The organism is Alkalibacillus filiformis, from assembly GCF_030814115.1.
Taxonomy (GTDB): Bacteria; Bacillota; Bacilli; order Bacillales; family Alkalibacillaceae; genus Alkalibacillus; species Alkalibacillus filiformis.
In genome coordinates this window covers 57,672-173,014 of the sequence record NZ_JAUSUP010000003.1, presented here as the reverse complement: position 1 = coordinate 173,014, position 115,343 = coordinate 57,672, and the positions used below count along the sequence as shown (strand labels likewise).

General features: G+C 37.5%; 121 protein-coding genes and 1 pseudogene (2 of these 122 cut by a window edge). 34 read left to right on the top strand and 88 right to left on the bottom strand.

Annotation, left to right across the window (positions count from 1 at the left end):
- Both J2R98_RS07760 and J2R98_RS07755 read left to right on the top strand, forming a co-directional pair.
- A protein-coding gene (locus tag J2R98_RS07760) for a DegV family protein (RefSeq protein ID WP_307067721.1) crosses the window boundary here: on the top strand, positions 1-254 show its end. The gene continues 604 nt to the left of window position 1, outside the view; only the last 254 of its 858 coding nucleotides appear in the window; its start codon lies beyond the left edge, outside the window; its stop codon occupies positions 252-254.
- Positions 255-395: 141 nt separating this feature from the next.
- Positions 396-614: a hypothetical protein gene (locus J2R98_RS07755; protein ID WP_307067720.1), complete on the top strand. Its 219-nt coding sequence runs from the start codon at positions 396-398 to the stop codon at positions 612-614.
- 284 nt (positions 615-898) lie between these two features.
- Here J2R98_RS07755 and J2R98_RS07750 read toward each other — a convergent pair whose 3' ends face one another.
- Complete coding sequence (locus J2R98_RS07750; RefSeq protein ID WP_307067719.1) at positions 899-2,350, bottom strand: alpha-amylase family glycosyl hydrolase; 1,452 nt, start codon at positions 2,348-2,350, stop codon at positions 899-901.
- 62 nt (positions 2,351-2,412) lie between these two features.
- Positions 2,413-2,802: a YisL family protein gene (locus J2R98_RS07745; protein WP_307067718.1), complete on the bottom strand. Its 390-nt coding sequence runs from the start codon at positions 2,800-2,802 to the stop codon at positions 2,413-2,415.
- A 203-nt stretch (positions 2,803-3,005) separates the two neighbouring features.
- Here J2R98_RS07745 and J2R98_RS07740 point away from each other — a divergent pair, with 203 nt between their 5' ends.
- The gene (locus J2R98_RS07740; protein ID WP_307067716.1) at positions 3,006-4,196 is read left to right on the top strand and encodes an ornithine--oxo-acid transaminase; all 1,191 of its coding nucleotides are present in this window, start codon (positions 3,006-3,008) and stop codon (positions 4,194-4,196) included.
- 207 nt (positions 4,197-4,403) lie between these two features.
- Here the strand turns inward: J2R98_RS07740 and J2R98_RS07735 are convergent, their stop codons facing one another.
- The 5 genes from J2R98_RS07735 to J2R98_RS07715 all read right to left on the bottom strand — a co-directional run bounded on the left by J2R98_RS07735 (position 4,404) and on the right by J2R98_RS07715 (position 7,894).
- Complete coding sequence (locus J2R98_RS07735) at positions 4,404-4,643, bottom strand: hypothetical protein (protein ID WP_307067714.1); 240 nt, start codon at positions 4,641-4,643, stop codon at positions 4,404-4,406.
- A gap of 14 nt (positions 4,644-4,657) precedes the next feature.
- A complete protein-coding gene (locus J2R98_RS07730) occupies positions 4,658-4,939 on the bottom strand; it encodes a hypothetical protein (RefSeq protein WP_307067712.1) in 282 nt (93 codons plus the stop codon).
- 82 nt (positions 4,940-5,021) lie between these two features.
- Positions 5,022-5,543: a GDYXXLXY domain-containing protein gene (locus tag J2R98_RS07725; protein ID WP_307067710.1), complete on the bottom strand. Its 522-nt coding sequence runs from the start codon at positions 5,541-5,543 to the stop codon at positions 5,022-5,024.
- Positions 5,530-6,732, bottom strand: a complete 1,203-nt coding sequence (locus J2R98_RS07720) for a DUF2157 domain-containing protein (protein WP_307067708.1) — start codon at positions 6,730-6,732, stop codon at positions 5,530-5,532. The genes J2R98_RS07725 and J2R98_RS07720 overlap by 14 nt, the downstream gene beginning before the upstream one ends.
- Position 6,733: 1 nt before the next feature.
- Positions 6,734-7,894 carry a DUF418 domain-containing protein gene (locus J2R98_RS07715; RefSeq protein WP_307067706.1) on the bottom strand — a complete coding sequence of 387 codons (1,161 nt, stop codon included), beginning with the start codon at positions 7,892-7,894 and terminating at the stop codon, positions 6,734-6,736.
- A 118-nt stretch (positions 7,895-8,012) separates the two neighbouring features.
- Here J2R98_RS07715 and J2R98_RS07710 point away from each other — a divergent pair, with 118 nt between their 5' ends.
- Genes J2R98_RS07710 through J2R98_RS07685 form a run of 6 tightly spaced genes read left to right on the top strand, consistent with a single transcriptional unit; the run spans position 8,013 to position 9,837 of the window.
- Complete coding sequence (locus J2R98_RS07710) at positions 8,013-8,225, top strand: spore germination protein (protein ID WP_307067704.1); 213 nt, start codon at positions 8,013-8,015, stop codon at positions 8,223-8,225.
- The gene (locus J2R98_RS07705) at positions 8,222-8,446 is read left to right on the top strand and encodes a spore germination protein GerPB (protein ID WP_307067702.1); all 225 of its coding nucleotides are present in this window, start codon (positions 8,222-8,224) and stop codon (positions 8,444-8,446) included. Before J2R98_RS07710 ends, J2R98_RS07705 begins: the two co-directional genes overlap by 4 nt.
- A 5-nt stretch (positions 8,447-8,451) precedes the next feature.
- On the top strand, positions 8,452-9,033 hold the full coding sequence (gerPC, locus tag J2R98_RS07700; RefSeq protein WP_307067701.1) for a spore germination protein GerPC: 582 nt from the start codon (positions 8,452-8,454) through the stop codon (positions 9,031-9,033).
- The gene (locus J2R98_RS07695) at positions 9,023-9,202 is read left to right on the top strand and encodes a spore germination protein GerPD (RefSeq protein ID WP_146815839.1); all 180 of its coding nucleotides are present in this window, start codon (positions 9,023-9,025) and stop codon (positions 9,200-9,202) included. Before gerPC ends, J2R98_RS07695 begins: the two co-directional genes overlap by 11 nt.
- Before the next feature lie 3 nt (positions 9,203-9,205).
- Complete coding sequence (locus J2R98_RS07690) at positions 9,206-9,583, top strand: spore germination protein GerPE (RefSeq protein WP_307067697.1); 378 nt, start codon at positions 9,206-9,208, stop codon at positions 9,581-9,583.
- A gap of 32 nt (positions 9,584-9,615) precedes the next feature.
- Positions 9,616-9,837 carry a spore germination protein gene (locus J2R98_RS07685; protein ID WP_307067696.1) on the top strand — a complete coding sequence of 74 codons (222 nt, stop codon included), beginning with the start codon at positions 9,616-9,618 and terminating at the stop codon, positions 9,835-9,837.
- A 137-nt stretch (positions 9,838-9,974) separates the two neighbouring features.
- Here J2R98_RS07685 and J2R98_RS07680 read toward each other — a convergent pair whose 3' ends face one another.
- Positions 9,975-11,873: a heavy metal translocating P-type ATPase gene (locus tag J2R98_RS07680; protein WP_307067694.1), complete on the bottom strand. Its 1,899-nt coding sequence runs from the start codon at positions 11,871-11,873 to the stop codon at positions 9,975-9,977.
- 175 nt (positions 11,874-12,048) lie between these two features.
- Positions 12,049-13,521, bottom strand: coding sequence for an ATP-binding cassette domain-containing protein (locus J2R98_RS07675; protein WP_307067692.1), 1,473 nt, complete (start codon positions 13,519-13,521; stop codon positions 12,049-12,051).
- Positions 13,522-13,945: 424 nt separating this feature from the next.
- Between J2R98_RS07675 and J2R98_RS07670 the strand changes: the two genes are divergently transcribed.
- Positions 13,946-14,953, top strand: coding sequence for a DUF3231 family protein (locus J2R98_RS07670; protein ID WP_307067691.1), 1,008 nt, complete (start codon positions 13,946-13,948; stop codon positions 14,951-14,953).
- Positions 14,954-15,026: 73 nt separating this feature from the next.
- On the opposite strand, the gene J2R98_RS07665 is transcribed toward J2R98_RS07670, so the two are convergent.
- From J2R98_RS07665 to J2R98_RS07650, 4 genes are all read right to left on the bottom strand, one after another.
- Complete coding sequence (locus J2R98_RS07665; RefSeq protein WP_307067689.1) at positions 15,027-15,251, bottom strand: hypothetical protein; 225 nt, start codon at positions 15,249-15,251, stop codon at positions 15,027-15,029.
- A gap of 63 nt (positions 15,252-15,314) precedes the next feature.
- The gene (gene addA / locus J2R98_RS07660; protein WP_307067687.1) at positions 15,315-19,034 is read right to left on the bottom strand and encodes a helicase-exonuclease AddAB subunit AddA; all 3,720 of its coding nucleotides are present in this window, start codon (positions 19,032-19,034) and stop codon (positions 15,315-15,317) included.
- Positions 19,035-22,529: a helicase-exonuclease AddAB subunit AddB gene (gene addB / locus J2R98_RS07655; protein ID WP_307067685.1), complete on the bottom strand. Its 3,495-nt coding sequence runs from the start codon at positions 22,527-22,529 to the stop codon at positions 19,035-19,037.
- A 14-nt stretch (positions 22,530-22,543) separates the two neighbouring features.
- A complete protein-coding gene (locus tag J2R98_RS07650) occupies positions 22,544-23,188 on the bottom strand; it encodes a TVP38/TMEM64 family protein (RefSeq protein ID WP_307067683.1) in 645 nt (214 codons plus the stop codon).
- Between the two features lie 168 nt (positions 23,189-23,356).
- Between J2R98_RS07650 and J2R98_RS07645 the strand changes: the two genes are divergently transcribed.
- The gene (locus J2R98_RS07645) at positions 23,357-23,746 is read left to right on the top strand and encodes a YhjD family protein (protein WP_307067679.1); all 390 of its coding nucleotides are present in this window, start codon (positions 23,357-23,359) and stop codon (positions 23,744-23,746) included.
- Between the two features lie 27 nt (positions 23,747-23,773).
- Here the strand turns inward: J2R98_RS07645 and solA are convergent, their stop codons facing one another.
- The 8 genes from solA to J2R98_RS07605 form a co-directional block, all read right to left on the bottom strand.
- A complete protein-coding gene (solA, locus tag J2R98_RS07640; RefSeq protein ID WP_307067677.1) occupies positions 23,774-24,898 on the bottom strand; it encodes an N-methyl-L-tryptophan oxidase in 1,125 nt (374 codons plus the stop codon).
- Between the two features lie 78 nt (positions 24,899-24,976).
- Complete coding sequence (locus J2R98_RS07635) at positions 24,977-25,456, bottom strand: competence protein ComK (protein WP_017186337.1); 480 nt, start codon at positions 25,454-25,456, stop codon at positions 24,977-24,979.
- Between the two features lie 272 nt (positions 25,457-25,728).
- On the bottom strand, positions 25,729-26,526 hold the full coding sequence (locus J2R98_RS07630; protein WP_307067674.1) for an ABC transporter ATP-binding protein: 798 nt from the start codon (positions 26,524-26,526) through the stop codon (positions 25,729-25,731).
- 11 nt (positions 26,527-26,537) lie between these two features.
- Positions 26,538-27,515 (bottom strand): ABC transporter permease, encoded by a 978-nt coding sequence (locus J2R98_RS07625; protein ID WP_307067672.1) that lies wholly within the window; start codon positions 27,513-27,515, stop codon positions 26,538-26,540.
- A 3-nt stretch (positions 27,516-27,518) separates the two neighbouring features.
- Positions 27,519-28,547: an ABC transporter substrate-binding protein gene (locus tag J2R98_RS07620; RefSeq protein ID WP_307067670.1), complete on the bottom strand. Its 1,029-nt coding sequence runs from the start codon at positions 28,545-28,547 to the stop codon at positions 27,519-27,521.
- Positions 28,548-28,706: 159 nt separating this feature from the next.
- Positions 28,707-30,248 carry a fatty acid--CoA ligase family protein gene (locus tag J2R98_RS07615; RefSeq protein WP_307067668.1) on the bottom strand — a complete coding sequence of 514 codons (1,542 nt, stop codon included), beginning with the start codon at positions 30,246-30,248 and terminating at the stop codon, positions 28,707-28,709.
- 118 nt (positions 30,249-30,366) lie between these two features.
- Entirely contained in the window at positions 30,367-30,558 is a 192-nt protein-coding gene (locus tag J2R98_RS07610; RefSeq protein ID WP_307067667.1) for a YwbE family protein, read from the bottom strand.
- Between the two features lie 18 nt (positions 30,559-30,576).
- A complete protein-coding gene (locus J2R98_RS07605) occupies positions 30,577-31,125 on the bottom strand; it encodes a hypothetical protein (RefSeq protein WP_307067665.1) in 549 nt (182 codons plus the stop codon).
- A gap of 138 nt (positions 31,126-31,263) precedes the next feature.
- On the opposite strand from J2R98_RS07605, the gene J2R98_RS07600 reads away from it, so the two are divergent.
- Positions 31,264-31,929, top strand: a complete 666-nt coding sequence (locus J2R98_RS07600) for a cupin domain-containing protein (RefSeq protein ID WP_307067664.1) — start codon at positions 31,264-31,266, stop codon at positions 31,927-31,929.
- 143 nt (positions 31,930-32,072) lie between these two features.
- Here the strand turns inward: J2R98_RS07600 and J2R98_RS07595 are convergent, their stop codons facing one another.
- From J2R98_RS07595 to accA, 9 genes are all read right to left on the bottom strand, one after another.
- Positions 32,073-32,528: a hypothetical protein gene (locus J2R98_RS07595; protein WP_307067662.1), complete on the bottom strand. Its 456-nt coding sequence runs from the start codon at positions 32,526-32,528 to the stop codon at positions 32,073-32,075.
- A 27-nt stretch (positions 32,529-32,555) separates the two neighbouring features.
- Positions 32,556-33,017, bottom strand: a complete 462-nt coding sequence (locus J2R98_RS07590) for a GNAT family N-acetyltransferase (protein ID WP_307067660.1) — start codon at positions 33,015-33,017, stop codon at positions 32,556-32,558.
- Positions 33,018-33,391: 374 nt separating this feature from the next.
- Positions 33,392-33,931, bottom strand: a complete 540-nt coding sequence (locus J2R98_RS07585; protein WP_307067658.1) for a DUF1572 domain-containing protein — start codon at positions 33,929-33,931, stop codon at positions 33,392-33,394.
- Between the two features lie 216 nt (positions 33,932-34,147).
- Positions 34,148-34,498, bottom strand: a complete 351-nt coding sequence (locus tag J2R98_RS07580) for a MaoC family dehydratase (RefSeq protein ID WP_307067656.1) — start codon at positions 34,496-34,498, stop codon at positions 34,148-34,150.
- Positions 34,450-34,806, bottom strand: coding sequence for a hypothetical protein (locus tag J2R98_RS07575; RefSeq protein ID WP_307067654.1), 357 nt, complete (start codon positions 34,804-34,806; stop codon positions 34,450-34,452). Before J2R98_RS07575 ends, J2R98_RS07580 begins: the two co-directional genes overlap by 49 nt.
- The gene (locus J2R98_RS07570) at positions 34,803-35,897 is read right to left on the bottom strand and encodes an acetyl-CoA C-acyltransferase (protein WP_307067653.1); all 1,095 of its coding nucleotides are present in this window, start codon (positions 35,895-35,897) and stop codon (positions 34,803-34,805) included. Before J2R98_RS07570 ends, J2R98_RS07575 begins: the two co-directional genes overlap by 4 nt.
- Positions 35,875-37,341: an AMP-binding protein gene (locus J2R98_RS07565; RefSeq protein ID WP_307067651.1), complete on the bottom strand. Its 1,467-nt coding sequence runs from the start codon at positions 37,339-37,341 to the stop codon at positions 35,875-35,877. Before J2R98_RS07565 ends, J2R98_RS07570 begins: the two co-directional genes overlap by 23 nt.
- Positions 37,342-37,932, bottom strand: coding sequence for a biotin transporter BioY (locus J2R98_RS07560; protein ID WP_307067649.1), 591 nt, complete (start codon positions 37,930-37,932; stop codon positions 37,342-37,344). It abuts the gene before it with no gap.
- Between the two features lie 132 nt (positions 37,933-38,064).
- Entirely contained in the window at positions 38,065-39,018 is a 954-nt protein-coding gene (gene accA, locus J2R98_RS07555; protein WP_307067648.1) for an acetyl-CoA carboxylase carboxyl transferase subunit alpha, read from the bottom strand.
- 575 nt (positions 39,019-39,593) lie between these two features.
- On the opposite strand from accA, the gene J2R98_RS07550 reads away from it, so the two are divergent.
- Positions 39,594-39,830 carry a hypothetical protein gene (locus J2R98_RS07550; protein ID WP_307067647.1) on the top strand — a complete coding sequence of 79 codons (237 nt, stop codon included), beginning with the start codon at positions 39,594-39,596 and terminating at the stop codon, positions 39,828-39,830.
- Here J2R98_RS07550 and J2R98_RS07545 read toward each other — a convergent pair.
- From J2R98_RS07545 to J2R98_RS07535, 3 genes and pseudogenes are all read right to left on the bottom strand, one after another.
- Positions 39,818-40,063 (bottom strand): annotated as a pseudogene (locus tag J2R98_RS07545) (nucleotidyltransferase domain-containing protein); the annotation flags it as partial. The gene J2R98_RS07550 and the pseudogene J2R98_RS07545 overlap by 13 nt on opposite strands.
- A 14-nt stretch (positions 40,064-40,077) precedes the next feature.
- Positions 40,078-40,599: a cysteine hydrolase family protein gene (locus J2R98_RS07540; RefSeq protein WP_307067645.1), complete on the bottom strand. Its 522-nt coding sequence runs from the start codon at positions 40,597-40,599 to the stop codon at positions 40,078-40,080.
- Complete coding sequence (locus tag J2R98_RS07535; RefSeq protein WP_307067643.1) at positions 40,596-40,901, bottom strand: hypothetical protein; 306 nt, start codon at positions 40,899-40,901, stop codon at positions 40,596-40,598. Before J2R98_RS07535 ends, J2R98_RS07540 begins: the two co-directional genes overlap by 4 nt.
- Positions 40,902-41,080: 179 nt before the next feature.
- On the opposite strand from J2R98_RS07535, the gene J2R98_RS07530 reads away from it, so the two are divergent.
- A complete protein-coding gene (locus J2R98_RS07530; protein ID WP_307067641.1) occupies positions 41,081-41,392 on the top strand; it encodes an ArsR/SmtB family transcription factor in 312 nt (103 codons plus the stop codon).
- Between the two features lie 80 nt (positions 41,393-41,472).
- Complete coding sequence (locus J2R98_RS07525; RefSeq protein WP_307067639.1) at positions 41,473-42,336, top strand: permease; 864 nt, start codon at positions 41,473-41,475, stop codon at positions 42,334-42,336.
- A gap of 366 nt (positions 42,337-42,702) precedes the next feature.
- On the opposite strand, the gene J2R98_RS07520 is transcribed toward J2R98_RS07525, so the two are convergent.
- Positions 42,703-44,442 carry a DNA ligase D gene (locus J2R98_RS07520; protein WP_307067637.1) on the bottom strand — a complete coding sequence of 580 codons (1,740 nt, stop codon included), beginning with the start codon at positions 44,440-44,442 and terminating at the stop codon, positions 42,703-42,705.
- 95 nt (positions 44,443-44,537) lie between these two features.
- On the opposite strand from J2R98_RS07520, the gene ku reads away from it, so the two are divergent.
- A complete protein-coding gene (ku, locus tag J2R98_RS07515) occupies positions 44,538-45,392 on the top strand; it encodes a non-homologous end joining protein Ku (protein WP_307067635.1) in 855 nt (284 codons plus the stop codon).
- A 308-nt stretch (positions 45,393-45,700) separates the two neighbouring features.
- A complete protein-coding gene (locus J2R98_RS07510; RefSeq protein ID WP_307067633.1) occupies positions 45,701-45,871 on the top strand; it encodes a hypothetical protein in 171 nt (56 codons plus the stop codon).
- 57 nt (positions 45,872-45,928) lie between these two features.
- Here the strand turns inward: J2R98_RS07510 and lplA are convergent, their stop codons facing one another.
- Both lplA and J2R98_RS07500 read right to left on the bottom strand, forming a co-directional pair.
- On the bottom strand, positions 45,929-46,936 hold the full coding sequence (gene lplA, locus J2R98_RS07505) for a lipoate--protein ligase (protein WP_307067630.1): 1,008 nt from the start codon (positions 46,934-46,936) through the stop codon (positions 45,929-45,931).
- A gap of 64 nt (positions 46,937-47,000) precedes the next feature.
- Positions 47,001-47,738: an MBL fold metallo-hydrolase gene (locus J2R98_RS07500; protein WP_307067627.1), complete on the bottom strand. Its 738-nt coding sequence runs from the start codon at positions 47,736-47,738 to the stop codon at positions 47,001-47,003.
- Positions 47,739-47,863: 125 nt separating this feature from the next.
- On the opposite strand from J2R98_RS07500, the gene yhfH reads away from it, so the two are divergent.
- Together yhfH and J2R98_RS07490 are read left to right on the top strand one after the other, a co-directional pair.
- Positions 47,864-47,992: a protein YhfH gene (yhfH, locus tag J2R98_RS07495; RefSeq protein ID WP_017187003.1), complete on the top strand. Its 129-nt coding sequence runs from the start codon at positions 47,864-47,866 to the stop codon at positions 47,990-47,992.
- A gap of 120 nt (positions 47,993-48,112) precedes the next feature.
- Positions 48,113-48,994, top strand: coding sequence for a GNAT family N-acetyltransferase (locus J2R98_RS07490; protein ID WP_307067625.1), 882 nt, complete (start codon positions 48,113-48,115; stop codon positions 48,992-48,994).
- Positions 48,995-49,177: 183 nt separating this feature from the next.
- On the opposite strand, the gene hemY is transcribed toward J2R98_RS07490, so the two are convergent.
- From hemY to liaF, 8 genes are all read right to left on the bottom strand, one after another.
- Positions 49,178-50,560, bottom strand: coding sequence for a protoporphyrinogen oxidase (gene hemY / locus J2R98_RS07485; RefSeq protein ID WP_307067623.1), 1,383 nt, complete (start codon positions 50,558-50,560; stop codon positions 49,178-49,180).
- Positions 50,561-50,566: 6 nt separating this feature from the next.
- The gene (gene hemH, locus J2R98_RS07480) at positions 50,567-51,496 is read right to left on the bottom strand and encodes a ferrochelatase (protein WP_307067621.1); all 930 of its coding nucleotides are present in this window, start codon (positions 51,494-51,496) and stop codon (positions 50,567-50,569) included.
- Between the two features lie 17 nt (positions 51,497-51,513).
- Positions 51,514-52,545: a uroporphyrinogen decarboxylase gene (gene hemE, locus J2R98_RS07475; protein ID WP_307067619.1), complete on the bottom strand. Its 1,032-nt coding sequence runs from the start codon at positions 52,543-52,545 to the stop codon at positions 51,514-51,516.
- A gap of 145 nt (positions 52,546-52,690) precedes the next feature.
- Positions 52,691-54,847: a transglycosylase domain-containing protein gene (locus J2R98_RS07470; RefSeq protein WP_307067618.1), complete on the bottom strand. Its 2,157-nt coding sequence runs from the start codon at positions 54,845-54,847 to the stop codon at positions 52,691-52,693.
- 131 nt (positions 54,848-54,978) lie between these two features.
- On the bottom strand, positions 54,979-55,161 hold the full coding sequence (locus J2R98_RS07465; RefSeq protein WP_307067616.1) for a hypothetical protein: 183 nt from the start codon (positions 55,159-55,161) through the stop codon (positions 54,979-54,981).
- An 81-nt stretch (positions 55,162-55,242) separates the two neighbouring features.
- Positions 55,243-55,878, bottom strand: coding sequence for a response regulator transcription factor (locus J2R98_RS07460; RefSeq protein WP_307067614.1), 636 nt, complete (start codon positions 55,876-55,878; stop codon positions 55,243-55,245).
- Positions 55,879-55,894: 16 nt separating this feature from the next.
- Positions 55,895-56,932, bottom strand: coding sequence for a sensor histidine kinase (locus tag J2R98_RS07455; RefSeq protein WP_307067612.1), 1,038 nt, complete (start codon positions 56,930-56,932; stop codon positions 55,895-55,897).
- A gap of 10 nt (positions 56,933-56,942) precedes the next feature.
- Positions 56,943-57,827, bottom strand: coding sequence for a cell wall-active antibiotics response protein LiaF (gene liaF / locus J2R98_RS07450; RefSeq protein ID WP_307067610.1), 885 nt, complete (start codon positions 57,825-57,827; stop codon positions 56,943-56,945).
- A 201-nt stretch (positions 57,828-58,028) separates the two neighbouring features.
- On the opposite strand from liaF, the gene J2R98_RS07445 reads away from it, so the two are divergent.
- On the top strand, positions 58,029-58,463 hold the full coding sequence (locus J2R98_RS07445) for a ferritin-like domain-containing protein (RefSeq protein ID WP_307067608.1): 435 nt from the start codon (positions 58,029-58,031) through the stop codon (positions 58,461-58,463).
- A gap of 119 nt (positions 58,464-58,582) precedes the next feature.
- The gene (locus tag J2R98_RS07440) at positions 58,583-59,755 is read left to right on the top strand and encodes a M20 metallopeptidase family protein (RefSeq protein WP_307067606.1); all 1,173 of its coding nucleotides are present in this window, start codon (positions 58,583-58,585) and stop codon (positions 59,753-59,755) included.
- Positions 59,756-59,802: 47 nt separating this feature from the next.
- On the opposite strand, the gene J2R98_RS07435 is transcribed toward J2R98_RS07440, so the two are convergent.
- The 3 genes from J2R98_RS07435 to J2R98_RS07425 all read right to left on the bottom strand — a co-directional run bounded on the left by J2R98_RS07435 (position 59,803) and on the right by J2R98_RS07425 (position 62,808).
- Complete coding sequence (locus J2R98_RS07435) at positions 59,803-60,660, bottom strand: YitT family protein (RefSeq protein WP_307067604.1); 858 nt, start codon at positions 60,658-60,660, stop codon at positions 59,803-59,805.
- Positions 60,661-60,845: 185 nt separating this feature from the next.
- A complete protein-coding gene (locus J2R98_RS07430; RefSeq protein WP_307067603.1) occupies positions 60,846-62,069 on the bottom strand; it encodes an ABC transporter permease in 1,224 nt (407 codons plus the stop codon).
- Position 62,070: 1 nt separating this feature from the next.
- Positions 62,071-62,808 carry an ABC transporter ATP-binding protein gene (locus J2R98_RS07425; protein WP_307067601.1) on the bottom strand — a complete coding sequence of 246 codons (738 nt, stop codon included), beginning with the start codon at positions 62,806-62,808 and terminating at the stop codon, positions 62,071-62,073.
- A 143-nt stretch (positions 62,809-62,951) separates the two neighbouring features.
- Here J2R98_RS07425 and J2R98_RS07420 point away from each other — a divergent pair, with 143 nt between their 5' ends.
- Together J2R98_RS07420 and J2R98_RS07415 are read left to right on the top strand one after the other, a co-directional pair.
- Positions 62,952-63,371, top strand: a complete 420-nt coding sequence (locus J2R98_RS07420; RefSeq protein ID WP_307067599.1) for an HIT family protein — start codon at positions 62,952-62,954, stop codon at positions 63,369-63,371.
- Positions 63,372-63,481: 110 nt separating this feature from the next.
- The gene (locus J2R98_RS07415; RefSeq protein ID WP_307067597.1) at positions 63,482-63,853 is read left to right on the top strand and encodes a YtxH domain-containing protein; all 372 of its coding nucleotides are present in this window, start codon (positions 63,482-63,484) and stop codon (positions 63,851-63,853) included.
- Positions 63,854-64,061: 208 nt separating this feature from the next.
- On the opposite strand, the gene J2R98_RS07410 is transcribed toward J2R98_RS07415, so the two are convergent.
- The 4 genes from J2R98_RS07410 to J2R98_RS07395 all read right to left on the bottom strand — a co-directional run bounded on the left by J2R98_RS07410 (position 64,062) and on the right by J2R98_RS07395 (position 68,073).
- Positions 64,062-64,976, bottom strand: a complete 915-nt coding sequence (locus tag J2R98_RS07410; protein WP_307067595.1) for a glycine betaine ABC transporter substrate-binding protein — start codon at positions 64,974-64,976, stop codon at positions 64,062-64,064.
- Positions 64,977-65,016: 40 nt separating this feature from the next.
- The gene (locus J2R98_RS07405; RefSeq protein ID WP_307067594.1) at positions 65,017-65,955 is read right to left on the bottom strand and encodes a glycine betaine ABC transporter substrate-binding protein; all 939 of its coding nucleotides are present in this window, start codon (positions 65,953-65,955) and stop codon (positions 65,017-65,019) included.
- 89 nt (positions 65,956-66,044) lie between these two features.
- On the bottom strand, positions 66,045-66,887 hold the full coding sequence (locus J2R98_RS07400) for an ABC transporter permease (protein ID WP_307067592.1): 843 nt from the start codon (positions 66,885-66,887) through the stop codon (positions 66,045-66,047).
- A complete protein-coding gene (locus tag J2R98_RS07395; protein WP_307067590.1) occupies positions 66,877-68,073 on the bottom strand; it encodes a quaternary amine ABC transporter ATP-binding protein in 1,197 nt (398 codons plus the stop codon). Before J2R98_RS07395 ends, J2R98_RS07400 begins: the two co-directional genes overlap by 11 nt.
- 278 nt (positions 68,074-68,351) lie before the next feature.
- Here J2R98_RS07395 and J2R98_RS07390 point away from each other — a divergent pair, with 278 nt between their 5' ends.
- The 3 genes from J2R98_RS07390 (at position 68,352) to J2R98_RS07380 (ending at position 70,220) form a co-directional block, all read left to right on the top strand.
- Complete coding sequence (locus tag J2R98_RS07390) at positions 68,352-68,843, top strand: GbsR/MarR family transcriptional regulator (protein ID WP_307067588.1); 492 nt, start codon at positions 68,352-68,354, stop codon at positions 68,841-68,843.
- 183 nt (positions 68,844-69,026) lie between these two features.
- Complete coding sequence (locus J2R98_RS07385) at positions 69,027-69,554, top strand: HTH-type transcriptional regulator Hpr (protein ID WP_307067586.1); 528 nt, start codon at positions 69,027-69,029, stop codon at positions 69,552-69,554.
- A 123-nt stretch (positions 69,555-69,677) separates the two neighbouring features.
- Positions 69,678-70,220 carry a DUF3267 domain-containing protein gene (locus J2R98_RS07380; RefSeq protein WP_307067584.1) on the top strand — a complete coding sequence of 181 codons (543 nt, stop codon included), beginning with the start codon at positions 69,678-69,680 and terminating at the stop codon, positions 70,218-70,220.
- Between the two features lie 281 nt (positions 70,221-70,501).
- On the opposite strand, the gene J2R98_RS07375 is transcribed toward J2R98_RS07380, so the two are convergent.
- On the bottom strand, positions 70,502-70,591 hold the full coding sequence (locus tag J2R98_RS07375) for a YjcZ family sporulation protein (protein ID WP_017186741.1): 90 nt from the start codon (positions 70,589-70,591) through the stop codon (positions 70,502-70,504).
- A gap of 147 nt (positions 70,592-70,738) precedes the next feature.
- On the opposite strand from J2R98_RS07375, the gene J2R98_RS07370 reads away from it, so the two are divergent.
- Both J2R98_RS07370 and J2R98_RS07365 read left to right on the top strand, forming a co-directional pair.
- The gene (locus tag J2R98_RS07370) at positions 70,739-71,599 is read left to right on the top strand and encodes a peptidylprolyl isomerase (protein ID WP_307067581.1); all 861 of its coding nucleotides are present in this window, start codon (positions 70,739-70,741) and stop codon (positions 71,597-71,599) included.
- 73 nt (positions 71,600-71,672) lie between these two features.
- On the top strand, positions 71,673-71,954 hold the full coding sequence (locus tag J2R98_RS07365; RefSeq protein ID WP_307067578.1) for a hypothetical protein: 282 nt from the start codon (positions 71,673-71,675) through the stop codon (positions 71,952-71,954).
- Positions 71,955-72,017: 63 nt separating this feature from the next.
- Here J2R98_RS07365 and yhaM read toward each other — a convergent pair whose 3' ends face one another.
- Genes yhaM through J2R98_RS07350 form a run of 3 tightly spaced genes read right to left on the bottom strand, consistent with a single transcriptional unit; the run spans position 72,018 to position 77,176 of the window.
- Entirely contained in the window at positions 72,018-72,956 is a 939-nt protein-coding gene (yhaM, locus tag J2R98_RS07360) for a 3'-5' exoribonuclease YhaM (protein ID WP_307067833.1), read from the bottom strand.
- 31 nt (positions 72,957-72,987) lie between these two features.
- Entirely contained in the window at positions 72,988-75,954 is a 2,967-nt protein-coding gene (locus J2R98_RS07355; RefSeq protein WP_307067576.1) for an AAA family ATPase, read from the bottom strand.
- Position 75,955: 1 nt separating this feature from the next.
- Entirely contained in the window at positions 75,956-77,176 is a 1,221-nt protein-coding gene (locus J2R98_RS07350) for a metallophosphoesterase family protein (RefSeq protein WP_307067574.1), read from the bottom strand.
- A gap of 160 nt (positions 77,177-77,336) precedes the next feature.
- Here J2R98_RS07350 and J2R98_RS07345 point away from each other — a divergent pair, with 160 nt between their 5' ends.
- Complete coding sequence (locus tag J2R98_RS07345; RefSeq protein ID WP_307067572.1) at positions 77,337-77,522, top strand: YhzD family protein; 186 nt, start codon at positions 77,337-77,339, stop codon at positions 77,520-77,522.
- A 43-nt stretch (positions 77,523-77,565) separates the two neighbouring features.
- Here the strand turns inward: J2R98_RS07345 and J2R98_RS07340 are convergent, their stop codons facing one another.
- Together J2R98_RS07340 and J2R98_RS07335 are read right to left on the bottom strand one after the other, a co-directional pair.
- Positions 77,566-77,916: a YlbF/YmcA family competence regulator gene (locus tag J2R98_RS07340; RefSeq protein WP_307067570.1), complete on the bottom strand. Its 351-nt coding sequence runs from the start codon at positions 77,914-77,916 to the stop codon at positions 77,566-77,568.
- A gap of 80 nt (positions 77,917-77,996) precedes the next feature.
- Complete coding sequence (locus J2R98_RS07335) at positions 77,997-79,133, bottom strand: DUF445 domain-containing protein (RefSeq protein ID WP_307067569.1); 1,137 nt, start codon at positions 79,131-79,133, stop codon at positions 77,997-77,999.
- A 174-nt stretch (positions 79,134-79,307) separates the two neighbouring features.
- Between J2R98_RS07335 and J2R98_RS07330 the strand changes: the two genes are divergently transcribed.
- Positions 79,308-79,499 carry a hypothetical protein gene (locus J2R98_RS07330; protein ID WP_307067566.1) on the top strand — a complete coding sequence of 64 codons (192 nt, stop codon included), beginning with the start codon at positions 79,308-79,310 and terminating at the stop codon, positions 79,497-79,499.
- Between the two features lie 238 nt (positions 79,500-79,737).
- On the opposite strand, the gene J2R98_RS07325 is transcribed toward J2R98_RS07330, so the two are convergent.
- From J2R98_RS07325 to J2R98_RS07220, 22 genes are all read right to left on the bottom strand, one after another.
- Positions 79,738-79,935 carry an alpha/beta-type small acid-soluble spore protein gene (locus J2R98_RS07325; RefSeq protein WP_017186732.1) on the bottom strand — a complete coding sequence of 66 codons (198 nt, stop codon included), beginning with the start codon at positions 79,933-79,935 and terminating at the stop codon, positions 79,738-79,740.
- 76 nt (positions 79,936-80,011) lie between these two features.
- Positions 80,012-81,403 carry a class II fumarate hydratase gene (gene fumC / locus J2R98_RS07320; protein WP_307067563.1) on the bottom strand — a complete coding sequence of 464 codons (1,392 nt, stop codon included), beginning with the start codon at positions 81,401-81,403 and terminating at the stop codon, positions 80,012-80,014.
- A 125-nt stretch (positions 81,404-81,528) separates the two neighbouring features.
- A complete protein-coding gene (locus J2R98_RS07315) occupies positions 81,529-82,311 on the bottom strand; it encodes a M15 family metallopeptidase (protein WP_307067561.1) in 783 nt (260 codons plus the stop codon).
- Positions 82,312-82,433: 122 nt separating this feature from the next.
- Positions 82,434-82,673, bottom strand: a complete 240-nt coding sequence (locus tag J2R98_RS07310) for an IDEAL domain-containing protein (RefSeq protein WP_307067559.1) — start codon at positions 82,671-82,673, stop codon at positions 82,434-82,436.
- Between the two features lie 272 nt (positions 82,674-82,945).
- Positions 82,946-83,884 carry a hypothetical protein gene (locus tag J2R98_RS07305; RefSeq protein ID WP_307067556.1) on the bottom strand — a complete coding sequence of 313 codons (939 nt, stop codon included), beginning with the start codon at positions 83,882-83,884 and terminating at the stop codon, positions 82,946-82,948.
- A gap of 147 nt (positions 83,885-84,031) precedes the next feature.
- A complete protein-coding gene (gene wrbA, locus J2R98_RS07300; protein ID WP_307067554.1) occupies positions 84,032-84,628 on the bottom strand; it encodes an NAD(P)H:quinone oxidoreductase in 597 nt (198 codons plus the stop codon).
- A 77-nt stretch (positions 84,629-84,705) separates the two neighbouring features.
- Positions 84,706-85,251, bottom strand: coding sequence for a GNAT family N-acetyltransferase (locus J2R98_RS07295; RefSeq protein WP_307067552.1), 546 nt, complete (start codon positions 85,249-85,251; stop codon positions 84,706-84,708).
- 18 nt (positions 85,252-85,269) lie between these two features.
- Complete coding sequence (locus J2R98_RS07290) at positions 85,270-85,563, bottom strand: AzlD domain-containing protein (protein ID WP_146815993.1); 294 nt, start codon at positions 85,561-85,563, stop codon at positions 85,270-85,272.
- Complete coding sequence (locus tag J2R98_RS07285; RefSeq protein ID WP_307067550.1) at positions 85,560-86,300, bottom strand: AzlC family ABC transporter permease; 741 nt, start codon at positions 86,298-86,300, stop codon at positions 85,560-85,562. The genes J2R98_RS07290 and J2R98_RS07285 overlap by 4 nt, the downstream gene beginning before the upstream one ends.
- 38 nt (positions 86,301-86,338) lie before the next feature.
- The gene (locus tag J2R98_RS07280) at positions 86,339-87,124 is read right to left on the bottom strand and encodes a cobalamin-binding protein (protein ID WP_307067549.1); all 786 of its coding nucleotides are present in this window, start codon (positions 87,122-87,124) and stop codon (positions 86,339-86,341) included.
- 10 nt (positions 87,125-87,134) lie between these two features.
- Entirely contained in the window at positions 87,135-88,313 is a 1,179-nt protein-coding gene (gene chrA, locus J2R98_RS07275; protein ID WP_307067547.1) for a chromate efflux transporter, read from the bottom strand.
- Positions 88,314-88,445: 132 nt separating this feature from the next.
- Positions 88,446-90,221, bottom strand: a complete 1,776-nt coding sequence (locus J2R98_RS07270) for a methyl-accepting chemotaxis protein (RefSeq protein ID WP_307067545.1) — start codon at positions 90,219-90,221, stop codon at positions 88,446-88,448.
- Positions 90,222-90,427: 206 nt separating this feature from the next.
- Positions 90,428-91,477, bottom strand: coding sequence for a SpoVR family protein (locus tag J2R98_RS07265; protein ID WP_307067543.1), 1,050 nt, complete (start codon positions 91,475-91,477; stop codon positions 90,428-90,430).
- A gap of 170 nt (positions 91,478-91,647) precedes the next feature.
- Complete coding sequence (locus tag J2R98_RS07260) at positions 91,648-92,241, bottom strand: YhcN/YlaJ family sporulation lipoprotein (RefSeq protein ID WP_307067541.1); 594 nt, start codon at positions 92,239-92,241, stop codon at positions 91,648-91,650.
- A 101-nt stretch (positions 92,242-92,342) separates the two neighbouring features.
- The gene (locus tag J2R98_RS07255) at positions 92,343-93,053 is read right to left on the bottom strand and encodes an ABC transporter ATP-binding protein (protein WP_307067539.1); all 711 of its coding nucleotides are present in this window, start codon (positions 93,051-93,053) and stop codon (positions 92,343-92,345) included.
- Entirely contained in the window at positions 93,053-94,054 is a 1,002-nt protein-coding gene (locus J2R98_RS07250) for an ABC transporter permease (RefSeq protein WP_307067537.1), read from the bottom strand. The genes J2R98_RS07255 and J2R98_RS07250 overlap by 1 nt, the downstream gene beginning before the upstream one ends.
- A complete protein-coding gene (locus tag J2R98_RS07245) occupies positions 94,051-95,226 on the bottom strand; it encodes an ABC transporter permease (RefSeq protein WP_307067535.1) in 1,176 nt (391 codons plus the stop codon). The genes J2R98_RS07250 and J2R98_RS07245 overlap by 4 nt, the downstream gene beginning before the upstream one ends.
- A 20-nt stretch (positions 95,227-95,246) precedes the next feature.
- Entirely contained in the window at positions 95,247-96,725 is a 1,479-nt protein-coding gene (locus J2R98_RS07240) for a hypothetical protein (protein ID WP_307067533.1), read from the bottom strand.
- A 124-nt stretch (positions 96,726-96,849) separates the two neighbouring features.
- Entirely contained in the window at positions 96,850-98,079 is a 1,230-nt protein-coding gene (locus tag J2R98_RS07235; protein ID WP_307067531.1) for an anti-sigma factor domain-containing protein, read from the bottom strand.
- Positions 98,076-98,819 carry an RNA polymerase sigma-I factor gene (sigI, locus tag J2R98_RS07230; RefSeq protein ID WP_307067529.1) on the bottom strand — a complete coding sequence of 248 codons (744 nt, stop codon included), beginning with the start codon at positions 98,817-98,819 and terminating at the stop codon, positions 98,076-98,078. The genes J2R98_RS07235 and sigI overlap by 4 nt, the downstream gene beginning before the upstream one ends.
- A 59-nt stretch (positions 98,820-98,878) precedes the next feature.
- Complete coding sequence (locus J2R98_RS07225) at positions 98,879-99,694, bottom strand: S1C family serine protease (protein ID WP_307067527.1); 816 nt, start codon at positions 99,692-99,694, stop codon at positions 98,879-98,881.
- Between the two features lie 141 nt (positions 99,695-99,835).
- Entirely contained in the window at positions 99,836-100,852 is a 1,017-nt protein-coding gene (locus J2R98_RS07220; protein ID WP_307067525.1) for a TIGR00341 family protein, read from the bottom strand.
- 98 nt (positions 100,853-100,950) lie between these two features.
- On the opposite strand from J2R98_RS07220, the gene J2R98_RS07215 reads away from it, so the two are divergent.
- The 3 genes from J2R98_RS07215 to J2R98_RS07205 are packed head-to-tail and all read left to right on the top strand — an operon-like array spanning position 100,951 to position 104,703.
- On the top strand, positions 100,951-102,447 hold the full coding sequence (locus J2R98_RS07215; protein ID WP_307067523.1) for a spore germination protein: 1,497 nt from the start codon (positions 100,951-100,953) through the stop codon (positions 102,445-102,447).
- Positions 102,448-102,455: 8 nt separating this feature from the next.
- Complete coding sequence (locus tag J2R98_RS07210) at positions 102,456-103,568, top strand: GerAB/ArcD/ProY family transporter (protein ID WP_307067521.1); 1,113 nt, start codon at positions 102,456-102,458, stop codon at positions 103,566-103,568.
- Positions 103,555-104,703 carry a Ger(x)C family spore germination protein gene (locus tag J2R98_RS07205; protein WP_307067519.1) on the top strand — a complete coding sequence of 383 codons (1,149 nt, stop codon included), beginning with the start codon at positions 103,555-103,557 and terminating at the stop codon, positions 104,701-104,703. Before J2R98_RS07210 ends, J2R98_RS07205 begins: the two co-directional genes overlap by 14 nt.
- 35 nt (positions 104,704-104,738) lie before the next feature.
- Here J2R98_RS07205 and J2R98_RS07200 read toward each other — a convergent pair whose 3' ends face one another.
- From J2R98_RS07200 to murG, 4 genes are all read right to left on the bottom strand, one after another.
- Positions 104,739-105,923 carry a quaternary amine ABC transporter ATP-binding protein gene (locus J2R98_RS07200; RefSeq protein WP_307067518.1) on the bottom strand — a complete coding sequence of 395 codons (1,185 nt, stop codon included), beginning with the start codon at positions 105,921-105,923 and terminating at the stop codon, positions 104,739-104,741.
- Positions 105,924-106,781 carry an ABC transporter permease gene (locus J2R98_RS07195; protein ID WP_307067516.1) on the bottom strand — a complete coding sequence of 286 codons (858 nt, stop codon included), beginning with the start codon at positions 106,779-106,781 and terminating at the stop codon, positions 105,924-105,926.
- Between the two features lie 105 nt (positions 106,782-106,886).
- The gene (locus tag J2R98_RS07190; protein ID WP_307067515.1) at positions 106,887-107,879 is read right to left on the bottom strand and encodes an ABC transporter substrate-binding protein; all 993 of its coding nucleotides are present in this window, start codon (positions 107,877-107,879) and stop codon (positions 106,887-106,889) included.
- 245 nt (positions 107,880-108,124) lie between these two features.
- On the bottom strand, positions 108,125-109,195 hold the full coding sequence (gene murG / locus J2R98_RS07185; RefSeq protein WP_307067514.1) for an undecaprenyldiphospho-muramoylpentapeptide beta-N-acetylglucosaminyltransferase: 1,071 nt from the start codon (positions 109,193-109,195) through the stop codon (positions 108,125-108,127).
- A gap of 97 nt (positions 109,196-109,292) precedes the next feature.
- On the opposite strand from murG, the gene J2R98_RS07180 reads away from it, so the two are divergent.
- Positions 109,293-110,642, top strand: coding sequence for an MATE family efflux transporter (locus J2R98_RS07180; protein WP_307067512.1), 1,350 nt, complete (start codon positions 109,293-109,295; stop codon positions 110,640-110,642).
- Positions 110,643-110,687: 45 nt separating this feature from the next.
- Here the strand turns inward: J2R98_RS07180 and J2R98_RS07175 are convergent, their stop codons facing one another.
- The 5 genes from J2R98_RS07175 to J2R98_RS07155 form a co-directional block, all read right to left on the bottom strand.
- Positions 110,688-111,884, bottom strand: a complete 1,197-nt coding sequence (locus tag J2R98_RS07175) for a NupC/NupG family nucleoside CNT transporter (protein ID WP_307067510.1) — start codon at positions 111,882-111,884, stop codon at positions 110,688-110,690.
- Between the two features lie 174 nt (positions 111,885-112,058).
- Positions 112,059-112,688 carry a SafA/ExsA family spore coat assembly protein gene (gene safA / locus J2R98_RS07170; protein WP_370871947.1) on the bottom strand — a complete coding sequence of 210 codons (630 nt, stop codon included), beginning with the start codon at positions 112,686-112,688 and terminating at the stop codon, positions 112,059-112,061.
- A gap of 15 nt (positions 112,689-112,703) precedes the next feature.
- Positions 112,704-113,420: a hypothetical protein gene (locus tag J2R98_RS07165; protein ID WP_307067508.1), complete on the bottom strand. Its 717-nt coding sequence runs from the start codon at positions 113,418-113,420 to the stop codon at positions 112,704-112,706.
- A 67-nt stretch (positions 113,421-113,487) separates the two neighbouring features.
- A complete protein-coding gene (odhB, locus tag J2R98_RS07160) occupies positions 113,488-114,783 on the bottom strand; it encodes a 2-oxoglutarate dehydrogenase complex dihydrolipoyllysine-residue succinyltransferase (RefSeq protein WP_307067506.1) in 1,296 nt (431 codons plus the stop codon).
- 14 nt (positions 114,784-114,797) lie between these two features.
- Positions 114,798-115,343 carry the final stretch of a 2-oxoglutarate dehydrogenase E1 component gene (locus J2R98_RS07155; protein WP_370871946.1) on the bottom strand. It continues 2,277 nt past the right edge of the window, so the window shows 546 of its 2,823 coding nt (coding positions 2,278-2,823); its start codon lies off the right edge, out of view; its stop codon occupies positions 114,798-114,800.

Sequence of the window (115,343 nt, the reverse complement as noted above, 5' to 3'; positions counted from 1 at the left end):
TAGAGAAAGTGAGAGGTTCTAAAAAAGTAATCGGCCGTATGGTTGATTTAGCTGGTGAACGCGGTAGCTCATTAGACCAACAGACAATTGCAATTACGCACGGTGATGATGAAGAAACTGCCCAAAAACTAGCAGAAAAACTTAAAGAGGCTTATAGTCCACAAGACATCATCATTCACCAAGTTGGCTCAGCCATAGGTGCTCATTCTGGTCCAGGTACAATCGCACTGTTCTTTTTAGATGATATCCAGTAATAACTCTATACTTTAAATATACCCAGATGATTGAAGTGTTAACCCATCATTTGGGTATTATTTATTCTCTTCATAATATTCTTTCTATAAAATATATATAGTATAATCAGTTTAATAGATTATCTTAAGGAGGAGGTTATTATGGACTCAGTTAATTGGTTTGACTTTATTACTCCAACAAGTTTCTCATCAGCAGTCATCATTGGAATTATAATTGTTCTTATTCTTATGTTTATTGTTTGGATCCAGGTTAAAAAGATTAAGTTTATCATCTCTTTATTTATAACTGGTACAATCACGGTTATCGTCTTAGCCCTCTTATTAGACTGGTTAGGATATTACGACTGGATGAGCTTATAAACAAAAATAAAGAGGCTGAGACAGAACTAATTGTTAACAAACAAAACCCGAACGAAATCTCATTTTGAACTCGTTCGGGTTTATCTATTATCCGCTTCATCAAAATGCTTCGCTTTCCGTGGGCGGCTGGTGAGCCTCCTCGTGCTACGCACTTGGGGTCTCACCCTGGCCTTTGCTCCCACAGGAGTCTACGCATTTTGATTCCGCTATGTGACTGCTCAACTATGATGAAATGTTAAATATTCGTGTTTTCAGCACACTCTATCCCTTTTGTCCCAGTCTCTTTATTCATTACTATTTTGTTCTTGTTCATCCATACGATCTTGTCTTCTGTTTTTACGATACATAATAATCGCAAATACGATAAATGCTCCTAGAACACCGAAGAAAAGCGACGTTAGCGGCCAATAAATACCTTGGTTCGGCTGTACGTTATATACGTTAGACGATTCGCGTTCCAATGAAACTGTGTATGTCCCATCTTCATTTTCCCGAATCAAATCATCTTCAATTAAACCGCGCATTTCCATATCAGATGGTAAATGGTCAATATCGGCATATTGAAAGTTTGGGCTGTTATTAATTGCTACAAGTACACGATTTCCCTCATGTTCACGCTCAAATACTAAGAAATAATCGTCGTCATGTAAAACATTAATGTCACCATGGCTTACTTCAGGAAAATGATCATTGAAGCTTTCTAACTTCTCAATGTGGCGAATCAATTGCTCATCACCACTTAAAAAGTTAACCATCGCATGGTGGCTATTGTCCTCAACTAACCCATCAGATGGGACTTCAGTACCTTGGAATAACCATGGCTCATTCGGTGTCATATATAAATAAGTTAATGCCATTTTCCAACGTGTAATCGGGTGAAAACCGCTTTCCTCCATAGCTCTTGTAAAGCGATCTGTCGTGTAGTGATCCATGTAATGAACGACACGTTCGTCATCTAAATACGGATCATTTAATATTGGATCATAGTCTACTTCAATTGTTTTAAACAATTCACGCGCATCTTCACGAAACTCACCATGAAGCACACGATCAAAACCTGCATCTAAAATGGATTCAACGTTACTTTCATTGAAATCTGCTAACTCGCTAATCCAAAATTGATTCGACAACTCATTTGTAAGCGTATCTACATAAGAGACTGGTAATTGATCAGCGTTTGAAATAAAGAACCCTGATGTACCTAATGTTTCTTGCCACTCAGTCATTTGCTCTAACAAGTAAGCTTGTGCTGGTTCATCTTCCAATTGAACTGTTCCTTCTTCAGTTACCCACTCTTCTTCCACTATTGGACTATTTTCGCTAACTTGTTCTATTGGAAAGTGTAGAATAACCTCTATCCCTGCTTCATTGAACGATTCTACTAACTCAATTGCATCCTCAACTGAGCCAAATGTTTGTTGAATTTGTTCGTAGTCCAAAACAGTCTGACCTGTGTAATCATCACTTGCAAAAATCGGTGATAGCACAACATGAGAAACACCTAAATCATCAATATGACTGATACGATCAGCTATACCGACAAAGTCACCACCGTGAAAACCGAATGGATCATTACGATCTACTCCTTCTTCTGTTATGCTATTGGAATTTTGAAAACGATCGATCAAAATATAATAATAATTGTTTCGCTCATCACTCTGCTCAGCTTGTCCGATAATTGGGAAAACAAGCATAAGTGCGACAAGTGAAACTAATAAAACGGTTAATCGTCTCATCGCTGTTACCTCGCTTTAATTACTGTTATAAAATAGAAAAGTCCCTTTAACAGGGACTCTTCTTAAGGTAAAAAGCCGAATGGCAAACGTCCGAATCCTAATGCTAATGCAATAATTAATGCAAAAGCAAGCTGTAACCAGCCAGCGAATTCTTTTTTACCTTTTTTAGCTTTTGCTAAAGTCATTTCCATTGCAGCAATGACCCATACCCCGGCGATCAATTTAATAATCGATTCAGCGAAATACTCACTTTGTACACCGAAGTAAAATCGGAAGAATAAGTCAGCCCCTGTTGCAATAACAAGAACATAAAATAAACGTAACGTCATTTGTAAAATTTTTATCGGTTTCTCTTGTTTATTTTGCTTAATCATGACATAAGCAATTACGAATAGAATAATTGCTGCACTCCATGAAAAAATATGTATAAGTGCCATTTGTTGATGGTCCATAGTACATACCTCCTTTTATGTCTATCCTATCACGTTTTAAAAACGTATGCGATAAAATTGTTGACAACTTTGAAACAATCCATACAAACAGTTATAATAACTAATAGCGTTAGAAATTTTAACCGCTAAGGTTATTCAGTATTTTAACAAAAAGCCCCCTAACCATTACATAAGTGGGCACTAACTTTCTCAGGAGGGATTTTATGACTCGTAACTCTGAACAAATAATTAATCAAACAGAACATTTTGGCGCAAATAACTATAAGCCATTGCCAATTGTTGTATCAAAAGCTGAAGGGGTCTGGGTTGAAGACCCTGAAGGTAATCGTTACATGGATATGTTAAGTGCATATTCTGCCGTTAACCAAGGTCATCGCCACCCTAAAATCATTAATGCACTTAAAGAACAAGCTGATCGTGTAACATTAACTTCTCGCGCATTCCACAATGATCAATTAGGTCCATGGTATGAAAAGATTTGTAAGCTGACGAACAAAGAAATGGCTCTACCAATGAACACAGGAGCTGAAGCTGTTGAAACAGCTATTAAAGCTGCGCGTCGTTGGGCATATGACGTAAAAGGTGTTACTGAAGACAAAGCCGAAATCATCGCTTGTACAGGCAATTTCCATGGCCGTACCATGTCAGCGGTTTCTTTATCATCTGAGGCTGAATATCAACGTGGTTTCGGACCGTTACTACCAGGAATTAAAGTCGTCCCTTACGGTGATATTGACGCTTTACGCGATGCGATCACTGAAAATACAGCCGCATTTATTTTCGAACCAATCCAAGGTGAAGCTGGTATCGTTATGCCACCTGAAGGGTTCTTAAAAGAAGCGTATGACGTTTGTAAAGAAAGTAACGTACTATATATGGCTGACGAAATTCAAGCTGGTCTAGCTCGTACAGGTAAAATGTTTGCTTGTGACTGGGAAAATGTTGAACCAGATGTATTAATTTTAGGTAAAGCACTTGGAGGCGGAGTATTCCCTATTTCATGTGTTGTTGCAAATGAAGATATTTTAGGTGTGTTTAACCCTGGTTCACACGGGTCAACATTCGGAGGTAATCCAATTGCTAGCGCTGTATCATTAGCATCACTAGAAGTTTTAGAAGAGGAAAACCTAGCTAAACGCTCATTAGAACTAGGTCAACATATGCTTGATGAGCTCCGTTCAATTGATAATCCAATGATTAAGGAAGTTCGCGGTAAAGGATTGTTTATCGGAGTTGAGTTAAATGAACCTGCTCGTAAATATTGCGAACAGCTTAAAGAAAAAGGATTATTATGTAAGGAAACTCATGAGAACGTCATTCGCTTCGCACCACCATTAATCATTGAAAAAGATGACTTACAATGGGCGATCGATAAGATTAAAGAAGTATTATAAACATGAACAAACCCCGAACGAATTCATAACCGAATTTGTTCGGGGTTTATTTTAGGACCTAATATATTTGTCTGTTCAACTGTTCAATTTTAAATTACCTTCCTAAACCGTTGGTATCAGTTAATCCGCCATTCTGTCTCACCTTCAATCTTTGTAGTTTAAGTTTACAAATGAAAAGATCACCCGGTTTTAACCGAGTGATCTCATTTATACGACAAATTCTACAACGCCACTTAAGAAAACAAAAATAGCAATGACGACTATAACAGCGCCGAACAGTTTCTTTCCTTCAACAAAGCGTCTAGCTGCCATTAAACCAAGCATAGCACTACCTGTAAACAATGCTATTGTAATGAAGACTGGGTCCGCAAACCATCCTAGAATGATAAATAATAACGTTACAAATGATAATACAATTTCATAAATTAATAAACGATTCGAATTCATTTTATTCTCTCCTTTTAAACAACCCATAAATAGATGATATAAGATAAAATTGCTAAACTAACGATTAATTGAAACGAAAACTGATACTTTCCTAAACGCTCGGTCAACTTGCCGATGAACATCGACATATAAATCGTACCACCTAATAGGAGAACGACGACAAGGAATTCCATAACTCGCCCTACATAAAGGACGTGAAACACATGACCATTTGCATTTAACATAATTAAAATAAATACACCGACAAAAAAGACAAAGAAACGTGATGTTAACTCTCTAAATGATAGATCTTTCATATGTGCACCTCAATCTCATTACAATATCTCCGCTTCATATTGTAACTGAAAACATCACGTAACACCATTATTTCATTAACGTTTAAGGTTCGACTTGAACATTTTCAACTTCAACAATCTTCTTTTGTCCCCATGGTGACAAGGCGATCATTACTAACATTCGCTCTTGGGAAGACTCAATTTCATCTTGCTGTTCATAATGTGGATGATAGCGGTCAAGACCTAAATCAATATGATGTACTTGTTCTTGATCTTGATAACGATAACGTGCCACGATCACAACATCATCACTTTCTGCACTCATTTCACGATCAGAGGCTGCCTTCAAATGATAAACCCCTTGTTCATCAGGGGTTAATAAAACATAAATCCGTTGATTAGACTTTACACCTTCAGTTACAAACCAGTTTTCCGGACGGACGGTTTCAGCTACATAACTTATGTCAACATAATCACCATAAAAGACATCCTCTGTATCATATGCTTCAGTTTGAATCGTAATCACTTTACCAAACTGATCTAATGCATAACTGGAAGTGACCATAAACAATAGAACGACGACTTGAAATCCAACAGCCATAAATAACACTCTACGTCGCATCATGCTCATCACTTCCTTTCATTTGATTCTGTTGATATCGATTCAATAACAACCCAACTATCAATAAAATAATACCACCGGTTAAGAAGAATAATGTGCGATCTAACGCTACCCAAGCGACTTCTACATAAACAATGCTGACACTAATTAAAAAAGCAACGATTCCAAGTTTTACTTTACGACCATCCTTCAGCTGATCACCTTCAATCAGTTTACCAATCGAAAACGCGAACAACACGAGAGCAGCTAATAACGTCGTTAATTCAGGCCAGATGAATACTGGTAAAAACAACACTAGTTGTATAGCACCAAAACGTTCACGATTTAAAACCGCCATTAACACAGCCAAACTTAAAAATGGAATGAGAAATAAATAATAAACTACATCATTTACGACAGACTGCCAACTCCAATTAAAAAATAAAGCTTGATAAACGACTATAATAAACATACTTAAAATCGAAACGCCTTGTAGAGGCTTACTTATAACACCTGTTTTAATGATATAACTAAATAAATATAAAATAAGCGCAAAAATTGTATACCAGTAATACGTTAACTCTTCGATTGAAAATGCAAAGAGCAAAACAGCTAACAAACTAGTAAACAACCACATTAGTTTCTGTTGTTTTATAAAATAACCAACCGTTCCATAACCAATAACAAACAATGCCATAAGCAACCAATCAAAATCGTGCAACTGAATCGTCGAAACGAGCTGGCCGATAAAGACGACAACTAATCCAAAGATCCAAATATACACTTGTGGCTGACTTAAGTATATGAGCAATACAGCAAGCCCCCACACTAAAAAAGCAAACGCACTATTCATACTAAAGTGATACATATCTCCTAAAAGGAATACACCAGCACCAAAAATAGACAGAGCGACTAAAAAAGCAAATACACCAATTCCTTGACGATTCTGCATAAAAGCACGAGCCCCAACGATGTAAAACACAAGCATAGCGCCCATAATTAAAACCACTCGCCATATATGATGGATTGCAGTCCAATTTGCCGCAATTAATGACAGACAAGCAAGGCCAATTAAAACAGCCGCTAAAAAGAAAAATAGCATCGGTGTGGACTGTCGTTCATATCGACTAATAATTGCTTCTTTTTGTCTCTCATCGATAATCCCTTCTTCCACCCATTTCTTTGATTCTGATTCAATCCAACCTTTTTTCACGTTACGACCTCCTTTTTAGCCGCTGCACCTTCCCATAAGTCAACGTACGATACACCCATTCGAAAGGGCCGTACTGAAACACTTTTAAGTACCAAATACTCAACCCGACTTGCACACTATACACGATGACAACATAAACCATTAAATCTATTATATTGAGCTGACCGTAAAAATTAAACCCAACACCATAAAAGAAAACAAACCCGATCAATGACTGTAATAAATAGTTCGTCAATGACAACTTACCAACAGGTGCAAGAATTGATTGAATGACTATACCACGACCATAACTAAAGATGACTAGTAAAATTAAGAAATAAAATAAACTTGAGAAAGACCCGCCAATGCCCTGCTTAACATAATCTAACCAAACAGGGTCACCTGTTAAATAAGGGCCAATTTTAAATAAACCGAATACGACAAGCGAAATCACAATCCACCTTTTAATTGATTGAATATGTTCTTTCGGGTTCGTCACCCAACCCATTTTGACTAACACAACACCCACTAAAAACATCGGCAAAATCGTTAAAATCATTAAAACTACTTGTAACGGATTAAACATAACTAACCAATCTGCAACGTTACGTTCAAATATGTCAGTATATGTGCCTGTATATAATGCGAAAGACTGACCGATCGATTCTTCATCACGATAATCCGCCAGAAATTCCCGCGTTGCATAATTCATAAGCGTCATGAACGCTGTAACCGAACCGAGCATCCATGCTGCCCATTTCAACAACGAACGAACAGGCTTTTCGATTAACCATATCGTTAAAAGCCCTACGATACTATACATAAGTAAAATATCGCCATACCAAATGAAAATTCCGTGCGCTAAGCCGATTGCCCCTAACACGAACATCCGTCTTCTCAACACTGACTTTGCTTGGCCGCTCACTTTTTCTGTTAGGCGTTCATACATTATGTAAATGCCGACACCGAATAATAATGAAAACAACGGATAAAAACTAGCTTGAAAAAAGATCCCGATCAACGTTAATAAAGCTGAATCCGTTGGCGATTGATAAAACGAATCAAGTCCACCGTACATAAAATGAGGTGAATGAAACGCCAGCACATTCACAACTAAAATGCCTAATAAGGCAAAACCACGAATAGCATCTATTGATTGAATTCGATTTTGATTCCCTTCCATCCTCTCACCTCTTCTCTCTATTATAATTCATTTCTAGTTATTGACAAAATCAAATCTGATTTTAACGGTGACAAATAACTATGAGATACATATATTAATATGAAAGGAGATTGGTTATATGCCTGCATTTGTAGGAGCAGTAAACGTTGTGGCAGTTGATTCCTCAAGTACTTTTCAAATCGGCGATACGTATATGATGCAGCCGATGAGCAGTGCCAAAACATTTGCAGGTGGCGGTTCATTTAATACGGGGCAAAACATTGATATTGAGCTTGGCGTTTCTAATGTTTACATTGACCCTGGCTTTTTGTTTGAAGGTGGGAAACTATGAAGCTAACAGTACACCAACAAATTCATATTAACTTTCTTAAAGTTGATGCAATTACGAACTCCTCTATTTTACAAGTAGGAAGCTCTGGTTCCATTCAGGCCGTATCGAACGCCTACAATACAGGGGAGTATGATGAACCAGCTCAACCTGCAGAACCGCTTGACCAACCACTCGTAAGAATTCCGAAACTACCAATTCCTGAACAAATCGAGAAGGAGTGAGCGATATGCACGTCCATCCTTATATCATCGAAAGATTAAATCGGCTCGAGCAAAAAGTAGATTATCAAATGGAACAGATGACACAAATCATATCCTTGCTCCAACAATTAAATGAAGAGGAACAAACAGAGGAAAAACAGGCAACCGTTGATACGATTGAGTACCATTTTGAACAATTAAAAATCGAAACTTTAGAAGGAACATTAAACATCGGCCTAACGCCACACCGTGATCTTCCTTTTGAACAGCTCGATTTACCTAAACAGCAAGGTTTAACCGAAATGGAACAAAACGCCCTGAAAGAATTAGAGCCATTCATGCGTGAAGAACTTCCTAAAAAAATCGATACAATTGCAGGCGAACATAGTGTCGAGTTAACAGACGAGTGGAAAACCCTGCTCATACAAGATGTTCATAAACAAATTCCGAAACGTGTTAAAGAGTATTTAAATACGATGAGTCCTAATGATCGAATGACAGTAGGCTCAGACAGTTTTTCATATATAACGAATCATATTCGAAAAGAAATATTAAGTGGGATCAAAGACCACATGTTAAAAATAAAGGAGCATCCTGATGAACGTTAACTTCGTAAATGAACAATTAAGTGTTGGTAATATAGAAGTGACCGGGGTCTCATCATCTTCACTTTTTATAGTTGGAGATGCTGACCACTTACAATTCACATCAACTTTTGATACACCTCCAGAATCGTACTTCATTGAAAGTGTCGTCCCATTCTCAGCAGGTCGATAAACGATGAGAAACAGTGTTGTTAAAACGGTAAACACAACTACTTTAGAGTTCTCATCGTCTTTACGAATCGGGGATACGAAATACTTAACTCCCCTTTCAATCGCCCTTGCAATCCAACAAGAAGGTGCATATTTTACTAGAGAAGTCCAAAGACGACACACATTTATGAATTATGACTTTTTCACTGACCCACTGCCAGAACACCTAGCTGACTTCCGACCAAACATCACCCGTCACAACAAAGGCGATATTAAAGTTGGTCACATCAATGTGATTGGTGCAACCGCAAGCTCTACTATTCACATTGGTTCAGTAAAACAAGGCGATTCCGTCGCCCGCGTCAAACATATACGTCATCTTCTAGATACAGATGAACAATAAGTGTGGGAATTTATAATAAGTAGGTGATTGATTTGCCATCCATTGTAGGACCGTTAAAAATTAATAGTGTAGATGGTGGAGGCACAGTAAACTTTGGTGACGCTTTTTACATTTCACCAAAATCATCTTCCAAAACTAACGCAGGTGCTGGTGCGTTTAATACAGGTATGATGGTTCAAACTAATAGTCTATTAAGCTCATCTAACCCGATTGACCCTGACTATAAAGATCAACCAATCGTAGCGAATAAATAATGAAAAGGCTGGCTTCATGCCAGCCTTTTCTAATAAGTGTCGGATGAGCGGGCATAACTGTCGGACGAATCGCCTTATTGTCGGACAACAACCTCACATATAAAATGGATGCCAAGCTCAATTGACATCCGCTTCACCTATTCTTTCAACATCCTTAATCCATTTAAAATAACTAAAATTGTACTGCCTTCGTGAGCAATCACACCATAAGGCAGCGTCAAGTTTTGAGAGAAGTTCGCGACGATTAATAATAGAATAACAGAAATCGAGAATACGAGATTTTGCTTAACAATGCGGTTTAAACGAGTTGAGAGATTAAACGACAAGTTGATATTTTGTAGTTCACTATTCATGAGGACCATATCCGAAGTCTCAATCGCTACATCCGTTCCTGACCCCATCGCAATACCAATATCCGCTTTTGCCATAGCCGGCGCATCATTCACACCGTCACCGACCATTGCAACCGAACCGTATTGTTTTCTCAAGTCATCCACTTGATGAACTTTTTCTTCTGGGAGACATTGCGAAATCCACTCTTTGATGCCTGCTTCTTCACTAATTTTCCGTGCTGTTTGTTCGTGATCACCTGTAATCATAATCGTTTTAATACCACGATCATTTAGTGACTGAATTAACGCCTTTGCTTCAGGGCGAATTTCATCTTTAACAGCCATCACACCGATGACTTCACTACCTTTTACAATGAACATAATTGTTTTACCTTCATTTTGAAGTGCTGATTTCCGCTCTTCCATCTCCTCAGACAACTTTTCACCAGATAAGATCTCATTGACGAGTTGTTCATTCCCGATATACCACGCCTCTTCTTGCACGACAGCTTTTACACCATGTCCTGTTAATCCTTCAGTCCACTCCACATCGAGTCCATTACTCACATTTTGCTTTTCTCCATAAGCGACAATCGCTTCTGCAATTGGATGATTAGATTGCCTTTCAATCGCAACCACTTGATTTAATACATCTACTCGATCGACACTACTTGTCACATAAAAATCTGTCACAATAGGTTGACCTTTAGTAATCGTACCTGTTTTATCAAACGCCACAGCCTTCATTTTCGAAAGTTGTTCAAGATACGTGCCACCTTTCATAAGTACACCTTTCCTTGCACCAGTACTAATGGCAGATAAGAGCGTCGGCATAATTGAGGCAACGACAGCACATGGCGATGCTACTACTAACAACACCATCGCGCGATAAAACGTCTCTTCAAAATTAAGGCCAAATAACAATGGCAACGTCAGCATAATACCAACGACGACTAATACGGTAATAACATAAGGCCCTTCAATCTTTTCAATTAACTGCTGACTTGGTGGGCGGTTTTCTTTCGCTTCTTCCACAAGTCGAATCATCTTTTGGAACAATGAATCTTTATTTTCTTTCGTCACTTTTACAACGAGTGATCCCGCACCATTAATCGTCCCGTTATACACTTCATCCTGTTCCTTTTTATCAACTGGAAGCGACTCACCTGTGATTGTTGATTCATCAACTGAACTGTGCCCACTTAAAATAACACCATCAACTGGAATACGTTCACCATTTTTCACAAGTACTCGGTCACCTATTTTTAGATCGTCTAATCGAACTTGCGTGACAGAATCATCATCATTTAACTTATTGGCTTCATCTGGTGCAAGTTGAATTAATTTAGATAAATCACGCTCACTTCTTTGATTCGCATACGTTTCAAGTGCACCACTCACAGAGAAAATAAATATTAAAATAGCTCCTTCATGCCAATAACCGATTGAAGCTGCACCAAGCGCTGCGATAATCATTAAGATCTCAACATTTAACGTACGGTCGTGAACTAAATCAAGTACGCCTTCTTTCGCCTTGTAATAACCACCGACTGCATACGTTAAAGAATATAGCACTGCTGTTAAAGCAGGATTCCCCCAAGATTCAGATAAAAATGCGACAACTAAAAGTAAGCCACCTAGACCTGCCATAATGATCTCACGGTGACGAACGACTTTAGCTTTTAACGTGTTAGGATTTCCCATCAAAAACACCCCTTCGTTCTATTTATAATTTATATCATTTTATAATCATTATAAATAAAATATTATCATATTACTTACTCTTATTGAACTAATATGCAAAAAATGATTAATAAGGAGCATTTATAAACTTTCTCATACAAAAATCCGCTTGGCTCGATTGTCCAAGCGGATTCTCTCAGCGATAAGGAATCAATTCTATTCTTTTTGTAGCCATGGCATCGACAAAAAACTCATTATGATCCACACCAATCATAGTTGGTTTGTAAAAGTTTAAAGCACTAATCAATTGTTGGACCACCATGATATCTAAACTATTCGTCACTTCATCCCAAATAAATAACTCATTGTGACCTAATAAAGCATTGGCTAAAAACACTTTTTTCTGTTCACCTGCACTCCAATGCTTACTAGAGGATTCAGTAAACCGCGACCTCTTAATTCCTAATTGATGTAACAAGTATAAAAATTCTTCACGCTCTTGTTTTAAAGCGTATTCTTGTAAAGCTGAGGCAATATCTAATATGTCCTGATTCGTTTGAAAAAGTAGCGAACAATGATCAGGTAATCTAATATGATAGTCACCAATTGTTTCAAACTTTTCTTGACCTAGTATAAAATTAAGTAAAGTCGATTTACCGACACCATTTTCCCCTTCAATAAAAAGCCTTTCTCCTGGTTCAACATCTACATTAATTGGCTCAAACAAAGGTCTACCATCTCTTAAAATTGAAAAATGACGTAAAGACAACACTTGCTTCCTAGGGTGATTAACCTTCAATTTTAAATCATTTTCTTCTTCAATATTGTTAATGAGGCTTCTTTTTTCATCAACCATCTCTTCCGTTCTCTTCTTAATGGCTTTTGCTCGTTTCATCTGTTTAGCTGCTAGACGCCTTTCAGAAGAGTCTTTCGTGCTATTTTCTCGCTTATTACCCCAATTGTTAACTTGACTTGACACCTCATTTAAACGTTTTATTTCCTCTTGCAGTTTTTCATTTTTCTTCTTAGTGAGCAAATCAGCATTCAGTTTTTCAGCCTTCCATGTTTCAACATTCCCTGATATAACATCAATCGACTGTTTATTAATCGCTAAAATATGATCCACAAATTGATTTAGGAAATGTTCATCATGACTAACAACTATAAAACCTTTCTTCTGATTTAAATATTGGCCCACAACGTGTCTACCATGTGCATCTAAATTATTAGTAGGTTCATCAATTAGCGGAAACGCACTTTCATTTAAAAACAATTCGACTAACAAAACCTTCGTTTGTTCGCCACCACTTAAAAGATTAAACCTCTTATCTAATAAATCCGGCGACAAACCGATTAAATTGAATTCACGCTCAATTTCCCATACTTCTACATCTAAATTTTGTTTCTGTAATACTTCAAGTGTTGTTAGGTCTTCATGTAATGCTGGATATGATGGAAAGTATTTAAACCTCAGTGTTGAGTGTATATTTCCCTCAAATTCAAATTCATTTAAAAGAAGTTTTAAAAAAGTCGTTTTTCCCCTGCCATTTCTTCCAACAAGACCTAATTTCCAATTTTCATGGATGTTTATATTAACGTCTTTTAAAATAGGTTTAACCATTGATAAATATTTGAATGTTAAATTTTCTATTATAATGTTTCCAGACAACACAAAACCTCCGATCTCCTTCTGAGATAGGAGGCGGTGCATACCAAAATATAGACTTAAAGATGGTATACTTTAAGCCAATAGATTAGAACATCACGCAATAACCCTACCTCAGAAAAAATCAATTAAGACATAACTAACCCTATTCAGAATGTCAAAAAACACTTGAATAATAAAAGTTATAAAAACCACTGATCATTTCTTAAAAAGTTAGAGTTATTGAATCATGACTATATATTCATCCTTCCATATATTATTGTATTTAACATTATACAAATAACCACTTTTTGTCAAACCAAGACCGATAGGCTTCAGAGTAAGTTACCTTTTCAATAATGCCTTCTTGAATTAATGCTTCCGTTAGTTTAACAACAACCATAATAGAATATTGTTTTTTGGGAATAATTGTTGTTGAGGTGGTTATATGAATAAAGAAGAGCTAAAACTAACATCTGCTGAAATAGGGACGTTATGGGGTCAATATATTAATGGAACCGCTGTAGAGGTAATCAATAAATATATGCTATCCATTATAGAAGACGAAAAAATAAAAACACTTTTTGAGGATGCACTAAAGGTCTTTGATCAACAAAAAAATCAAATCTCGCAATTCATTGAAAACGAAGGCTTCCCAGTTCCTATTGGGTTTAATGAATCATCAGACCTTAACCAAGGGACTAAAAGGTTATTTTCCGACATCTTTTGCTTACATTATCTACATATTATGACACTACATGGTCTATTAGGACATTCTACATCTTTAAGTTCTTCTGTAAGGAAAGATTTAAGACATTTCTATGATTCATGTAATAATGATGGAATGGGGTTGTATCATCGAACGACAGAATTATTATTAGAAAAAGGTCACTTTCAAAGGGATCCATATTTTTACCCTGAAGAAAACCCGGAATTTGTTTCGGGCCAAAAATTTATCGATGGTTTTTTCGGTGATAAACGTCCTTTAGCATCTACAGAAATCCTAGCCCTTTCGCTTAATTTAAAAAAGAAGGTAATGGAGAAATCACTCTCTATTGGATTTGCTCAAGTCGTACAGTCAAAAGAAGTAAGAAAATTTCTAGAGATTTCACAAAATGCATCAGACCAGCAAATAGAATCGTTGGGCACTGTACTAAAACGTGATAATTTACCCGTTCCAATGTCTTGGGAAACCGAGGTCACAACATCTCAAGATGCTCCTTTTTCAGATAAGTTAATGATGTACCATATCGGATTTTTACTCCAAACTTCGCAATCTTATCACGGCGCCGGTCTTGCAACTGCAATGCGAACAGACCTTGTCACTGCATATGAGAAAATCGTATTAAAAAATATAATGATCACAAAAGAATGGTTCAACTTAATGACCAAACATAAATGGTTAGAAGAACCACCACTGGCTCCAGATCGGAAAGAAATTGCTAAAGATAAGTAAAATTCTAAATGCCCTCAAATGAGGGCATTTAGATAAAAACTTGCCGTTTGATAATAAAACAATCATTAGCATTCTAAACTGAACTATGAAACCATACGTCTTTCATAATAATACCCTTGTTAAAGTTTTGTATAGTTTCTGGCTCACGACCATCAAAATGTTCTAAAAAAAGCAATACACCGAAAATAGCCACAATCGCAATAATCGTTATTGAAACCGCACCAGCAATGATCAAAAACACCATCTTCCAATTGATTCGTCGAATAACATGTCCCATTGTACTAAGCCAATTTTTCACAACATCATTCCCCTTCATCCCTAATGGAAATTGGGCTCATCGCCATAATCATGGCGATAAGCTTTACATTTCAATCACTAATGCTCGGTCAAAGAAGTATAAGTAAACGCCTGATAATTCTACACCCCAAATCGACTCGACTGCTCGACGGTATAAGTCGACTTGAACTTCATATCGGTTTGCCAATCGATCAACTTGCTTATCATTAACGTCACCGACGATTGTATCGGTTTTATAATCAACTAAATACCACTTTCCTTCAACATTCATTAAACAGTCGATGACACCTTGAATCAGCACACTTTCATTCGTATCATCTTGCCAATCAGGGTATACTTCTTTCACTTTTAACTCCATTGTAAATGGCAGTTCACGTCTAACGTCTTCTGCTACATTTAACAACTGACCTGCTTTCGTATCAAACAAATGTAAGATTGCATCATAATCAATGACTTCAGCTTCTTCATCGGTCAATATTTCTTTAAATACAAGACCTGATACAAATTCTTCCAAACTAGCTTGATCCCAATCTCGATCAAACGGTAAATGCTGCATGACAGCGTGCATTGCGCTACCAATTTCAGCTTTCGTTAACGTTTTAACATCTTGTTGCATAAAGCGCGGGCGTTTTAATGATGATTTCATTTGTTTGCGTAAGAAATCAGTCGCACTATATTCATCTTCCTCTTGGCGTATTCGTTTTAACTCAGTAACCGTCTGCTTAGCACGATGGGACTGACTGCTTGGATATTCATATCGATAAGTTAAACGGTGGTCGACTTCATCAAACTGTTCTGTTTTATCTTGAATTTGACTAACATCCCACTCTTTAATCGCTCGTTCTAACGTGTCGTTACGCTGAACAGTAATAAACTCCGGATTTTCATATTCCCTAGCATGATCCACGACGACGTTCCATTTTGAATCATCACGACGAATCGACTCAGGTACTTGCGCTGGCACTGCTCCTTCATGTAGTGCATCAGCCATTTCGTGTCGGACTAGCGACATGCCAATCCAATTCATATAATTCGCTTGATCGCTACGCATGTGAGCGGGCAACACCCAATATTGATGCGCGCCTACTTCAAGCCACTTTTGCACACGTTTGCTGTAGTCATTAACCGTTCCCATAACGACGAGCTTCTCTTTCGCACGGGTTAAGGCAACGTATAAAACACGCATCTCTTCAGCTAACATTTCTCGCTTCATCGCAACCGTCATCGCTTCAAACGGAAATGTTTTATACATAATCCGGTTGTCAACGTCCATATACTTCGCGCCGAAACCTAAATCTTTATGCAGTAAGTATCGCTTTTTATAATCTTGTGTATTAAAGTCTTTATCTGCTGCCCCTAAAATGACTAACGGAAATTCAAGACCTTTACTCGTATGGATCGACATGAGGCGAACGACATCTTCTTGTTCACCTAATGCACGTGCTGCCGCTAAATCATCGCCACGCTCTTCCATCTTCTCAATAAAACGTAAGAAACGGAACAAACCGCGATACGACGAACGCTCATAACTACGCGCTCGGTCATACAATGCGCGTAAATTCGCTTGACGTTGTTTACCACCAGGAGTGCCACCAACGAATTCGTAATAACCCGTCTCACGATAAATTTGCCAAATTAAATCAGACAACGCGCCGTACTTCGCTTGCTTTCGCCACTGTTCAAACATAGAGAAAAATCGCTCTAAACGTCTCATTAAGTCAGCATTTTCACCTGATTTCATGTAATTTTTCACCGCAACGTCAAAGCTTTCTTTACGGCCGTGTAAACGGATTTGTGCTAACTCATCTTCATTTAAGCCAACGATTGGCGACTTCAAGACACTCGCAAGCGGAATATCTTGTTTCGGATTATCGATTGTCTTTAACACATTTAACATCACTTGAACTTCAATCGCTTCTAAATAACCGGCTGATAGATCGGCGTAAATCGGAATGCCAAGTTGTTTTAACTCCTCAACGACCGTGCCAAACCACGTTTTTGAACGCATTAAAATAACAATGTCAGAATAACGCACTGGACGTGGTCGCTCTGTCTCTTTATCGATGATATACATCGGCTCATTGTCATCAGTTCCAACCCAAGATTGGATCTTCTTCGCATAGGCGCGCGCTTCAATTTGCGCTTTCTCTAAATACTTCCACTCATCACTTTCATCTGGCTCTTCTTCCTCTTCACGCGATAAAATGTGAAGTTCTGTATCGACATCTGAATCGGTTAACGTCTCATAAATTTGATTACTATAAATTAATTCAGCATCTTTTTCATACTCCATTTCGCCAACTTGTTCATCTAACAATTGACGGAAAATGTAGTTCGTACTCGCTAACACTTCATGACGACTACGGAAATTCTGTGCTAAATCAATACGCATGCTCGGTTCTGCTTCATCTTGGAACTGTTTATACTTCGTCATAAACAAGCTCGGCTCAGCATGGCGGAAACCGTAAATACTTTGTTTCACATCACCAACCATAAATAAATGACCAGCTTGTTCATCACCGGTTAACAACTGCAAAATCGTCTCTTGTACTAAGTTTGTATCTTGATATTCATCAATCAACACTTCGCGGAATTGATTTTGATACTGTTTGGCAACATCAGACGGTTTCAAATCATCCATCGTCGCTTCTTCAGCTAACAAAACATCTAAGCTATAATGTTCTAAGTCCGCGAACTCTAAAGCGCCTTGTTCACGCTTTTCCGCTTCTAGCTTCGAATGGAACTCTTTCACAACAGCTACAAGTTGCTCAACGTGTGGCACCAATTTGCGTAAATCTTTCACAAACGAAGCTGGGTCACGGTTAAACCACCGCTCTGCCATATCGGTAAATTTCTTTTTGTAACGCTCACGAATTGATTTCACTTGTTTTTGCAACTCAGGGTCGCATTCGTATTTTTTACGCGAAAGAGTGGCGAACTTTTTATTGGCTAACACTTGATCACGCATATTACTCCACGGTCCACCAACAGCTGCTATGACTAGCTGGATTTGCTCTTTGTCTTGTTCTAACGCTTCAACGTAATGGGCAGGCCCGTCTACGTCTTGTGCGACATCTAACGCTTGATTCACATCAAACATCGCCGCTTCTAACACTTCTTTAATATCTGCTTTCGCATAAGGCATCCATCTTAGCTCATCAAGAGGTGCTTCTTCATCAACGTCATACATCGCGACCAATGCATCCAACCATTCAAATGGTTTCGGGTTTTGCAGCGCAAACTCATGAACCTTTAACACTAACTCTTCTACTTGCTCATCATTACGGTCGTTTGAAAAACTATCAACGAAACGGAAAAACTTCTCTTGCTCGTATCCTTCTTTGCCGTACCACTCTTCAAATACTTCTTGGATGACGTCCTTTTTCAACATTTCCGATTCCACTTGATCTAAAATACGAAAGCTCGGGTCTAAATCAAGCTGGTAACTATATTTCCTGACAACGTTCATACAAAAGGAGTGAAGTGTTGAAATGTTCGCACGTTGTAGTAGTGCGATTTGTTTTTTCAAATGGTGAGATTCTGGATTATCTTCTAATGCTTTTTCTAGCGCTTGGCCGACACGGTTCTTCATCTCTTGAGCAGCCGCATTCGTAAATGTCGCGACTAACATTTCATCAATGTTAAAAGGATCGTGTTCATCTAACATCTTCTGAATAATGCGTTCGACTAAAACGGCCGTCTTACCAGAACCGGCTGCAGCTGAGACGAGTATATCCTTCCCAGCTTCATAGATCGCTGAGGCTTGTTCGTCAGTCCATTTCATTTACTTCTCCCCCTCTCGTTGAACCATTTTCTCTAAAATCGTTTCATCTTTTTCTTCTTTTAACCGTTCGAATTCATTTTCTTCGAGTGACGGGTCGAATTGACAGACTGATTTGTACGGACAAAACGTACACGCAACGTGGTCTTTCTTTTGAATGGGATCAAGCTTCACTTCACCGCTAACAATTTCGTTACCTGCTTGGCGCATCATGCCGCGAACGTACTGATTCATTCGCTTAAACAGATCTTCATCGACCGTTTTCGAACGACTATCAAACGAACCATCTTTCTTCACACCAAATGGCGCGATTTTCGAGGAGCCTTGTTCTAATGAGCGGTCCATCGCTTCAGCAATGCGCTCATCTTCTAATAACAAACCATTCATCTTGTATTCTTTAAACAACGCTTCTTCAACTGCATCATCATCGAGTGATTTTAACCCTGTATTGTTTAACGTCGGATTGTGCACGTGGAAGTAAAGCACACCAGCAGGGTCGGCTTGTTTGCCTAACCATCGATCGGAATACGTTAATACAACATCTAAATACGTTAACATTTGAAGCGCTAGACCGTAATACACATCGACTAAACTTAAATCCTTCTTACTTGACTTATAATCAATAATACGTAAGAACAAACGATCATCAATTTCCGTTTGGTCGACACGGTCTACACGTCCGCTTAATTCAAGTTTATAACCGTTCATTAAATCAAGCTGCAACGGCGGAAGCTTCTCTCTTTTACCAAAGCCAATTTCAATACCAGCTGGCGCAAAATCCGTATGCTTCGATTGTTTAGCCAGTACTGTCGTCGCCCGAATAATCACTTGTTTTAGCTTGCGTAAAATGTATTGATAACGATTAGAACTAAATAAAATTTGGTGCTGTAACATCGGCGCTAACTGCTCGACTGCACGTCTTGCATATTTTAAAATGTCATCGCTTGTTAGTTCGAAAAACGCCTTACCGTCTTCAAATACCCATTCTGTAATATAACGAAGCGACTCATGGAACAGCTGACCAATGTCAGGTGCTTCTAATTTATATAAATTACGCTCTTGTAAGCCTAACGTATATTTCGCAAAGTAATGATAAGCACATTGGTGATATGTCTCTAAACGCGACACACTTGAGCGCATCGTCTGGTCAAACAATTGACTAGCTGTATCATCTTGTAAGCTTTGCGGCTCATTTCGGTAAAACAAACTGCTTAACACCGTCTGCGCTTGTCCTTTTTTAGACTCTTCATTCATAAACCAATGAAGCGTATCCCAATACACGCTATGTGTCGGATAACCACGTAAATACTTCGATAACTCCGCTGTTAAAATGGCACGCGCCTTCACTGGATTCGTAATAAAACGCATCGGGTCTTCGTCATCTTCATCATCGAGTAAAAACTTCTCATCTAAATCCGTATACATCTCTTTTAACTGCTTCACAATCGAAGCCGGCATCTTTTGCTTACCTTCTTCATCACTTAACGGATAGCTCACCCACATCTTGTCACTTGCAAGCGTAAACGCTAAATACATGTAAAAACGATCATCTAATAAGACACGCTCAGCTTGATCAGCAAGCATCATTCCTTTAGACTCAAGCCACTCACGCTCATCATCAGTGACTAATCCTTCACTCGGTGGCTTCATCGGGTAAACACCATCATTGACCCCTAAAATAAAACACACCTTTACATTGGCAATACGCGAACGCTCCACATTACCGACAATCACGTGATCGATTGTTGGTGGCACATGCGAGAATTTCAACGTTTCAAAACCAGCTTCAATTACTTCTCGGAACAATTTAAACGAAAATTCTTCTTCACCAAGCATGTCGACCATTTCATCAAACAGCTGCATGACTGCTTGCCACGCTTGTTCTTGTTCACGCGCAACCTCAACTTCGCCTTGTTCATCAAACTCATCACGAAGCGTTTCTAACGTTTCAGGCGCATTTAAATGCTCTAACCACGCAAAAACCGCTTGCAGTCTAGCTTCTACGGTTTCCGATTCACGGACGCTTTGGTCAAATGATTCTAAAGCATCGACGACTTGCTTACGGTACGCATTAATTTGTTTTTGCATCGCTAACTCTTCATCTGTCTGTTTACGGAAATCAAGGCCAAACAACCGTTGATACGTCCACTCTTTATTACTTAACCATTGATCGCGTGTACGAATGCCATACTCTAAGCAATAGTTTTCTAAAAGGTCAATCGCATCAGCCGTAAGCGGGTATTGTTCATCAGTCGGCTTCACAAACCCAGTCTTAAGCAAACGAAACAGCGCATCATAACGCCAACTTCGCTCCACGACTTCTAGACCCGTTCGAATAAGTTCAATAAACGGGTGATTTAACATCGTCTTCTTTTCATCTAAGAACACTGGAATCTCATAATCTTTAAAAATCGTTTCAATTAAATCATGATATGTATTATCTTCACGAATTAATATGGCTAAATCACGATAACGATAGCCTTCTTCTCGTGTTAGGCGGACAATCTCTTGTGCCATCCCTTCTACTTCTGCACGCGGATGGACTGCTTCAACGAGCTTAATCGGTGCATTTCCTTCATACTTTGGTGTTGGCTGCCTTCCAAACTCACGCTCTAAATGTTGAAACGCTTGATTGTCTTTGAATCTACGCTCATCTGGATACAATTTAACCGGCTCATTAACTTTTATTTGAAACGTCTGTGCGATCTCTTCTAACGTCTCATACGTCGTCTTCGTCTGGTAAAATAAGTCTAACTCGCCTAACCCTTGACCACGACCGTCATAGACGAGTGCGATCTTTACATCTTTCGCATAACGCATAAGTGATTCAATCACGTAATACTCTTGTGGCGTAAAGCGGTGGAAACCGTCTATGTAAATCGTCGCGTCTTTTAACACATTCGTTTCAGCAAGCTTTTCAACAAGCATATTCAGTTGGTCTTCACTATCAACGTAATGCCCTTTTAACTGTTGATCTAACTTTTCATAAATCATCGCCAAATCTTCTAATTTATGTTTTAACGCCACTTCATTTGGTGTTAAATGTTCGAACTGATTCAATTCAGCAAGCACACTTTGAAGCGTCTCAGGTGTGACGCGATAACGCTTAAGCTCAGTAATCATCGTCTCAAGCTGATCGATAAACCCTTGCTTATCCATCGCCTTTTGAAACGCATCGAATGACTCTTGATGCTCTTCAGCAATTTTGCGCAGCAACATTTGAATACCCGTTGACGTAATAAACGGCTTCGTCCCACCACCAACTTCTTGAAACACATACCACGCTAAACGCGAAAAACTAAACACTTGAGCACGTATCGAACCTGCTAAATCACTTTTTCGTAATAAATCATATTCTTGTTGGAACGCCATTTGGTCTGGCACGATATAAAAAATCGGATCACCTTTTGGGTCTTCTTTTAATTCACGTTCAATCTCTTCTAAACAGTACGAGCCAATTTCTGCTCCAGCTCGTCCTAAAATAAACTGTAATCCCACATGCGCTCCCCCTTTTAATATGGTTGACCGTCTTCACGATCGGCTGTCGTCTTAATTCGCTGTTCAATAAACTTACCGACAAACCAAAACAGCCCAATCGCTACCCCGACGATAATCGTTCTTATAGGATCCTCTGCAAATGATGTAATACTATCCCCGACATACGACACGGAAAATATCATAACTGCTTTACCTAATGCCAAAGCTAAAATCACCTGCTGAATCGACATTTTCGTAAATGCTGCTACAACATTTAACAACGCTGATGGTGAAAATGGAAAGCATAACAGTAAAAACAACGGACCAAATCCACGACGATCAAAAAACGACGTGATCTTCTGAATATGGCGTTGATACTTAATCCGCCTCACCCAACGAAATCGTTCACTTTTACGGACTAAAACAAAGACAAGAATTGCTCCTGCTAAACTTCCGATCCAAGAATATAAAAAGCCCATGACGAGCCCATAGACAATCGAATTTGCCAAAATAAAGACGATAATCGGCAAAATCGGGATAAATGCTTCAATAAATGGTAGTAAAATCCCCGGCAAAGGCCCGAAACTACCATAGAACTCTAACAATTGAATGATGAAATTACCTATGACTGAATCTGATATGAGGTCGTGTAGTTCTTCTAAATTGGATTCTTCATTCATGGTCTCTTTCTCCCATCCTGTGTCTCTAACTCCATTTTATAAAAAAATTAGCCTTTTGCCTACTTTTTTACAATGACACATCAATTACAATTAGTGTTTGATATTTTTTCGTTTTTATCATACAATAATAGAACAGATGTTCGATTAACATATGACGGAGGGATCATCATGCCTTACTTAAGTGACGAGGAAGGACAAATGGCATCACGATTTTTATTCTTATCCATGGCGATCGTCGTCTTAGAACAAGATATAAAAACGGTCGAAAACGGATCATTTAAAATAAAAGAACCATATTTAGAACTACTACGCCGTATGATTCACCAAGCAAGAACCGAACGACGCGGCCTTCGCAAAACGATGGATCAGAAGAAAATGGATGTCGTCTTCATCCAGAAGAATGACACATTCTCAACGTACCTATTTCTAGCACGCGGCTACGAAGAAGAACGACGCTACTTCAACCCAGCTATTCGCAAAAAAGTCGAGCACATTTTAAATGAACTCATGTATGACATTACAACCGAAACGACGAAGCCAGCACCGGATTTTGCATAGAAAAAGGCAACGGACAATGCCGTTGCCTTAATTAAACCGACTTAAACGAAATGGTTCGATATTAAATTGTGTACGACCATGCAATGTTAATTGCGTCAATATTTCACCAACGACACTACTAAATTTAAAGCCATGTCCTGAAAAGCCACACGCGACATAAACATGGTCATGTCCAGACAACTGATCAATAATAAAGTCCCCATCAGGTGTGTTCGTATAAGTACATACTTTACCTTCAGCATGAGACATCGGTTCTTTAAAGATGCGCTCAACTTGACTCGTGACATCCGCTAGATCATTTTCATAATGACCAAAAGGCGCTAAATTCATCGGGTCTTGTAACACGTAACCACTGTCATGACGACCTAACTTCACAACTTGGTTTTCAATGCTCGGAAAACCGTAAAACGTCTTGCCATCAACATCATAAGCCCAACCTGGAAAATGATTACGATGATAAAGTTCCTCATCAGCTTCAAACCACGAAAAAGTTTTACGCGTAGGTTTTAAAGGCAACTGTTCATTCAAATGTGCCAACACTTGATTCGTTCCTTTACCTGCTGAAACGATGAGCTTTTTAGCTTGAATCGTTTCATTTGATAACGTAATCGTTACTTCATCGTCTCGGGTCTCGAGGTTTTGAATCTGTTCATTAAACTTAAACTGAGCACCAGCCTTAGAAGCTAAATGACGATACGCCCCAATACAACGTTCACTCATTAACACACCTGAATCAGGCTCAAAACAACCCATTAAATGATTATCAAGTTGAAAACCTTCCCAACGCTCATTTACTTCATCAGCTGTTAACGTCTCTAAATTAAGCCCATGCGTTTTAGCACTTTTTATGACGTTTTTAACGAAATCAGATTGCTTGTCCCCGATATTTAACACACCCGTTGGATCAAACAACTTCTCATCAACTTGTCGGTCAAGCTCATGCCACAACTCCTGTGCTCGAAGCGCCATCGGTACATAACTTTCCCCTTCACCATAAGCATGACGAATTAACCGCGTCTCTCCATGATGAGACCCTTCACTATGCGGCGGATCAAACGCATCAATTAACACAACCCGCTGATTTTCCTTTGCTAAATAGAAACCCGCAGCCATTCCCATCGATCCTGCGCCAATAATCGCAACATCATACATCTATACACACCTACTTCTTAACGATTTTCAGAGAATTAGATGTATTTTAGCAATTAGGTTGGGGTGTGTCAAAGTTATTTAAAGTTGATAATTTGAAATTCGCTCCATGACTAAGTGTCGATATTGTGCCGTGCGGTTTAACTGGTTAGTTAACGACGTTTGTGAATAATTGACCGTTAAAGTTTTACCACCGTGAAAATAAATTCGCGTCATTTTCGGTGCAAGACGCTCAAGCTTTAAAACGTAACTGTGAGCAATCCAAGCACACTCGTTAGAATGCGGCGAAGTCGTTGGCATAAAAAACATGCCAGAAGAAGCTTCCACGACAATCGGTGCTTTACGTGACACACCAAAAGCTTTTCGAGTACCATCAAGTCGTCCCTTCAAACTACATGCATAATAATTACAAATATCATCCATTAATTGTTTCGGTGTTAAATAGCTGTAAAATTCATCGTCCGTATCCACGACATACGAACCATAAACACCATCCGAAAATTTATGTGGCAATACAGCCATCGTTTTTGCAGAAATGCGTCCATTTTCTTTAATTTCCATAATAATCTCTCCCTTAAATGAAATTTTCAAAATTATATTAAAAAATATCTATAAAAAAGTAAAATGAGGTTTTTTTACAAAAATACACGTTTTGGTGTAAAAAAGTATCAAAAAACAGGCCAAAGTTGTCATAATTATAGGGAAAAATGAAAAAAGGTGAACCTGGAAATTAATTTTAAACTTATAAAATCGGAATAAGTTCTAAAATAGCTCATAGAAAGTGCATTTTAAGTAAAAAAGAACTCTCCCTGATTAGGAAGAGTTCTTGCTAATTATTTCGACAACAACGCGCGATCGCTTGCCATTCTTTTGCCACGGATGTTTTCGAAGTTTTGAAGAAGGTCTGAGACGGTGAGTTCGTCTTTTTCATCGTCATTGGCTTCGAATATGATTTTGCCTTCGTCCATCATCCAGAGGCGGTTGCCGAATTCGATGGCTTGTTCCATTTGGTGTGTGACCATCACGGTCGTTAAGCTGTGCTTTTCAACGAGTTCACGTGTTAAGCGTAAGATCAGTTCTTGTTTCGACGGATCGAGTGCGGCTGTATGTTCATCTAATAATAGTATTTTCGGCTCGGTGAACGTCGCCATTAAAAGTGATAAGGCTTGGCGCTCACCACCTGATAGTAAGCCGACTTTCGTATTCAAACGATCTTCTAAGCCGATCTCTAATGTCGCTAAATGCTCACGAAAACGCTCGCGAAGTTGCTTTGACACGCCACGGAATAAACTACGCCTTTTCGTTCGGCCGAGTGAAATCACCATGTTCTCTTCAATCGTCATCCCTGGTGCAGTCCCTGCCATTGGGTCCTGGAAGACACGCCCAATATACGCCGCGCGCTTCTGTTCAGGAAGCCTAGTCACATCACGACCATCAATCGCGACTTCCCCTTCATCAGGAATAATTGAGCCTGCTAGTGTATTAAGAAGAGTCGACTTGCCAGCACCATTACTTCCAATAATCGTAACAAAATCACCCGCTTCAAGCTTTTGGTTCACATCGACTAGTGCTAGCCGTTCATCTGGTGTATTCGGGTAAAAGGTTTTATGAATTTCATTTAAACTAAGCATCGTCTCTCCTCCTAACCACTGCTTGCGGCTTTCGCTTTTGATTTTTTATACTGATTCTTCGCATTCGTCTGACCGAGCCAATGCGGGAAGACTAATGCGACGACAACGATCAATGCTGTAATCAACTTCATATCACTTGCTTCTAAGAAATCGATTCGAAGCGCCATTGAGTAAATAATGCGATACACAATCGCACCTAAAATAACCGCTAACGTCATGCGGACAATTTTATCTTTACCAAATAACACTTCACCGATAATAACTGAAGCTAAGCCAATAATGATCATCCCGACACCTAAGTTAATATCAGCGAATCCACTATGCTGTACAACCATCGCACCACTAAAAGCGACTAACATGTTCGAAACACCCATTCCAACGATAATGTACAAACTCGTATTCGCTGAGAAGCTTCGAACCATTTTCTGATTATCACCCGTCGCACGTAAAGTCGTCCCCGCTTCAGTCCGTAAGAAGAAGTCCATTAACTTCTTCACAATGATAATAAGTACTAAAAGTGACATTAACGCGTAAAACGATCTCGGTGCAAAATCAGCAATCCCTAACCAATGAAACGGCGCCATGAAGATCGCCTCTAAATTCAACGCTTCCCACCATCCGCTAAGCGTCGTAAACAACGTATGTTCATTTAATAACGGAATGTTCGGCTGCCCCATAATTCTTAAATTAATAGAATATAAAGCAATCATCATGAGAATGCCGGCTAATAGAGGGTTAATATTCCCTTTCGTATGCAGTAACCCTGTTATACACCCAGCGAAAAATCCAGCAATCGCCCCAGCGATCGTTGCAGTAAACGGGTCAGTGCCATTCACGATCATGACTGATGTGACCGCACCACCCGTTACAAAGCTTCCATCGACCGTTAAATCCGGGAAGTCTAACAACCTAAATGAAATATACACCCCTAGTGCCATAATTGCGTAGATTAAACCTGATTCAATTGCGCCGTATATTGATGTAATCATGCCTTACTCACCTTCTTCTTCAGTCGTGACAATCTCCGCTCGTTCTTTTAACTCATCTGTTAGCTCAACGCCCATCTTTTCAGCGGCATCTTCGTTAATTTGTAAAAATAGATTTTGAGGGTAAGACGCTGGAATGTCACCAGGACTCACACCATCTTGTAAAACTTGTGCTGCCTTTTCTCCTGCTTCATAACCAATATCAAAGTAATCAAAACCAAACCCTGCAAAACCACCACGTTCAACTGAATCAAGTTCACTTACAAAGACTGGCATATCTTCATTTTGACCAACTGATAAAACAGACTCTAACGCACTAACCACGGTATTATCTGTAATAATTAAAAACACTTCCGCTTGTCCAACTAACGATTCAGCTGCTTGCATCACTTCTGATGAAGCTGACACCGTTGCTTCATGAGTTTCAATGCCATTTTCACTGGCTACTTCATTAACTAACTCAATCTGTCTCACTGAGTTCTGCTCACCTGAGTTATAAACAAGACCAATAGATTCATAACCTAAGTCTTCTACTAATTCGACGGCTTGTGGAACAGCATCAGGATGCATATCCGCTGTCCCTGTCACATTACCACCTGGGTCTTCCATAGAATCGACTAAACCTGCCCCAACTGGATCTGTTACAGACGTAAAGACGATCGGAATATCTTGCGTTTCATTTAAAGCCGATTGTGTACTAGGCGTTGAATTACCGAAAATTAAATCAACATCATCACTAACGAACTTCTCTGCGATGAGCTGTGCGTTTTGATTATCCCCTTGCGCTAATGACACATCGTAAAACACTTCTAAACCAGCATCCGCTAAAGCTTCTTGAAACCCTTCTGTTGCTCGATCGAGTGATGGGTGCTCTACAATTTGTGATACACCAACGACAAAGTCGGCTTCATCACGTGTTAACTCGTTGTCAGCTTGACTCTCTTCAGGATCCCCTTCTTCTGCTTCTCCATCACCACACGCGACTAAAATGGTGATTAAACTGATGACAATCAATAAAAGCATTCTTTTCAACATTTTTACCTCTCCCCTTTTTCACTTACACGCTTTTATGCAATAAAGAATTTCTGAATATTGTTTTCAATTATAGGGAATACAAAAAGTAAAATCAACCCTAAAAATAAAAAAAGATTCCCTAGTCATTTCGCTAAGGAATCTTTGTAAACGCTTACTATACTACTGTGTTGCGACTTGTTCTTTTAAACTTCTTCTTAAAATTTTTCCGGTCGTATTTTTCGGTAATTCTTCTAGGAAGTTGATTTCTTTCGGTTGTTTATATTTGGCCAATTTATCTTGGGAAAGCTTACGAAGATCTTCTTCTGTTAAATCTTCATTGTTTGACACGACAAACGCGACGACCGCTTCACCTAAGTTTTCATCTGGTACACCAATAACAGCGACTTCAGTAATATTCTCATGACTATATAACACTTCTTCTACTTCACGTGGATATACATTGTAACCGCCGACTAAAATTAAGTCTTTCTTACGGTCAACAATGTAGAAATAGCCTTCTTCATCTTGTTTCGCCATATCACCTGTGTATAACCAATCATCTTTAATCGATGCTTGTGTTTCTTCAGGCATTTTGTAATAACCTTTCATCACGTTTGGGCCACGTACAGCAAGTTCTCCAACTTCACCTGTTGGCACTTCTTCACCATGCTCATTAACGACTTTGTTCTCAACATTAACAATGCTTGTTCCAATTGAGCCTGCTTTACGCGGACGATCAAGTGGGTTAAAGCATGTTACAGGTGATGCTTCTGATAGGCCATAACCTTCAGATATTTGTACATCAAAGTGCTGCTCGAACTTCTCTAATAATGCAACAGGCATGGATGCACCACCTGAAATGCAGAGGCGAATGTTCGAGAAGTCTTTTTCTTCTTCATTTGGATACTGAAGTAAGTAGTTATACATTGTCGGAACACCTGCAAACACAGTCGCTTGATGGTCGCGCGCTACTTTAAACACCGCATCCGGTGAGAATTTCGGCACGATTAATATTGTTGAACCATTTACTAATGGCGCATTTAATGCCACTGTTAAACAGAACACGTGGAACATCGGTAGTGCCGCAATCACACGGTCATTTTCACCGATTTGTAAGTATTCTGCTGTATCACGCGCATTTGAGAACAAGTTTTTATGCGTTAACATCGCACCTTTTGGTTTGCCTGTTGTTCCTGATGTGTACAAAATGACAGCGGTATCATCATCGTTTAAAGTTGGACGATCAAACTCTAAGCTTCCTGATTGGACAAGCTTTGTAAATGAGTATGTCTGTTCTTTTAATGATGATTCGCGACCTTGTAACTGAGGGTCTGTTTCACCAACAATGTAATGTTCAACATTAGGAATCATTGAGGTCATCTGTTCGAACTTTTCCATTAACACATCTAACGTGATAACACCCTTAACATCACCGTTATTAATGATATAAGCAATTTCATCAGCAGTGTAGATTGGATTGACGGGAATGACCGTCAAACCTAAACGCATCGCACCGTATAAACCAATGACAAAGTGTGGTGTATTTCCAACCACAAGTGCAATATGGTCTCCTTTTTGATAACCTAATGATTCAAGGCTCGATGCGAACTTTGTCACGGACCCTTCTAACGTCTTGTAATCCGTCTCTTCCCCATTAAACACATAAGCCGGCTTCGAGAAATGGTTCTTTGCTGTTAACGACAACTGATCACTTAAATTCATCTGTCAACCTCCCTTGGTATGTAAGCCTTTACAAGTAAAAATTGAATGAATAGTCATTCAATTTAAATTTATTATAAATTATTTGCCCCACTTGAGCAAGTTATAAAAAGCTTACAAACTAGATGGTTCGCTTCACTCTTCCCACTTCGCCACCTTCTAAACGGACTTTAATACCGTGAGGATGATTGGCAGATTTCGTTAAAATATCTTTTACAATTCCTCGCGTTAGCTTTCCTGTACGCTGGTCTTGCTTTTGAACGACTTCAACTTCCATTCCAATTTCAATATTACTTCGTTGTTGTCCTGACATATTGCACTTCCTTTTCAATTATTTAAATTCAAAACCATCTAATATTGGGCTCATCAAGCGGTTCAACACCTCTAGCCCTTCTTCGCGATCAGATGCTGGAGCTGATATGACATAGCCATCATCACTTGTCCAAGATCCGATTTCTGGTGTGTTATGTATGTCTTCTCCCCACACTTGAAGCGTCAATTCAGAAAAATCATCACTCATATGTAAATGACCAATCGATTGTAAAGCATCACCATCACGATCTATGTATGTCACATCACCACGCTTAAAACCATCCTCTACAAAAGTGATTTCTAACATATCTATACTTGCTGTTTCAGCTGGGTGAACGACGCCATCAATCGTTATCGTCCCTTCAAAACGTTCTTCAGAAAACATATGATTTATAAATTCGCCATCCAGGTCTACCGTCACATTTTCTTCTAAGTCTTCATTACCTTCACCGACTTGAAACAACAGCCCTTCGTATGTTTCATCAACATATTCCACTGTTCTCGACAGCCAAAAAATGATCCCAAGCAATAAGGTCGCTGCGATTAACCAAAAGCCTTTACGTTTCAAACGTCCTCCCCCTTTTTGTTTAAACTTTACAGCACTTTCCTATAAAAGGCAACGGCCTATTCTTCCAATAATCTATCCCTACACCCAAGACAACTGCATACGTTATAAAGGAGTGAAAAATTGGAAAGGAGATTGACTATGTATTACAACCCTTACGACATGCATCAACGTTGGCACCACCAAAAACAAGGGTGGGATCAGCAACATCAAGGATGGGATCAACACCAGGGGTGGAATCAACAGCATCAAGGATGGGACCACAACTGGAATAACAATGGATATTGGGACAATAACAACTACCATGACTACTGGGACTACAATAATAATAACTGGAATCATAACGGATGGGATCATAATAACCCAGCCTGGTTCCACCAACATCCTGGTCACCACCATTCACAAGACTACGGGCCTAACCCTTACGTCGTCAATATTGAAAGAGCGACCATGATGAACGACTATTACCGCACAGCTCTATGGACAGGGGAATACTTGCAGTTAACACTGATGAGTATTGAACCTGGTGATGATATCGGCTTAGAAATCCACAATGATCACGATCAATTCATTCGCGTTGAAGGTGGCCACGGCTTAGTGCAAATGGGAGACCGTCGCGATCGCCTTGACTTCCAACGTCAAGTAGCAGACGATGATGCGATCTTCATCCCTGCTGGAAAATGGCACAACTTAACGAACACAGGACGTAGACCTCTTAAGCTTTACTCGATTTACGCACCACCAGAGCACCCACGTGGCACTGTTCATAGAACTAAAGCAGACGCTATGGAACACGGACATTATTAAGACAGAAAAAGCATCAAATTGCGTCTAAGCAATTTGATGCTTTCTTATTTCGGTAATTCCAAAAAGAACTCTCTAATATCCTCAGGTAATTCATTGAACCTCGAACTTTATTCAACTGTAAGACCATCACTTAAATACAATACTTATTTGTTATGATTAAACATTTTTTTACTTATAATCCAACTGGTTATGTATCCTCCCATAAAAACAATGAACATCATTAAATATGAAAATATAGTTAAGACTGTACCATGGATCATGTCGCTAAACATTAAAGAGAGCTGTGTTCCTGAAGATATAAATGTAAAAGGATAATGTTGACTAAACATTGCAAGAACTGTATTCCTACCCTCATCGTTAACTAAAACAAACTGCCATAAATATATTAAAAATGAGATTAACCATAGGCTGTTACCAACAAGAATGTTTTTCAGATGGTTAGCCTTTACTTTAGCAAACCTCATCCCGACCCAAAACCAAAATACTCCGAATACAATTTGAATCAACATTGGGGGTAATATTATCATAAAAGTGTTTGCAATGAATCCATAAATAAATGGAATAAGAATTAAAATGATTTCTTTTTTGTACTCCTTCATTTCTCTCTCTCCTTATTACACACCCGTTTAAAGCTTTAATTTCAAACCTTCGTGTGTCGCTTTAAATCCTAGTCCTTCATAAAACCTCAAAGCATCTGGTCTCTCTTTATCGGTTGTAAGCTGAACTAAGTGACAGCCTTTGTCCTCCGCACGTTTTATTGCCCATTTTATAAGCATAGAACCTATTCCTCTCCCACGAACAGAGGTATCTGTTCTAACACCTTCAATCGTCGCTCTCCAACCACCTTGATGTGTTATGTAAGGAGTGAATGTAATTTGTTGTACACCTACAATTTTATCACCTTTACAGGCAACGACTAGTTCATTATTCGGGTCTGCATTAATCGCATGGAATGCTTTTAAATAACTTTTTGGTAGCGGGGCTTGAAATTTCTCTCTCTTACTTCCTAATACATCGTTGGCAAGCATTTCAACAATTCGATTTAAATCATCTTCATTTGCAATTCTAAAATTAATTTCATTCACCATAGGTTCTTACTAAAACTCCCTCATTTTTTGTCAACTAAGTCCTTATTTTTAATTTCTTCTAACAAAGAAATTATTTTTTCATTTTGTTCTATTACCTTATCGTTTTGCTTTCTAACTCTCGTGAAGTCGAATAAAAACACTATTAAAATTACTGTGATAAAAATCAGCATTTTGTTCACCCCATATATACTTATTTTGCATTTTACTTTATATTTATCAAAGAGAACTGAACTAACTGCATCATTAGTTAATCAACACAAACTCTGATGTAAATATACCATTTCCTCCTTCCCTTCACATTTACTGATCACTTCACTTGCCAGCCTAGAAATTTCCTTATTAAACTCCTTACCTTTTAGTTCAACAATCCTTAGCTATTCATCTTTATGTTTCTCAAGCATTTCCTTTAAATATTCTTCAGATTTGCCTTTCGGGATGCTGAGACTCTTCCAGTTATCGCCCTTTAATTGTTTGCCAATGTACACAATTTGCCCGACATGATATGCGTAATGCGCCATTTGCCTTTCGATAGCCTCTAACACCAAATGCTCTTCACCACGAATGTATATACTTTTTAATAAATCTTGTTCATTTAAATCAGTTAGTGTATCGATTAAAACTTTCCATCCCTTTTCCCATTCAGTAATTAACTCTGATTTCACGGATATGTCATTTAAAAATTCTTCATCACGATTTCTATATTCCTTTTCACCATCAGAAGTTAAAAAGTCAGTCCATCTAGAAACCATATTCCCACTTAAGTGTTTTACTATTGTTGCGACACTGTTGGACTCATTATTATAGGTCCAATGTATTTCATTCTCCGATAATTGGTTTATAGTCTGTTCGCCAAGTTTTTTTACACTATTAAATCTTTCAATTACAATTCTCAGATACTCTTTTTCAACCCCCATTTTTCACCCCACCTTATTAAAAATATTTCCTAACAAAATATCCTATTAATGCACCTATAAACGTACCTAAAATGTTTAGAATAAGTTGAATATCTCCTACAACGATTTTAACATAATATTCCAATAATTGTATCAATAAAAAAGACAATCAACCTTATTGATCGCCCTACTCATTCAGTGTTAATTTAACAACATATGATTAAGAATTTCCTCTATCTATTCTTCCAAAACCACCAAACCTTGTACCTTCTCTCCAGTAATCTTAAGCTGAACTTGACTCTCTGAAGCTTCTACTTTTGCAGAAATTTCAATGGCTTCATCCTTATAAACCGGTTTGATAAACCTAACTTCATAATCGGAAATACGCATGCCTTCTTGAGTAAAACGAGAAGTCATATCCATTACAAGCCCCATAGTTAGTAAACCGTGTGCAATAGGAGCTTGAAACCCTTGACGTTCCGCTTCTTCCCGCTCTAAATGAATCGGGTTATCGTCTCCGGTTAAGAGTGCATATTGCCTTATTTTTTCTTCTGTAACGGTGAACTCGTGACTAATTCTGAAACACATCGAACACATTCCTCTCCATGTTCGTCATATACGTAAAGACATTGCGTGTAAAACACATTGTTTCTTCTTTGCTTTTCTGCTTCGAGTACTACTTGGCAATGATAGGTTTTTCCAACTGTTAGTTCCTTAGTACACGTACCATGCTGTTTTCTTAAAACTGGAGGAGATGGTGTCTCCCAGGGAACTTCGATATAACGGTAAAAAATCATAGGAAAGACTGGAGACAGTGTGTCCTGTTTTCCAAAGATCTGCTCAAAATCGTGAATCATATTGTTCGTAATCGTTACGGATACTTTCTCTGACTTCATTCTGGACGCTCCCATAACATCGCAATACCCATTCCTCCACCAACTCCGATCACAGAAATGCAATACTTCGCCAAGTATCGCTGAATCTCATAATATAACCGTGTGACTAAAATAGCACCGGATGCACCATAAGGATGACCTAACGCAATGGCTCCGCCTTCGACATTTATTTTTTCATATGGAATCGAAAGTTCTTGAGACAATAACACAGCTTTTGCAGCAAATGCCTCATTTAGTTCCACCAAGTCAATATCTTGAACAGATAAACCACACTTAGCAAGCAGCTCAGATATGGCAGAAACTGCGCCAACAATCGGATGATTTGGATCGACACCTACAACAACGCTGTCAACAAACCTTAAAGTAGGTTGATAGCCTAATTCATAAGCTTTATTCTCAGACATGACCAACACTGCAGCAGCACCATCATTGACCCCGCAACAATTGCCCATTGTGACAGTCCCATCGTTCATAAAAGCAGGGGATAAACGATTAAGCATTCGTTCATAATTCATTTTCGGGTTTAGACTTTCATCTTTTTGAGGTAACCCTTGTGAACTTACTATTTCTTCATCAAAATAGCCTTCTCCTAAAGAATGAATTGCACGCTCGTAGCTGATTCGTGCATAGTCATCTTGCATCTTTCTAGTAATCCCGTATTCTTTTGCAGTCTGATCTGCTGCTACTCCCATATCTGGATCACCAATAGATTCTGGTGAAAAGCGCGCCCTTCTTTCAAAAGGCGATTGGCTCGTGCTCTCCACACCGCCAGCAACGAAAATTTCTCCCGCGCCGCCTTGAATCAAATGGCATGCAAGTCGAATGGCTTCCATTCCAGCCCCACATTGTCTGTCTATTGTCACACCGGGTACCGACATAGGTTGTCCACTTTGTAAAGTAGACAATCTAGCTAGATTTCCACCGGGACCAACCGCATTTCCCATCAAGACGTCGTCCACTGGAAGGGGTAGATCCTGGACAAGTTCATGAATGACAGAGGCAGCCAATTGTTCAGGTGGAGATTCCTTTAAGGAGCCACCTTTCTTGCCGATCGCTGTCCTTTTTGCATTAACGATCACGGCTCTTTTCATGCTTCCCCTCCTCTAGCCAGTTTTTAACTTCCGTACGTGATATTTTTCCACCAGATGTGTAAGGAAAGCGATCAACTTTTCTCCAAATACGCGGAATCTTATAACTAGATAAATGATCACGGCAATGCTTTTTCAATTCACGGATCGTAACGTCTCCTTTGATATAGGCAGCTACTTTCTCTCCCCAGTAGGCATCTTTTGCACCAAATACAACGACTTCTTCGACGCTATCGACCCTATTTAACACTTCTTCTATTTCCTGAGGATAAATATTAATACCTCCGTAGAGAATCATGTCATTTTTGCGTCCTAGTATGTAGATAAAGTCATTTTCATCCTTTTTGGCAATATCATGAACTGTAGCCCAATCGCCATCCAATACGTTATCCGTTTCCCCTTGATTATTGATGTAGCCATCAAATAACATTTTACTCCTCACATACAATACCCCAGTTTCACCTGGAGGTACTTCTTTTCCATCATCCCCACAAATTTTAATTTCTACATTATGAAAAGCTTGACCAACTGAATCAGCATATGTCATTTGATTATCATCTTTTAGTACTGTAATGAAACTGAGTTCAGAAGCACCATAAAATTCATAAATACTTGCGTGAGGAAAGTGACCTTTCATCTCATTTTTCACAGAAGGCAATAATTTGGCTCCAGTAGAAATGAAAGTTAGTTGCTGTACGCCTTTCCACCCATCATTGATTAAGGCATGAATCATCGTCGGCACCACATATATGACCGAAATTGGGTTATTTTTCAACACATTCATTAACCGGCTCGTTGAAAATTTATTTAAGACATAAACAGTTCCACCTATGTATAACGTACTTAACGCTCCGTATATAAAAATGGAATTAACAAAAGATCCAGGAATTAAAACATGATCTTCTGCCGTCATTCCAAGGTCTATCTGGTTACATTTGAACGACTCCACCCATGATTGATGCGATCGTACAAATGCTTTCGGCTGACCTGTAGAACCTGAAGTAAAACCAATATAAAAAGGAGCATTAGCCTTTTCATCAGGTTGCCAGTCATTGTGAGTATGAACCCACTCACTGATTTCTCCAGAGAAAATGATTTTCGCATCTTGGTTTTGAAAAACATCCTTCATGCTTTCGTCAGCCACGATGATATCAGGTTCGACCTCATTCAACCGTGCTTCAACTTCTGACTTACTCCATTTCATATCTCCTACGACATTAGCCCATCCTGCCGCACTTGCACCTGCGAATACTTGCAGGAACAAGTGCCCATTCGGAAGGAAAATTGCAACTCGATTATGGACAGCCGGCTCATTCGAAAAAGCAGCTGCTGTCTGTCGAACAATCTTCTCCCATTCATGATAGTAAATGATTTTATCGTCCGTGACGATAGCAGGACGATCTGGTTGCTTAACGGCATGATGTGAATATGGATCAATGATTTTCATTCAGGCTCGTGCTTCCTTCATAAAAGGAGCCACATGATATAATTTAACCGCAACGAATGAAGCCGCAACCGCTTTTAATACATCACCTGGTATAAATGATAAACTATAGATTGCCGCTTGATGCACCGGAATCTCCATCATCATCGCCTGGACTGGGACCCCAAATAAGTAAATAACAACTATACCACCTGCTATGTTAATGAGGATCATTTTCCAGACTGCTACAGTTTTCATACGTTGACATAAATAACCGATGACATAAGCACTTGCAACCCAACCGAGTAAAAAGCCTGCCGATGGTGTTAGAAATACGCCTACTCCACCACGTCCGCCAGATAGTAGTGGCATGCCAGTCGCGACGATTAATAGAAATAACACCTGACTTAACGCTGCATACTTTGGACCAAAACGCGCTCCTAGCACGCACCCAGCAAGCATCACACCTAAAGTCTGCATCGTAATCGGTACAGGCGAAAAGCCTAAAGGAATTGGAGGAAGAAGTCCTAATACCCCCATAATTGCTGCGAACATAGATACATAGATTAAATGATTTGTTTTAATTGTTAACCCTCCAATATAAAAAGTTAACAATATTATAAAGTCAGTTTCTAATGTTGTAAAGCCTTGATAGGTTTTTATGTATTAACTATTTGCTAATAAATAAGACGATCAACCTTATTGATCGCCCAATTTACCTTCTCATCCACCACCGACTGATTTTACTTACTCACTAAATACTCCAATACCTTTATATTTTACATACCTTTGCTCAACGATCATTTCTTCGGTGTAAGTCGAAAATTCTTTTAGTGATTTATCTATTACTTTCTTCAACCGACTAGCCTGTTCATTCCGGTTATGGTGTGCTCCACCTTTAATTTCAGGGACTATTTCATCAATAATGTTTAGTTCTTTTAGATCTGGTGCAGTAATCTTCATCGTATTAGCTGCATACTCACCTTGAGTCGCATCTTTCCAAAGAAGAGCAGCTGCAGATTCTGGCGCAATGACAGAGAACCACGTATTTTCTAACATATGAATGTGATTACCTACTCCAATCCCCAATGCACCACCACTTGCCCCTTCACCTATAACAATACTTATAATGGGTACTTTCAAACCAGCCATCTCAAAAAGGTTATGGGCAAGTGCTCTTGATTGTCCACGTTCTTCTGCTCCTTTTCCTGGGAAAGCCCCTTTTGTATCGATTAACGTAATAACGGGTCTATTGAATTTTTCTGCTTGCTTCATCAGCCGTAACGCTTTTCTATAACCTTCTGGATTCGGCATGCCAAAGTTTCGTGCTAAATTTTCCTTCGTATCTCGACCTCTTTGTTGACCAATAATGGTAACAGGCGTGTTTTCAAACTTAGCAATCCCACCAACAATCGCTTGGTCATCACTAAAGTAACGATCACCGTGCAACTCAATAAACTGATTAAATAATAGATCAATATAATCTAAAGTCGTGGGACGGTTCGGATGACGTGCTATCTGAACTCTTTGCCACGGCGTTAAATTATTATAAATTTCATCTTGTAAACTTGAGACACGCTCTTGCAAGTTAGCAATCTCTTCAGTAAGATCAACGTCTGATTCTTCTGCGTAAGTGATGAGCTCATCGATTTTGCCTTTTAATTCATATATTGGCTTTTCAAACTCCAAATAATTCTTCAATATCTCCACCTCTTAAAATACATATTTTACAAGTATTACTTCGAGAATAAATAAGAAAAACCCTTCACTATTTTCAAAACGCCTCTCACCCAAAAGCTCATAATACCCTCACTCCCCAAGCATTTCCTGAGTCGCAATCTTAAATTAAAAGACCGAATTATAAAACGATTGTGTTAGAATTAAATAGAAGTATTAAACTTTATAGTGTCCCCCTTAAATTTTTCTGGCTTTTTTACATAGCTTTCAATAATAAACCCACAGTCAGTACAAAGAATATACTCAACCTCTGAACCAAATCTCAGCTTATTTTACAGGGGGGCATAACCGTATACCCTGCATGCTTACCTTTCCCTAATTCTGTACTCGCACATTTCGGGCATTTTACTAATTCCGTAGAATTATCCATTAGAGACCCTCCCTAAATTATGTTTAAATCACTTTTTCCCTAACGAAAACCCTTCAAATAAACGACCTCCATATGGCTTTAAAATTTTATCTGTCAGTTGAACAAGAGGCTCTTTGTTTTCCGACTTATAATATTGGTCAAGAGCAACTACAAATCGTTCGGCAAGTTCATGAACTGTAAACGCGCCAGGCCATCATTACCTAGAATGGTCGTTGAAGGAAGCGTGTTAAAGGATAACGGTGTCATTCCTGAAATTAAGAGTGAAGCAGCGTCACTACTAAATAAAGGGCCGGAAGATTGGACGAAAGAAACAATAGATTTGAAGCGGTATTTTATAACAGATGTATTGGATGATTTGATAGGTTGTCAGGATCGGGCAGAGGGGATATTTACACTCTCAAAATAAGTTTTATAGGATTGTAGATTGTGTGCGAAAACTTCTATATTCCAGCCGAATTTGATTAACGATTCTCGATATGAAGATTCCAAGTGACAATCAAAAATAACGAGATCAAGGTCTGATGTCGATGTTGCTTCCCCTCGCACGACACTTCCAGCTAATAATGCACCTTCACAACCTTGAAAATGTTCTTCAACAAACTTTTGCGCAGCGATGATTGGGTTTAATTTATTATTCATTTCTTCACCTACTGTTAAAGCCTGACTTCATCATGATTAGTAACACGAGCAAACCACCTTAAAGTTCCATTATGGTGGTCAATTATTTGTTGAGCGTTTAAACCATTTGCACTCCACGTACTATGCGCATCAGAAACTAACGTAACTTTATATCCTTTACTAAAAGCCCTTCTACAAGCGGTATCGACACACACTTCAGTTTGAATCCCCGTAATAACCAAGTGATTAACATCATGTATTTTCAACTCATAATCCAAATTAGTTTTGAAAAAGGAATCCGGGGTCGACTTTTGAATGACAACATCACCATTTTCAGGCGTTATGTCACGGTGGACTTTCCATCCATGGGAACCATACTCCAAAGGCTTACCAGCAGGAGTATTATGCTGCACATAAAAGACAGGAACATTAGATGATCGTGCTTGATTAATCAACACTCTCAAATTATCTAACAATTCATTTCCTCTATACACAATGTTTTCTTCCTGGAACATTCCATTTTGGACATCTATTATTAATAAAGCTTTTTTAGTCATAGCTCACCTCTTATACTAGATACTTCATAAATAAATATTAACATAATATTCCACATAAAAGATGTTAAGTAACGAAATTTTCTGAAATTATATTCAAAAAAAGTCGACACACCTGCCGACCATCTAGAAGTACGCTGCAAGACCCATTGCAAATGATTTTCAAGTTCATCAACTGCTTCAGATTGGACCCTTTCCTTTGTTTGTTGAACTTGTAAAAATGAATAGATATTCGTGATCAGCAAAATAACAACGACTACGCTTAAAACGATTGAGATATTTTTAAACTTTTGATCTTTATTCATCTCGAATCCTCCATCCCTCCCTAAATATTAACATAATATTCCAATAATAGATTGTTAGTTTTCAATTCCCCATGCAAATTATTACATCAAAAGTTTTTGATTAATCACTTGACTTTACCATCATATTCCACTAAACTATAGTTAAATCAAAATATTTTGATGTAAGGAGGCATTTATAGATGAATATATCAATAAAAGAAAACAATTATGATTTTTCATTTTATGAGAAACAATTTAAAGCGTTAGCTGATCAAAAGAGATTGCACTTACTGTCTATTCTCTGTGAAAACGGGTCTACATGTGTTTGTGACCTTACTGACATCCTTGACCTTCCACAATCAAAGTTGTCATACCATTTAAAAATATTGTTGGACTCTAATATCATCATTCGTGAGAAAAAAGGAACTTGGAATTATTATAAGATTAACTCAGAAGTTGTTGATCATTTACTATCTGAAGAACTTTGCTGTGTTTTTCGCCCAGCCAAATAATCGCTGGGCATTTTTTACAAACATTACATCAAATATTTTTGATGTACAGTACTAGCATTTACATTTTAGGGGGAGATTTAATGATAGAAACGATCAAAAGTTTTGCTGCAATTGCGTTACAACTCACCGTTTTATTTATTGCTGTTTCATTCGTACTTAATTTATTGCAAAGTTTTATTCCATACGAAAAAGTCGAGAAGAAGCTTAAAAACTCTAACCCGATACTTGGTGGAATAATTGCTATTTTCTTTGCTTTTATAACACCTTTTTGTTCTTGCTCAACAATTCCCATCATTGTAAATCTACTCAAAAATCAAGTGAGATTTGGTATCGTAATGGTATTTTTATTTGCCTCACCTGTCCTTGATCCTACGATCCTCACCATCATGACTGTCATCATGGGCTGGAAGGTAACCATATTATATATTTTAATCACAGCAAGCTTATCATTAACGATTGGACTGTTATTAGAGAAGTTTGGACTAGAAAAGACGGTCAAACAAGTCGTTATGAGCGGATATCAATCGGAAGACAAAACATTCTCATGGAAAGCAGCTTGGAAAGATACGTTAGGGCTGATGAGAAGCGTATACCCCTATTTACTAATAGGTGCAGCTATTGGAGCTGTTATACATGGACTCGTACCTGCTGAATATATTAGTGCCCACTTTGGAGGTGATGATTGGTGGCTAATACCTTTAGCAGCGATCGTCGGAATTCCATTATACATTAGGTTAGCTAGCATGATTCCCATTTCTCAAATACTAATTGTTAACGGAATGGCAATTGGACCAGTTATGGCAATGATGATCAGTTCAGCTGGTGCTAGCTTACCTGAATTAGTGCTATTAAAATCGATCTTCCAAAAAGAATTAATAGTCACTTATGTATTCTCAGTCATTTCCATGTCATCAATTTCAGGATTTATTTTTTATTTAATTTAATTTTAGGAGGTAATTATATGCATAGAAAAGTATTATTTTATCTGAGATCAAGAGGTTTATTTGTGAAATGTTGTAAACATACGAAACATCAAATTGAAAACATGATGAGAGACAAAGTTGTAAATGAACAAAAGAATCAATTTGAAAATAGATATTTTCTCAATGGCTAATTTATCATAACGAATTTATAGGAGGGATATGTATGGTTAATAAATTGTTAAAATTATTAAAACAGGACCACAATCAAAAGAAAAGCACTACATGTTGTAAAGTTAAAATTGAAGAAGTCGAGCCTAAAACTAGTTGTTGCTCGAGTAAAGAATAAAATGACAGTAAAGGGGCTTAACCTTATAAAGCCCCCTTTTATTACTTCCAAAATGGACACCCTCTCTCATTTAACCGCTTCAAAATGGTATCCATCGTATAATGACGCGGGTCAAGTGAGTCGTTAACTTCATCCCAATAAAGTGGTGTCGCCACTGTTCCTTCTTTCGTCGCTCGCGGAGAGTAAGGTGCGATGATTGTTTTACCAGGTGCGTGCTGAATATAATCGATGTAAAGTCGATTGCCACGATTTTTCTTCAACCGTTCGATCGTAAATTTATCCGGATATTTTTCGATGAGCACTTTCGCCACCGCCTCCATAAATTCGCGCGTGTCATCATAAGTCAGCTCTTCATCTAACGGAATATGCAACTGCAAACCTGTTTTCCCAGACGTTTTCACATAAACGTCATACCCTTGGTGTTCACACATTTCTTTTATTAGCTGTGCTGCGAAAACCGCTAACGGAAACTGTTTTAAAGTCGGCGGGTCTAAATCAAACACCATCTCATCAGGTAACTCTGAATCGACTCTGTTAAAAGGCACATGATATTCAATGGCAGCATGGTTGCCGAACCAAAGCAACGTCTGTAAATCTTGGCAGACGATATCCTCTTCTACCTCATCACCCGGCACTGTTTGGATAAAGTCAGGTGCATAATCAGGCAAATGTTTTTGGTAAAATGAATGGTCGTCGACACCGTCAGGAAACCGGATCATCGTCAGCCGTTTATTTTGTAACCTTGGAAGTAATAGTGGTGCCACATCGCGCAAGTACAACACAAAGTCACGTTTGTTAAACTTCGGGAAAAGCAATTTATCTGGCTTTGAAATTTCAACTGATTCTGGCAACTGCCCTAACCCTTCTCGTACACGATCCCACGTACAATCGTTTGGCTCTAAGTCAAAGCGAAACTGGTAAAAAACAGGCTCTCGCAGCTCTCGATCTTTTGCTTCTAAACAGTGAATCTCTAAACAGACACTCGGCGGAATCTCCCACGTTTCTGCGTTTATTTTTTCACCATTTTCATAAACAAAAGCTTTCAGCGTCTCCTTTTCTTCATCAGAAAAGCCGTGTTTCAGCTTACCTAAAAGGGTCATCTCCTCGCCTTTGTAAACCGACACATCAAAGTACTCATTTTCCATATTCCATTGCGTTAAAAAGCCTGTAACAGTGCGCCAATTTTTGATCTTTTGCCACTGTTCACTTCGCTTGCCACTCGTTACTTTGGAACGTTCGTTTTTAGCTACAACTCCTTCACCTTGATGCAACTGCACATCTTGCCATATTTGTTGTGGATCGTCGTATTGTTTTACAATGTTTAATCTTTCGTTATCAATCTCGTTAAAAAGTTCCTCTACTTGACTGCGCCTTTTATGTAGAAGTTGGTTCTCTAAACTTTTCCCTTTAAGCTGCAACAGATCAAATGCCATAAACGTTGCGGGTCTTTTTTGACTGACACTTTGAATTCGATCCTTCGATGACATGCGACCACGCGTCTGAATAAGCGAGAAGTTTCCTTTTAATTCTGAATCCAACACGACTAATTCACCGTCTAAAAATAGCGGCAAATGCGGTTTGACCCGTTCAGCATTCTCTTCACACCAAGCCGTAATTTCAGGAAACTGTGCCGTAAAATCATTGCCATTACGACTCCACAGTTTCACTCCCCTTTCCGTCCACTCGAGCCCACAACGAAACCCATCATATTTCACTTCATACACCCAGTTGTCACCTGTCGGCATATCCTCAACAAGTGTCAGCAACATCGGCTTCCACATAATGCGCACCTCCAATTTCACACGGTTATTTTTAACGCAAAAGTGCATTTTTATCACTAAACGAGAAATGATAACCAATAAAGGAGATGATCGTGATGCATACGATGTGGAAAGGAACGATAAGTTTCGGCCTCGTCAACATACCAGTCAAGCTACATTCCGCAACTGAAAATAAAGACATAAAGCTGCGCAACTTGCACAAAGAATGCCAATCGCCCGTTAAGTATGAAAAGACGTGCCCCGTTTGTGAAACAGAAGTGACAAACGACGATATCGTCAAAGGCTTTGAGTATACGAAAAATAAGTTCGTCATTTTAGAAGATGATGACTTAGAAAATTTGAAAGAAGCCAAAGACGATAAATCCGTGGAAATTGTCGACTTTGTTAAGTTGGATGAAATTGATCCAATCTATTTTGACCGAAGTTATTACTTATCGCCAAGTGAAGGTGGTGGCAAAGCCTATTCCTTATTGCGGCAAGCTTTAGAGGATAGCGGAAAAATTGGACTAGCCAAAATTACAATCCGGTCAAAAGAACATTTGGCCGTCGTGCGTATTTATAAAAATACAATCGTCATGGAGACGATTCATTATCCAGATGAGGTTCGTGATGTTGGCGAAGTGCCGAATGTACCAGAAGAAGATAACGTCGTAGAAAAAGAATTAGAGACAGCGAAAATGTTAATCGACCAACTGACAACTGAATTCGATCCAGAAAAATATACAGACGAATACCGCACAGCTTTACTTGATTTGATCGAGAAAAAGAAAGACGGCGAAGAAGTTGCAACCGCCAAAGAGCCAGAAAAAACAGACAACGTCACCGACTTAATGGACGCTTTAGAAAAGTCGCTTAACAAAACGCAAAAAGGCGGCCAGAAGAAGAAAAAGTCTACTGGCGGCGGCCAAAAGAAAAAGACCACAGCTTCCGGGAAGAAGAAGAGTGGTTAGTTCGTAATTGCCGAATGGCTTGATTTATTACCGAATAAGGGTTGGTTAATACCGAATAGGGACTACTTATTACCGAATAGAACGATTTATTACCGAATATAGCTTGCTTATTACCGAATAGAGGCTAGTTAATACCGAATAGATCGATTTATTACCGAACAGGGACGACTTAATGTCGGACGAAACACCCTGAAGGGTTCCAAACACCTATTGTAAATGCCGGACAACAAATCCAACATTCCATTTCACCTAGTATTGATAATTTTGACAGCTTTGATGAAGCTGCGTCAAAACCAAGTAGTATTGTTGTGACTCGTTATCGCCTAGGTGAAATGCAAGAAGAATTTACAATCGAAGGCAGTCCTAGGTTTGAGGCTCCAGAAGAACCTGGGTTACACCATTATACTTTTCACCTCACATGGGATGATCAATACTATGGGGAAGCAACTTACGGTTTTAAACTTACTGTTCGGGAGTAAACAGTTGTTAATGCAAAAACCCGCTAAAGCTTTTGATCAGCATTAGCGGGTTTTCAATTAATAAACTAACGACAAGAAGTCTTCATCTTCAATTTTGCCTAAATAGTGTTGTATATCAATATCTTTTAACGCTTCTTGAATTGCCTCACTTTCATACTTAACACCTTTAAGCTTGTCCTCTACATCTGACACCTCACCAATACCGAAGAAGTCACCGAATATCGTGACATCTTGGATCACACCTTTTTTCACATCTAGGCGTACATCATATGATCCAACGCCTTCAACACGCTTTGAATGCTGAATGTTGAAAGCTGGAGAACGGCCATAGTTCCAGTCCCATTTTTGATAGCGTGACTCAGAAATTTCGCGGATTTTCTTCCAATCTTCTTCAGTCAGTTCATATCGTGGGACATCTTTAACATCTTCCACATCGAAAATGTATTTCAATAACGTTTCTTTGAAGTCGTCCATCGTAATATTTTCATCAATGAACTCAGAAATGTTTGCGACACGACTACGGATTGATTTAATGCCTTTTGAGCGGATTTTTTCTGACTTAACGCGTAAAGACTGGATGACATTTTCAACTTCCGAATCAAACATAAGCGTTCCGTGGCTAAACATTCGACCTTTTGTCGTAAATTGAGCATTACCTGAAATCTTTCGGCCATCTGCCGTAATGTCGTTACGGCCTGATAGTTCAGCATTAACCCCTAGCTTTTGTAGTGCGTCTACTACAGGCTGTGTGAATTTCTTAAAGTTACTAAAGTTATTCCCTTCATCTTTAGCTAAAAAGCTGAAGTTTAAGTTACCTAAATCGTGATATACGGCGCCACCACCCGATAAACGGCGAACAACTTTAATGTCATTAGCCTCTACGAAATCTGTATTAATCTCTTCTACAGAGTTTTGGTTTTTACCAACGATAATGGACGGACCATTCACGTAAAACAATAAATATTGCTGATCATCATCAATGTTTAAATGCTTTAATGCATATTCTTCAATTGCTAGATTAAGTTGTGGATCTGTAATGCCTTCATTATCAATAAAATATAACATCCGTTAAGCCCCCTTCTATTCTCTCTATTAAAAGTATAAGAAACTATGACAACATTCGCAATGATTACCTTTCAGATCGCCACGTTAATCCTTCGTGTGCTAGTGTGACGCTACCATGATATAGTGACTTCGCTTCACTAACCAAGTCATCAAGCTCTCCAAAATGAGGTAAATGGGTTAACCATAACGCTTCTACACTCGCATCTCGTGCTAACTTACCACATTCTTCACCTGTCATATGCCCAGCTTTCGAACCGTCCATTCCTTTATAAAAACTTGCTTCTGCTATTAACAAGTCTGCTTCTTTTGCAAAACCAGTTAACTCTGGGAAAAACGCTGTATCAGCTGTATAAACAAACGCCTTCTCACCGTTTGTCACCCGCATCGCATAACACGTTTTCGGATGTTTCGTCTTTTGAAATGAAAAAGTAAACGGGCCTAATTCTAAGTCTTGTCCTTCTTGATATCCTTTTCCTTTGGTTGCGACGTGATTAAGTTGATTAAAATCTGTTTCACTGTCATCTGCTGCATAAATCGGAATATGACCTTGAATATTTTTCAATTGTTGTTGTACTAAACAAGCATACTGAAATGAGCCAAGATCAGCTACATGATCGTGATGAAAGTGTGATAATACAACAGCATCGATCTCGTCTACTGTTACATACTGTTGTAGTCTCGATAAAGCCCCACTTCCTAAATCAATGACTACTTTGAAGCCATCTTGTTCTAACAAATAGCATGATGTCGCGCTTTCAGCCTCTGGATAAGCTCCCCAATAACCGATTACTTTCAAATCCATATAGGACTTTCCTCCCATTTTAAGTTATATAACAGATTTACACTTAACAAATCTGTATTAATACAGTATAGTATAAGTACAAGATAAATTTTCTTAAAATTCAAACCATTAAGGAGGACTTACTCATGTTAATGTCACCTGTACAGTTTTTCCGTAACCTACCGAAAAAGCAATGCGCAGTTTGCAAACAAGACATGGTTGAGCAAGCCGATTGTTACACAAACAAATGCGAAAAATGCGATTCGATTCACTAATTAGTTTATCACTAAACCATCCATCTCAAAACGAAAACACGCTCAATGTTGATTTGAGCGTGTTTTTTGCTGTCACATTATGTTTTAATATAGTGACAACTATGTATAAAGGAGAACACTATGTCAATTTCTACTATGCAATATGACGATGACCATAAAAACGAGTTGGTTAAATTATTGGACTTCTGTCATGAAGATAATACTTTACTCCATATATTGAATAGTCCTAGCCTAAAATTTGCTTACTCAGCCTATTATGATCACCAGCTAATCGGAATCGCTCTTGTTTGGACAAGTTCTATTCACCCACATTGCACATATTTTCGCATATTAACTATTCCAGACTATGGTGCTGAAGATAAATTACTCAATAAATTAACCAATCAAAAAGAGGTTCAAGCTCCATTACAAACTTCGATTTGTGAATCGTCTAATCATCTTAGACGCCTTTATGAAGCTCATCATTTTCAAGAAATTAGAAGAACTTACTTACCAACACTTAAGCTATCACAACTCGATGTGCCTGAGCCACCTACCAACACACAATACGTTTTAAAATCGTTAAAAGATCTATCTTTAGATGAGGCAAAATTAAATCAGTTAATAACCGTTGTTAAAAACAATTACGAACGCACACACCAAGCAAATCCAGTCGCGAAACTCGACACTGACCAATGGAAGCAAATGATTTTAGCATATGACACAATTTTAGACGGTAGTTATATTTATTTCGATCGCGACGCAAACGTTGTGGCTTACTCTTTTCTGCACGAATCAGACGAAGAAAGTACATATGAATTAGGATGGTGCGGCGTTGCAGAGGGGTACAGTCGGAACATCATTCCTACATTAATCACTCACCAAATACAGTATGCGGTCAATTGTGGTGTTCAGCATCTTATTGGAGAATTCGATACTACAGATGATCACGCAATGGAAGTATTTAATCACTTTCCTTTTAGTTCATCGCCTGCTTTAATAACTTACCGAGAAGTCGATTAATCTGGCCGTCTACTGCCTTTTCAGGCGAACGCTTAATTATTTAGGCGTTCGCCTGATTATTTTAAAATTCGCCTAATTATTAATTTTTTCGCCCGATTATCGAAAATTTCGCCTGATTATTTTTCACAATAAAAAGACTGCCCCCAATCAGTCACTTTTCATGACTATGAGAACAGCCTTTTATTAATTCTCCGCTATTTCATCGACCACTCTAATCGCTTGGTCCATACAATCTGGTAAACCAACACCGCGATAGGCGTTACCGATTAAATAAACACCCGGTAACTGCTCATTCACCTTCTCTTCTAGCCTTTCTAAGCGTTGAAGGTGACCAACAGTATACTGTGGCATCGCGTCATACAAACGTGTAATAAGTTTAAACTTTGGATCGTCTTCAATCGTCATAATCTTCTTCAAATCGTTGATCACGAGTTGAGAAATCTCTTCATCAGATAAATCTAGCACTTTTTCATCGCCTGGTTTGCCAACGTAGGCACGAAGTAAGACAGATCCTTCTGGTGTTGTATGTGGCCATTTTTTAAATGTCCACGTACAAGCAGTAATGCGGTAATCTTCTTTGCGTGAAACGACGAAACCTGTTCCATCTGGTAAGTTTTTCACCGCATCTTCATCGAACGCCATAGCGACATTGGCAACGGAAGTATTTTTCGTCTCAGATAGCTCATCCATAAATTCATACTCACTGAACAACTGTTGTGTCACATAGTGTGGTGTTGTCGCAATGACGTAATCCGCTTCTAACGGCTCTTCTTGACCATTAATATGTAACAAGTGACGTTCATCTTGCTTTTCAACTTGACTAACATCCGTCGACATACGAACCTCACAAGTTAACGCATCTGTTAAACCGTCAACTAACGTTTTCAAGCCACCTTCTAGTGTTAAAAACATGCCTTGTTTTTGGCCACCTGTCTGTTTCTTCGGTGTTGACTTTTGTAAGCCGCGAATTAAGCTACCGTGTTTCTTTTCTGTTTCAAGAAAATGTGGGAATGTTGCTTTTAAGCTTAGTTGATCAATATCACCCGCATAGATTCCAGAAATGAGTGGATGAATCAGCCTGTCGACAACTTCATCACCTAAGCGGCGACGAAAAAAGTGCCCGACTGAAATATCCTCTTCGACAGCCGTTTTACCTGTTGTGTAGTCTTTTAGCGCGTCTAATTTACCTTTAAACGTAAATAACGTTGAGCTAAAAAATGGCGCTAACTGTGTCGGAATTCCCATCACAGCCCCTTGCGGCATTGGGTGCAACTGGTCTTGAGATAAAATAAAAGCCTTACCTGTTGCACTTCTAATTAATTTGTCCTCTAAGCCTAAATCTTCAACTAAATGTTTCGCTGTCGTTTTACGTTCTAGAAAGGAATCTGGACCACGTTCGATCGTAAAACCATCACGTCGTTCAGTCCAGATGATTCCGCCTAAATGGTCTGTCTTTTCGATTAATGTTACATCAGCATCGACTTCATTCTTTTGTAAATAATAAGCGGCGGTGAGACCTGTAATGCCACCGCCGATAATTGCTATTTGCTTTCGCTTATTAGTCATAAAGGATTACCCCTTCAATGTCTCTTGTACAACCTTAGATAACGTGCTAATAAACTTCGGATGAGTGTTTGGCATTTCTGGACGATAGTAAGAAGCTTGAATATCGTCACACACTTCCTTACATTCAATATCATTGTCATATAACACTTCTAAGTGGTCTGACACGAAACCTGCTGGTGCATAGACAAATGTTGTATAACCTTTTTGTTCAAAAAGATCGCGAGTTAGATCTTGAACATCAGGTCCTAACCAAGGCTCTGGTGTGTTACCTTCACTTTGCCATCCAATCTCATAATCTGTAATACCTGCTTGTTCAGCGATTAAATCAGCTGTACGTTGCAGTTGCTCTGGGTATGGATCACCATCTTGAATAATCTTTTCTGGTAAACTGTGAGCTGAAACAATTAAACACGCATTGTTACGCTCTTCTTCAGTCATTTGACCGTATACTTTATTAACCTGTTCTACCCAATACTCGATATAACCTGGCTGATCGTACCAATCAACAACAGATTTTAAGTTAACGCCATGCTTTTCTGCTTCTTCTTGCGCACGTCCGTTGTATGACTTAATACTGAATGTTGAATAGTGTGGTGCTAATACGATACTGACCGCTTCAGTAATGCCGTCTTTTGCCATTTGCTCAATAGCATCTTCAATGAATGGGTCAATATGCTTTAAACCTAAGTATAGTTTGAATTCTACTTCATCTTGCTCTTCGTTTAATTTCGCCTCTAGCGCTTCACCTTGTCCACGTGTAATACGTGCTAATGGTGAAATCCCGCCGATTTCTTCATAACGGCTACGTAAGTCTTCAATCATTTCATCAGTCGGGCGATTACCCTTACGAATATGTGTGTAATAACGTTCTAAATCTTCTTCCTTGTAAGGCGTTCCATAAGCCATTACAAGTAATCCTACTTTTTTCTGTGCCATATTTACTTCAACTCCTCTTACTTCGAACTGTAGTCGTGAACTAATGCTGCTAAACGTTTTAGCGTATCTGGTTCGATATCAGGGAATACGCCATGTCCAAGGTTAAATACATAACCTTCTTCATCTTTTCCTTGATCTAAAATTTCTTTCGTACGTTTTTCAATGATGTCCCAATCAGCAAGTAAAATCGCTGGGTCTAAGTTACCTTGTAATGAACTCGTGATGCCCATATCTCTTGCTTGTGTAATTGACGTGCGCCAGTCTAATCCAACTGTTGAAACGGGTAAGTCATTGAACTCTAGTAATAAATGATTCGCACCAATTCCAAATAGAATCGTTGGAACATCTTCTTCTTTTAGAGCATTAAAGATCTTTTCCATCACTGGCTTAATGAACATACGGTAATCAGCAGCACTTACTGCACCTACCCACGAGTCAAAAATTTGGATCGCTTTAGCGCCTGCAGCGATTTGCGCTTTCGTATAAGTGATGATCATATCACCTAACTTGTCCATTAACGCAAACCACGTCTCAGAATCACCATACATCATTGCCTTCGTTTTATTGTATTGTTTTGATGGCCCGCCTTCAATCATGTAGCTCGCTAATGTAAAAGGTGCACCACTAAAGCCGATAAGCGGAACATTTAACTTCTCTTCAGTTAAAATTTTGATTGTGTCTAATACGTAAGGTACATCGTTTTGTGGGTCCAAATCGTCTAGCTTTTCGACATCAGCTTTCGAGCGAATTGGATTGTAAATGACAGGGCCGATTCCTTTTTTAATCTCTACATCCACACCCATTGGCGGTAATGGAGACATAATGTCTTTATAAAGGATCGCAGCATCTGTTTGGTAGTTAACAACCGGAAGCTCTGTCACATAAGCACAAAGCTCTGGTTGATGCGTAATTTCGAATAAGGAATACTTCTCTTTTAGTTTGTTGTATTCTGGTTGCGAACGTCCAGCTTGGCGCATAAACCAAAGTGGCGTGTAATCTGTTTTCTCTCCACGATATGCTCGTAAAATCGTATCATTGAACTGTGTCATAATGTCTCACCTTTCGTCTAACCATCTGCATTCAATATAAAACAAAATGCTTATAGTGTATAGTCATAGGGCTCAAATGTCATCATTTTGCCTAATTCTTTGTAATAAAATGTTCAAAGGTTGCCAAGCATCAGCAACCTTTGAGTTAAAAAGCTGAATCTCGGTTCGATTGTTCTCCTTCTTCACCGTTTAGTGGGTTAACTGGGACCACATAATAAGAAGGATTGTTGATCATTTGTACTTGTCTTACTCTATAACGACTCTCGCCTGTTACCGTTCCAATTTTCTCAACTTCCCCGTCTATTTCTCGATAAATATCATAATTAATCCGTTCATCTGTATCATCAGACCAATTCAAATCAACGTACAATCCGTCCAAGAACCCTAATGACACGTTAGCTGTTAAGTCAGTAATTTCTGGTAACCGCACAGGTGGTTCAAGATCATCTACATGTTCAGGTAATGAAAAACTCGCTTGAAAACCTCTTACGTCATCCAAGTCAGTCATAATTGTATCAACTAACGCTGTTGGCATACGACTTCCTGCTGTTAAATAATGATCTTCGTCACTGACATCATAACCAATCCAAGAGGCAACTGTATAATTCGGATTAAACCCGACAAACCATGCATCTCTCACACCGCCATCATGGTGTGGATGTTGGGTTGAGCCTGTTTTCCCTGCAAATTCTTTCGGGTATTGACCACCAGCTGCAGTTCCTTCTGTTACTACACCTTCAAGCATACGTGTTAAGTACCATGACGTTTGCTCAGAGAACAGTCGGCCTACTTCAGGTTCAGGTGAGTCCAAACGTTCACCGTGACGGTTTTCAACTTGCAAGATGGTGTACGGCTCAATATATTCTCCGCCTTGTGCAAACGTACGATATAAAGCGGCCATGTGTAACGGTGACACACCATCTTCCAGTCCACCTAATGCTACTGATAAACCTTGATCCTCAATATTAAACCCTAAATCGCGTAAGTATGATAAACCTTGTTCAACACCAATTTCATCGAGCAACGCAACAGCTGGTACATTTTTAGAGTCTTTTAAGGCATCATACATCGTCACTTCGCCATCATACGTCTGATCAACATTTCTTGGGTTATAATTACCAAAATCAATTGGTTCATCAGTCAACAACGTATATGGATGATATAAACTTTCTTCTAAAGCAGGACCATAAACAGCTAGTGGCTTAAATGTAGAGCCAGGCTGCCTTTTTACATTGACACGATTTAAATCGCCACGGTTATGTTCGCGTCCACCAATTGCCGCTCTCACAACACCTGTTTCTTGATCAAGAATAACAGTTGCACCTTCTACACCTTCTTGTGATCCTTGGAAAAATTCTTCTTGTTGCATTCTCTGATATGCAATCTCTTGTGCTTTTGGATCTAAGCCTACTGTAACACGGTAACCACCTGTATAAATCTCTTCACGTGATAAGTGATAGTTATCTTCCAACTCATCTAAAACTAAGTCAATATAACTACTTAACCACGGACTTTCTTTCGTTTCACCAAGGTTTAAACCTAATGTTTTCCCTTGTTCATGACGTGCTGTTTCTGCATCAAGCATACCAATTTGATACATTCGTTCTATGACAAGGTCTCTTCTTTCGAGCGCTCTTTCTTCATTATTTATTGGAGAATAATAGTTTGGCGCACGAGGCATAGCAGCTAACAGTGCCCCTTCTGATATTGAAAGCTCTGAAACCGACTTTGAAAAGAACGTTTGCGACGCTTCTTCAACTCCATATATACCATTTCCAAAATAAATTTCATTTAAGTAATATTCGAGAATTTCATCTTTTGATCGTTGTCTTTCTAAGTAAATCGCTCCCATGACCTCTTTCGTCTTACGCATCCACGTTTGATCATTTGTCAAAGCTGTATTTTTAACGAGCTGCTGGGTAATCGTGCTCGCTCCTTCAGCCTTACTCCACGTCGTAATATCACGATAAAAAGCTCGTCCAACAGCCCAAAAGTCGACTCCACTATGGTCATAAAAGCGATGATCCTCAATTGCTAAAAACGCATCAACGACATGCTCTGGCACCGTCTCTAACGGGACATAAGTTCTATTTTCATCATATAATTTTACAACTTCATTCCCATCTTCCGTTTCAAGAACAGTCGATTCGGAAAAAACGAAGTGCTGATCATCTACAACAAAGCGCCCACCTAATAAGATGAACATAAATCCTAGTAAGCTTAAAACGATTAATAAACCGACACTATATAGCACCCAGCGCCATTTACCAAACGTGTTTTTTATATATGTTTTAACGGCCATAATGCCACCTCAATTATTAATCTTCACAATAAACCACTCTACATTATATTATAGTCTATTTTTTTCGACAAAACATTTATTGTAAACTTAAATAATTGTGGGAGCACTGATTAATTTGTGTGAGCGCGAAATTAATGCCAGCGCCGATATTTTTGCTGAGCGCTGATAATTTCTTGCGTGCGCCGATAAATCCTTCCGAGCGCTGATAAATTATCGTGAGCGCCGATATATTTTTCCGAGCGCTGATATATTTTTCCGAGCGCCAATAAATCCTTGCGAACGCTGATAAATTCACGTGCAATTCCATCACACATTACACTCTCCTACACGAAGCAAAAAAACGCCAACCAAATACGTCATCCGCATTTGATTAGCGTTTCTTATTAGAGCATATGCTACTTCATTAACCCCTTTTGATGTGCATATACCGCTGCCTGAGTTCGGTCCTGCACTTCTAACTTATGCAACACGTGACTAACATGTGTTTTCACTGTTTTAATTCCGATAAACAGCTTTTCACTGATCTCAGTATTCGTCAGACCATTCCCAATACATATTAATACTTCAAGTTCTCGTTGAGTTAAATCTTCGTGAAGTTGTTTTTCAGGTGACCGCATACGGGTCATCATTTTCCCTGCTACTTTCGGTTCAATCACATTCTCTCCATTTACAGCCTTTTTCACCGCTTCTGCAATTTCGTCTGCTGATGACGTTTTTAGCATATAGCTAAACGCACCTGCCTCTAACGCTGGGAATACTTTTTCATCATCATAATAGCTTGTTAAAATAATAACCTTACAATCTGGTAATTGGTCAACAATACGTTCAGTTGCTTCAATACCGGTTCCGTTATCCATAATTAAATCCATTAACACAACGTCCGGTTTTTCTTTTAAAACGAGGTCTGCTCCTTCATCCCCACTTGAAGCTTCTCCAACGACTTCAATTTCATCTTCAGTCATTAAATACGTTTTAATTCCTTTCCGAACCACGTCATGGTCATCGACAATCACTAATTTAATTTGACTCATCGGTTTCCTTCACCCTCTACTTTGGAATACGAATATCGATATAAGTACCTTCGCCAACTTTTGATTTAATATCAAACGTACCGCCAATTTCTCCACATCGTTCTTTTATCGAATTCAGCCCATAAGATGCTTTAGCATTCATCTGTTGGTCTAAATCAAAACCGTCACCATCATCACTAATATAAATATAGATCATATCTTTTTCTTTTATTCTCAATTCAATATGAGAAGCATTAGCATGGCGCAACGTATTCGACAATGCTTCTTGAACCATTCGAAAAATATGCTCTTCTTTCGACTGTGAAAGCTGTAATTCTGAATCAAGGTCTACTTTAAACTGAATATGACAACGTTGTTTTAATTCTTCAATTAAACGATCAATTCCTTCATGTAATGACTCGCCTGATAAATGAACGGGACGTAAATGTAATAATAATGCACGCATTTCATTTTGTGCTTGTAGAGACATTTGTGAAATTTCTTCTACTTGTTCTTTTGCTTGCTCTGGCTTTTTATCAATAATTTTACTCGTCGCTTGTGACATCATTGACAATGCAAACAGCTGTTGGCTTACTGCGTCATGTAAATCACGTGCCAACCTTTGTCTTTCTTCCACTGTAGCTGCTAAATGTGCTTGTTTCGCATACTCTGACTTTTCTTCAGCCATTCGTTCTAACGATTTTACTTGCCCTTTAACCTTAGTAGCTAAATCATTTAATTCATGACCCAACGTACTAAATTCATCCTTTGAATCTTTCATAAGAAGACTAGCATTAAACTTCCCTTCAGATAATGTCGCTATAAAAATAGAAAGCTCTTGTAACCGATCTTTAACACGTCCCCCTTGACGAAACATGACATAAAGACCAACAAACGACAACGTCAAAGCAGCCGCAATAAGAGTAAGAATAATCGCCTCGACTGCCAACCAGCTTGGCTGAATGACAGAGTGTGTAAAAAATAGTATTAAAGCGATGATTAATAAAGAAAAATAAACTGCATACAAATAACTACCGATCAGTTGATAACGAATACCTTCTAATTTTTTAAACATATTCCACACCCTAAACCGAGATCACTTTCACATCACCTATTTGGCACTTTATATAAATGTTCAACTTGCGCGTTGCTTCCTCATAGTCATCAGATTGATAACTGAGTGAGCTGTACATGCCCGAACGGTTCTCACCGAACACTGTTATATCACCAATACTCGCTTGACCATACACCTTAACTGCAACATGTTCAGGTACTTTTAATACGATATCACCAATATAGCCACGTAATATGACTTGCGTTTCTTTTTCAGGGATATAAGCTTTGGAAAAATCGATATTAATGTCACCGATAAACGCCCACAGATCCATTGGTTCTAAAGACCAATTTTCTCGCGATAAATTCAAATCCGTTATAAAGCTTTTTCCTCTTTTAACATGATGAATATAACGCCCAGTTCGCTTTTCGCCAACTTCTTCTTCATATGAATTGTCAAACTCACGGTCAACATCTTCATTCGAGTCGTTAAAGAAATCATCATCAAACTTCTCTACAACTTTTGAGCGATGGTTATTTCCGTTATAGTCACCATTAGAATAAACTTGGATGCCTTTAGTTTTTTTTTCAGTTACTAAACTAGCTCCAATATAAACGAGTATAAGTGGCCATAACTTCCAAAAGTCACCGAATGAAAAATCAGCATAACCGTAATTTCCCGCTAGTAACAAAGAACCAAATATTAAGAAAAACAGTCCCCAAAACCAGCTACCGCCAGGCGTTGTCCTAAAATAATTAACGAACAGCATAAGACCTAAAACGACAAAAATGAGCGGCCATGCCCCAACAAATGCATCTGATATTTCCAGGGTAATAATTTGTAGATTTTGCAAGATTAATGTCACACCGAAAAAGATCAGTGAAACGGCAAATAACCATTTTAAGAAACGAAACACATCACTCACACCTTTATTCGATCAAGTTTAAATACTCTTAAATGAATTGTTATCTATATTATAGTGGCATTTCCATCTTTATGTAACATTCTACAGTATGTTTATATCTCAGACTATAGACTGAGAGCATAAAGTCATTTGTTTCAACCCACATTAAGATGGGTATCGTTTTATTAGAACACTAATTGAGAGGTGATCAAAATGGAACAAAAACTTAAACAACTGATCGATGGTTTAAATGAAGATTTGGCTCACGAGTATGGTGCGATCATTATGTATACGTACAACGCTTCAGTCGTCACTGGACTTTACCGCCAAGTGTTAAAGCCGTTTTTCGAAAGCGAGGTTCAAGACGAGACTTCTCACGCATTATACTTATCAGAGAAAATTAAAACATTAGGTGGCACGCCAACGACGACTCCAGCACCTGTAGAACAATTAACAGATGTAAAAGACTTGCTTGAAGCAGCATTACAAGCAGAAAAAGACACGATCGACCGTTACGAACAACGTAAACAACAAGCTGAAGAATTAGGTTATACCGAACTAGCTGTCAAATTAGAAGATTTAATTGCAGACGAAACTCACCATAAGGAAGAAATCGAACGATTACTTCAAGACCGAAGCTTTCAATAATTATAAGTAGGTCACGCAATAATTCGCGTGGCCTATTTTTTATCTCAATTTCAATTATTACGTTTCTCGAAAATTCTGTTATAATTAAACTAATTTAGATGAAGAAGGGAGAAACTAACATGTGGGAACAGCTTTATGAAAAAATTGATGGACTTTACGACCGTATGGTAGAAGATCGTCGTTATCTTCACCAACATCCCGAACTTTCATTTCACGAAAAAGAAACAGCAAAATATATTAAAAACCGTTATGATGAATTAGGTATTCCTTACAAGAGCAATATTGGTGGTTACGGTATTGTCGCAACACTTGAAGGTGGTAAACCTGGTAAAACAGTCGCTTTACGCGCTGACTTTGACGCGTTACCGATTCAAGAAGAAAATGATGTACCATATAAATCAAAAGTAGACGGTGTCATGCATGCGTGCGGTCATGACGGCCATACAGCATCACTACTAGCCGTCGCTGAAGCTGCATTAGAGTTTAAAGACGAATTGCCGGGTACATTAGTCTTTTTACATCAGCCTGCTGAAGAATATGCCCCAGGTGGCGCTAAACCGATGATTGACGAGGGTGCATTAGAAGGTGTCGATGCGGTATTCGGTACACACTTATGGGCAAGTACACCGTTAAATAAAATCGAAACGACAAAAGGACCTTTCATGGCTGGTGCCGACCGTTTTACGGTTACGTTTAAAGGTAAAGGTGGACATGGTGCGCTTCCGCAACAAACGAAAGACCCTGTTGTAATGGCCGGCCAAGCAATTGTGGAATTACAACAAGTTGTTAGCCGTCGCATTAATCCTCTTCAACCAGCTGTATTATCAATTGGTAAAATCGAAGGCGGAAATGCGTTTAACGTCATCCCTGATACGACGTCCTTAACAGGAACGGTTCGTATACTAGATAAAGAAGTTCAAGATGAAATAATCGATGAAATGCATAAAATTTTAAAAGGCATTACAATCAGTTTTGATGCTGACTATGAATTAGATTACGTTAAAGGGTATCCACCTGTCGTGAACCACGAAAAAGAAGCAGAGTACTATTTAGAAAACGCTGAGGAGATTCCTGGAGTAGTTGGTTATGAAGAAGTTGATCCTATTATGGGTGGAGAAGATTTTGCTTACTATTTAGAAGAGCGACCTGGTGCGTTTTTCTTTACTGGTGCACAAATTGAAGGGCATGAATACCCGCACCATCACCCTAAATTCGACTTTGATGAACGCGCACTACCGACAGCTGCGAAAGCATTAATCCACGGCTATAAAAAATATCAAGAAGATCAGTAATAAACAAAAAGGAGATGAAGCCTATATTTAGGTTCATCTCCTTCTTTTTATATCGGATCATAAAATCCTCGACCGACCACTTCTGCCGAATCCGTAACGATCACAAATGCTTCAGGGTCAACCTCTTTAATAGTTCGTTTTAAACCACCTAATTCAGACGAATTTACAACACACATTAAGACAGGGCGCTCTTTGTCTGTAAAACCACCTTGAGCAGATAACCTCGTCACACCACGATCCACCCGAGTGTAAATCGCTTCTTGCACATCTAAATACTCATTTGAAATAATGAGAGTCGTCTTCGTCTTATTAAAACCTGTTTGAACTAAATCTATCGACTTACTCGTCATATAAACTCCAATTAAAGCATATAAACCGAGTTCAATATCAAATACGATAATAGCCGTTAATACGACCATACCATCGACAACAGCAATGCTGGCACCTAACGATAAACTCGTATACTTATTTATTAATTGTGCTAATAACGCCGTTCCTCCCGTTGATGCATCACCTAAAAAGACGATCCCTAAACCGACACCGACACCCAAACTTCCGAACAACGCAGCAAGTAAAGGGTCCTGCACAAACGCATCTATATTTCGTGTTAAATAAACGAAAAAAGGTAAAATTAACGAACCTGATAACGAACGAAATGCAGATCCTTTTCCGAGTAAATAATAAGCGACAAATAATAATGGTATATTTAATCCCCAAATCACATACGCTGGCTCTAAACCAAATAAAGCTTCAGTGATCGTACTAATACCGCTAGCTCCACCTGCAGCGACGTAATTTGGAAGTAAGAATCCGTTATAGGCTACCGCCACAATCGCAGAACCAACTATAATATAAAGCATCTGTTCTATTCTTGATAAATGTGTTTTTCGTTTCTGTCCTACCATTGATGATCGAACCTTTCTATACTATCTCTATCATTAAACCGTGATGATTTTAACACTATTCTTATCGTTTGTGAACATCAGCGTGTGAACGCTTTATCAGATAAAAGCGAAAATTCACCCTTCAAAAAAAGAAAAAGGCTATGCTAAATTAACTCTTAGCATAACCTTTTTAATTCAACCCTATTTTACGTCCCTAATTTTCGAATGCGCCCTTTCACATAAAACGCCTCAAACAACACAGCAAACGCAATAGCTAAACTACTGTAAATTAATGCGCCCATTAAATCTGTAGCAAAGAAGAAGACAACACCCATCACGATAATTTTAAGCAACATGAGAACTAATATTAACTGATGGACTGCCTTTGTCCTTAAAACGTGTGGCACTGGGTATAACTTAATCCAATCGAGTGATCGATGGTGATTGTAAATCGTAATAAATTGAAACCCAGTTAAAAATAAAAACAACATGGCGAAAATAATTTTTCCCCAAAAGGCAGGAATCCAAAAAGCGAAAAATACCGCTAACAGCATTAGCCTTAGGTACATTCCTAAATAATCACCACTTCTAATAAACGTAATGCTATACAAATAGATAAACGTTTGATTTTGTCTTAAAGGCATTCTACTTGTTACAAACCGAACAAGCCCATGACGTTTTTTCGGCTTGCGCTTTAAATGAGGAACGTCTGTTGACATGTTGGCAATACGATAGAAAAATTGTAGTCTCGCTTCCTCTTTTTCAATAAGATCATCCCACGGTAAACTAAATTTCTTATATACATTGTGATAATTTAAAAATACAACCCCAACTAACAATAACGCTGCTATGAATGAATAATACGGTTGCCCAATGGCCAGAAAGAACAACGCAAACACATTAATAACAAGACGAACTCCCAGATCCAAATAATGAAGCCCTTGTTCACGCGTTTTTTGGATGAACCAAGTCGCAAATAAGTTCGCCACTTTAAGAACTAAAGCAAAAACTAAAACAAATAACAAATAGATAGAACTAATTTCCTTATAAACCGTAAAATATAACGGTGATAAAGCAAATATAAAAATCGCAATCCAATAACTTTGCATTATGAAGCTATAGACGATTGAATTTTTAATATAGGGTTTCAGCCTATTTTCTACACTTAATAAGAACACTGTGTCAGCTTCTTTAAAAAACGTACGAACAGGACTGTAACTTAACAATAAGCCAACTAATATAGCCATAATCCAAGCCACTGGAAATGTGTCCGGGACTGTCTCTAACCATTGCTGGTAGAAAAAGGCGAATGCCGCTACAAAGAAAATTAATGCAAACGCTAAGTGATCGTTAAATATTAACCGCATATAACGGCTAACCATTTTTAAATGACTATTTAAACGTTCTTTCCATAATTGATTTGTATCCATTTCACGCATCGTCCTTTGTCAATTGTACGTAAATGTCATCTAAACTTGCTTGTGGCATATTAAACTCTTGTCTTAGGTGATCCAGTGTCCCATAAGCGCGAATTTCACCGTGATGAATAATGACAAAACGATCACAATATTTTTCAGCTGTTGCTAAAATGTGTGTCGACATTAACACGCCAGCTCCCTGCTCTTTCATCTCATTCATCGTATCTAAATAAGACTGAATCCCAAGAGGGTCTAAACCAACAAAAGGCTCATCCACAATATACAAAGAAGGGTTGACTAAAAACGCGCACATAATCATAACCTTCTGCCTCATTCCTTTAGAGAAATGAACAGGAAACCATTTACGCTTCTTATCTAAATGAAATTCTTTTAATAAAAAGTCTGTTCGTTCTTTATACGTTTGTTCATCAATACCGTAAGCCATTGCTGTTAATCTTAAATGTTCTTCTAATGTTAATTCTTCATAAAGCATCGGCATCTCAGGTATGTAAGCAAACTCCCGCCGATAACTTTCTAGATCTTCCACAATACTTTTCCCATTAATATTAACCGAACCTTTTTTCGGGTTCATTAAGCCGATAATATGCTTAATCGTTGTACTTTTACCAGCACCGTTTAACCCGATTAAACCGACGACTTCTCCTTTTTTCACTTCAAATGAAATGCCGTGTAAAACATTTTGCTTCGTATAACCACCAACGAGGTCTTCTACCTTTAATAAATCACTCATGTTATCCCTCTCTTCTATCATTACACTATATATTTATCATACCAAAAATTTCATCAGATTTAATAGCTTAGACCTTTTCTTCTTACATTCGACAAATGATTACGTTACAATACTAATTAAAGAACATATTTAGGAGGATGACGATGTCAGATTGTATCTTTTGTAAAATTATTGATGGTGAAATTCCGTCAGCGAAAATTTATGAAGACGAACAAGTATACGCTTTTTTAGACATTAGTCAAGTAACAGAGGGACATACGTTAGTCATTCCAAAAAAGCATTGTCAGGACGTATTCGACCTTGATGAAGAAACAGCAGCAAATCTATTTAAAGCGGTTCCAAAGATTGCAAATGGTATTAAAACAGCATATGAACCAAAAGGATTAAACACATTAAACAACAATGGTTCATTTGCAGACCAAAGTGTATTTCATATCCACATTCATTTAATTCCTCGTTATAATGAAAATGATGGATTTAAATCAAAGTGGGAAGTACATGGTGACGATTACACACCAGAAAAACTTCAAGATATTGCAGGTAAGATCGCATTTGAGATTTAACGACGATCACCCTTTAGAAAACTATGAAGTATTTTGACAGAAGATTAGCACTAAACATTATAGGGAAAACAGGTTATAATAGCAGTAAGTAACGAAAGGGGTTATAAATCATGCCAAATGGTAAATCGTTATTTTTAGGAGTATTAGTCGGTGGGGTAGTTGGAGCATCAGTATCACTATTAACAACACCTACTTCAGGTGAAGAAATGCGTAACCGTATGAAAGATCAAACCGACCGTTTACGTGACCTTACACAAGAAATTAAAGAAAACGGATTAGACCTTAAAAATCAATTAGCGCAAACATCTAAAGAAGGTGCCGCACTGTTAAAAGACTTATCACAAGACATTAAAGAGTCTGTTGAAAGCTGGAAGGAAACAGTCGAACCTCATCAAGAAAATTTACAAGAGCACTTACTTCAAATTGAAGAGGGTATTAAAGAATTAGAAGAGAAGATTAAAGAACAAAATTATAGCAGGTAAACCGACTGATCAGGCGAACGCTTAATTAATTAGGCGTTCGCCTGATTATTTTAGATTTCGCTTAATTATTTTGAATTTCGCTTAAAAAAATAAAACTTCGCTTAAATATCGAAAAAATCGCCTAATTAATCAATAATCAGGCGATTCTTTAATCAAAATATAAGCCTACCAAGTAGGAAATCCCTCTTGATAGGCTTATATAGTGAATTTATTCAGCTGGTTCTAAATCTTCAATTGAATCAATATCCATATATCCAGGGACGACTAAGCCAATTTTAGCTCCTTCTAAGTTAGGGCCTAAATCAACGATGTCATCCTCTACACTTTCATAGAATCCAGCGTGAGTAAATGGTAACCATGCTGCTACTGTAGCATCTGCATCACCTGTTGCAAGTGATTCAAAGACGATTGCAGGGTCTACAGGTGTTACGTCAACATCAAAGCCGTGTTCTTCTAATACGATTGAAAGAACACTTGAAGATGAGCGTTCAGTGTCCCAAGGTGTTGAGACGATCTCAATTACAGAACCGTCACCTTCTGCTACACCTTCAGTCCACTCAGATACTTTACCTTCATTTTCTTCTACCCATTGTTGAGCAACATCATGAATATCATCGCCTGTTTCATTGGATTCATACATGATTTCTTCCATGTCTTCTACATCCCAATAAAATCGATCAATGATTTCATATGCTTCAGGATGTTCTTCTTCAAAACCTAATCGAGCAAGGGTCTGAATATTTTCAGCTCCACCATAAATACCTTTTGGATCATCAAGGTATTTTAAATCTGGAAACTGTGCGAACTTCCAATGTGGGTTCCAACCCGTTACGATAATCGGTTCCTCATTAGCAATGGCAGATTCTAATTCTGTAACCATTGCTACTGTTGACGATTGTTCAAGGTCCCATCCAGCCAAACTTTCATAACCACCTTCTTGGTCAATAGCCGTTTCAGTTGTTGCTGTAATACCAGCACCTGGCTCAATCCCGATAATCGTGTAATCTAGTTCTTCACTATAGTTGAAATCGTCACCATTAGCAGTATCATCATCTGTACCACATGCTGATAGCACGAGTACAGATGAGATTGCTAATAACAACACAACTTTCTTTAAGTTCATGTTTAATTAGATTCTCCTATTCAAACAAAATGAATTTTACTTACTGTAAACCTTCAGTCCACTCTGACACTTTATCTTCGTTTTCCTCAATCCAATTTGCTACTGCTTCTTCTACATCAGTACCCTCTTGAACTGCAAGCATAATTTCTTCCATGTCAGTAGTTCCCCAATTAAATTGGTCTAATACTTTATAAGCATTTGGTAGATCTTCTTCTAGACCTTCACGAACCATAGTACCAATGAACTCCTCTTCACCAAATGATAATTCAGGATCTTCTAGGTACTTAAGGTCATACTCAGCGAACTTCCAGTGCGGTGTCCAGCCTGTAACAACAATTGCTTCTTCATTGCTAATCGCTTCACCTAAAGCTGTAGCCATTGCACCTGAAGATGACGTTTGGACATCCCAACCTTCTAAGTTAGCATATGTTTCAGTAGCGTTTTCAGCTGCTTGTACTACACCAGCACCAGCTTCAATACCAGTAATCGTTTCGCCTAACTCATCAGCATACTGATCTAAATCTTCAATAGAGTCAATTTCCATATACTCAGGTACAACTAAACCAATCTTTGCACCAGATAGGTTTTCACCTAAATCAACTAAATCATCTTGGTATTCTTCATAAAGGTCACCATGAGTACCTGGTAACCATGCAGCTACCATACCATCTGCTTGACCATTAGCAACCGATTGCCACATAACAGCATTATCAATTGGTGTTAAGTCTACATCATATCCTAGATCTTCTAATACATGACCTACTACATGAGTAGACGCAATTTCAGAATCCCATTCAACATATACTAATTCTACTTCTTTACCTTCACCTACTAATGTTTCTTCTTCAGTTGTCTCTTCACCATCTGCACCTTCTGGGTCTTCAGTGGCATCTTCATCGTCAGTACCACATGCAGCGATTACTAATGTTAGCGCAAGTACTGCGATTAAACCTAAACGTTTCCATGTTTCTTGTAACATGTTTAAACAACTCCCCTTTACATATTTGTTTATGTTTTATTGGAACTTCTCTCCCCAATAATGGAGAGAGAAGAAGCTCCCTTAAGTTATTACTTTTCTTTATTTAAGTTTTGCGTAAAGCGGTCGATGATAATCGCTAAAATTACGATACCAAAACCTGCTACGAAACCTGGTCCAGCATCAGCACGTTGCAGAGCTGATAGTACTTCACGACCTAGACCTGGTGCACCGATCATTGATGCAATAACAACCATTGATAATGAAAGCATTACCGTCTGGTTTACACCAGCCATGATTGTCCGTCTCGCCATCGGCAGTTCCACTTTAAATAGTTTTTGGTTTCCTGTTGCACCAAACGCATCTGATGCTTCCACTAGTTCTTTAGACACTTGGCGGATTCCTAAGTTTGTAAAACGAACAACAGGAGGTGTTGCGAAAATAAATGACGCAAATACACCTGGAACCATACCGATTCCGAAGAATGCTACTGCCGGAATTAAGTAAACGAATGCCGGCATCGTCTGCATGAAGTCTAATACTGGCGTAATTATATTTTCTGCTAATTTACTCTTCGACATTAATATACCCACTGGAATACCAACTAAAACAGAAATTAAGCTGGCGTAAAAGACGAGAGTAAATGTGAACATTAATTCTTCCCATAATCCTTGGTTATGCACAAAGATTAAACCAACAATTGTAAACGCCGCTAAACCGAACTTTTTGCCACTTAGAAGGAAAGCAAGAATAGCAACTAAAATAATAATGACAATCGGTGGCACCATCGATAAATAATCAGCTGAGTTATCAAGTAACCAACCGAAACCATCTTTAATCGGATCAAATAACCAACTAAACCAATCCGTAATTTTATCTACAGTCCAGTCGATACCATCGGCGACTGGTATATATGGTATGTTATCAAGCACCATCTCCGTTCACCTCATTTCCATCAGCTAATGCTGCAATGACTGCTCCACGTACAATAACACCACGTAGCTTGCCATCTTCTGTTACTGCAACTGGCACTGGAGCATCATGAATAATATTAAAGATATCTTGAATGCTCGTTTCTAAATCAACTGTTGGCATATCATCTTTCATAATTGAACTTAACTGAGATACACCTTCTTCACGAGCTTTTCTAGCATCCTCTGCTGTAACATAACCTTTTAAGTTACGAGAACGGTCTGTTACAAAGATTGAAGATAAGCCTTGTTCGCGCATTCTTTCTAATGCTACACGAGGGCCGTGCTTATCATAATCAACAGTTTCTGGACGCTTCATAATTTTATCGGCAGTTAACACTTTAGAACGATCAACGTCCTCAACGAACTTCTCTACGTAATCGTTAGCTGGATTAATTAGAATCTCTTCTGGTGTACCAATTTGTACAATTGAACCATCCTTCATTAATGCAATGCGGTCACCGATACGTAACGCTTCATCTAAGTCGTGTGTAATGAAGATGATCGTTTTCTTCATCGTTTCTTGTAAATCTAGTAATTCATCTTGCATATCTTTACGAATTAATGGATCTAACGCAGAGAATGCTTCGTCCATTAATAGAACCTCTGGGTCATTAGTTAATGCACGAGCTAAACCAACACGTTGCTGCATACCACCCGATAGCTGACTAGGATACTGGTTGACATAACCACCTAAACCAACTAGATCTAAAGCTTCTTTAGCTTTTTGTGTTCTTTCTTCTTTCTCAATTCCTTGCACTTCCAAACCGAACTCAGCATTATCTAAAACCGTTCTAAACGGAAAAAGTGCGAACTTCTGGAATACCATACTCATTTTAGTACGGCGAATTTCACGTAAGTCTTCTTTGTTCATCGTTGCTAAGTTTTGGCCGTCAATTTCAACACTACCTTCAGTTGGTTCAATTAAACGGTTTAACAAACGTAATAAAGTAGACTTACCACTTCCTGAAAGCCCCATAATAACGAAAACTTCGCCTTCTTCTACTTCAAAAGTTGCACGGTTTACACCTACTGTACAACCAGTTTTCTCAAGGACTTCTTCTTTAGAATATCCTTCATCTAATAATTTCGTTGCCTCTTTTGTTTTTTTACCGAAAATCTTCGATAAGTTTTCGACTTTAATAGGCACTGGTTTACACCTCTTTCTAAATCACTTTAAATCTGAACTTAGTTGAAATCACTTTGTAACAATCACTCTTATAACTATATTAGTTTGTGTTGGAATTCTCAAACAACAAATAGAGCGACATAGTTTCATATATTCCGTAAAGTTTGAACTGAACAAACTTATCAGACAAAATCTTTTAATTTTCTCTATAATACTACAAAATACTCATAAATCTCCTGTTTTGTTTTTACCAGAATCTAGTGTAGATTGATTGTAGATGACCTAAGGAGGTTCATTATATGCAGACGAAACATAATGAAGAAGCGCTTGATCACTTGCACCATTCAATGATTAGTGAATTTTCTAAGACACTTGAAATGTTTTCATTAAACACGACCGAGTCTCAACTTTTCGTCATTCTCTATTTAAGTGATGAACCCATGACATTGGATGATATGAAAAATGCACTAGGCAAAAGCAAAACGGCAATGAGTAATTCAATCCGTACATTATTAGACTACAACCTAGTAGAACGTGTCTGGATTAAAGGCGTGAGAAAAGATCTCTATCAAGCCGAGAAAGATCTTTATGGTAAATTCATGAAGGCTTATGTGAATCGCTGGCTAGATGCCATTGAGCGTCAAAAATCAAACCTTCAACAAATTGAAGAACACATTCAAGACGACGAAATACAAAGTGACAGACAAACTAGCGTTAAGTTAAAAGAAGCCATACGATTTCACGATGCATTAGAAGATGTTTTCAATGACATTCACGAAAAAGACTTATAATAAAGGTAGAGTTGCAGGAATCAATAATTTCCTGCAACTCTTTTAATATATTATGTTAAAATATTAGTACATTTAAATATAGTTATTCTACCTATTTAGTTAGACCAACACGTTATTTAACAATATTAATAGGGTAAGCTTTTGGTTAAGTTATCAAAATATTATTAAAAAGGAGTCGTTCTTGTGAGTAAAGAATCGTATTCAATACAGGAGGCCATTCTATATTCACACAAAATGGCACAATTATCGAAGGCCATTTGGAAACAAATCGAAAAAGATTGGCAAAATTGGGTCAAACCATTTGAACTCAATTTAAATGAGCATCATATTTTATGGATATGTTATCACTTAAATGGTGCCAGCATATCAGAGATCTCACAGTTTGGAATTATGCATGTGTCTACTGCTTTCAACTTTTCGAAAAAACTAGAAGAGCGGGAGTTATTAACATTTTCAAAACGAGAGGAAGATAAACGTAATACGTATGTAGAGTTAACAGATGCCGGTAAGGAATTATTTGAGGAAACAATGGAAGCTCATGCAAATGGAACAGATAAAAACACTGTTATGCAAGCTTCTCTTCCATTAAAAGATTTATATGGAAGATTTCCAGAATTTCAAGACTTAGAAGCAATCGTTAAAAATATATATGGAGACGAATATTTAGAGATTTTAGACCGTTCAATCGCAAGCATTCGTGAGGAATATTGACGAATTAAGAGTTTTTTCTAGAAAAGGGTTGAATTTTTTCTGTGTAGGGCGTATTATCACTTCTGTAACAGCATAATTAATAGTGAGTAATCGCTGAATATAGGCAGAAAAGGAGGCCCTAATATGACTTGCTGGAAAACGTTAAACATCTCTAGAGAATACGGTCAACATCGGCTGACTATTCTATCAATCTTTCTTGGTATTATATCTTTTATTGTTTTATATATACCATTTTCAATTTTACATCAAAATGCGATATTACATGACCCAGCATTGTGGCAAGTCATGTTAGGGCTATTAACTTTACCAATTTTGCATAAGTTAGCTCATGCATTTCCGATTACTTTTACAAGTAAAGAATTTAAGTTAAAATGGTATTTCAAATATCGATATATTCCTTTACTAAAATTAAAGGTGCGTTCAAGTTTATCTAAGCGCACTTCGATTATAATGATGCTAGCGCCTACAGTCGTCATTACAGTTCCTTTATTAATTGGTGCAACGGTGTTTCCAATGTTTTACCCAATTTTAATAGTATTTGCATCCATTCATATTGGAATTTCACTGACGGATTGGTTAATACTCTCATTTTTCATTAAGGCGCCAAAAAAATGTATCGTAGAAAAGACAAAAAACAACTACGATATATTAGTGCAATCTCCTTAAACGTGTTATAATGTGAAGGGATTTAGGAGGGGAAACATTGTTACTTTTTTATGTTCCATTTGCCATATTTATATTTTACGCATTTAACTCCATGACTCAAAAATTCTGTACTAAATCAGAAATGTCTAATGAGAAAAGTGCAAAAGTTTATCGTACGATTAATATTTCAATGCTAGTACTACTCATTTCATCGTATTATGAAATGAATTATCTATATTAATAATAAAAAGGTTGATCCTCAATTTGAGGATCAACCTTTTTTGTGACGTCCTAAATCAATCTTAGAACCAAGATGCTCCAACAATGATTAACAGAATGAACAGCACAACAATTAAAGAGAAACCTCCTGAATAACCTTTACCGTAACTCACCTGATTCACCTCCTAAACATTAACTACGATATACTATGTGTTCGTTTCTTCGTTTGTTTAGGCACATAACAATTTGATTGGTGTAACTTAAAGAAAATTATGATATATTTATGATTGTACGATTACATACTTTTAGGGGGAAAATTGATGAAAAAAGTTGTACTAGCCTTGCTGACTACATCTTTATTAGTTTTAGCTGCGTGTAGTGGAGACGGCAATGACACAGTAATGGAATCTGAAGCCGGTGATATTACTAAAGATGAATTTTATGAAGAATTAAAAGAGCGACACGGGGAAGCTGTGTTACGCGAAATGACTACTCGAATGATCTTGGAATCACAATATGATATCTCAGAAGAAGAACTTAATCAAGAAATTGAAGATTTCAAGGAGGAAGTTGGACCACAGTTTGAACAATTTTTAGTTCAACAAGGGTTCCAAAATGAAGCTGAATTTAGAGAAGCATTATATATGAGCCGTTTAGAGTTTGAAGCAGCAACAGAAGATTTAGATGTTACGGAAGAAGACGTTGAACTTCGTTACGAGAATATGCAAAAAGAAGTACAGGCTCGCCATATTTTAGTAGATGATGAACAAACAGCACAAGAAATAATTGACCTATATGAAAGTGGTGAAGATTTCGCTGAATTAGCTGAAGAGCATTCCACTGATGGTACCGCTCAATTAGGCGGAGACTTAGGTTATTTCACTGGTGGCGATATGGTTATGCCATTTGAACGTGCTGCATTTTCACTTAATGAAGGTGAAGTTAGTGAACCAGTCGAAACGCAATATGGTTGGCATGTCATTCTAGTTGAAAATATTCGTGATGCTGAAGTTGAATTAGATTCACTTGAAGAGATGGAAGACCAAATTCGCCAAGACTTACTTACTGCACAAGTAGATCCTAGTGAATTACAGCTTATTATTGAACAAGTCATTAACGATGCTGATGTAACAATTCATGATGAAGAGTTAGATCATTTATTCGGCTCTGAAGAATCATAAATATATTTAATAGTACAACTTGGCCATACCTTGTTGTACTATTTTTTTACATATATGTATTGGTGGGTTTTAATTGGAACAAACAGAAAAACAAGGCCAAGTGATCAAATGGGTTTATGGTATAACCGTTACGACCCTTTTATTAGCTGCATTCTCTTTTTTCGGTGATAATCAACCCTCTACAAATCATTACGGTAACATTTTACTTATAGGTATCATGCTTGTTCAAAGTTTATACCAATTTTATAAATCATATAAGGAAGAAGATAAGAAAACGGGTCTCTTCTTGGAAACTATATTCATTTTAGTTGTTCTCATTCTTTTAGGTTGGATGTTAAGTAATCATGTTTTCTAGCCACACATAGTTATAAACAATCCCCCGAAAGATAGAGTATCAATCTACCTTTCGGGGGATCTTTTAAATGGTCGGCTTGTAGAATTGACGATTTTCTAAAGGGAAAATACGATCTGTAAATTCACCTGGTTCAACTGACTCTAATGCACGGTTCATCATATTCATTTTAGCATCCATCATATCAATTAAATGAAGCAACTCAGCTTCACGAACGATTGGCGCTTTCGGACTTCCCCATTCACCTTTTCCGTGGTGACTTAACACAAGGTGTTGAAGTAGCATCACTTCTTCCCCTTCAATCCCTAATTCTTCTGCAGTCACTTTAATTTCATCAACCATCATCGAGATATGTCCTAACATCTTACCTTCTAACGTATAAGTAGGTGACGCTGGACTTGAAAGCTCTTTAACTTTACCGATATCGTGTAAAATAATGCCTGCGTATAATAAGTCTGTATTAATTTCTGAGTAAAGGTCTTTCATTTGTCGTGCGATTTTTAACATACTTACAATGTGATGAATTAAACCAGACGCATACTCATGATGATTTTTCGTCGCAGCAGGATAAGTTAATAAGTCGTCATTATACTTCTTCAAAATAGCTCTAACAATTCTTTGGATATTCGGGTTTTCTAAAGCAAAGATCATTTGCGTTAAATAATCTTGCATTTCTTCAAGCTCAACTGGTGCTTTTTCAATAAAATCTTCAACACGAACTCCGTCCATCTCATTAGACAGTCTAATCTGTCTAATGTTGAGTTGATTCTTACCACGGAACTGACGAATTTCTCCATGCACTTGAACGATTGCTTCTGGCATAAATGTCTCTTCATCTTCTTTCGTCGAATCCCATAGCTTTGCCTCAATTTCACCAGTACGGTCACGAAAAATTATCGTTAAAAATGGCTTACCAGAACTCGTTACACCTTTGTCTACAGATTTAATAAGTAAAAATCCTTCAAATTGTTCCCCTACTTGGCGATGAGCAATTCCCTGTGTCATCGTCATCAAACTCTCCCCTTTTATTCAAAATTTAAAATCGTGAACTCGATGCTTTTCTTTGTAACAGTGATACTTCATTAACATGAGTGATAAATTGGTATGGTTCACAAGAAAAATAAATAAGTTGTTGGTTTTTGCTTTGATTTAGCAAAATAGTCATCATCTGCTTTTTGCGCTCTTCATCAAAATGAACGAAAGCATCATCTAATACGAAAGGAAACCCTTGTGCTTCATTTAAAGATTCATTTAAAGCTAAACGCAAAGCAATATACAATTGGTCTGCTGTACCATCTGACAATTGCTTCACATCAAACCACTTTCCATTTTGATGTTGTACGATTAACGTTTCGTCTTGAGAAAAACGAACATCTATATAAGCAGCTTGTGTCACTTCATTAAATATTTTCGTTGTGAAGTTTAATATTTTAGGTAAATATTCATATTGATAGCGTGCTTTGGTGTCTTGTAATAAGCCTTTAGCCGTTTGAAACACAGCCCACTGCTTAGCAAGCTCAATGACTTCCCCTTCAACCATCGATTTTTCATGAATTAGATCAGACAGCTTCCCATCCTCTTCTAACTGACGAATATTAGCTGTACAGTCAGCCAATTGTTGTCTTAAACTTTCGATCTTATTTTGAATTTCATCATTGTTATGTCTATCTTGACTTAACTGCTCTTCAATTTCAATCCAATTATAAGATTGTTTTATAATGGATTCTGTTTGATCTTGAAATATATTGTAAACAGATTGTCTTGCTTCTTGTTTCTGTCCATCTTTCAATTGATAAGTCTCAAAGTCTCGAACCGCCTGACCTAACGTTTCTTCATTTTCAAAGTTAGTCTCGGTTAACATATGGCGCATTTCGTTTTCGTAAGGTTGGTAACCATCTTTAAGCTCAGACAGTTGATTTTCTAGCTCTACTGCCCAATTTTGTTGATAATTAATTTGTTCATTCAAGTCTTGTTCATACCTCAAGTAATGACGGACTAATTTTATATTAGATGAATGTTCGTCTAGTTCTGCATTATTTATATAATAAGATAAGAAACGTTTCAAATGGTCATCTAACTGATCAATGGATTGTTGTAATTCATCTACTTCGCCTCTTAATTCTCTCTGTTGCCTTATTAAATTTTGAACTTTCGTAAGGACTTCGAATACTTCTTCCCATTGCTCTAATTCATATGATTCCAGCAACGGTAGTGCACCAATTTCATTTAGACGCTTGGTTTCATCTTTTTCTAGTTGTTGTTCTATTTTTAAACGTTCAGATTCAATTTCACGAAGCTCTCCATTTAAATAGTCAATTTTCATTTGAATTTCTTTTAGTTGATCGTTTAATTCGCTTTGTTCTTGAATCACGTACTCTAGATTCTGAATACGTTGATTCAGCTGTTCTTCATCACTATTGTCTGACTCATCTTGATGCTCTAGAATATTCGTAGAAATCTTACGGCTTTGTTGATGCAATAAAACAACGATGAGACTTCCGACGATCGCTACAAGAGATATCGACAACAAATTGGACTGAAACAGAGCATCTGTTACTAATAAAGTCATGAGAATAGCAGTTACCACCCCAACACTCCATTTAGAGACATTCAGGATTTGCCCAAGCTTTTTCAGTTCCTTCTTTTGATTTAGCTTTTGGTTCTTTAACTGCTGCTCGTAATATTGAGACGCTCTCTTTTCTTTTAGTTGTTCTAATTGTTGTTGATTTGACTCAATTTCTTCGGATGATTTGGCATGACGGTCTATTTTGGCCCTTTTCTCTTCTAACTCTTTTAACTCGTTTAACTTTAAGCGTTTTCGCCGCTCAAAGTCACTTAACTTTTCTGCATTTAGTGAAACGTCTTGCGCGAGTCTCACCCATGTTTGTTTTGTGTAGTCCGTTAACTCTAAAGAATTTAGTTGTTCTTCACTTAAGTTGATCCCCACAGATTGTAAATAACTGTTTAGTTTATGTTGTTGCTCTGTAATTTTTGTTTGTAAGCTTTCTTTTTGCTCAAGCTTTTGTTCGAGTTGGACAGTCCAATGCTGAACTTCCTCTAATGTAAAAGGAAAATGTTCCTGTTTAGCTTGTTCCATTAATCGGTTTCGTTCGTCTTTCACACTACTTAACTTATTGATTAAAACTTTAGCACTTTCATCATATTCTTGCCTTTTGGCTTTTACTTGTTCATAACGTTCAATCAAATCTTCAGTTAAATTAGAATGAGTTAATAGCTCTTCCATTTCACGGTCAAGTTTCTGAACTTGTTCAATGGATGATTTAGCTTGTAATAACTTTTGAGCTTCACTAATTTGATTATTAAGATGATTCTTTTCACCTTTAAGGTTTTGAATATCTTGTTCTAACTGTTTAGCCTCTTGATATAGCGTTTGATGTTTCTGTTCACGAGCATGAACTTTTTCGATCTCTTCATTAAGTGACTTTAACTGAATCAGCTTTTCATTCACAGGTGGTTTTCTTCCTTGTTTTTTAAACAGTTTGTCACTATCTTTCGTTAGGTCTTGTTCAAGTTTGACAACGTAATCAGAACCCGTTAAACCTAGATTAAATAGAACTTTCCCAATATCTTCAGTTTGTTTATGACGAATGGCATGTAAGTCTCGATCTTTAAATGAGAAGATTGATTCAAATAAATATTGATCCACTTGCTTCAATATTCGATCTGCCTTGTCTTCGTCTAACTTTTCACCAAGGTGATAGGCTACTCTTTTACCACGATAAATGTGGGCGAAGCGTTCAACGGTATACTCATCTCCTTGGTCATAAACAATAATCCGACCACCTAGTTGACCATCAACTAATGACGTGTACTGCTTACGTTCTGCGGGAGCTAAGCCAAATAACACATACGTTATAAAAATTCTTATTGATGATTTACCAGACTCATTTGGACCATATAAGTAATTAAACCCATCTGTTAGTTCAATCACTTCATCTTTCCACTTACCAAACGAGACGATTTCTAATCGCTTTAAATACACATTAATCCCTTCCATCTTTCAATAACTTTTCGATAATCAGTTGTTCTGCTTCTACTTCAATCTGTTCTAAATCCTGTTTCGTTAAAGTTCCAATTTGTTGCTTGAAATGACGATTATTTAAAAGGTCATCTAAATAACGTTTGCTGTCATCCGTTTCGTCCATCATTTTAATGACTTCGCCAACAAATTGGTTCGATTGCTTTAATTGTTTGCGATCGTATTGAACGACTTGATCAAGTTTCAATGATTGAATCCATACCCAGTCTTCTTCATCATTTTCACCTTCATTTAGTAAATGGAGTAACTCTTCCTCATACTGCCGTAAATGATCTTGCACGAAGACAGTTATTCTAATCCATACTTTTCCTGATTCATGACGTAAGCGATCCTTGTATGCTTTTAACTGTTCGACTAATTCATCAAAAGCAGTACAATTCATGAAAGTTAGCTCTTCTTCAACAAATAAAATGTCTTGTAATTGATGAAATTGAATTTGTGTTTGGTTTTGACTCAAGTCAACGATATAACAACCTTTTTCGCCCGTCTCCTTTATATGTCGCCCTTGAATATTACCAGGGTATACGATGTAAGGTTGGTAAGATAAAATTTCACGTTTATGAATATGTCCAAGCGCCCAATAATCAAAAGGTGTCGCCTTTAACTGTTCTAACAAAAACGGTGCATATTGATCATGCTCGTTATTCGTTTTTGAACTACCGTGCAATGTCGCAATTTGAAAACGGTCATTACTAACAGGAGAGTATTCATGAACTTTTGATTCAGTAACTGCTCTACTTTCATAACTAAACCCGTGGATATCCGCTAGTATTTCTCCATCTTTCTCAAACGGAAATGACGTGACATCTTGTTGTGTAAAAACATATGTATTACTCGGAAAGGTTAAGTCCACTTTTTTCAACATTTGATAATCATGGTTACCGAAACTGATAAAAGCTTTAATGTTATGTTGTTCTAACTTTTTTAAACCATCTTTTAACGCGACTAATGACTTTAATGACGCTGAGTCTTGATCGAACAAATCTCCAACTAATAAAACGAAATCAACTTGTTGTTCAATCGCTAAGTCTATGAGTCGTCTAAAAGCTTTAAACGTACTTGCTTTAACATCTGTTAATATATTTCCTGGTAAATGTCTCATACCTTTGTATGGACTATCGAGGTGTAAGTCGGCACTATGTAAAAATCGAACAGATTGATGCATCGTTGTTCCTCCAATAGTTATAATGTATATTTTATTTTACCAAATTTTAAATACGAATGCACGTTCGGTGAACACAACGAAAATTATGACGTCAGACTATTTACAAAAGTCAACAAAATCCATATAGTTAAGATAAGAAGATACATAGGGAGGAACTGACATGAAGACGTATTACTTAACGGTATATTCCAAAAAAGGCGAAAATTTATTAGATGAAACTTTTGAAGCAAAAGATGATCAAGAAGCTAAAAATGTTGGTACAAAGAAATTAGAAGAACAAGATTATCAGGAACTGACTCACCGTTGTGTTTCACCAGATGGACGTCTTGTTTTATTTCGTCGCTAATAAATAAAGGCTATCGAACTTTAGCTCGATAGCCTTTTTATATTTACTGTTGTTCTTCACCGTATAAATCTTCAAGTGGTTTCGTAATAATTTTACTAATATCACCAATTACTGTATTTAAACGCTGCTCTTCTTCCATTAGGTGTGAAATATCTTCGTTTTGTTGAACAAGCTCAACTACTTGCTTCGCTTTGTTCACTTCTTCTTCAGAAATCTCTTCACCTTGCATTTGCTTTTGCTGTAGGTTTAATTGAGTGTCACGGAAGTTATCGAACATTTGCTTAGTTGAAGGGTCATTCATAACCTTTTCATAAGCATTTTTTAAACCTTGGAATTCTTCGCTTTCACGAAGTCCTTTTTCTAAATCGTAAGCTAAATCATATAAGTTTGACACAATATACCTCCTAAATTGACTAACACATATTCGACTACTACTGTATCAGAGAATGTCCAAGCTGTATAGTATAATCTTTTTTAACTAATAAACAAGACAATGATCCCTTGAACAAATCCAATTGTACCACCTAGGACAGCACCTAAATAAGTAATCATATTGAATTCACGCTTCGTTATTTCTAACACCATTTTTTCTAATCGTGCAACGTCAAATTGATTAACTTCTTTCTGCACCATTCCTGCGATATTGAATGTTTCCATGATCTGTTTTACTTTACCCGCTAATTGATCAAATAACAATTCCACAGCATTCGGGATCACACGTGATATTATCTCATGTTCGAATTGATGATACCACTTTGATATAGGTTGATTTAAATATTGCTCTACATTCAAATGATTTAATAAGTAGTCGGAAACCTTTTCTTCTAAAGTGTCGTCAAAAAAACGCTCCCTTATAACCGAAAGTTCTTTATGTTGCCATTTCAACCATTCAGCTCTTAGCAAAGTCTCAACCGTTTCTTCAGTATCGTTAGAGCGAATGAATTGATTAATCGCTGGGGTGATTTTTTCAACTAAACCTTCTTCTCCTAAGTATGACGACACCATACTTCCTAAAAAACCTTGTGTAGCAAGAAAAGAAGATGCCGATTCAGATAATTTATTTTGTCCTTCGCGGCTGTTAATGTAATCATCGACTTGTTGCAAAATGTACTTTGCAGCTAGCGGAAGTTGCCTGTCAATCGATTCCTTTAAGTCATCAGGTAAAACATCACTTAATGTACGAGACTGATTCTCATCATACAGATTCGTTAACCCGTCATGCACCTTCTGTTTAACCGTGTTTTCAATTGATTCAACTGACAGATCTTCATGAAATTGTTGAAGCAGACCTATTGTTTGTGGATCCTGTTTTAAATATTCCTTTAAACGATCATGAATCATCGTTGTCACTTGAGCTTGAAGGCTGCTGTCTTTTAACTTATCACTAATCGCATCAGCTGTTACTAAGTGATTGGTTACGAGACTGCCTAATTGTTCAGCTAATTCCTCTTGTCGTTTTGGAATTAACCCTGGAGTAAATGGGACTTTCCACTTCCCTATGTATAAAGCTTTGTATGGTTTAAATAACATTTTTATTGCTAAAAAATTTGTCATTCCACCAATAATTGCACCAATTGCAATCATCATTAACATGATCATCACTACACTCATTTTATCGACCTCTTCTAACGCTTATTTGTCCAGTTTTAAAATAGCATACCCTGTTAAAATTATCGACAAATTGTTACTTATAGTCAACAGTTTCCACACATGTTCATGAAGTAAAAACAAATAATAAGACTGTGAGAAACCTGAAGAAGGCTTCTTACAAAAGGAGGTCCTGCAGTGGCTAAACCATCTAAAGATCAAGGTGATGTTAGAAGCGAATACGATTTAGATGTCGACCGTATGATGAACGAAGGTTTAGCAGGTGGTTATGTAACACCGAGATATAACAAGGTGCAAATTGAAGAAGCACATGAAGTAAGGAAAAACGGTGAACCATTTGCAGAAGCCGAAATAACTGAAACAAAATAACCGCTAAAAACGGAGGTTTGGCATAAGCCGGGCCTCTGTTTTTATTATTGTTGGATGACCACGCGTAATTGTCAGATGAACGTGACTTATTGTCGGACCAGAGACTATAATTGTCGGACGAACGAACACAACTTATTATGACTATTGAAACTACGATAAAATTAAATAAAGAGGGTCTCTAATAAAGACCCTCTTTCGACTTTAATAATTAATTTTTGAGTTTCATAAGCTGATCAGCTTACTGACCGCCCATCTGTTGCTCTGCCATTTGTACTAAACGCTTTGTAATTTCACCACCAACTGAACCGTTAGAGCGTGAAGTTGAATCAGGACCAAGCTGTACACCAAATTCTTGTGCGATTTCAGTCTTCATTTGGTCTAAAGCTTGTGCCACACCAGGAACTACTAATTGGTTTGAATTGTTGTTTTGAGCCATTTTGTTCACCTCCTGTGTAATCATTATTGTTAACAGGAGGCGATAGAATATGACCTAATTCTCTAGGTAAATAATGTTATTTAGCGTTCGGTTTTGTCATTTCTTTCGGCACAACTAAGCGATCAAATTCTTCTCCAGATAGAATACCAGTATCTACTGCTGCTTCACGTAACGTTTGGTTATTTTCATGAGCATGCTTAGCAATTTTAGCAGCGTTTTCATAACCAATATGTGGGTTCAGTGCTGTTACAAGCATTAGAGAATCATTTAGATACTTTTCAATCTCTTTCTCATCTGGTTCAAGACCAACTAAGCAACGTTCATCAAATGATACCATACTGTCACCAAGTAACTGACAAGATTGCAGGAAGTTATAAGCAATCATCGGCTTATAGACGTTTAACTCAAAGTTTCCTTGGCTTGCTGCAAAGCCAATTGCTGCGTCATTACCCATAACATGAGCTGCAACCATTGTAATCGCTTCACTTTGTGTTGGATTAACTTTTCCTGGCATAATTGAGCTACCTGGCTCATTAGCTGGAATTGTAATCTCACCGATACCACAACGTGGACCACTTGCTAACCAACGAACATCGTTAGCAATCTTCATAACATCAGCTGCTAGCCCTTTAATCGCACCGTGAGCATGTACTAGTTCGTCATGACTTGTTAGTGCGTGAAACTTATTTTCAGCTGAAACAAACTGGCCATTCGTTTCATCGTTAATTTTCTGTGCTACTGTTTCGGCAAAATCAGGATGTGCGTTAATACCTGTACCAACTGCTGTACCACCTAAAGCAATTTCACGGACATACTTTAACGAATCTTGAATCATTGATTCAGTTTTTACAAGCATACGATGCCAACCACTAATTTCTTGTCCAAGTGTAATAGGTGTCGCATCTTGTAAGTGTGTACGACCAATTTTTACTAGGTCATAGTAAGCATCTGCTTTTTCTTTTAATGTGTTTTTCATTTGACTTAGTGAAGGTAGTAAATGATCTTCAACCTTCTTAACAGCTGCAATATGTAATGCAGTTGGATAAGTGTCATTTGAACTTTGTGACATGTTAACGTCATCATTCGGATGAAGTCTTACTTCTTTACCTTGCTCTTCTAGCCACTCATTACCAACGTAAGCTAACACTTCATTCATATTCATATTTGACTGTGTTCCACTACCTGTTTGCCAAACTACAAGTGGGAAGTGATCAAATAATTCTCCAGCTAATACACGGTCAGCAGCATGAGCAACTGCATCTGCTTTATCACTTTCCAATAAACCTAGAGATTCATTAGCACGTGCTGCACTTTTCTTCAAAATGGCAAACCCTTCAATGATCTCTTTCGGCATTGTTTCGTCACCAATAGGGAAATTTAAAACACTTCTTTGCGTTTGAGCACCCCAGTATTTGTCTGCAGGTACTTTCATTTCACCTAACGTATCTCGTTCAATACGATAATCCATTTTAAAATCCTCCTCCATATAAAAAGAACAACTTTTTAAACCACTTATTATTATAATAATAAATTTAAAGAATTTAAACGAATACCTACTAAAAAAAGGCCTAAAAGATATTAGACCTTTTCAAATTATTCAACTAACCCGAAGTATTCTTCCATTGTTAAACCAGATTCGTAAAGGCTTGTTGCTAATTCTTCACCAACATATCGTAAATGCCACGGTTCGTAATTGTAACCAGTAATATTACTTTTTCCTTCGAGGTAACGTACGATGAAGCCATAGTGATGACTGTGATTTGCTACCCACTCACCCTCAGGCGTATCACTAAAACCTTCACCTAGTCGCAAGCTAAACGATTCGGCTGACACATCCATCGCTAAACCTGTTTGGTGTTCACTATGTCCTGGTTGAGCTGAATATTGTTCGGCATATTCTTGACCATTTCTTTCAACACTAGATGCAAATACAACTTCTTGTGTTTGTTCAGAACGGTATCCGGAAATAGCATATAACTCATGTCCTTCAGCACTGGCCGCCTCGAACAATTCCTCTAATGCATGAGCAGCTTCTTCACGCATATACATTCTCTCTTCAGCCACAACATGAAAATCAACATCTGGAACCGTTAAATCAGGTGGTTCATAACCTTCAGGCAATCGACGTTCTTTATTAACTATGACATCGATTGCGTTTGGATCAGGAACAATAACCGCTTCGCCATCTTCAGTAGGTTCCCCTTCATGTCTAGAATCATCAAGAACTATAATATTCTCTTTATTTTCAAGCCCAACTTCAATCGAATTATAATCATGGCCTACTAAGTTATCTAAATCTACTGTGTTGTTTTGACATGCACTAATAACTAATAACAAGCATACAATAAACGTGGTGTATAATAATCTTGAAGACATCTAATTCCCCATTCTAAAAAAATTCTTTTCCCCATTATAATACAATTATGTAGTTTGTAATATAAAAAAAACAAGAAAAAGCTGCCGTTTAATGGCAGCTTATAATCTCAGTAGATCTATATTTATTTAACATACTTCGCATATTGCTTACTTAATACATAAAATTGTTCAATATCTTGTTGGTCTATCGCTTCATTGATTTGCTCTTCTAGTCGATGTTTATTAAATTCAAATACCATTTCATCAAGCAACAATCTTGAAGCTAGTTTAAATTCATATGGAACTTCACGTCTAGCTTTAATCGCGATCGTTTTCGGAAACTGATATCTAATTAGTACATAAGAGGTAACTTGATTCTTCATGTCCCTTCCCCCTTACTCCTTTTTTCTATTATCCTAAACTTCACTTCTAATTGCAACAATTTTCTGAACCTTTAATGTAATTTATTCATTTAGTGTACTAATGTGTTTGTGCTTTTTAAGAAAAAATAAAATTTATGTTTTCTCTTAAGGGGAGTCCATACTACATTCTATGTAAAAAACACCCTGACGTTATACCGTCAGGGTTAATTCCTCTTGTTGGGAGAGAGGTGTATATGAACTTTGTGTAAGAACACAAAGGTTCACCGATTTCATTAACGGTTACCGTTACCTGGTCCTCCATTGCCATTGCTATTGCCAGGTCCACCGTTACCGTTTCCATTGCCTGGTCCACCATCATTGTTAGGACCTTTGCCATTACTGTTATCAGATCCACCACGGTCTTTGTTTTGACCAGGGGCTTGATCACTATTACCAGGACCACCATTATTAGAACGGTCTTCCTTCTTAGATTCTTTCTCATCTTCATTGCTTGATTCTTCTGTTACTTCAGACTCTTCATTAGAAGATTCTTCAGAGGAATCTTCTTCTACTGATTCTTCATCATTTTCATTTCCTTCTTCTGAAAACTCATCAGTAATTTCGTTTAATTGTTCAAGCAAGCTTTCTACTTCTTCTTCACTATATTTATTTTCTAATCGTTCTAATGAACGCTCGATATTACGTTTTAAAGCTTCTTTTGCGACTGGATTCTTCTTATCTTCCATCGCTTTAGCTAGTGATAAGACGTTTTGACCAATTTGCTTAGAATCAGTTGATTCCTCATCTTCTTCAGTTGATTCTTCGTCTTCTTCTAAACCTTCTTCATCTTCTTCCTCTTCAATACCTTCTTCTTCACGGTATTCACTAGCTTCTTCTAATACGGTTACGACCGCATCAAGATGAGCTTCAGCACTCTCCAAGTCACCAGCTTGATAAGCCTCAAACGCTTGTTCTAACTCTTCTACCGACCATTCTAAAATGCTTTGTGCTAACTCCTCATCACCTTGTTGAATTGCAACAGCTAACTCATTGGATACCATCGTGTAGTATGTAAATAATTGCTCTTCTAGGGATTGCTGTTGCTCTGCAACCTCTTCTGTGTCTGTTTCTTCTGCATTTTCATCATTAGCTGTTATTCCTAGTGGGCTCAAAAATAATGAACCTGTTAAAGTTGTTGCAGTTAACGAGTAAAATATTTTTTTTGAATTCATCTGCTCACCCTTTGCTATTTATTTCTTCGTTACACCATTACGTATATACCAATAGTTTTTGTGGGGGTTTTTAAAAAATCTTTAGAAAATTAATCTAACTGAACAAACTAAACCCCTTGCTATACAGTTACAGCAAGGGCTCTAGAGTTATTGTGAAATTTTTTGTGTAATTTCAAAAGTACGTTTCGCTTGATGTTTCACAGCTTGCTCTACATCATCTTGTAAGTTTCCTTCTCCATCTACTTGGGCACTCGTCCCGTATGGATTACCACCTGAGGCAAAAATCGAATCATCCGTATAACCAGGTGATGCTATAATTGCGCCCCAATGAAACATTGATGTGTAAAAGTGCATAATGGTTTGCTCCTGGCCACCATGCGCATTTTGGGCTGTTGTCATCGCACTTACAACTTTGTTAGCAAGCTTTCCTTGCATCCAAAGGCCACCTGCTTGGTCCATAAACTGTTTGACTTGTGCCGGAACGTTACCGAACCGAGTCGGTAAACTAAAAATAAAACCGTCAGCCCATTCTAGATCTTCTACTTGTGCTTCTGGAACATCTTTCGTATTCTCATAATGATCTTTCCATGCTGGGTTTTGAGCAATTGCCTCTTCTGGAGCTGTTTCAGGAATTTTAACTAACTTAACATCTGCACCAGCTTGTTTTAAAGCTTCTTCTGTCCATTGAGCCATTTTATAATTGGCTCCAGTTGAACTATAATAAAACACTGCCATTTTCGTCATAATAAACACCCTTCCTCGAGAGAACATTTAATGTTTTCAATATAAATGTTCCCATAAAGAAGGGTGTCTATAACAGATTATTGAACTTGCGAAGAGGCAAGAGCTCCTTTTAACTGTTCTAAGTCTTCCCAACCGTAAGCTGTTTCTTCATAAGTTCCCTTTCCGATCGTTACGTTATCTGCTTCGATTTTTCGTGCTCCTAACCGAACATAAAATTGACCGTATGGATTATCAGTTAAAATCCAAACTAACAACGATTGATATCCAAGTTCTTCACACTCTTGAATAAAGGTGTATAACAACTTTTGACCGAACCCTTTTCTTTGATGAGATGGCAAAATATAAATGTCGTAAATTTCTCCATCAAGCTGAGTGTGCTCTGTACGTGACTTACCACCCGAAATAAAACCTGCAATTTCCCCTTCATTTGATTCTACAACGAACACATGGTGACTAGATGAACGTAAAGTCGTTTCCCACATAATTTTTCTATTTTCAAATGAAGTAACTTGTTGTAAGTCATCTTGTTGAATAATTGGTTCGTATGTTAATTTCCACGTATCATCATGAACGTTTGCTATTTGCTCTGCATCGAATACTGTTGCTTGCCTAACCTTTACCATACAACCCCACCTTTACAGCTACATAGTTAATAAAAATACTGTTAAAATCGCACCCACTACAGCAAAGATAACATTTAAATTAAATAATGCAATAATGGTTGCCGTTAACCCACCGAGCAATCCAATCCATGGTTGTTCTGGGATCACCGTCATTATACCTGGAAATACTAAAGCACCTAATGCTGCAAAAGGAATCGCATTCAACCAACGATTGAGCCAAGGTCTAAGTGAGATCTTCTCCATAATAAACGCTGGGATGAATCGCGGAACCATAGTTACAATCGCCATCCCAATAATCGTTGCCATGATCATGCTTCTTCCTCCTTTAACAGCATAATTCCAAGAAAGCTAGCTAATATAGTCGATACTACAATTGCCCAGCCAACTTCAAGTCCAACCTGTTCCATTAATATGTAATTAATTAACATAGCAGCAATAGCAATAATCCCTACTCGCCATTCTTTTTTTACAGATGGCACAAGTAAACCAATAAACATCGCATAAAGCGCAATTCCCATACTATCACTTAAAGTAGTTGGTAGAGCATCGCCAATAATGGCACCCAAAAAGCTTCCAAATACCCACGAAAAATAAGCAACTAATATTAAAGAAGCAAAGAAATACATACCGTGTTGTTTTTTTGATTCTTCCCCATTTAACGACGAGACAGTGAACGTTTCATCAGTAAGACCTAATGATAAACCAAACTTCCACCTAAGAGGTAACGTTCGTATTTTATTCATAAACGACATACTCATGACAAAGTGACGGAAGTTTAGCACGAACGTCGCTACAACGATTTGTAAAAACAGTGCTCCTTGTGCCATCATATTCGCTGCCATAAATTGAGCGGCCCCGGCAAAAACTAGAACACTCATCATTGTTGTTTCAAACGTAGTTAACCCTGATTGCTTCGCTAGAACACCGTAAGCAATGGCAATCGGTAAATACCCTAGAAAAATTGGAAAACCAGCTACAGCTCCTTTTTTGACGGCTGTATATCTCGTCTGTTCTTCTGAATAGTTAACTGCTGTTTCTATATTTCCCACTGCTTATACCTTCTCTCTTGTTATTCCTCTACAGTTGATCATGACGCTGGATAATATGTTGGATGCAGTAAATAAGCAAGTTTCTTTAACCCATCTAACAAGCGAGGGGAAGGTCTACAATACAAGTACTCTTCTAATACGTGAATTTGATCACTTTGAACGGCTTTAAGTTGATTTGCTCCTTCACGTTTTTTTAGAATGTCTGGGTTCATTTTCTTCTCTTGCACCCCAACCCATACCATACAAATTTCATCTGGGTCTTTTTGAATCACTTCTTCCCATTCAACTTGAACACTAGCTTCTTCATAGTCTGAAAAGACATTAGAAGCCCCGGCTAATTCACTTATATATGATAGCCAATTTTTCTGTCCAGGTGTAAAGATCGGTTTCGGCCACCATTCCCAGTAGATGTTTTTCTTATTAGAAATCGAGTTAGCAATTGCTCGATACTCATTAATCACTTGATAATAATCTTCATAAACTTGTTGTGCCTTTTGTTCTTTTCCAATCTTCTTACCTACTGTTAAAAGGTCATCCGCTATTTCATCCAATGAATTAGGGTCTAAAATTATATACGGCATTTGCTCTTCTTCTAACCGTTTAATGTTCTTCTCCATACCTGGTACACTTAACGAAGCTAATACTAAATCTGGTTGTAATGCTTTGACTTTGTTTATATCAATATTTAAGTCCCGCCCTACTCTTGGAAGGTTACTAATTGACTCTGGCCAATCACTATCATCATCTACACCAACGAGGAAATCAATTGCATCCAAATAAGCTAAAATCTCAGTATTACTAGGGCAGATTGAAACAATACGCATGTTAACACTCCTACATTAAGAGACTTAATAAAATATATACGACAACAACAATAATGACGACAAGCCAAGCCGGACGTTTCCAAAATTGTAATAAACTAAAACCTAACAATGCAACAGCAAAATCTAATTCTGACATGATTCCACTTGTAAAAATCGGGTGGTAAAACGCTGCTACTATAATACCAACAACAGCAGCATTAACCCCAAGTAGCGCGGCTCCAACATACTTCATTTGACGCAACTGTTGCCAAAACGGAAGTATTCCGATAATGAGTAAAAATGATGGTAAGAAAATAGCAATAGTTGCCACTAACATACCAGGTATACCATGAATAATCGTTCCTAAATAACTCGAAAATGTAAAGAGCGGTCCTGGAATCGCTTGGGCTGCACCATAACCTGCTAAAAACATGTCTTCACTAATTAAACCGCTTGGGACAAGTTCACGTTCAAGCAATGGTAAGACGACATGACCTCCACCGAAAACAATTGAACCTACTCGGTAAAATATATCAAACAACTCTATGTAAATATGGTTATAATAATGATTAAGAATCGGCAATAAAGTCAATAACCCTACAAAAATTGATAACGAAAAAGCGCCTATTTTTTTAGAAAAGGTCATAACCGCTTCCGCTTCATTTGGCTTAGCTATATTTTTAAAATATAAAGCACCGATGATCGCAGCTAATGCGATGACGATTAATTGTGTTGTTGCAAACGGGAATAGAAGTAACACCGTTGCAGAACCAACTAATAATGCGATACGTGGTAAATCAGGTGCAAGCTTTTTCCCCATATTCAATACAGCATGAGCCACGACCGCTACAGCGACAACTTTTAGTGCACCGATCCATACTGCGTCAGCTAAATCAAGTTGAATAACGTACCAAGCAAAAATCGTTAATATTAACACTGATGGTAAAGTAAAACCAATCCAGGCTAATAAACCACCGACTAAACCTCCACGTAACATTCCGATTGATATACCAACTTGACTGCTTGCTGGTCCAGGTAAAAACTGACACAATGCTATGAGGTCAGCATACATTTGATCTGAAAGCCACTTACGTCTTTGAACATATTCTTCTTGGAAGTAGGCTAAATGAGCAACTGGTCCACCGAAGGATGTTAACCCTAATCGAGTTGCAATTAAGAAAATTTCTATATATCTTGATAACCGTTCCAACTGAAACCCCCCAACTTATTAAATATTCTTTATATTAAATGTAAGAAAAGAGGCTGTATATTCATACAGCCTCTTTTTATTATAGCTTGCCAATACTTATAATGCCATATCGATGTTTATGACTTTGCTTATTTATAGTTTAAACTTCTGTACTTGACCATTTAAGTCGTCTGCTAACTGAGATAAATCGTTAGCGGCTCTTGTGATCTCATCCATTGAGCTATGCGCTTGCTCTACTGATGCAGCTGTTTCTTCTACCCCTGCTGCTGATTCTTCAGATATTGAAGCAATTTCTTCTACTGATTTATTCATTTCTTGACTATCGTTCACAACTTCTTTCAAGCTAGACGTAATCTCTTGAATTTTCCCAACAACTTCATTAATTGAGTCATTAATTTTAATAAATCTTTGTTGTGTATTTTTAATTTGTTCAGAACCTTCTTCTACTTCTGTATATCCAGACTCTAATGATTTTGTCACTTCTTTCGATTCATTTTGAATTGAATCTACAATAGTTGTAATATCACCAACTGAGTGACTCACTTGTTCTGCTAACTTACGCACTTCATCTGCTACAACAGCAAATCCTTTACCATGTTCACCAGCTCTTGCTGCTTCAATTGCAGCGTTTAACGCAAGCAGGTTCGTTTGTTCAGCGATATCTTCAATTACTTGAACAAGTTTTGAAATTTCATTAGATTGCTTGTCTAAACCTTTAACTTTTTCAACAGAATCTTCAACTATAGAATGGATCTGTTGCATTTGTGATACTGACTGAGTCATTAGCTCACGGCCTTCATCTGCCATTGACAAGACTTCTGCTGAGGCATGCGACACATTATCTCCATTTTCATAAGACATTTGGACCTTTTTCACTAATTGATCCATCATTTCAGAAATGGATGAAGCACTTTGAGCTTGAGTTTCAGAACCTGATGACAACTCTTGCATAGTTGATGCAATCTGTTCACTACCTTCACTGACTTCTTGAGCAGAACGGTTTACTAACTCACTTTGATTAGTCAATGAACTAGAAGCGTCTGATACTTTACCTATAATATTTTGAAGGTTTGCTTTCATTGTGTTCATTGAGTTAGCAAGACTACCAATTTCATCATGTCCTTTATAATTTACATCTTCCACTGATAAGTCACCATCTGCAATTTGATCTGCCACTTTAACAACAGAGTTAATATTCTTTTTAACATTACGGCTAATAACCATTAATAAAATAATCGCTATAATTACAGAAGTGATTAAGCCAACGACTAAATATGCTTGAATTTGAAACATCGCATTTCTCGTATCAACAGCTGAAGTATTAAATTCTTGCACAACCATACCTCTAAGTTCTTGAAGCATACCCACCGTATCACCACGAAGGCTATTAACTACTGCTCTAGAACCTAATGCATCTTGTTCATCACGGTTACCGATTGCATGAACAATTTCATCATTAACTATTTCAGTAATGCGTTCATTGTTAGTCATAATTTCATCCATCATTGCGTTTTGTTCACTACTTAAACCGGGGCGAACCTGCTCCCCTAAAGCAACAAACTCTTCATTTAAATCTCGATAGTTATTTACATAATTATTAGTTTTCAAAAGTACGTAATCACTAATCATGATGTCTTTTTCATTAAATACAGAAGCCATTTCTCCTACCGTAATTGCTTCTTCACTTAATTCCACTTGTTCATTGATCGTCTGGTCAGACAAGTATGCTTGTAGAAAAACAAGACCTGAAGCTATAGAAAATAGTAGTAACGTGATAGCAAAAACGACACCATACTTCTTTCCAATTGACATATTGAGTAAGGTGCCTTTTCGTTTTGATGTTTTTTGCTTCTTTTTCTCTTTATTATTCTTTGGTAACTTCACTTTTTTCTGCCCGTTCTTTCCCATGCTAATCCCCCTAAAATCCAACAAGAGTTTCCTTATTTACATGAATTTTCACAATAAAATATTAATTTTAGATTAGCATAGGCTTCGACAAAAAACAACGTTGTATTATCATTATTTACATAAATTTTAAGTCTTGATACACAGTATAAATGACTTACAATTAACCTAAACCTTACTTTGAACCGTTCTTTTATAAACCTTTTGGCTTATATCTTTACAAGATCTGGCTTAATATATAGTTTAGTTTTAAAGTGATCACGCAAGACACCTTTTAATTTAGATACTTGCTTACTACTATTTGGATTAGGCTGAAATCTAATTGTTAAGCTTTCGGTTGAGTCAGATAAAGCTTCGTCAACACGCACTTTGATCTTTCCGTTGTATAAAGCTGAATGAATGAGCTGTTGTTTTACTTTAATGTAGTCTCTTTCTATTTGTTCACCTTTTGCATAAGCAATTTTTTGTTCATTATGTATATCTTCAGTATAGTAGCGATTAATAAATTGTGCGTCACAATATTGATTTACAATAGTTCTTCTTTCTTTTAGCCCAACTTCCTCCCACATTGCTTTGCCTAACTTATATAAATTTAATCCATAACGAGGCAGCTCATACAGTTGTAACTCAGTTAAACCAACTTCCAAACTCATTAATCCTGCCTCTTTAATTAATGGTATTTGATGATACGTAGCCCAGCCTTCGTTCATTATTTTTGTTTGACTAACTGCCTCAAAGTACTCTGCTTCATTAGCCACCATTTTAGCAAGCTCTCTTTCGGATCTACATAAATTTAGTCTATTGATTAAGCTGTCTAAATCTAACGTAGTTACATGAATTAAATTGAAAAGGTCATTCATTTTAGATAAAAACGAAACAACTTCAACATAACCATGCACTCTTACTGCTTCATCAAACATACGGCGATGTTGAAAACGTTTCATTTTTATATTTAAAACTTGTTCACTTAAGTAATTGTTATGGTATAAAAAATCAGTATGCCCAAATGAGTGAGCTAAGATCATTAAATTCATAACCTTATCGTTGTTTTCATTTATGTAAGCTATCTCATCTATTTGATCGAACATTTCTCCTATGTAGTGGTGGTTGGATTCCTTGGGCTGATACAATCGTTTTTGATAACCTTTAGCCTGTAATATGTCTAGCTCTTTGCTATCAGTAACAATCACTTTAAATGGTTTAGGCGTTAAGCCAACAAGTGAGCAACTTTCCTTCAACATTTCATAAGAGCTATTCAAAGACACCCCACCTTTTTTTGGCGATCAGATTTAGGCAATAATAAAGTGGTGAATTTATCAGCGTTCGAGTGAATTTATCAGCGTTCGAGCGAATTTATCAGCGTCCACACCAAATTGCTCAAGTATGCAAAAAGATGGAGCTACCAATCAGCTCCATCTTCCAAAAAATATTAACGTTCTAAATTAGGGAAAATTCGATCTAACATCGCATTAAACTCTTCGAAAAATCCTTCGATCGGGTCCCCTTCATTAACACGTTGAGTATAGTCATTGACCATGTTGAAGAAATCAGGATTAGCAGAAACGTAAACATTATTCAAGTCTTGCTTTGTTGATTTAACAACGTCTGCAACCTCTTCTTTAACTTCATCACTTACTTCATCAGTACCATTATCATTATTATGAAGTACAACTGCTACATATGCATTATTATCTCCAGTCATGACATATGCTTGACTAACTTCATCAACTTGGTCTGTTACATCATCAGCTGCTTCTTCAGCAACATCAAAACGCATCATACCATCTTGACCTCTATTACGATCAGTTGTACCTGTGCCAGTACCCATTTGGTTACCTTGTCGGTTCATTTGTCCTTGACGATCAGTCACGTTCATTTGACCATCATATTGACCTGTTCTGTCACCCGATTGTTGATTACCTGTTTGGTTGTTGTCACCCATTAATCCTGTGTCGTCATTCGGTTGACAAGCAGCCATTGCTAAAAATAACACAAGCATAAACGGAACTACCCAAAAGCGCATATTCCAGCCTCCTTTCCTCAATAATCTAGTCTTAGTATGGAAAGGGACGTAAAATAATATGCCTTATTCAAGTCAAAAGTGTGTTACCATTTATTACTATATCAATTTTTAACCGCAAACATCTTGTTTAATGGGCTATCAACGTACTTATACTCTTCAACTTTTTGCGATAAGTTTTCAATTGAAAATTGATCAACCATGTGTCCATCTTCTAATACCCACAACGTTTTAGCTAAATGATGTATGACGTGCCAGTCATGTGTAATTAAAACAATTGTCACTCCATCTTCGTTAAGTAAACGTAACCATTTCAACATATCGTGTTTTGCTGCCAAATCAACACCTACAAACGCTTCGTCTAAAAAAATGATGTCTGGTTTATGAATTAAGCCGACTGCTAAATTTAATTTTCTAGCCATTCCTCCACTTAACTCTTCAACCTTTTTCTTTTTAATCTCGTTTAAACTTAACGCATGCGTCATTGCTTCGATAAATTCACGGTCTTTTTGTTTAGTCATCTTTTTGTAGAAGGATAAGTGATCTTTTACTGTCATATTTGGAAAAAGAGCTAACTGTTGTGGGATATAACCAACAGGCTTAGATAAAAAAGCGTCTTGTTTATAAACAGCTTTATTGGGTTTAATTAACCCTGCCATCATTTTTAATAGTGTTGACTTCCCTGCTCCATTCGGTCCGAACAAACAAATTGAATCACCTTGCTTAACTTCAGCTGATACACCATTCAATATCATTTTGTTCTTTTTTTTATACGTAATGTTATTTAATTGAAGCATAACCTCACCTCTTTCCATCAACTTAGCCACATAGGAATTAAGAAATAAATCCACCATGCTTCACCCATGATCTGCCAATCGACTAATAAAAACATGACAACAGAGACAACCCAATACATGATCGTTAACGCTAAAAACGCCCTACGGTTCTTTAACAGCAAATTAAGAATTAATAAAAATAACACAGAACCGATACAAAGGAAAAACAAGATCCCCAGCGTATTTGTAGCTAGTTGAACGTTAAAATGTGAAGTAACTAGAGCTATACCACTTAATAATGCAGCAATGAGCACGAGCATTAACATTAACCAGCTTCGATATAATTTCACCCTTCCAAACGTATAGACCGACAAACGGTTAAGTAGTTGTGTTTCACGATATTGATCAATGACCGACGTAAAATAAGTAATGAGTAACCATATATATGCCCAAATGAATAAAAGCATTTGATTATCCTGCACTTCATAATATTCGTCAACTTGATTACCTTGTCCATACGATTGAAAGTTCATTTGGAATAACGGGTCAGGCTCAAAATAACGAAGTCCAAAATCAAACACTTCCTGCCTATTTATATCATCAAGCTCATCAGTTACAAGACGTGCCGCTTCGTGACGTACGACTGTTTCCATTAAAGTCGATGCAATATATTCCTTAAATAGACCGTCAACGATACTATGATCATATCGATACCATGTGAATAACTCATCTATGTTGCCGTTTATAACTTTTTTTTCAAAGTTATCTTCAACAACAAAGATCGCCTCAACATCACCCCTTGCCAAGCTTTGTAAATTCAATTCATCGGTTACTTGGACTGAAAAAGGCTCAAGTTCACCCACCTTTTCCATCAACTCATTAAACTCATTCTGTTCATACGGATCAACAACTTGTACCGATACACGAAAGTCGTCGGCTGTTTGCTGAAATAATGGAATGATAGTTAACAATAAAATAGGCATTAGAATGAGCAGTAACAGTGTCGTTTTTTTCGTTAATATTGATTTCCATAATATCATGTTAAAGCTTCATCCCTTCTTGTCGTAAGCCATAGCAGTAATAATAGTAAAACAACTACAACGCCCATTACTAGCCACTCAATGACAGGGATATTACCTTCATTAATTATGGTAAAAAACGATTGATTCATGATATAAGCAACACTACTCTGTGCCCATTCTGGTAAAAATGCATTTGGCAACACCAGGCCACTTATAAATAATGAGCCTATACTAATGAAACTAAATGCCAATAATGTAAAGGCTGGTACTTTAATTAAACGATCTAACAATAAGTACAATAGACAGTAAATAGCTGCAATGATCCCCCACTGCACAAGTATTAAAAACAAGTTTAATTCCAAAATTATGTTCGGAATGATTAGAGCAAATATAATGATATAGAAAATACTCAAGCTGAACAGAACGATGAATTCAGATACAGACCGTTTCCATTGAGTTAACCGAATAATAGTAAGCCTTTCTTCAATCCCGTGCCAAGCTTTAGGCTTGAAGAGAAAGTTAAAGAAGAAGATCGTTAAAACATATAGGAGGGAGACTACTCCTACATAAGCTTGTTGTTCCCAAGATAAAGTGTTGATCTCAGTTAAATTATGCTCAACAAATAAACGATTTCTATCTAAAGTTAATAGTGTAAAATGCACAGTCATTTGTTGTACAAAATCACGACGATCATCATCAGATAGCTGTGATCCAATATAGTGATTGACAGTATTAACACCACTTTGAGCAGCTGTAATGTAATCTTGTCCACTCTTCAATAATAAGTAACCAAGTTGTGAAGCAAACGGTTGGCGTTCATTTAAGTAAACGTCTATAGGTTCGTTTACACCACTTCTTAGCTGTGATGTAAACCCGTCAGGAACACGGATAATCGCTGCGACATTTTGTTGATCGACATAATCTTCTATAACACCATCTTTGCGTAAAAATTCAACATGTTCTGCCAAAGTTTCATCATTTTCTAATTGTTGTATTAACGTATTCGTTTCAAACGTTCGATCTTCATCTAGAACAATTAACGAAACATCTTCCAACTCTGTCTGAACAGACTGATAAACAATCATCCCAACAATTAAAACTAAAGCAATCGGTAAACTCACTACAAATAAGAGGAGAGCAGGTGATTTTAATATTCGTTTTAACTCAAACAAACTATAAGTTAAGACCAAGTTCTCCTCTCCTTTCTACATTAAAATGGCCACATTTCTCTAATGAGTTCATCAACTTCGTCGGTAGCTATTGATTTAGCTTGATGAAACAACCTTTCAAGTTCATATAAAACGTCCCATTCAATCCAATATGTTTCCTCTTCATCAATAGTTGGAACATCAACATCGTCTACAAAGTTAATATCTCTTTCTATTGATAATTCGATTTCGTTAAATGGTATGTCCCGTTGCCCTAACAACTCTTCACCAATGATTATATTAATGTATGTGTTATGAGCTCCACTTTGGTCACTAGATCGGTACTCATTTGTCAACTTACCTTGCAACGGATTTTGGATCGAGTCATCAGCTATATACAATTCAAAATCTGTCTGTTTTAATCCGTCTTCGTGGATTGTATGCCAATTTAACCTTGCTGCGTCATATACCTGGTTAAAGTCGTATTGTACAAAGACGTTTTGATCAACTGCTAGCCGATTTCCTTCCTCAACTCCACTTGAGGTGTGACGAACTTCAAATTTTTGTTGACTATTTTGACTTTCAACTTGTAGAACTAGTTCTGCTTCGAAGCTTTGCTCTTTTAGGAAAGTATCTAAGCTCAAATGAACATCATATAACTCCTCTTCATATTCAATAACAGTAAATAATTCTCGATTTTTAACGAACTGATTATTAAACACTGCTTCGTACAGTACATCTTTCTTTACTTCAACTTTTTCAATTGTATTTAATAAATCTTCGTTAACTTCATCATTAGCTTTAACGTTCTCAACAACTTTGGACAAAAACAAATTTGCTTCTTGTTCAGGCAATTTAACTGTAAGCTTTCGTTGGTCCCCTGCTAATTCTTCAACATCAAAATTCAAATCACTAATGAGTTGAGCAAACATTAAACCGTATCGCTCAGAACTTTGAGTTACCGAATGACGTTCAAACCAATTACTTTGTGGGTCATACCATTCAGGGACTTCTATAAAATAGTCCTCAGCATTAGGGAGTTCAAGACGATTTTTCACTCCATAAACATGCGGAAGCCAATCAGCTTGGAACTGTGTGTAACCTTCATTTTGATAAAGCATGCCATCCATCAAATGAATTCCCATTGCTTTTAACTGAAAATCGTAACTAACTTCGCTTGTATTTGGGGACAAAAAGCGTGTCCCACTTATTTCGGATGATAATAACAGACTTCTAATCGTATCTATTTGTCGTCCTCCACTACTTGAATTCACATTACCTTTTATAACAAAATCTGACTGTGAAGAGGTGTTTGACAATGAGTTCATTAGCTTATGCTCTTCTTGTGTATATTGATTAGTGTATTGTGTTAACTGTTCTACGGTCTTTTGTTCAATTTCTGCGTATTGCATAGCAGGATGACTTGTAAAAAAATAATAGCCCGCTATTAATGCGAGTATAAGAACCACACTTACTCCTAAGAGCACTTTTTGAATACGTGTTCTGAATAAACATTCTCTAAGCCCTTGTTTATCTGTCATAGTATTCTCCTGACGATTAATATTGTTAATATTATACTATTAAAGTTAGCTACCGTTAAGCATCAAATTCTCGTCATGACACTAAAAAAACACTGAATTCAAGTGAATCCAGTGTTTTGTAATATTAATCATCATTCTTTTTTTGTTGACCTGGTGGGACAAAGGCATCATCTTGACCTGGCGGTGTGAAGCCATTATTGCCTATTCCTTGGCCTGGGTGGTCATCCCAATCGCGCTGGCCTGGAGGACCGTCTTCTCCAAAAACAGGATGGTCGTCATCTTTATTGGACTCATCTTCGTCTTTTGACTGTCCATTATTATTTCCGTTACCATTTCCTTGATTTTTATTTTTTTGTTGCTTTCCATTATTCCCTGTTTCTTCTTTGCTTTCATCTTCTTGATCTTTTCGTTCTTCATTATTTGACTCTTCTTCATTAGCACGATCTTCTTGCTCTTCATCTTGTTTGGATTCAGCATCTTCTAACAATTGTTCTAAGCGATCTTCATCAATTTTTTTCTTTAAGCCTGGTGGCAATTCATCACGATTTGTTCGATCTAAAAATCGTGCCAAAACTTCTTCAATCCGCTCATTTTGACTAGCTTTACTTTCTTGCTCACCCTCATCATTACTAACTTGTTCAGAGACTACTGCTTCTTCTTGCTCCTCTTGTTCTTCACGTGAATCCCCATAGAGAACTTCTGTTGCATACATGACATTCATTGATGTATTTACCTTAACCGCTTCATCTCTTAAGTCTTTTGAAATTTCAAACGACGCTATATTTATGTCATGATCAAATTCACTTAATAATTGATTGGATAATGAATTTAATAATTGCCTCTCATCTACTTGATCTACATAACTAACGCCTAGTAAGACTTGTCGATCGTTATCTAAGTATCCTAAATCCCGACTTAAAGAGATTACGTTTGTCGATACGGTTTCTAGCGATTCCCCTTTAAAATCACCTATTTCACTCAGCATACTACTCCCATCATCATTTAAAGGTTCAGCATCAATAATGTCGTATGAATCATCAACTGTAAACTCAATGCTCGGATTAATATCTAAATTAATATAAGCATAAGCATGAGATTCATTTTGGTTCAACCATGTAAAGAATGGGAATATTAAAGCGAGACATAAGACAACCATTGCTAATGCTCTCCACTGACTTCTAGTCTGAAGTGAATTTAACGCATGAGCTATAATTGACCTTTCTTCCACTGGTGTGAAACTGACTTCTTCGCCGATTTGAACTGCGCGCTCTACTTTTGCTTTATAAAAAGATCCATCTGGCGTCAGCATAATATAATGTCTCCGCTTCGCTTCTACGACAACTCCCTTTTTCATTCATTCACCCCCTGTACATACTCTTTTAAATACGTGAAGTCTTCTGTAAGTAAAACAAAGACAGCGAGAATATATTTACGATTACGTTCGATTGTCTTCTTGCTGACATTAACATGGGGTTCAATCCTTTTAATTGGTAATCGTTTTTTAGTTAAGACATATTCCCTAAACTCTTCGTTCTCATAGACGAATCGAGCCACTTCTTTAGCCGATTCTTTAGCATCTTGGTGCTTAGGAGAGACAGAGACTAATTCTGAGAAAGATAATTTATAGTCTTTTAACTTTCGATTGTACTCTTCAATCTCCATTTGGCGATACCAAGTAGCTTGATCTTCTTCAAACACATCTTTAGAAACTTGAGAAAGTCTCCAATCTGCTGCATTTGTTTGTTCTTCTTCACCATCTGATTGATCAAGCGAAACTGTTGTTACATCAACTGATTCTTTTCTAATGTAATCAATTACCTTTCGGGTAATCACAAGTCGTGCGAACGTTAAAAATGAACTCCCCTTCTCTTCAGAATAAGAATCGATCGCTTCGTTAAAAGCCATAAAACCTACACTGAACTCATCATCCCGCTCAGGGTCTATATAACGTTTGCAAACTTTTGAAACTGATGTTGCTATGAAAGGTTGATAGCTCGACAACAGATGATGACGGGCATCTTCATCCCCATGCTGAACAGCACGGACCTGTTCTTCGAGGGGAACGTCTTTACTATTTTTTAGACGTTGTAACACCCCTCATCACCCCCAACTATTTATATTTTTCGTAATCAAATTGTAATATTTGACCGTCTTTACTCATTAAAATGTTCATAAAATAAATCAATCGGTACTGCTAGACCTACGCGCCCATGTTCATCCTCTGTTCTTGTAGCATAAATGACAGCAATAACCTCTCCTGATTGGTTAATGACTGGGCTACCACTATTACCACTGTAAATTGGTGCATCTAAAACTAGAATATCACCATCTATATTCCCTACCGAAGACTCACCAATAATAGTTCCTTCATTGGCAATGCCACTAAAACCTAGCGGACTCCCAATAAAATAGAAAGGCTCATTCGGTTCATAACTCGCTGCGTCTGCCAAATCAAGCTCTGGGAATCCATCTCCGTCAACTTTTAATAAAGCTAAGTCTATTTCCGGTACCGATTCTTCAATTGTTGCGCCATAAGGTCCATCTCCATCAAAATAAATCCATAACCGTTCACGTTCATTAATAACATGCTCATTTGTTATGACATAACCGTCCTCTGAAATGACAAAACCAGTTCCTCTTCCGATTCCTGTATCAACTGTAACAACCGATTCTCGATAAGATTGTACTTCTTCATCCATCATTAATTGTGCTGACGTTCTTAAAAAATCAATCGCTGGAATTGGATACATCGCTGGTAATGTCGCAGCTATATTAAAAAATAGAAAAACAGCAATTAGCCAAAACATCCACTTCGGAAAAGGACGCTTCGGCTCCATTCTCTCTTCTTTTCTTCTTTGATTAATTCGCTCTTTTTCCTCATACAGTAATTCTTTAATCTCTTCTTCTTCAAGGTCTTCATATAAATCAACTTCATCTTCTGTTTCGGGTCGCTTATATTCATCAGTCATTTATATTCCCCTCAATACCGCCCGTAAAGTCTCACGTCGTTTGTTACATCATATAGTATACACGATTTCGACGCAATACCTTAACATATGCATTATACCAAAGGATGAGCAAGCCTTTAATAACAATTAGATTACAAATGATTACATACTTAAAATTAATACCACTACTAAAGTAATAAACAATAAAGCAACAATAGCAGTTGAAAGAATTCGAGAGACGTTAATCGTCACTTCTTCTTTCCACTTAACTGGTCGTATACCACTAACAAAAAAGATTATAATTCCACTTAGAAAAATACAAGTTACATTAGTCATAATCAGTAAGGAAGACCAATACGTATCTACCCATAACATTTGTCCAATAGATATTCCAAATGTGACTGTTGGAGGAAGTAAGGCGACTGCCACCATAACCCCTACCATGCCACTTGACACACGGTTAAGTAATGCAAGAGCTCCTGCTGCACCAGAGGCTAATGCAATAAAAATATCCGCAATAGATACAGTCGTTCTAGAAGTATATTGTGTTGTTTGTGTTCCCTCTTCGAAAAAGTAACCGAATGAACTTGCAATCCCTACAATAATGGCAAAGCCTATGACTAAGGTTGAAATTGATTGCCAAAGCCTTCTTAAATCTCCTAACACAGCAGCGAAAGACACAGAAATTGCTGGACCAATTAATGGGGCAATAGCCATCGCTCCAATCACGACGGCTTCACTGTCATTTATAAAACCACCAGCTGCCACTATAGCTGAAAAAATAATTAACAATGTATAGTTCATCGTCAGCTGACTTTTTTTATCAATTGTATGCGTTAATTCTTGTCGACTAGCCCTTAACAATTTACCTGTATCTTCATTTTTTTCTTCTTTCTTTATATCCTTCTCTTCTTTTTCTCGCTCTTTGATCGTTTCTCGAGAAAAGTAAGTATGAACCGGAAAAAGAATCGTCTCAAAGCCTTCCGACAAACTTGACACAGCCTCTAAATAATCTAACACCTCTTCTACTTCTTCTTCCGCTACAATCATGCGCATTAATACACGGTCGTTAATCTCATATTCCTTCCACACACTCTCTTGGGAGAACTTGTCTAGAGCTGGTTTTACATCTTCATACTTATGTTTCGGAATGTAAACTTCTATTAATTGCATACTCATCCTGTAATCTCATTCCCCTCACAATGTTTTCCTTAGTATTTACATATTTTCACCAAACAATCGCATACTATGTTCAAACGTTTGTGAGGGAGAAATCTATGAAACGTCGATTCAAAAAATCAAGCTATTTTCCATGCAAATTAGAACAACTAGAACAAGACTTAAAAGACCAATACTTCCATGCATCGCCAGACTTAGCTTCTAAGATCATTCATCACGATGGAAAAAGATGTATAATTGTTTTCATTGATTATTTAGTAGATAAAAACTATCTATACAATCAAGTCATCGGAGAAATTCAACATACACCAAAATGGGATCATAAAACATTTAAAGATACCATTCCAGTTTCAGATTCAAAACAACATACAGAGTTAAATGCAATAGGAGATGAATTGTTAGAAGGAGCTGCTTGTGTATATGTTGAAGGTGAACAAAATTGTTTAACGTTTTTAATTCCTCGTGTAGAAAAACGTCAACCTGATCGAGCAGAAACTGAATCACTTATATTCGGCCCGAAAGTTTCATTTACTGAATCTTTGGACACAAACTTAAATCTAATTCACAAACGAATGGATACGAGTTCCTTAAAAGTTGAGAAATTCGTAATTGGAAATACCGTCCCAACAGAAGTGAGGATGGTGTACTTAGAAGATTTGGCTAATGAAGATAATGTTCAAGAGTTAAGAGGACGTCTTAGTGTTCTTAATGTTGACGATGTTCTCGATTCATCAACGTTAACTCAACTAATTGAAGATAATTCATACTCTATTTTTCCACAATTTCTTACAACAGAATTACCCGATCGTTTCTGTTATTCACTTAAAGAAGGAAGATTAGGTATATTAGTAGATAAAAGTGGGTCCGGAATTGTAACTCCTTCTTCATTTTTTAGTTTTTTCCAGACAACAGAAGATAATTATACTCGTTGGAATATGGGAGCATTCACTCGGTTATTACGTATTATTGCGATGGTTATTTCCATTACGTTAACGCCTACTTATGTCGCGGCTCTCACATACCATTACGAAATCATCCCAGATGCACTCCTTGTATCATTAGGTCATTCAAGGACACGCGTACCGTTTCCACCTTTATTGGAAGCACTCATATTAGAATTTTTGATTGAGCTAATTCGTGAGGCCGGGGCACGATTACCGACAAAAGTCGGTCAGACGATGGGTATCGTAGGAGGAATCGTAATCGGACAAGCTGTTGTGCAAGCAGGTTTTACGAGTAACATTTTAATTATCATTGTCGCATTAAGTGCTTTAGCATCCTTTACAACACCAAGCTACTTAATGGGTTCAGCGATTCGTATCATTCGCTTCCCACTCATGATCTTTGCTGGACTGTGGGGATTTGTCGGTTTAGTGTTTAGCTTTGCATTTATTGCCATTCACTTAGTGAAACAACGTTCATTAAATCGCCCGTATTTTGTTCCTGTATATCCTTTTCAGCCACGAGACATTGATAATTCAATATTTCGATTACCTTTTCTACACAGTAACAAACGTGCTTACTCAAACAAACCGAAGAGAATCCAACGCTTCCCTAAACCTAAGAAGCAAAAAAAATCCGATATTGACGAATAGGTGCTATTATGGCTCAACTGCAAATTCCACTAGATAAAAAAATAAAAGCTGTTTATTTATTGATCGTCCTACACACGATGCAAATCGGTGTTGGTATTGCAGGTTACCCTCGCCTCGTATATTTGGAAGCAGGGCGTGACAGCTGGATTTCGATTATTATTGCAGCTATTGTTTTGCATCTAACCATTGCTTGTATCGTTTTTATTTTAAACACAAATAAAGATACTGATTTACATGGTATTTTGACAAATTGGTTTGGCAGTTTTATTGGGAAGTCAATCACCGTAGTGTTTATTGTTTATTTTTTCTTTATGTTTTTAAGTGTGATGATAAATTACATTGAGTTCGTTCAAGTGTTTATCTTCCCACAAATGTCTCCTTGGTTTATAACAGCCGCTTTACTAACACTTGTCTTATACGCTGTTATAGGAGGCGTACGTATTGCAGTTGGTACATCCATTGTATTTTTCTTTGGGGCCATTTGGATGGTTGGTTTATTGTATAAACCCATTACTTTAATAGACATTGATGGATATTTACCTATGTTTGAATCAGAACCGCGTGCCATTTTAGAAGGAGCAAAAGTAACTTCATTCACTATATTAGGTTTTGAATTATTATGGTTTCTGTACCCTTACATTCATGATAAATCAAAAGTTAATCGTTTTAGTCAGCTCGCAATGGCTTTTACGATTGCGATGATCTTTACTGTGACAATGGTCTCTATTGGTTTTTTTAGTCGAGGTCAACTAGAAGGCAAAATTTGGCCAGCCTTATCAATGATGAAAGTGATTTCATTTCCGATGTTTGAACGGTTCGATATTTTAGCTGTTGCTTTATGGATGATTATTATATTACCTAATATGATCTTACTTGCTTGGATGATAAGTATTAGCGCAAAACGGGTTTTCGGGTGGAAACAAAAGTACTTTTTATATCTTTTGGTTTTGATTGCGTTTATTTGTCAGTACCAATTTGATAATCGTTATTATGTCAATATGTTGACCGACTATGTAGGTCAGGTTGGATTGTATTTAGGGTTTTTATTTCCGTTTTTATTATTACCATTTGCAATTTTTAAACGGGTGAAAGGAAAGAACAAAGCCGATGCGAAAAACTAACTATTTAGGCATAATATTTAGCTTACTCATACTGATCACTTCAACATCATGCATAGAACCTAATATTATTGAAGAATTAGGTATTGTTACGGCATACGGTTTTGATCAAAACGAAGACACACAAGAAATTGAAGGAACTGTCGTATTGTACCAATTCAACCCTGACATTACGGATGCTTCACAAATTATCCATAGTGACGGAAAAACGTTTGATACAATTCGTTCTAACGCGAACAAACAATCAGGTTATCAAATTGTAAATGGGCAATTACAAACTATATTGTTCGGTCCTTCCATTTCAGAAGAAGGGATTTTTCCTTACTTAGATACAATCGAGCGTAACGCCGCAGTTTCAGACATGTTATATGTTGCAGTCGCCGATCAACCCACTCGAGACCTAATGTCTGCTTCAAACTATGAGGAGGCGCCGAATATCGGTATTTATCTACATCGATTAATTGAAACAGCTGTTAAAAATGAAGTAATTATAAGTAGTACATTTCACGAGTTTATGCGCTCATATTTTCGTGCCGGTTTAGATCCTGTTGTTCCAATATTAACTGTAGAAGATAATAAAGTTGAGGTAAATAGTATTGGAGCAATGCAAGATGATATTCTTGTTGGTACTTATTCAATGGATGAAATATTTTATGCAAGGTTAATTCGTGATCGGTTTAAACAAGGGAGAACGGAATTAACAATGGATCTAAATGATTTTGAAGGATATATTGCGGAGTATGTACACGATCCACGAGGAGATGAAATGCACGTCGTACTGGACCAACTAGGTAGCACGGCGACAATTAGAGTAGTTGATATCGACGCTTTAGCTTTTGAAGTCGACATTAAACTAGATGGGCGAGTCATTGAGTTATCTCACCGCATTAACTTAGATGAGCCTGAACCACTTCATAAGATGGAAAGAGAAGTTGAAAGGCAAATAGAAGAGAATCTAACAAAAGTAGTTGAGAAATCACAAGAATTAAATTCTGACATTTTTGGTTTCGGTACTAAATATAATAACAGAACACGTGGTCAACCATTAACGAGTGAAGAATGGCGCGACTTATTTCCGAATATCGAGGTCGATTACAACGTGAGTGTTGAAATAAAACGTTTCGGGATTGTACAGTAAAAAAGGTTAAGGCCTACGCCTTAACCTCTTTTATTTTATCCATTCTCTGCAATCAAACTTGATAATACGTGTACTCGTAAAATAATGCCTTCTAAACGTTGTTCTTCGTTGACTACAGCAATCGGATATTTTGTATCAACTGCTTTTGGAATGATTTCTTCTAAATATGCTTCTCTTGATACAGTCTCAATTTGCTTAACCATAACATCTTCAAGTGATTTCTTTTCTTTAATACCTTTAATCGCATCATCAATCGTAACAATGCCCTGTAATTTCCGGCTACGGTCGGTAACAAATACACTCGATAAGCCATTTGCTTCCATCTCTCTTACAGCAACGTTTAAACCGTCTTTTAAAGAGACAACTGCATTAGGCTTCATCATAACATTCTCAGCTTGTATAATTTTCGAACGATCAATATCTTTAATAAACTCAGAAATATAATCATTCGCTGGTTCTTCTAGAATGGATTCTGGTGTACCTGTTTGAACAACTTTTCCATCTTTCATTACTGCTACGCGATCACCAATTTTAAACGCTTCATTAATATCGTGTGTAATGAAAATAATCGTTTTCTGTAATCGCTCTTGTAAGTCTAGTAATTCTAATTGCATTTCACGACGAATGAGTGGATCTAGTGCACTAAACGGCTCATCCATTAAAAGAATATCAGGATCATTTGCTAACGCTCTTGCTAAACCAACACGTTGCTGCATTCCTCCTGACAATTCATCAGGATATTTATCTTCCCAACCTTTTAAGCCTACACTTTCTAAGTTTTCTCTAGCTACTTTACGACGTTCTTCTGTTGGTACACCACGAATCTCTAAGCCATATTCAACGTTGCCTAGCACCGTTCTATGACTAAACAACCCGAAATGTTGGAAGACCATCGCAATTTTTTTCTGACGATACTGTTTAAGCTTTTCACCTTTAAACTTAACGACATCTTCCCCATCAACTTCGATTGCCCCTTTCGTTGGCTTGTTTAATAGGTTTAAACATCGAATTAAAGTCGATTTACCACTACCAGAAAGTCCCATAATAACGAATAATTCGCCTTCTTCAATTTCCAAATTAGCATCGTAAACACCAACTGTATTACCTGTCTCAGCTAAAATATCATCTTTAGATTTTCCTTGTTCAACTAAAGGGATCGCAGACTTTGGTTTAGGACCAAATATTTTGGATACATTATTTATTTTCATTTTAACACTCATTTAATGATCCCCCTTATCTCGTTGGAACCTATCACCGATTCCTGCTGTAACTCGATCAATAATAATTGCTAAGAAAACGATACTAATACCTGCTTCAAATCCTAATGCAATATCGAGACGGTTAATCGCGATTAAGACCTGTTCACCTAAACCACCTGCACCAACCATTGATGCAATAACAACCATCGCTAAAGCCATCATAGTTGTTTGGTTAATACCTGCCATGATCGTTGGAATAGCTTGTGGTAATTGAACCTTAAATAGAATTTGTTTTCTTGATGAACCGAACGATTCAGCTGATTCAACCACTTCTTTGTCTACATTACGGATCGCTAACTCCGTTAAACGAATAACTGGTGGTACTGCATAGATAATCGTTGCGAATACGGCTGGGACGTTACCTAATGAAAAGAAGAAAATTGCTGGAATTAAATAAATGAAACTTGGCATCGTCTGCATAGCATCTAGTATAGGACGCATAAATACAGAAAATGGTTTATTTAATGCCATAAAAATTCCTACTGGTATACCAATCATTATACAGATTACAACGGCAGTTATAACGATGGCCACTGTAATCATTAACTCTTCCCAAAAACCGAAACTACCGACTAAAAAGATAAACGTACTAAAAAGTAAACCGGACTTCCAATTTTGAAAATACAAACCGATGAGAAATACAAGTATTAAAATTAACCACCAAGGTAAAAAATTCAAAAAGTCATCAAATGCAGTTATCGTACTTGATGTTAACCAAGCTATAAAATCAAAAAACGGCTCTAAATTATTTTGTAAAAAACTAACAATAAAATCGGCTCCATCACCTAACGGAATCGAAATATTAGGAAAATCTTGCATTGTTTCACCTCAAATAATTTTTATGAACTTTTTCATTACGGCATAAATGGCAAAAAGGCAGCTAGCCACCATTACGATCATGGCTAACTACCTTTTATACAGAGTTTAAATACCTAACTCTTCTTTCACGCTTTCAGCCACATCTTCTGGAACCCAATCTGTCCAAAGATCTTCGTGTAATTCCATCCAATAAACTGCTGCTTCTTCAGGAGAAGCATCTTCTTCTAATATGTGAACTAGAGCCTCTTCTGTAAGTGCAGTAGACGTTTCATAGTTCTGTAAAAACTCATATACTTCTGGAGCTTGTTCAGGAAAATCTTCATGAACCGCTACTGTTACATCATTTGGTGGAAATTCTGTACCACGTGTTTCTTGCCATACTTCTTCGTCATAAGGGTTGTCCTCAAGTAACGTTATATCGTATGAAGCTGTTACCCATGTTGGTGACCAATAGTAACCAACCCAAGGCTCACCTGACTCATAAGCTGAGGCCAGTGACGATACTAGTGCCGCATCTGAACCTGGTGACATAATATTATACATCTCATCTAAACCATAATACTCAATCTTCTCAACAATCGTTTCATTTACCGCCCAGCCAGATGGACCATTAACAATTCGCCCCATATCATTATCTTCAGGATCTTGGAAAACTTCTGGATAGTCTGCTAAATCTTCAACTGTTTCTAGTCCCGGAGCAAGCGGTTCAATACCACGTTCTTCATCACCTTCAATCACATATGTTGGTACGTATAAACCTTGCTCATTGTCATCGAAGTTAATAGATACTTCGATAATCTCACCTGCGTCAATTGCTTCTTCATAAACTTCACGAATATTATCTGTCCAAACTTCAGAGTAGACATTAATATCGCCATCTCTTAAACCTTGAACAGTGTTTGGAGTTGAGCCACTCAACGTGTCCGTCTCAAAACCGTAACCATACTCCATAATGTTTTGCATAATCGCATTATGAACCTTGATACTGTTCCAATCAGCATCTGCTAAAACAATTTCTTCTAACTCCCCGTCGTCATCACCACAAGCTGCAAGTACGAGTAGACTTGCCATGATGACTAAACTAAACCACTTTTTCATCATTAACTCTCCCTTTTAAATGTCCTCTTGTCGGACGAATTTTTGTATATTTTGTCGAAACCACATTTCATTATATTTTGTTGGTAATTTTCTATCAATTTCGATTTAGGTTGATAATCAGCTATATTTGTACAAATTATTCTGTTATTTATAGTTAAAGTATCAAAATGGCAAGATCAAACTAAATAACTCCATTATTTGCCGAAAAACAAAGGTGTTGCCAATATTTAGGCAACACCTTTTACTTAAGTCATTGTATTTTTTATTAATTCGATGACGTCATCTTTAGTTTTTAACGGTTGATAAGCTTCCATGTTTTGTTTATATGTCGATTCGTTTTCTTTTAGATCTTGAACAACATGAAACAATGAATCCATTGTCACTTCTTCATCTTCTAGCACTTGAGCATAACCACGTTTCTCAAATGACTTGGCATTTAATATTTGATCCCCTCTACTTACTTGGCTAGATAACGGAATTAATACCATTGGTTTCTTTAACGCTAAAAATTCAAAAATAGCATTGGCACCAGCACGGGAAATAACAAAGTTAGATAAAGCTAATAAATCTTTTAATTCATCGGTTACATATTCGTATTGAACATATCCTTCTTGATTGATTGAGTCGTCTAACTTACCTTTACCACACAAGTGAATGACTTGGTATTGTTTTAATAATTGAGGTAACGCTTTTCTAACAGATTCATTGATGCTTTGCGCTCCAGCACTGCCTCCCATAACAAGTAACGTCGGCTTTTCACGAGTGAAACCTGTGAACTCTTCAGCCCGTTTTATGTCACCTTCAAACAACTCATCACGAACAATGGCACCGATATTAATCGCTTTCTTTTGTGGTAAATGTTCATTCGTTTCTGGAAATGTCGTTAAAATATACTTCGCAAAATTAGTAGCGATTTTATTTGCTAAACCAGGTGTATAGTCCGACTCGTGAATAATTGAAGGTACACCTGCCATACGAGAAGCCATAACAACTGGTACTGAAACAAATCCACCTTTAGAAAAGACTAGTCTTGGTTTAACCTGTTTAATTATTTTACGGGCTTGCATAACACCTTTAAGAACTCGGAATGGGTCTTTCATATTTTCTAGCGACATGTAACGCCTTAGTTTCCCTGTCGCTATGCCGTGGTAAGTAACTCCTTCCATTCCTTCTACTAATTCTCGTTCGATCCCTTCATAGGACCCTATATAATGAATTTCATAACCTTCTTTAACGAACTGTGGCATTAATGCCAGGTTAACGACAACATGACCTGCTGTCCCACCGCCTGTAAATACTAATTTTTTTTGATTCATATTTATTAAACTTCCTTTCTGTCTAGTTCATACAATTTACGCTATAATGACATATTAGCAAACAATTAAACGTTAGAGTATAGGGAAGGCGTTAAAAATGTATCAAACTCACTCTATTGTTGAGAAAATAACACTTTTTATTAAAGTTTTAATCCCAATATTAATTACTCAAGTCGGTATTTATTTAATGAATGTATTCGATACAGTTATGGCTGGGCAAGTTTCAGCAGAAGATTTAGCTGGAGTCGCAATTGGGTCATCTATATGGATACCTGTTTTAACTGGGATTAATGGTATTTTATTAGCCATTTCACCGATTGTCGCTCAGTTATCTGGAGCGAATGAGCGAGATCGTATACCATTTGCAGTTAAACAAGGATTATATTTAGCCATAACCATTTCACTCATGATGCTGCTTTTAGGCTACCTTTTCCTTGATTCTATTTTGTCATTGTTATCAATTGACCCTAATGTATATCATGTCGCAAAGTACTACTTAGCAGCTCTCGGAATTGGCATGGTCTTTTTGTTTTCATTTAATTTAATGCGTTCATTTATCGACGCCTTAGGTCAAACGAAAACCTCCATGCTCATTATACTATTTGCTCTGCCTTTAAATGCATTTTTTAATTATATGTTTATTTTCGGAAACTTTGGTGCACCAGAACTTGGTGGGGTTGGTGCTGGCGTTGCTTCAGCCATTACGTATATGGTTTCTTTTTTCTTATCAATTATCATTGTGCACAAAGTACAACCATTTAGACGGTATCAAGTGTTTAAGCAGTTTGTCCGCCCTTCGCTTAATGCATGGAAAGAACAACTTAAAATTGGTATTCCGATTGGTTTTACGATTTTTTTTGAGACGAGTATTTTTGCAGCTGTTACGCTACTTATAAGCGTCTATGATACCGTCACAATTGCCGCTCACCAAGCAGCGATGAATTTTGCATCGATCTTTTATATGCTTCCACTCGCTATTGCGATGGCATTAACGATCTCAGTCGGATTTGAAGTTGGGGGTAAACGTCTTCAGGACGCAAAGACTTATAGTTTAATTGGGATTAGCTCAGGTTTATTTTTTGCTATTTTAAGTGGCGTATTAATTTTTGTATTTCGTGAAGAAGTGTCACAACTATATAGTAATGATCCTGATGTTATTCAACTCATGCAACACTTTTTAATTTATGCGATTTTCTTTCAATTATCTGATGGGTTTGGTACTCCAATCCAAGGAGCTTTAAGAGGCTATAAAGATGTTAATGTCACTTTAATCATTGCATTTATTTCATTTTGGATTATTGGTTTACCTTCTGGAATACTGATCGCTCAATATACGAGTTTAGGTCCATTTGGTTATTGGATGGGGTTAATTATCGGTTTAGCAACTGGAGCTATAATTTTAATTGGACGATTAATTCAAAAGTTACGCTTTGAAGCAAGCTCATAAAAAATCCACAATCAGACTTATATCTGATTGTGGATTTTATTTAACTTATAGGAATAAACCTGCGATTGTTGCAGATAGGATTGATGCTAATGTCGCACCAACTAGAAGCTTCATACCGAAGCGCGAAACAGTCTTACCTTTCTCTGCATCAATACCAGCTACTGTACCAGCTACAATACCAATTGAACCGAAGTTCGCAAAGCTTGTTAAGAATACTGATACAATACCGATTGTCTTTTCAGAGAATTGTTCTTGCATTTCAATGAATTGTAGCATTGCTACGAATTCGTTCGTCACAATCTTAAGTCCCATTAAACTACCGGCATCAAGCATTTCACCTGGGCTAATACCCATTAAGAAAGTTATCGGTAGTAATAGGTAACCAAGTGCAAGTTCTAGAGAAGCACCAGGGATTACAGCACCTACAATGAAGTTAACTAGTTCTAAGGCTGCTAAGAATGCGATTAACATTGTTGCTACGATTAGAGCGATCTTACCACCGTCCATCGCACCATTTGCCATCGCTTCGAAAATACTCTTAGATTCAGTAACATTTTTAACATCTACTTCGTCATCTTCATCTTCTACATCAGGTGGTGCAATAATTGACGCAACAATTAGTGCACTGAACATGTTAAGTGGAATAGCCACTAATACATACTCAGGCGGAATCATTGTCATATAAGCACCAATGATTGATGCTGAAACAGAACCCATCGCTGATGCTGATACGATATACAGACGGTTTTCTGTAATTCTGTGGAACTGTGATTTAATTGCGATTAACGCTTCAGATTGTCCGAAAAACATACTGTTTACAGCGTTAAATGATTCAATTTTCGGTAATCCAGTTACTTTAGATAGTGCACCACCAACATATTTGATGATCAATGGAAGCACTTTCAAGTAAGTTAATACAGAAAGAATAGTTGCAAAGAAAATAATGATTAATAGTACATCAAAGAAGAAGACATGTGGGTTATCAGGATCCGTCATTGCAATACCGCCAACAACGAAATCTACACCTTCACGTCCAAACTCAATTAGCTTTTCAAACACTGTTGCAATCGCTTCAATAATAATGCGACCGATTTCAGTGTTGAACATAAACCATGTAATTAAACCTTGTAGCACTAACATAATTCCTATACCTTTGAAAGGAATATTGCCACGGTTGCTAGACATTAGCATTGCTAGTCCAATAACAGACGCAATGGCTAACAAGCCTAAAATGATATCCATTTCGTAGTCCCCCTACCCCATAAAAGTTATTATTATTTCAATGACGCTATTGCATTTTACCAAGTTCATTATGAAAACGCAATCATCTTACAAAAAAATTTCGTGAAAAAATATGGCATTTCGGTAATCGTTGTATTTCGCTCGTTTCATGCGTAATAAATGGGCTTTAAAGGTCTATCTGGCAATGAACATTTGCGTCCAATAATGACGGTATTGACCACCTTCTGCATACCCAACCCCTATATGTGTCATATTAGGGTCTAGCATGTTTTCACGGTGACCTTGACTATTCATCCAAGAATCTACAACTGAACGGGGGCTTTGTTGGCCTGCTGCTATGTTTTCAGCTGCTCTTCGGTATGATACGTTGAACTGCTCGATCATGTCAAAAGGTGAACCATATGTCGGTGACTGATGGGAAAAATAGTTTTGATCACGCATATCTCTTGATTTATACCTCGCAACACGAGATAGCTGCCAATCACTTTTTAACGGTTGGAGGCCGTGTTGTTGTCTCATTTCATTAGTAATGCGAATCACTTCATCTTCTATTGATTTCACTTCAGTTTTTAAAGGGATCGTGACATCATCACCTGGGTAAATCAAATCGGGGTTATCAAACTGTGGATTAGCATTAATTATTTCACTCAAACCAATTTGATAAGTTCGGGATATTTTCCATAACGTATCACCTGGTTGTACTGTATATATATCTACCGAATCAGCGTGGCTTTGTTCAGAAGGATGAATTTGAACAATTGTCATAATGATTAATGCCATCAAAATATAAAAAAAGATTCTCATAAAATACACACCCTTTCACTCACCTATATTGTGAGCTAAGAGTGTGTATTTTATGTCATTTTCTTCTAAAAGTATTTTTATTAAACTTGAATAACTAAGTGGTTTTGTTAATAAAAGTTCATAAGTTCCACGTAATTGGTTTATGATATTACAGGCTTTTTCCCATTCTTTCGTAGATACATCTCCATCTGAAATATGCGTAATATTCAACTTACTACCTATTAAATGTTCAACTTTTAATAACATTTTTAAAGGGGCAGCTACAGACGTTCCTCCTTGAAAATCCTCAAGTAATAATTGATTAGGATCATAATTAACTAATTGTTCACGGTGATAAAGTACGGGGTGATTCTCTTGATCCTTCATAAGATTAATTAATGTAAGGCTCTTTAGACTTCTCATTGATTTAGAAAGGTCTATTAATAAGACCTGTATTTGTTGTTCCATTTTATTAATATGATGAACCTGTTTATACTCAAGGCTTTCTTCAAACGATTGACGTGTACGAAAATGGTTCAGCAAAGTATTCCGCATATGAATATGTTTTGATTGGAATGAACCATTATCTTGATGAGCCTTCTTGTAGTTATTTAATAACTTCACGACGTCTTGTACTTTTAAAAGTTTGTATGTATCTAACGAGTTGGTACTTGTGTTGTAACGTTGTGAATTCTGTTTTACATGATCTATACTCTTATGTCCGTGTAAGTAATAACGGCTGTCATACTTCAAAAAGACCACCTCATATGAAAAACCTCTTGCACCATTATATGCAAGAGGTTTTGTGTCATGAGGTTTATTATCCTTCTAATAGTAAGTCGTACGGATCTTCAACCATTTCTTTAACACGGTTTAAGAATTGTACTGCTTCACGACCGTCAACGATACGGTGATCGTATGAAAGTGCAAGATACATCATTGGACGAACTTCAATGCTGTCATCTGGCATTACTTTAGGACGCTTTTCAATCTTGTGCATACCTAAAATACCAACTTGTGGCGTGTTCAAGATCGGTGTTGATAGTAATGAACCGAAAATACCACCATTCGTAATTGTAAATGAACCACCTTGTAAGTCTTTCATAGATAATTGACCGTCACGTGCTTTTTTCGCTACGTCCATAATTTCACCTTCAATACCAGCGAAGCTTAGACGATCAGCGTCACGTACTACTGGTACAACTAGACCTTCTTCAGTTGATACAGCCATGCCAATATCATAGAATTGCTTCTTAACGATTTCATCACCTTGGATTTCAGCGTTTAGAAGTGGGAATTCTTTAAGAGCTCCGATTACAGCTTTCGTAAAGAATGACATGAAACCAAGCTTAATGCCATGTTTCTTCTCGAAATCATCTTTACGGTCGCTACGTACATTCATAATGTTCGTCATATCTACTTCGTTAAATGTCGTTAACATGGCTGATTGTTCTTGTGCTTCTACAAGACGCTTAGCGATTGTTTGACGACGGCGAGACATTTTCTCACGTTCTACTGGCTTATCAAATTCTGTTTTCTCAGCAGACTGGTCTTTTTTAGATTCTTTCTTAGAATCTTTCTTCTTACCTTCATCTACTTTAGATTTAGCTGCTGCTTCAACATCTTCTTTTGAGATGCGACCAACTGGATCTTTTGGCTTGATTTCACTTAAATCAATACCTAATTCACGAGCGCGCTTACGTGTAGCAGGAGAAGCTACTGGTTGATCAGGGTCGTGATCAGCTGTTTCTTCTTTCGTTGTCGGTTGTTTTTCGTCTGATTCTTTTTCTTCTTTCTTATCTTCTTTCTTCTCATCTTTAGCTGGCTCTTCGGACTTCTCTTCTTTGTCAGATCCACTATCAGAGCTTGCTGCTCCCTCGCCACTCTCATCAACTTTAGCGATTGCGTCTCCAACTTCTACGTCTTCACCTTCACCAACTAATAATTCTGTAATGACACCAGCGTAGTCAGAGTTAACTTCAACGTTAACTTTGTCCGTCTCTAATTCTACGATTGGGTCACCTTTCCCTACTTGATCTCCTTCTGATACTAACCATTCAGCAACCGTTCCTTCAGTAATGGATTCGGCTAACTCTGGTACAATAATTTCCTTCACGTCATTCTCCTCCTTTAATCTAGCTTCAATGCTTCATTGATAATGCGACTTTGCTCTGCTTTTGATACATTCGGATCACCAACAGCAGGTGATGAACGATAAGGGCGCCCAACATAATGAAGCTTCTGTTTAACTTTCTTAATATCTTGAATTCGTTCTTTAACGAAGTCCCAGCTTCCCATATTTTTCGGTTCCTCTTGAATCCAAACGATTTCTTCAATGTTTTTGTAATTCTTCAGTAATTCTTTTAATTCTTTTTCAGGGAATGGGTAGATCTGTTCTAAGCGTGCAAAGTGAATTTCATCAGTGTTATCACGTTTTTCCATCGCTTCTTCTAAATCAACCATCACTTTACCGCTACCGATTACTAAACGTTTAACTGCATCAGCATCTTCCCCAGAACCTTTTTGTTCAAGAATATGCTTAAATTTACCTTCAGATAGCTCTGTATGGTCAACAGCGACACGCTGATTACGTAACAGGCTCTTCGGTGTCATAACAACTAACGGTCGTGCTGCTTCTGTACCTACAATTGCTGCTTGACGTCTTAATAAATGGAA

What these genes read in the sequence shown, in the direction of transcription:
- J2R98_RS07755 (WP_307067720.1), top strand. Translation starts at nt 396, where the DNA reads ATGGACTCAGTTAATTGGTTTGACTTTATTACTCCAACAAGTTTCTCA.
- J2R98_RS07750 (WP_307067719.1), bottom strand. Translation starts at nt 2,350, where the DNA reads ATGAGACGATTAACCGTTTTATTAGTTTCACTTGTCGCACTTATGCTT.
- J2R98_RS07745 (WP_307067718.1), bottom strand. Translation starts at nt 2,802, where the DNA reads ATGGACCATCAACAAATGGCACTTATACATATTTTTTCATGGAGTGCA.
- J2R98_RS07740 (WP_307067716.1), top strand. Translation starts at nt 3,006, where the DNA reads ATGACTCGTAACTCTGAACAAATAATTAATCAAACAGAACATTTTGGC.
- J2R98_RS07735 (WP_307067714.1), bottom strand. Translation starts at nt 4,643, where the DNA reads ATGAATTCGAATCGTTTATTAATTTATGAAATTGTATTATCATTTGTA.
- J2R98_RS07730 (WP_307067712.1), bottom strand. Translation starts at nt 4,939, where the DNA reads ATGAAAGATCTATCATTTAGAGAGTTAACATCACGTTTCTTTGTCTTT.
- J2R98_RS07725 (WP_307067710.1), bottom strand. Translation starts at nt 5,543, where the DNA reads ATGATGCGACGTAGAGTGTTATTTATGGCTGTTGGATTTCAAGTCGTC.
- J2R98_RS07715 (WP_307067706.1), bottom strand. Translation starts at nt 7,894, where the DNA reads ATGGAAGGGAATCAAAATCGAATTCAATCAATAGATGCTATTCGTGGT.
- J2R98_RS07710 (WP_307067704.1), top strand. Translation starts at nt 8,013, where the DNA reads ATGCCTGCATTTGTAGGAGCAGTAAACGTTGTGGCAGTTGATTCCTCA.
- J2R98_RS07705 (WP_307067702.1), top strand. Translation starts at nt 8,222, where the DNA reads ATGAAGCTAACAGTACACCAACAAATTCATATTAACTTTCTTAAAGTT.
- gerPC (WP_307067701.1), top strand. Translation starts at nt 8,452, where the DNA reads ATGCACGTCCATCCTTATATCATCGAAAGATTAAATCGGCTCGAGCAA.
- J2R98_RS07695 (WP_146815839.1), top strand. Translation starts at nt 9,023, where the DNA reads ATGAACGTTAACTTCGTAAATGAACAATTAAGTGTTGGTAATATAGAA.
- J2R98_RS07690 (WP_307067697.1), top strand. Translation starts at nt 9,206, where the DNA reads ATGAGAAACAGTGTTGTTAAAACGGTAAACACAACTACTTTAGAGTTC.
- J2R98_RS07680 (WP_307067694.1), bottom strand. Translation starts at nt 11,873, where the DNA reads ATGGGAAATCCTAACACGTTAAAAGCTAAAGTCGTTCGTCACCGTGAG.
- J2R98_RS07670 (WP_307067691.1), top strand. Translation starts at nt 13,946, where the DNA reads ATGAATAAAGAAGAGCTAAAACTAACATCTGCTGAAATAGGGACGTTA.
- addA (WP_307067687.1), bottom strand. Translation starts at nt 19,034, where the DNA reads ATGAAATGGACTGACGAACAAGCCTCAGCGATCTATGAAGCTGGGAAG.
- J2R98_RS07650 (WP_307067683.1), bottom strand. Translation starts at nt 23,188, where the DNA reads ATGAATGAAGAATCCAATTTAGAAGAACTACACGACCTCATATCAGAT.
- J2R98_RS07645 (WP_307067679.1), top strand. Translation starts at nt 23,357, where the DNA reads ATGCCTTACTTAAGTGACGAGGAAGGACAAATGGCATCACGATTTTTA.
- solA (WP_307067677.1), bottom strand. Translation starts at nt 24,898, where the DNA reads ATGTATGATGTTGCGATTATTGGCGCAGGATCGATGGGAATGGCTGCG.
- J2R98_RS07635 (WP_017186337.1), bottom strand. Translation starts at nt 25,456, where the DNA reads ATGGAAATTAAAGAAAATGGACGCATTTCTGCAAAAACGATGGCTGTA.
- J2R98_RS07630 (WP_307067674.1), bottom strand. Translation starts at nt 26,526, where the DNA reads ATGCTTAGTTTAAATGAAATTCATAAAACCTTTTACCCGAATACACCA.
- J2R98_RS07625 (WP_307067672.1), bottom strand. Translation starts at nt 27,515, where the DNA reads ATGATTACATCAATATACGGCGCAATTGAATCAGGTTTAATCTACGCA.
- J2R98_RS07620 (WP_307067670.1), bottom strand. Translation starts at nt 28,547, where the DNA reads ATGTTGAAAAGAATGCTTTTATTGATTGTCATCAGTTTAATCACCATT.
- J2R98_RS07615 (WP_307067668.1), bottom strand. Translation starts at nt 30,248, where the DNA reads ATGAATTTAAGTGATCAGTTGTCGTTAACAGCAAAGAACCATTTCTCG.
- J2R98_RS07610 (WP_307067667.1), bottom strand. Translation starts at nt 30,558, where the DNA reads ATGTCAGGACAACAACGAAGTAATATTGAAATTGGAATGGAAGTTGAA.
- J2R98_RS07600 (WP_307067664.1), top strand. Translation starts at nt 31,264, where the DNA reads ATGTATTACAACCCTTACGACATGCATCAACGTTGGCACCACCAAAAA.
- J2R98_RS07595 (WP_307067662.1), bottom strand. Translation starts at nt 32,528, where the DNA reads ATGAAGGAGTACAAAAAAGAAATCATTTTAATTCTTATTCCATTTATT.
- J2R98_RS07590 (WP_307067660.1), bottom strand. Translation starts at nt 33,017, where the DNA reads ATGGTGAATGAAATTAATTTTAGAATTGCAAATGAAGATGATTTAAAT.
- J2R98_RS07585 (WP_307067658.1), bottom strand. Translation starts at nt 33,931, where the DNA reads ATGGGGGTTGAAAAAGAGTATCTGAGAATTGTAATTGAAAGATTTAAT.
- J2R98_RS07580 (WP_307067656.1), bottom strand. Translation starts at nt 34,498, where the DNA reads ATGTGTTTCAGAATTAGTCACGAGTTCACCGTTACAGAAGAAAAAATA.
- J2R98_RS07575 (WP_307067654.1), bottom strand. Translation starts at nt 34,806, where the DNA reads ATGAAGTCAGAGAAAGTATCCGTAACGATTACGAACAATATGATTCAC.
- J2R98_RS07570 (WP_307067653.1), bottom strand. Translation starts at nt 35,897, where the DNA reads ATGAAAAGAGCCGTGATCGTTAATGCAAAAAGGACAGCGATCGGCAAG.
- J2R98_RS07565 (WP_307067651.1), bottom strand. Translation starts at nt 37,341, where the DNA reads ATGAAAATCATTGATCCATATTCACATCATGCCGTTAAGCAACCAGAT.
- J2R98_RS07550 (WP_307067647.1), top strand. Translation starts at nt 39,594, where the DNA reads ATGAACTGTAAACGCGCCAGGCCATCATTACCTAGAATGGTCGTTGAA.
- J2R98_RS07540 (WP_307067645.1), bottom strand. Translation starts at nt 40,599, where the DNA reads ATGACTAAAAAAGCTTTATTAATAATAGATGTCCAAAATGGAATGTTC.
- J2R98_RS07535 (WP_307067643.1), bottom strand. Translation starts at nt 40,901, where the DNA reads ATGAATAAAGATCAAAAGTTTAAAAATATCTCAATCGTTTTAAGCGTA.
- J2R98_RS07530 (WP_307067641.1), top strand. Translation starts at nt 41,081, where the DNA reads ATGAATATATCAATAAAAGAAAACAATTATGATTTTTCATTTTATGAG.
- J2R98_RS07525 (WP_307067639.1), top strand. Translation starts at nt 41,473, where the DNA reads ATGATAGAAACGATCAAAAGTTTTGCTGCAATTGCGTTACAACTCACC.
- J2R98_RS07520 (WP_307067637.1), bottom strand. Translation starts at nt 44,442, where the DNA reads ATGTGGAAGCCGATGTTGCTGACACTTGTTGAGGATATGCCGACAGGT.
- ku (WP_307067635.1), top strand. Translation starts at nt 44,538, where the DNA reads ATGCATACGATGTGGAAAGGAACGATAAGTTTCGGCCTCGTCAACATA.
- lplA (WP_307067630.1), bottom strand. Translation starts at nt 46,936, where the DNA reads ATGTTATATTTTATTGATAATGAAGGCATTACAGATCCACAACTTAAT.
- J2R98_RS07500 (WP_307067627.1), bottom strand. Translation starts at nt 47,738, where the DNA reads ATGGATTTGAAAGTAATCGGTTATTGGGGAGCTTATCCAGAGGCTGAA.
- yhfH (WP_017187003.1), top strand. Translation starts at nt 47,864, where the DNA reads ATGTTAATGTCACCTGTACAGTTTTTCCGTAACCTACCGAAAAAGCAA.
- J2R98_RS07490 (WP_307067625.1), top strand. Translation starts at nt 48,113, where the DNA reads ATGTCAATTTCTACTATGCAATATGACGATGACCATAAAAACGAGTTG.
- hemY (WP_307067623.1), bottom strand. Translation starts at nt 50,560, where the DNA reads ATGACTAATAAGCGAAAGCAAATAGCAATTATCGGCGGTGGCATTACA.
- hemH (WP_307067621.1), bottom strand. Translation starts at nt 51,496, where the DNA reads ATGGCACAGAAAAAAGTAGGATTACTTGTAATGGCTTATGGAACGCCT.
- hemE (WP_307067619.1), bottom strand. Translation starts at nt 52,545, where the DNA reads ATGACACAGTTCAATGATACGATTTTACGAGCATATCGTGGAGAGAAA.
- J2R98_RS07470 (WP_307067618.1), bottom strand. Translation starts at nt 54,847, where the DNA reads ATGGCCGTTAAAACATATATAAAAAACACGTTTGGTAAATGGCGCTGG.
- J2R98_RS07465 (WP_307067616.1), bottom strand. Translation starts at nt 55,161, where the DNA reads ATGTGTGATGGAATTGCACGTGAATTTATCAGCGTTCGCAAGGATTTA.
- J2R98_RS07460 (WP_307067614.1), bottom strand. Translation starts at nt 55,878, where the DNA reads ATGAGTCAAATTAAATTAGTGATTGTCGATGACCATGACGTGGTTCGG.
- J2R98_RS07455 (WP_307067612.1), bottom strand. Translation starts at nt 56,932, where the DNA reads ATGTTTAAAAAATTAGAAGGTATTCGTTATCAACTGATCGGTAGTTAT.
- J2R98_RS07445 (WP_307067608.1), top strand. Translation starts at nt 58,029, where the DNA reads ATGGAACAAAAACTTAAACAACTGATCGATGGTTTAAATGAAGATTTG.
- J2R98_RS07440 (WP_307067606.1), top strand. Translation starts at nt 58,583, where the DNA reads ATGTGGGAACAGCTTTATGAAAAAATTGATGGACTTTACGACCGTATG.
- J2R98_RS07435 (WP_307067604.1), bottom strand. Translation starts at nt 60,660, where the DNA reads ATGGTAGGACAGAAACGAAAAACACATTTATCAAGAATAGAACAGATG.
- J2R98_RS07430 (WP_307067603.1), bottom strand. Translation starts at nt 62,069, where the DNA reads ATGGATACAAATCAATTATGGAAAGAACGTTTAAATAGTCATTTAAAA.
- J2R98_RS07425 (WP_307067601.1), bottom strand. Translation starts at nt 62,808, where the DNA reads ATGAGTGATTTATTAAAGGTAGAAGACCTCGTTGGTGGTTATACGAAG.
- J2R98_RS07420 (WP_307067599.1), top strand. Translation starts at nt 62,952, where the DNA reads ATGTCAGATTGTATCTTTTGTAAAATTATTGATGGTGAAATTCCGTCA.
- J2R98_RS07415 (WP_307067597.1), top strand. Translation starts at nt 63,482, where the DNA reads ATGCCAAATGGTAAATCGTTATTTTTAGGAGTATTAGTCGGTGGGGTA.
- J2R98_RS07410 (WP_307067595.1), bottom strand. Translation starts at nt 64,976, where the DNA reads ATGAACTTAAAGAAAGTTGTGTTGTTATTAGCAATCTCATCTGTACTC.
- J2R98_RS07405 (WP_307067594.1), bottom strand. Translation starts at nt 65,955, where the DNA reads ATGTTACAAGAAACATGGAAACGTTTAGGTTTAATCGCAGTACTTGCG.
- J2R98_RS07400 (WP_307067592.1), bottom strand. Translation starts at nt 66,887, where the DNA reads ATGGTGCTTGATAACATACCATATATACCAGTCGCCGATGGTATCGAC.
- J2R98_RS07390 (WP_307067588.1), top strand. Translation starts at nt 68,352, where the DNA reads ATGCAGACGAAACATAATGAAGAAGCGCTTGATCACTTGCACCATTCA.
- J2R98_RS07380 (WP_307067584.1), top strand. Translation starts at nt 69,678, where the DNA reads ATGACTTGCTGGAAAACGTTAAACATCTCTAGAGAATACGGTCAACAT.
- J2R98_RS07370 (WP_307067581.1), top strand. Translation starts at nt 70,739, where the DNA reads ATGAAAAAAGTTGTACTAGCCTTGCTGACTACATCTTTATTAGTTTTA.
- yhaM (WP_307067833.1), bottom strand. Translation starts at nt 72,956, where the DNA reads ATGACACAGGGAATTGCTCATCGCCAAGTAGGGGAACAATTTGAAGGA.
- J2R98_RS07350 (WP_307067574.1), bottom strand. Translation starts at nt 77,176, where the DNA reads ATGCATCAATCTGTTCGATTTTTACATAGTGCCGACTTACACCTCGAT.
- J2R98_RS07345 (WP_307067572.1), top strand. Translation starts at nt 77,337, where the DNA reads ATGAAGACGTATTACTTAACGGTATATTCCAAAAAAGGCGAAAATTTA.
- J2R98_RS07335 (WP_307067569.1), bottom strand. Translation starts at nt 79,133, where the DNA reads ATGAGTGTAGTGATGATCATGTTAATGATGATTGCAATTGGTGCAATT.
- J2R98_RS07325 (WP_017186732.1), bottom strand. Translation starts at nt 79,935, where the DNA reads ATGGCTCAAAACAACAATTCAAACCAATTAGTAGTTCCTGGTGTGGCA.
- fumC (WP_307067563.1), bottom strand. Translation starts at nt 81,403, where the DNA reads ATGGATTATCGTATTGAACGAGATACGTTAGGTGAAATGAAAGTACCT.
- J2R98_RS07315 (WP_307067561.1), bottom strand. Translation starts at nt 82,311, where the DNA reads ATGTCTTCAAGATTATTATACACCACGTTTATTGTATGCTTGTTATTA.
- J2R98_RS07310 (WP_307067559.1), bottom strand. Translation starts at nt 82,673, where the DNA reads ATGAAGAATCAAGTTACCTCTTATGTACTAATTAGATATCAGTTTCCG.
- J2R98_RS07305 (WP_307067556.1), bottom strand. Translation starts at nt 83,884, where the DNA reads ATGAATTCAAAAAAAATATTTTACTCGTTAACTGCAACAACTTTAACA.
- wrbA (WP_307067554.1), bottom strand. Translation starts at nt 84,628, where the DNA reads ATGACGAAAATGGCAGTGTTTTATTATAGTTCAACTGGAGCCAATTAT.
- J2R98_RS07295 (WP_307067552.1), bottom strand. Translation starts at nt 85,251, where the DNA reads ATGGTAAAGGTTAGGCAAGCAACAGTATTCGATGCAGAGCAAATAGCA.
- J2R98_RS07290 (WP_146815993.1), bottom strand. Translation starts at nt 85,563, where the DNA reads ATGATCATGGCAACGATTATTGGGATGGCGATTGTAACTATGGTTCCG.
- J2R98_RS07280 (WP_307067549.1), bottom strand. Translation starts at nt 87,124, where the DNA reads ATGCGTATTGTTTCAATCTGCCCTAGTAATACTGAGATTTTAGCTTAT.
- J2R98_RS07270 (WP_307067545.1), bottom strand. Translation starts at nt 90,221, where the DNA reads ATGGGAAAGAACGGGCAGAAAAAAGTGAAGTTACCAAAGAATAATAAA.
- J2R98_RS07260 (WP_307067541.1), bottom strand. Translation starts at nt 92,241, where the DNA reads ATGCGCTTTTGGGTAGTTCCGTTTATGCTTGTGTTATTTTTAGCAATG.
- J2R98_RS07255 (WP_307067539.1), bottom strand. Translation starts at nt 93,053, where the DNA reads ATGGAAAGAGGTGAGGTTATGCTTCAATTAAATAACATTACGTATAAA.
- J2R98_RS07250 (WP_307067537.1), bottom strand. Translation starts at nt 94,054, where the DNA reads ATGATATTATGGAAATCAATATTAACGAAAAAAACGACACTGTTACTG.
- J2R98_RS07240 (WP_307067533.1), bottom strand. Translation starts at nt 96,725, where the DNA reads ATGACAGATAAACAAGGGCTTAGAGAATGTTTATTCAGAACACGTATT.
- J2R98_RS07235 (WP_307067531.1), bottom strand. Translation starts at nt 98,079, where the DNA reads ATGAAAAAGGGAGTTGTCGTAGAAGCGAAGCGGAGACATTATATTATG.
- J2R98_RS07225 (WP_307067527.1), bottom strand. Translation starts at nt 99,694, where the DNA reads ATGACTGATGAATATAAGCGACCCGAAACAGAAGATGAAGTTGATTTA.
- J2R98_RS07220 (WP_307067525.1), bottom strand. Translation starts at nt 100,852, where the DNA reads ATGAGTATGCAATTAATAGAAGTTTACATTCCGAAACATAAGTATGAA.
- J2R98_RS07215 (WP_307067523.1), top strand. Translation starts at nt 100,951, where the DNA reads ATGAAACGTCGATTCAAAAAATCAAGCTATTTTCCATGCAAATTAGAA.
- J2R98_RS07210 (WP_307067521.1), top strand. Translation starts at nt 102,456, where the DNA reads ATGGCTCAACTGCAAATTCCACTAGATAAAAAAATAAAAGCTGTTTAT.
- J2R98_RS07205 (WP_307067519.1), top strand. Translation starts at nt 103,555, where the DNA reads ATGCGAAAAACTAACTATTTAGGCATAATATTTAGCTTACTCATACTG.
- J2R98_RS07200 (WP_307067518.1), bottom strand. Translation starts at nt 105,923, where the DNA reads ATGAGTGTTAAAATGAAAATAAATAATGTATCCAAAATATTTGGTCCT.
- J2R98_RS07195 (WP_307067516.1), bottom strand. Translation starts at nt 106,781, where the DNA reads ATGCAAGATTTTCCTAATATTTCGATTCCGTTAGGTGATGGAGCCGAT.
- J2R98_RS07190 (WP_307067515.1), bottom strand. Translation starts at nt 107,879, where the DNA reads ATGAAAAAGTGGTTTAGTTTAGTCATCATGGCAAGTCTACTCGTACTT.
- murG (WP_307067514.1), bottom strand. Translation starts at nt 109,195, where the DNA reads ATGAATCAAAAAAAATTAGTATTTACAGGCGGTGGGACAGCAGGTCAT.
- J2R98_RS07180 (WP_307067512.1), top strand. Translation starts at nt 109,293, where the DNA reads ATGTATCAAACTCACTCTATTGTTGAGAAAATAACACTTTTTATTAAA.
- J2R98_RS07175 (WP_307067510.1), bottom strand. Translation starts at nt 111,884, where the DNA reads ATGGATATCATTTTAGGCTTGTTAGCCATTGCGTCTGTTATTGGACTA.
- safA (WP_370871947.1), bottom strand. Translation starts at nt 112,688, where the DNA reads ATGAGAATCTTTTTTTATATTTTGATGGCATTAATCATTATGACAATT.